107 protein-coding genes, 1 tRNA gene and 2 pseudogenes (1 of these 110 only partly in view) are annotated in these 114567 nt (G+C 59.6%); 38 read left to right on the plus strand and 72 right to left on the minus strand.

Going from position 1 to position 114567, the window contains the following annotated elements:
- From EV130_RS26265 to EV130_RS26290, 6 genes and pseudogenes are all read left to right on the plus strand, one after another.
- Nucleotides 1-223, plus strand: a pseudogene (locus EV130_RS26265) (transposase); the annotation flags it as partial.
- A 115-nt stretch (nucleotides 224-338) separates the two neighbouring features.
- Nucleotides 339-809 (plus strand): annotated as a pseudogene (locus tag EV130_RS26270) (helix-turn-helix domain-containing protein); the annotation flags it as partial.
- Nucleotides 810-999: 190 nt separating this feature from the next.
- Nucleotides 1000-1314, plus strand: coding sequence for an ArsR/SmtB family transcription factor (locus EV130_RS26275; RefSeq protein ID WP_074061268.1), 315 nt, complete (start codon nucleotides 1000-1002; stop codon nucleotides 1312-1314).
- Nucleotides 1315-1316: 2 nt separating this feature from the next.
- Nucleotides 1317-1781, plus strand: a complete 465-nt coding sequence (locus tag EV130_RS26280; protein ID WP_132552540.1) for an SRPBCC family protein — start codon at nucleotides 1317-1319, stop codon at nucleotides 1779-1781.
- A 47-nt stretch (nucleotides 1782-1828) separates the two neighbouring features.
- The gene (locus tag EV130_RS26285; protein WP_074061266.1) at nucleotides 1829-2245 is read left to right on the plus strand and encodes a GFA family protein; all 417 of its coding nucleotides are present in this window, start codon (nucleotides 1829-1831) and stop codon (nucleotides 2243-2245) included.
- A 105-nt stretch (nucleotides 2246-2350) separates the two neighbouring features.
- Nucleotides 2351-2743: a GFA family protein gene (locus EV130_RS26290; RefSeq protein WP_132552541.1), complete on the plus strand. Its 393-nt coding sequence runs from the start codon at nucleotides 2351-2353 to the stop codon at nucleotides 2741-2743.
- Nucleotides 2744-2806: 63 nt separating this feature from the next.
- On the opposite strand, the gene EV130_RS26295 is transcribed toward EV130_RS26290, so the two are convergent.
- Complete coding sequence (locus EV130_RS26295; RefSeq protein ID WP_132552638.1) at nucleotides 2807-4315, minus strand: winged helix-turn-helix domain-containing tetratricopeptide repeat protein; 1509 nt, start codon at nucleotides 4313-4315, stop codon at nucleotides 2807-2809.
- Nucleotides 4316-4669: 354 nt separating this feature from the next.
- Here EV130_RS26295 and EV130_RS26300 point away from each other — a divergent pair, with 354 nt between their 5' ends.
- Entirely contained in the window at nucleotides 4670-5881 is a 1212-nt protein-coding gene (locus tag EV130_RS26300) for an MFS transporter (RefSeq protein ID WP_074061264.1), read from the plus strand.
- Between the two features lie 280 nt (nucleotides 5882-6161).
- The gene (locus tag EV130_RS26305) at nucleotides 6162-6590 is read left to right on the plus strand and encodes a DUF4864 domain-containing protein (protein WP_132552542.1); all 429 of its coding nucleotides are present in this window, start codon (nucleotides 6162-6164) and stop codon (nucleotides 6588-6590) included.
- Between the two features lie 265 nt (nucleotides 6591-6855).
- Here the strand turns inward: EV130_RS26305 and tgt are convergent, their stop codons facing one another.
- The 5 genes from tgt to coaD all read right to left on the minus strand — a co-directional run bounded on the left by tgt (nucleotide 6856) and on the right by coaD (nucleotide 10761).
- Entirely contained in the window at nucleotides 6856-7986 is a 1131-nt protein-coding gene (gene tgt, locus EV130_RS26310; protein ID WP_132552543.1) for a tRNA guanosine(34) transglycosylase Tgt, read from the minus strand.
- Nucleotides 7983-9068, minus strand: a complete 1086-nt coding sequence (gene queA / locus EV130_RS26315; protein ID WP_132552544.1) for a tRNA preQ1(34) S-adenosylmethionine ribosyltransferase-isomerase QueA — start codon at nucleotides 9066-9068, stop codon at nucleotides 7983-7985. Before queA ends, tgt begins: the two co-directional genes overlap by 4 nt.
- A 70-nt stretch (nucleotides 9069-9138) precedes the next feature.
- A complete protein-coding gene (locus tag EV130_RS26320; RefSeq protein WP_074061260.1) occupies nucleotides 9139-9648 on the minus strand; it encodes a peptidylprolyl isomerase in 510 nt (169 codons plus the stop codon).
- 24 nt (nucleotides 9649-9672) lie between these two features.
- The gene (locus EV130_RS26325; protein WP_074061259.1) at nucleotides 9673-10239 is read right to left on the minus strand and encodes a peptidylprolyl isomerase; all 567 of its coding nucleotides are present in this window, start codon (nucleotides 10237-10239) and stop codon (nucleotides 9673-9675) included.
- A gap of 27 nt (nucleotides 10240-10266) precedes the next feature.
- Nucleotides 10267-10761 carry a pantetheine-phosphate adenylyltransferase gene (coaD, locus tag EV130_RS26330; protein ID WP_074063157.1) on the minus strand — a complete coding sequence of 165 codons (495 nt, stop codon included), beginning with the start codon at nucleotides 10759-10761 and terminating at the stop codon, nucleotides 10267-10269.
- A 183-nt stretch (nucleotides 10762-10944) separates the two neighbouring features.
- Here coaD and EV130_RS34035 point away from each other — a divergent pair, with 183 nt between their 5' ends.
- The 3 genes from EV130_RS34035 (at nucleotide 10945) to EV130_RS32725 (ending at nucleotide 11585) form a co-directional block, all read left to right on the plus strand.
- The gene (locus EV130_RS34035; RefSeq protein ID WP_342635857.1) at nucleotides 10945-11097 is read left to right on the plus strand and encodes a hypothetical protein; all 153 of its coding nucleotides are present in this window, start codon (nucleotides 10945-10947) and stop codon (nucleotides 11095-11097) included.
- A 131-nt stretch (nucleotides 11098-11228) separates the two neighbouring features.
- Nucleotides 11229-11414 carry a hypothetical protein gene (locus EV130_RS26340; RefSeq protein WP_132552545.1) on the plus strand — a complete coding sequence of 62 codons (186 nt, stop codon included), beginning with the start codon at nucleotides 11229-11231 and terminating at the stop codon, nucleotides 11412-11414.
- Nucleotides 11415-11447: 33 nt separating this feature from the next.
- Entirely contained in the window at nucleotides 11448-11585 is a 138-nt protein-coding gene (locus EV130_RS32725; RefSeq protein WP_165918579.1) for a hypothetical protein, read from the plus strand.
- A gap of 175 nt (nucleotides 11586-11760) precedes the next feature.
- Here the strand turns inward: EV130_RS32725 and gyrA are convergent, their stop codons facing one another.
- Entirely contained in the window at nucleotides 11761-14547 is a 2787-nt protein-coding gene (gyrA, locus tag EV130_RS26345) for a DNA gyrase subunit A (protein WP_074061258.1), read from the minus strand.
- Between the two features lie 225 nt (nucleotides 14548-14772).
- Here gyrA and EV130_RS26350 point away from each other — a divergent pair, with 225 nt between their 5' ends.
- From EV130_RS26350 to chrA, 3 genes are all read left to right on the plus strand, one after another.
- Nucleotides 14773-15405: a MarC family protein gene (locus tag EV130_RS26350; RefSeq protein WP_132552547.1), complete on the plus strand. Its 633-nt coding sequence runs from the start codon at nucleotides 14773-14775 to the stop codon at nucleotides 15403-15405.
- A 142-nt stretch (nucleotides 15406-15547) separates the two neighbouring features.
- Nucleotides 15548-16360 (plus strand): chromate resistance protein ChrB domain-containing protein, encoded by an 813-nt coding sequence (locus tag EV130_RS26355; RefSeq protein WP_074061256.1) that lies wholly within the window; start codon nucleotides 15548-15550, stop codon nucleotides 16358-16360.
- A gap of 4 nt (nucleotides 16361-16364) precedes the next feature.
- Nucleotides 16365-17780 carry a chromate efflux transporter gene (gene chrA, locus EV130_RS26360; protein WP_245520125.1) on the plus strand — a complete coding sequence of 472 codons (1416 nt, stop codon included), beginning with the start codon at nucleotides 16365-16367 and terminating at the stop codon, nucleotides 17778-17780.
- Between the two features lie 328 nt (nucleotides 17781-18108).
- Here the strand turns inward: chrA and EV130_RS26365 are convergent, their stop codons facing one another.
- A complete protein-coding gene (locus tag EV130_RS26365) occupies nucleotides 18109-18726 on the minus strand; it encodes a cupin domain-containing protein (protein WP_074061254.1) in 618 nt (205 codons plus the stop codon).
- Between the two features lie 313 nt (nucleotides 18727-19039).
- The gene (locus EV130_RS26370) at nucleotides 19040-19555 is read right to left on the minus strand and encodes a single-stranded DNA-binding protein (protein ID WP_074061253.1); all 516 of its coding nucleotides are present in this window, start codon (nucleotides 19553-19555) and stop codon (nucleotides 19040-19042) included.
- A gap of 250 nt (nucleotides 19556-19805) precedes the next feature.
- On the opposite strand from EV130_RS26370, the gene uvrA reads away from it, so the two are divergent.
- Together uvrA and EV130_RS26380 are read left to right on the plus strand one after the other, a co-directional pair.
- Complete coding sequence (gene uvrA / locus EV130_RS26375; protein WP_132662197.1) at nucleotides 19806-22730, plus strand: excinuclease ABC subunit UvrA; 2925 nt, start codon at nucleotides 19806-19808, stop codon at nucleotides 22728-22730.
- A gap of 47 nt (nucleotides 22731-22777) precedes the next feature.
- A complete protein-coding gene (locus EV130_RS26380; RefSeq protein WP_132662199.1) occupies nucleotides 22778-23584 on the plus strand; it encodes a DUF72 domain-containing protein in 807 nt (268 codons plus the stop codon).
- Between the two features lie 8 nt (nucleotides 23585-23592).
- Here the strand turns inward: EV130_RS26380 and EV130_RS26385 are convergent, their stop codons facing one another.
- Nucleotides 23593-25068, minus strand: coding sequence for an NAD(P)H-hydrate dehydratase (locus tag EV130_RS26385; protein WP_132662201.1), 1476 nt, complete (start codon nucleotides 25066-25068; stop codon nucleotides 23593-23595).
- 345 nt (nucleotides 25069-25413) lie between these two features.
- On the opposite strand from EV130_RS26385, the gene EV130_RS26390 reads away from it, so the two are divergent.
- The 3 genes from EV130_RS26390 to hspQ all read left to right on the plus strand — a co-directional run bounded on the left by EV130_RS26390 (nucleotide 25414) and on the right by hspQ (nucleotide 27701).
- Entirely contained in the window at nucleotides 25414-25752 is a 339-nt protein-coding gene (locus EV130_RS26390) for a P-II family nitrogen regulator (protein WP_015339877.1), read from the plus strand.
- A 60-nt stretch (nucleotides 25753-25812) separates the two neighbouring features.
- Nucleotides 25813-27222: a type I glutamate--ammonia ligase gene (gene glnA, locus EV130_RS26395; RefSeq protein ID WP_022715580.1), complete on the plus strand. Its 1410-nt coding sequence runs from the start codon at nucleotides 25813-25815 to the stop codon at nucleotides 27220-27222.
- A gap of 149 nt (nucleotides 27223-27371) precedes the next feature.
- Nucleotides 27372-27701 carry a heat shock protein HspQ gene (gene hspQ / locus EV130_RS26400; protein WP_022715579.1) on the plus strand — a complete coding sequence of 110 codons (330 nt, stop codon included), beginning with the start codon at nucleotides 27372-27374 and terminating at the stop codon, nucleotides 27699-27701.
- 115 nt (nucleotides 27702-27816) lie between these two features.
- On the opposite strand, the gene EV130_RS26405 is transcribed toward hspQ, so the two are convergent.
- Nucleotides 27817-28467 carry an invasion associated locus B family protein gene (locus EV130_RS26405; protein WP_074061249.1) on the minus strand — a complete coding sequence of 217 codons (651 nt, stop codon included), beginning with the start codon at nucleotides 28465-28467 and terminating at the stop codon, nucleotides 27817-27819.
- Between the two features lie 270 nt (nucleotides 28468-28737).
- Here EV130_RS26405 and EV130_RS26410 point away from each other — a divergent pair, with 270 nt between their 5' ends.
- Together EV130_RS26410 and EV130_RS26415 are read left to right on the plus strand one after the other, a co-directional pair.
- Nucleotides 28738-30540, plus strand: a complete 1803-nt coding sequence (locus EV130_RS26410) for an extracellular solute-binding protein (RefSeq protein WP_132552550.1) — start codon at nucleotides 28738-28740, stop codon at nucleotides 30538-30540.
- A 97-nt stretch (nucleotides 30541-30637) separates the two neighbouring features.
- Nucleotides 30638-31309 carry a DsbA family oxidoreductase gene (locus tag EV130_RS26415; protein WP_132552551.1) on the plus strand — a complete coding sequence of 224 codons (672 nt, stop codon included), beginning with the start codon at nucleotides 30638-30640 and terminating at the stop codon, nucleotides 31307-31309.
- Between the two features lie 6 nt (nucleotides 31310-31315).
- On the opposite strand, the gene mfd is transcribed toward EV130_RS26415, so the two are convergent.
- Nucleotides 31316-34822, minus strand: a complete 3507-nt coding sequence (gene mfd / locus EV130_RS26420) for a transcription-repair coupling factor (RefSeq protein WP_074061247.1) — start codon at nucleotides 34820-34822, stop codon at nucleotides 31316-31318.
- Nucleotides 34819-35136 carry an FAD assembly factor SdhE gene (locus EV130_RS26425; protein ID WP_074063155.1) on the minus strand — a complete coding sequence of 106 codons (318 nt, stop codon included), beginning with the start codon at nucleotides 35134-35136 and terminating at the stop codon, nucleotides 34819-34821. The genes mfd and EV130_RS26425 overlap by 4 nt, the downstream gene beginning before the upstream one ends.
- Nucleotides 35137-35227: 91 nt before the next feature.
- Between EV130_RS26425 and recG the strand changes: the two genes are divergently transcribed.
- Nucleotides 35228-37333, plus strand: a complete 2106-nt coding sequence (recG, locus tag EV130_RS26430) for an ATP-dependent DNA helicase RecG (RefSeq protein ID WP_132552552.1) — start codon at nucleotides 35228-35230, stop codon at nucleotides 37331-37333.
- Here recG and EV130_RS26435 read toward each other — a convergent pair.
- The 14 genes from EV130_RS26435 to pcsA form a co-directional block, all read right to left on the minus strand.
- A complete protein-coding gene (locus tag EV130_RS26435) occupies nucleotides 37289-38020 on the minus strand; it encodes a DUF502 domain-containing protein (protein ID WP_074061245.1) in 732 nt (243 codons plus the stop codon). The genes recG and EV130_RS26435 overlap by 45 nt on opposite strands.
- A gap of 116 nt (nucleotides 38021-38136) precedes the next feature.
- The gene (gene glmS / locus EV130_RS26440) at nucleotides 38137-39963 is read right to left on the minus strand and encodes a glutamine--fructose-6-phosphate transaminase (isomerizing) (RefSeq protein WP_132552553.1); all 1827 of its coding nucleotides are present in this window, start codon (nucleotides 39961-39963) and stop codon (nucleotides 38137-38139) included.
- 94 nt (nucleotides 39964-40057) lie between these two features.
- Nucleotides 40058-41422 (minus strand): bifunctional UDP-N-acetylglucosamine diphosphorylase/glucosamine-1-phosphate N-acetyltransferase GlmU, encoded by a 1365-nt coding sequence (gene glmU, locus EV130_RS26445; protein ID WP_132552554.1) that lies wholly within the window; start codon nucleotides 41420-41422, stop codon nucleotides 40058-40060.
- Nucleotides 41423-41498: 76 nt separating this feature from the next.
- Nucleotides 41499-42251, minus strand: coding sequence for a FadR/GntR family transcriptional regulator (locus EV130_RS26450; RefSeq protein WP_074061242.1), 753 nt, complete (start codon nucleotides 42249-42251; stop codon nucleotides 41499-41501).
- 11 nt (nucleotides 42252-42262) lie between these two features.
- Entirely contained in the window at nucleotides 42263-43231 is a 969-nt protein-coding gene (gene yjfF, locus EV130_RS26455; RefSeq protein WP_074061241.1) for a galactofuranose ABC transporter, permease protein YjfF, read from the minus strand.
- The gene (locus EV130_RS26460) at nucleotides 43228-44244 is read right to left on the minus strand and encodes an ABC transporter permease (RefSeq protein WP_074061240.1); all 1017 of its coding nucleotides are present in this window, start codon (nucleotides 44242-44244) and stop codon (nucleotides 43228-43230) included. The genes yjfF and EV130_RS26460 overlap by 4 nt, the downstream gene beginning before the upstream one ends.
- Nucleotides 44241-45764: a galactofuranose ABC transporter, ATP-binding protein YtfR gene (ytfR, locus tag EV130_RS26465; RefSeq protein ID WP_132662203.1), complete on the minus strand. Its 1524-nt coding sequence runs from the start codon at nucleotides 45762-45764 to the stop codon at nucleotides 44241-44243. The genes EV130_RS26460 and ytfR overlap by 4 nt, the downstream gene beginning before the upstream one ends.
- 116 nt (nucleotides 45765-45880) lie before the next feature.
- The gene (ytfQ, locus tag EV130_RS26470) at nucleotides 45881-46843 is read right to left on the minus strand and encodes a galactofuranose ABC transporter, galactofuranose-binding protein YtfQ (protein WP_074061238.1); all 963 of its coding nucleotides are present in this window, start codon (nucleotides 46841-46843) and stop codon (nucleotides 45881-45883) included.
- 143 nt (nucleotides 46844-46986) lie between these two features.
- Complete coding sequence (locus tag EV130_RS26475) at nucleotides 46987-48060, minus strand: BMP family ABC transporter substrate-binding protein (protein WP_132552557.1); 1074 nt, start codon at nucleotides 48058-48060, stop codon at nucleotides 46987-46989.
- A 48-nt stretch (nucleotides 48061-48108) separates the two neighbouring features.
- Complete coding sequence (locus EV130_RS26480) at nucleotides 48109-49026, minus strand: ABC transporter permease (RefSeq protein WP_132662205.1); 918 nt, start codon at nucleotides 49024-49026, stop codon at nucleotides 48109-48111.
- Nucleotides 49023-50120, minus strand: a complete 1098-nt coding sequence (locus EV130_RS26485) for an ABC transporter permease (RefSeq protein ID WP_132552559.1) — start codon at nucleotides 50118-50120, stop codon at nucleotides 49023-49025. The genes EV130_RS26480 and EV130_RS26485 overlap by 4 nt, the downstream gene beginning before the upstream one ends.
- A complete protein-coding gene (locus EV130_RS26490; protein ID WP_132662345.1) occupies nucleotides 50110-51675 on the minus strand; it encodes an ABC transporter ATP-binding protein in 1566 nt (521 codons plus the stop codon). The genes EV130_RS26485 and EV130_RS26490 overlap by 11 nt, the downstream gene beginning before the upstream one ends.
- 51 nt (nucleotides 51676-51726) lie before the next feature.
- Nucleotides 51727-52707: a quinone oxidoreductase family protein gene (locus EV130_RS26495; RefSeq protein WP_132552560.1), complete on the minus strand. Its 981-nt coding sequence runs from the start codon at nucleotides 52705-52707 to the stop codon at nucleotides 51727-51729.
- Nucleotides 52708-52716: 9 nt separating this feature from the next.
- Complete coding sequence (pcsA, locus tag EV130_RS26500) at nucleotides 52717-53445, minus strand: phosphatidylcholine synthase (RefSeq protein ID WP_074061232.1); 729 nt, start codon at nucleotides 53443-53445, stop codon at nucleotides 52717-52719.
- Between the two features lie 244 nt (nucleotides 53446-53689).
- Here pcsA and EV130_RS26505 point away from each other — a divergent pair, with 244 nt between their 5' ends.
- A complete protein-coding gene (locus tag EV130_RS26505) occupies nucleotides 53690-54502 on the plus strand; it encodes a ferredoxin--NADP reductase (RefSeq protein WP_074061231.1) in 813 nt (270 codons plus the stop codon).
- Nucleotides 54503-54545: 43 nt separating this feature from the next.
- On the opposite strand, the gene EV130_RS26510 is transcribed toward EV130_RS26505, so the two are convergent.
- Nucleotides 54546-55160, minus strand: a complete 615-nt coding sequence (locus tag EV130_RS26510; protein WP_132552561.1) for a GntR family transcriptional regulator — start codon at nucleotides 55158-55160, stop codon at nucleotides 54546-54548.
- 95 nt (nucleotides 55161-55255) lie between these two features.
- On the opposite strand from EV130_RS26510, the gene EV130_RS26515 reads away from it, so the two are divergent.
- Nucleotides 55256-56149 carry a dihydrodipicolinate synthase family protein gene (locus EV130_RS26515; protein WP_132552562.1) on the plus strand — a complete coding sequence of 298 codons (894 nt, stop codon included), beginning with the start codon at nucleotides 55256-55258 and terminating at the stop codon, nucleotides 56147-56149.
- A 47-nt stretch (nucleotides 56150-56196) separates the two neighbouring features.
- Here the strand turns inward: EV130_RS26515 and EV130_RS26520 are convergent, their stop codons facing one another.
- The 5 genes from EV130_RS26520 to EV130_RS26540 all read right to left on the minus strand — a co-directional run bounded on the left by EV130_RS26520 (nucleotide 56197) and on the right by EV130_RS26540 (nucleotide 60147).
- Nucleotides 56197-57405, minus strand: a complete 1209-nt coding sequence (locus EV130_RS26520) for an ABC transporter permease (RefSeq protein ID WP_132662207.1) — start codon at nucleotides 57403-57405, stop codon at nucleotides 56197-56199.
- Nucleotides 57395-58111 (minus strand): ABC transporter ATP-binding protein, encoded by a 717-nt coding sequence (locus EV130_RS26525; RefSeq protein ID WP_132552641.1) that lies wholly within the window; start codon nucleotides 58109-58111, stop codon nucleotides 57395-57397. The genes EV130_RS26520 and EV130_RS26525 overlap by 11 nt, the downstream gene beginning before the upstream one ends.
- A gap of 11 nt (nucleotides 58112-58122) precedes the next feature.
- Nucleotides 58123-59418 carry an efflux RND transporter periplasmic adaptor subunit gene (locus EV130_RS26530; RefSeq protein ID WP_132662209.1) on the minus strand — a complete coding sequence of 432 codons (1296 nt, stop codon included), beginning with the start codon at nucleotides 59416-59418 and terminating at the stop codon, nucleotides 58123-58125.
- Between the two features lie 145 nt (nucleotides 59419-59563).
- Entirely contained in the window at nucleotides 59564-59938 is a 375-nt protein-coding gene (locus tag EV130_RS26535; protein WP_132552564.1) for a GFA family protein, read from the minus strand.
- Nucleotides 59938-60147 (minus strand): hypothetical protein, encoded by a 210-nt coding sequence (locus EV130_RS26540; protein WP_022715550.1) that lies wholly within the window; start codon nucleotides 60145-60147, stop codon nucleotides 59938-59940. The genes EV130_RS26535 and EV130_RS26540 overlap by 1 nt, the downstream gene beginning before the upstream one ends.
- 1890 nt (nucleotides 60148-62037) lie before the next feature.
- Here EV130_RS26540 and EV130_RS33540 point away from each other — a divergent pair.
- A complete protein-coding gene (locus tag EV130_RS33540; protein WP_132552565.1) occupies nucleotides 62038-62223 on the plus strand; it encodes a hypothetical protein in 186 nt (61 codons plus the stop codon).
- Between the two features lie 423 nt (nucleotides 62224-62646).
- Here the strand turns inward: EV130_RS33540 and EV130_RS26550 are convergent, their stop codons facing one another.
- Nucleotides 62647-63918, minus strand: a complete 1272-nt coding sequence (locus EV130_RS26550; RefSeq protein ID WP_132552566.1) for an MFS transporter — start codon at nucleotides 63916-63918, stop codon at nucleotides 62647-62649.
- 341 nt (nucleotides 63919-64259) lie between these two features.
- Between EV130_RS26550 and EV130_RS26555 the strand changes: the two genes are divergently transcribed.
- From EV130_RS26555 to EV130_RS33545, 4 genes are all read left to right on the plus strand, one after another.
- Nucleotides 64260-64463 (plus strand): hypothetical protein, encoded by a 204-nt coding sequence (locus EV130_RS26555; protein WP_074061222.1) that lies wholly within the window; start codon nucleotides 64260-64262, stop codon nucleotides 64461-64463.
- Nucleotides 64464-64884: 421 nt separating this feature from the next.
- Nucleotides 64885-65127, plus strand: coding sequence for a hypothetical protein (locus EV130_RS26560; protein ID WP_074061221.1), 243 nt, complete (start codon nucleotides 64885-64887; stop codon nucleotides 65125-65127).
- A gap of 307 nt (nucleotides 65128-65434) precedes the next feature.
- Nucleotides 65435-65800 (plus strand): helix-turn-helix transcriptional regulator, encoded by a 366-nt coding sequence (locus tag EV130_RS26565; protein WP_132552642.1) that lies wholly within the window; start codon nucleotides 65435-65437, stop codon nucleotides 65798-65800.
- A gap of 458 nt (nucleotides 65801-66258) precedes the next feature.
- Nucleotides 66259-66444, plus strand: coding sequence for a hypothetical protein (locus EV130_RS33545; RefSeq protein WP_074061217.1), 186 nt, complete (start codon nucleotides 66259-66261; stop codon nucleotides 66442-66444).
- Nucleotides 66445-66714: 270 nt separating this feature from the next.
- Here the strand turns inward: EV130_RS33545 and EV130_RS32730 are convergent, their stop codons facing one another.
- A complete protein-coding gene (locus EV130_RS32730; protein ID WP_165918580.1) occupies nucleotides 66715-66882 on the minus strand; it encodes a hypothetical protein in 168 nt (55 codons plus the stop codon).
- Between the two features lie 169 nt (nucleotides 66883-67051).
- Nucleotides 67052-67127, minus strand: a tRNA-Lys gene (locus tag EV130_RS26575).
- 192 nt (nucleotides 67128-67319) lie between these two features.
- Between EV130_RS26575 and EV130_RS26580 the strand changes: the two genes are divergently transcribed.
- Nucleotides 67320-68069, plus strand: coding sequence for a cytochrome c biogenesis CcdA family protein (locus EV130_RS26580; protein WP_132662211.1), 750 nt, complete (start codon nucleotides 67320-67322; stop codon nucleotides 68067-68069).
- A 56-nt stretch (nucleotides 68070-68125) separates the two neighbouring features.
- On the opposite strand, the gene EV130_RS26585 is transcribed toward EV130_RS26580, so the two are convergent.
- From EV130_RS26585 to cysG, 5 genes are read right to left on the minus strand one after another with little or no spacing between them, the layout of a single operon-like run.
- Nucleotides 68126-69337: a UbiH/UbiF family hydroxylase gene (locus tag EV130_RS26585; RefSeq protein ID WP_132552568.1), complete on the minus strand. Its 1212-nt coding sequence runs from the start codon at nucleotides 69335-69337 to the stop codon at nucleotides 68126-68128.
- A gap of 37 nt (nucleotides 69338-69374) precedes the next feature.
- Nucleotides 69375-69887: a DUF934 domain-containing protein gene (locus EV130_RS26590; protein ID WP_074063153.1), complete on the minus strand. Its 513-nt coding sequence runs from the start codon at nucleotides 69885-69887 to the stop codon at nucleotides 69375-69377.
- Between the two features lie 10 nt (nucleotides 69888-69897).
- Nucleotides 69898-71568, minus strand: a complete 1671-nt coding sequence (locus tag EV130_RS26595) for a nitrite/sulfite reductase (RefSeq protein WP_074061214.1) — start codon at nucleotides 71566-71568, stop codon at nucleotides 69898-69900.
- Nucleotides 71569-71576: 8 nt separating this feature from the next.
- On the minus strand, nucleotides 71577-71891 hold the full coding sequence (locus EV130_RS26600; protein WP_132552570.1) for a DUF2849 domain-containing protein: 315 nt from the start codon (nucleotides 71889-71891) through the stop codon (nucleotides 71577-71579).
- A 2-nt stretch (nucleotides 71892-71893) separates the two neighbouring features.
- A complete protein-coding gene (gene cysG, locus EV130_RS26605; RefSeq protein ID WP_132662213.1) occupies nucleotides 71894-73330 on the minus strand; it encodes a siroheme synthase CysG in 1437 nt (478 codons plus the stop codon).
- A gap of 249 nt (nucleotides 73331-73579) precedes the next feature.
- On the opposite strand from cysG, the gene EV130_RS26610 reads away from it, so the two are divergent.
- Nucleotides 73580-74167: a nucleoside deaminase gene (locus EV130_RS26610; RefSeq protein WP_132552572.1), complete on the plus strand. Its 588-nt coding sequence runs from the start codon at nucleotides 73580-73582 to the stop codon at nucleotides 74165-74167.
- Between the two features lie 6 nt (nucleotides 74168-74173).
- Entirely contained in the window at nucleotides 74174-75013 is an 840-nt protein-coding gene (gene mazG / locus EV130_RS26615; protein ID WP_132552573.1) for a nucleoside triphosphate pyrophosphohydrolase, read from the plus strand.
- Nucleotides 75014-75337: 324 nt separating this feature from the next.
- On the opposite strand, the gene hflX is transcribed toward mazG, so the two are convergent.
- The 8 genes from hflX to dusB all read right to left on the minus strand — a co-directional run bounded on the left by hflX (nucleotide 75338) and on the right by dusB (nucleotide 85482).
- On the minus strand, nucleotides 75338-76663 hold the full coding sequence (hflX, locus tag EV130_RS26620) for a GTPase HflX (protein ID WP_132662215.1): 1326 nt from the start codon (nucleotides 76661-76663) through the stop codon (nucleotides 75338-75340).
- Between the two features lie 77 nt (nucleotides 76664-76740).
- Nucleotides 76741-76983, minus strand: a complete 243-nt coding sequence (gene hfq / locus EV130_RS26625) for an RNA chaperone Hfq (RefSeq protein WP_003539403.1) — start codon at nucleotides 76981-76983, stop codon at nucleotides 76741-76743.
- A gap of 110 nt (nucleotides 76984-77093) precedes the next feature.
- Entirely contained in the window at nucleotides 77094-77957 is an 864-nt protein-coding gene (locus tag EV130_RS26630) for a D-amino-acid transaminase (protein WP_132662217.1), read from the minus strand.
- A 61-nt stretch (nucleotides 77958-78018) separates the two neighbouring features.
- The gene (ntrX, locus tag EV130_RS26635) at nucleotides 78019-79383 is read right to left on the minus strand and encodes a nitrogen assimilation response regulator NtrX (protein ID WP_132552576.1); all 1365 of its coding nucleotides are present in this window, start codon (nucleotides 79381-79383) and stop codon (nucleotides 78019-78021) included.
- Entirely contained in the window at nucleotides 79373-81643 is a 2271-nt protein-coding gene (locus EV130_RS26640; RefSeq protein WP_132662219.1) for a sensor histidine kinase NtrY-like, read from the minus strand. The genes ntrX and EV130_RS26640 overlap by 11 nt, the downstream gene beginning before the upstream one ends.
- A 226-nt stretch (nucleotides 81644-81869) precedes the next feature.
- Entirely contained in the window at nucleotides 81870-83321 is a 1452-nt protein-coding gene (gene ntrC, locus EV130_RS26645) for a nitrogen regulation protein NR(I) (RefSeq protein ID WP_074061206.1), read from the minus strand.
- On the minus strand, nucleotides 83318-84460 hold the full coding sequence (locus EV130_RS26650) for a two-component system sensor histidine kinase NtrB (RefSeq protein WP_074061205.1): 1143 nt from the start codon (nucleotides 84458-84460) through the stop codon (nucleotides 83318-83320). The genes ntrC and EV130_RS26650 overlap by 4 nt, the downstream gene beginning before the upstream one ends.
- Nucleotides 84460-85482: a tRNA dihydrouridine synthase DusB gene (gene dusB / locus EV130_RS26655; protein WP_207900911.1), complete on the minus strand. Its 1023-nt coding sequence runs from the start codon at nucleotides 85480-85482 to the stop codon at nucleotides 84460-84462. The genes EV130_RS26650 and dusB overlap by 1 nt, the downstream gene beginning before the upstream one ends.
- A gap of 145 nt (nucleotides 85483-85627) precedes the next feature.
- On the opposite strand from dusB, the gene EV130_RS26660 reads away from it, so the two are divergent.
- The 3 genes from EV130_RS26660 to EV130_RS26670 all read left to right on the plus strand — a co-directional run bounded on the left by EV130_RS26660 (nucleotide 85628) and on the right by EV130_RS26670 (nucleotide 87731).
- On the plus strand, nucleotides 85628-86848 hold the full coding sequence (locus EV130_RS26660) for a bifunctional 2-C-methyl-D-erythritol 4-phosphate cytidylyltransferase/2-C-methyl-D-erythritol 2,4-cyclodiphosphate synthase (protein ID WP_132552579.1): 1221 nt from the start codon (nucleotides 85628-85630) through the stop codon (nucleotides 86846-86848).
- Nucleotides 86845-87351 carry a CinA family protein gene (locus tag EV130_RS26665; protein ID WP_074061202.1) on the plus strand — a complete coding sequence of 169 codons (507 nt, stop codon included), beginning with the start codon at nucleotides 86845-86847 and terminating at the stop codon, nucleotides 87349-87351. The genes EV130_RS26660 and EV130_RS26665 overlap by 4 nt, the downstream gene beginning before the upstream one ends.
- Nucleotides 87352-87422: 71 nt before the next feature.
- Nucleotides 87423-87731 (plus strand): hypothetical protein, encoded by a 309-nt coding sequence (locus tag EV130_RS26670; RefSeq protein WP_074063151.1) that lies wholly within the window; start codon nucleotides 87423-87425, stop codon nucleotides 87729-87731.
- A gap of 27 nt (nucleotides 87732-87758) precedes the next feature.
- On the opposite strand, the gene EV130_RS26675 is transcribed toward EV130_RS26670, so the two are convergent.
- The 13 genes from EV130_RS26675 to eno form a co-directional block, all read right to left on the minus strand.
- Nucleotides 87759-88205, minus strand: coding sequence for a type II toxin-antitoxin system RatA family toxin (locus EV130_RS26675; RefSeq protein WP_074061201.1), 447 nt, complete (start codon nucleotides 88203-88205; stop codon nucleotides 87759-87761).
- Between the two features lie 9 nt (nucleotides 88206-88214).
- A complete protein-coding gene (locus tag EV130_RS26680; protein ID WP_132662221.1) occupies nucleotides 88215-88781 on the minus strand; it encodes a P-loop NTPase family protein in 567 nt (188 codons plus the stop codon).
- A gap of 67 nt (nucleotides 88782-88848) precedes the next feature.
- Complete coding sequence (lipA, locus tag EV130_RS26685) at nucleotides 88849-89820, minus strand: lipoyl synthase (RefSeq protein WP_132552581.1); 972 nt, start codon at nucleotides 89818-89820, stop codon at nucleotides 88849-88851.
- A gap of 95 nt (nucleotides 89821-89915) precedes the next feature.
- Entirely contained in the window at nucleotides 89916-90164 is a 249-nt protein-coding gene (locus EV130_RS26690) for a GlsB/YeaQ/YmgE family stress response membrane protein (RefSeq protein ID WP_132662347.1), read from the minus strand.
- Between the two features lie 14 nt (nucleotides 90165-90178).
- Nucleotides 90179-90433, minus strand: coding sequence for a GlsB/YeaQ/YmgE family stress response membrane protein (locus tag EV130_RS26695; RefSeq protein WP_074061197.1), 255 nt, complete (start codon nucleotides 90431-90433; stop codon nucleotides 90179-90181).
- Nucleotides 90434-90487: 54 nt separating this feature from the next.
- A complete protein-coding gene (lpdA, locus tag EV130_RS26700) occupies nucleotides 90488-91936 on the minus strand; it encodes a dihydrolipoyl dehydrogenase (protein WP_074061196.1) in 1449 nt (482 codons plus the stop codon).
- Nucleotides 91937-91951: 15 nt separating this feature from the next.
- Nucleotides 91952-92533: a GNAT family N-acetyltransferase gene (locus EV130_RS26705; protein WP_074061195.1), complete on the minus strand. Its 582-nt coding sequence runs from the start codon at nucleotides 92531-92533 to the stop codon at nucleotides 91952-91954.
- 2 nt (nucleotides 92534-92535) lie between these two features.
- A complete protein-coding gene (locus EV130_RS26710; RefSeq protein ID WP_132662223.1) occupies nucleotides 92536-93177 on the minus strand; it encodes an SGNH/GDSL hydrolase family protein in 642 nt (213 codons plus the stop codon).
- A gap of 19 nt (nucleotides 93178-93196) precedes the next feature.
- Nucleotides 93197-94540, minus strand: coding sequence for a pyruvate dehydrogenase complex dihydrolipoamide acetyltransferase (locus EV130_RS26715; RefSeq protein WP_132552585.1), 1344 nt, complete (start codon nucleotides 94538-94540; stop codon nucleotides 93197-93199).
- An 18-nt stretch (nucleotides 94541-94558) separates the two neighbouring features.
- The gene (locus tag EV130_RS26720) at nucleotides 94559-95932 is read right to left on the minus strand and encodes a pyruvate dehydrogenase complex E1 component subunit beta (RefSeq protein WP_074061192.1); all 1374 of its coding nucleotides are present in this window, start codon (nucleotides 95930-95932) and stop codon (nucleotides 94559-94561) included.
- A gap of 15 nt (nucleotides 95933-95947) precedes the next feature.
- Nucleotides 95948-96994: a pyruvate dehydrogenase (acetyl-transferring) E1 component subunit alpha gene (gene pdhA / locus EV130_RS26725; RefSeq protein WP_074061191.1), complete on the minus strand. Its 1047-nt coding sequence runs from the start codon at nucleotides 96992-96994 to the stop codon at nucleotides 95948-95950.
- Between the two features lie 146 nt (nucleotides 96995-97140).
- On the minus strand, nucleotides 97141-97461 hold the full coding sequence (locus EV130_RS26730) for an FtsB family cell division protein (protein WP_074061190.1): 321 nt from the start codon (nucleotides 97459-97461) through the stop codon (nucleotides 97141-97143).
- 140 nt (nucleotides 97462-97601) lie between these two features.
- The gene (eno, locus tag EV130_RS26735; protein WP_074061189.1) at nucleotides 97602-98876 is read right to left on the minus strand and encodes a phosphopyruvate hydratase; all 1275 of its coding nucleotides are present in this window, start codon (nucleotides 98874-98876) and stop codon (nucleotides 97602-97604) included.
- Between the two features lie 415 nt (nucleotides 98877-99291).
- Here eno and EV130_RS26740 point away from each other — a divergent pair, with 415 nt between their 5' ends.
- The gene (locus EV130_RS26740; protein ID WP_132662225.1) at nucleotides 99292-101136 is read left to right on the plus strand and encodes a methyl-accepting chemotaxis protein; all 1845 of its coding nucleotides are present in this window, start codon (nucleotides 99292-99294) and stop codon (nucleotides 101134-101136) included.
- A 22-nt stretch (nucleotides 101137-101158) separates the two neighbouring features.
- Here EV130_RS26740 and kdsA read toward each other — a convergent pair whose 3' ends face one another.
- Both kdsA and EV130_RS26750 read right to left on the minus strand, forming a co-directional pair.
- Nucleotides 101159-102004, minus strand: coding sequence for a 3-deoxy-8-phosphooctulonate synthase (gene kdsA, locus EV130_RS26745; RefSeq protein WP_132662227.1), 846 nt, complete (start codon nucleotides 102002-102004; stop codon nucleotides 101159-101161).
- Nucleotides 102001-102879, minus strand: a complete 879-nt coding sequence (locus EV130_RS26750; protein ID WP_074061187.1) for a VOC family protein — start codon at nucleotides 102877-102879, stop codon at nucleotides 102001-102003. Before EV130_RS26750 ends, kdsA begins: the two co-directional genes overlap by 4 nt.
- Before the next feature lie 206 nt (nucleotides 102880-103085).
- Between EV130_RS26750 and lexA the strand changes: the two genes are divergently transcribed.
- Together lexA and gltA are read left to right on the plus strand one after the other, a co-directional pair.
- Complete coding sequence (gene lexA, locus EV130_RS26755; protein ID WP_132662229.1) at nucleotides 103086-103802, plus strand: transcriptional repressor LexA; 717 nt, start codon at nucleotides 103086-103088, stop codon at nucleotides 103800-103802.
- Nucleotides 103803-105046: 1244 nt separating this feature from the next.
- Nucleotides 105047-106336 carry a citrate synthase gene (gene gltA, locus EV130_RS26760; RefSeq protein WP_074061184.1) on the plus strand — a complete coding sequence of 430 codons (1290 nt, stop codon included), beginning with the start codon at nucleotides 105047-105049 and terminating at the stop codon, nucleotides 106334-106336.
- A gap of 27 nt (nucleotides 106337-106363) precedes the next feature.
- Here gltA and lpxB read toward each other — a convergent pair whose 3' ends face one another.
- From lpxB to EV130_RS26800, 8 genes are all read right to left on the minus strand, one after another.
- Nucleotides 106364-107527 carry a lipid-A-disaccharide synthase gene (gene lpxB / locus EV130_RS26765; RefSeq protein ID WP_132552589.1) on the minus strand — a complete coding sequence of 388 codons (1164 nt, stop codon included), beginning with the start codon at nucleotides 107525-107527 and terminating at the stop codon, nucleotides 106364-106366.
- Nucleotides 107524-108405 (minus strand): LpxI family protein, encoded by an 882-nt coding sequence (locus tag EV130_RS26770; protein WP_074061182.1) that lies wholly within the window; start codon nucleotides 108403-108405, stop codon nucleotides 107524-107526. The genes lpxB and EV130_RS26770 overlap by 4 nt, the downstream gene beginning before the upstream one ends.
- Nucleotides 108406-108407: 2 nt before the next feature.
- Entirely contained in the window at nucleotides 108408-109226 is an 819-nt protein-coding gene (lpxA, locus tag EV130_RS26775) for an acyl-ACP--UDP-N-acetylglucosamine O-acyltransferase (RefSeq protein ID WP_074061181.1), read from the minus strand.
- Nucleotides 109223-109690, minus strand: coding sequence for a 3-hydroxyacyl-ACP dehydratase FabZ (gene fabZ, locus EV130_RS26780; RefSeq protein WP_022715492.1), 468 nt, complete (start codon nucleotides 109688-109690; stop codon nucleotides 109223-109225). The genes lpxA and fabZ overlap by 4 nt, the downstream gene beginning before the upstream one ends.
- Nucleotides 109687-110748 (minus strand): UDP-3-O-(3-hydroxymyristoyl)glucosamine N-acyltransferase, encoded by a 1062-nt coding sequence (gene lpxD / locus EV130_RS26785; protein ID WP_074063150.1) that lies wholly within the window; start codon nucleotides 110746-110748, stop codon nucleotides 109687-109689. The genes fabZ and lpxD overlap by 4 nt, the downstream gene beginning before the upstream one ends.
- Before the next feature lie 37 nt (nucleotides 110749-110785).
- Nucleotides 110786-113128, minus strand: coding sequence for an outer membrane protein assembly factor BamA (bamA, locus tag EV130_RS26790; protein ID WP_132552643.1), 2343 nt, complete (start codon nucleotides 113126-113128; stop codon nucleotides 110786-110788).
- A 194-nt stretch (nucleotides 113129-113322) separates the two neighbouring features.
- Entirely contained in the window at nucleotides 113323-114456 is a 1134-nt protein-coding gene (rseP, locus tag EV130_RS26795) for an RIP metalloprotease RseP (protein WP_074061180.1), read from the minus strand.
- Between the two features lie 29 nt (nucleotides 114457-114485).
- On the minus strand, nucleotides 114486-114567 hold the 3' end of the coding sequence (locus tag EV130_RS26800) for a phosphatidate cytidylyltransferase (protein ID WP_074061179.1). 755 nt of this gene lie beyond the right edge of the window; only the last 82 of its 837 coding nucleotides appear in the window; its start codon lies beyond the right edge, outside the window; the stop codon is at nucleotides 114486-114488.

Raw genomic sequence — 114567 nt, forward strand, 5'->3', positions numbered from 1 at the left:
TGCGACCCGCAGTCGCCCTGGCAGAAAGGCACGGTCGAGAACACCAATGGCCGGGTTCGCAAATGGCTTTCGCGAGAGGTGGATCCCCTGTCGATCAGCGACGGCGAGCTGAGAGACATCTGCGACCGGCTCAACTCGACGCCCGCGGAAGTGCCTGGGCTACCGAACGCCCGCGGAAGTATTCCGCAAGAAACTGCTCGCGCACATCCGACGTGTCGGTTAGCGTCACAGCTGCAGGTCGCAATTCGGCTTGAACTCACACCGCAAAGTTAAAGTGTCCTGTTTCTGCAAAGTAAGAATGTCACACTCCCCGCGTTTGATGACGTGGGAGATTGCCGATGGGACTGATTGCGATGAGCGAGCGTGACCTGCAGCGGATCGAGGTTTTGTCGAAAGTCATCGACGGTCGAATGACGTTGATGTCGGCGGCGCATGTTCTGGGGCTGAGCGAGCGCCAGGTGCGCCGGCTGCTGGAGCGGATCAGAACGGGTGGCGCGGCGTCGATCCGGCACAAGGCGATCGGCCGGCCGTCGAACAACCGGATCAACGATGGGCTTCGCGATTATGCTTTGACGCTCATTCGCGAGCGCTATTGGGATTTCGGGCCGACGCTGGCGGCCGAGAAGCTTGCCGGACGCGATGGGCTGACGGTGTCGCGCGAGACGCTGCGGCATAGGATGACGGCGGCCGGTATCTGGCTATCGCGCCAGCAGCGTCGCAGCTTCCATCAGCCACGATTGCGGCGCGAGGCTTATGGCGAGCTGGTGCAGATCGACGGCTCCGAGCATCGCTGGTTCGAAGATCGTGGTGATGCCGTGAACTCACACCAGTAACCACCGCAGATCTGCGTCCCACAATGCACTCAAGCCTTCAGGTGTTGCCCTGCCCGCTCACGGCTCGATCACCTTCGACCGTCGGCACTTGACATGCAGGTAAATAACTGCTCTTTATATGCAGGTAATTACCTGCGTATTATGTTTTCCACATTGAGTGAGTCCGATGGACGCCGACAAGGTTTTCAGAGCGCTGGGCGACCCGACTCGCAGAAAGCTGCTTGACCTTCTTTGTGAGAAGAACGGGCAGACGCTCAGTCAGCTTTGCGACAATCTTGATATGGCCCGGCAATCCGTCACGCAGCACCTCGAAATATTGGAGGCAGCCAATCTAGTGAGCACGGTTCGGCGTGGTCGCGAAAAGCTGCATTTCATCAACCCCGTACCGCTCCACGAGGTCTACGAACGGTGGGTGCGGAAATTCGAACAGCAGCGGCTCAGCCTGTTGCACGATCTGAAGAAGGAACTCGAAGGAGAGTGACAATGACCACAGAGATGACCAGCTTTGTATACGTGACTTATATTATTTCGACCCCGGAAAAGGTATTCGAGGCCATAACCAAACCGGACCTCGCAAGGCGCTATTGGGGCCACGAGAACGTTTCCGATTGGAAACCGGGGTCGAAATGGGAACACGTTCGTGCCAACGACGAGCGGACTGTCGAACTCGTTGGCAAGGTCATTGAGATCTTGCCGCCGACCCGTCTCGTCATCACCTGGGCGAATGCTTCGCAGGCCTCCGACCCTGCAAGCTACAGCCGGGTCACGTTCGCGATCGATGAATACGACAACATGGTTCGGCTTACCGTCACGCATGATGAACTCGAAGCTGGTAGTGGGATGGAAAAAGGCATCCGCCAAGGTTGGCCGGCTGTCCTGTCCAGCCTAAAATCCTTCCTGGAAACCGGCCGCGGCATTGACCTTTTCGCCAAGCCAAAATCCGCGTGATCCCTTCCCAGTGCCAATCAACAAACTCTGCCAGCGGGAGAATGATAGTGACCAAGACCTATATCGGCGGATGCGCGTGCGGCGCAATCCGCTATGAAACGAGCAGCGACCCCATCTTCGAGAACCACTGCCAATGTCGCGATTGCCAGAAACGAAGCGGCACGGGGCATGGATCCTATTTGACTTTTCCACAGCGAGCCGATGTGACAATTACCGGCGAACCGAAGACCTGGCGGGTAGCGGGCGACAGTGGGAACGAAAAGCTTCACGCGTTCTGTCCGACCTGTGGAACGCCTGTCTTTTTAACATTCGTCGCAATGCCGGAACTGATTGCGGTGCCCGCGACCAGCCTTGACGATCCTGGCCAATTCAACCCGCAGGCGGTCACATACACCATCCGCGGCCTTGGGTGGGACACGATTGATTCCTCGTTGCAGAAATTCGAGCGAATGCCACTTGGATAAATGTAAAGCCATGGGCGGTGATGCACCCGCCCAGATTTTCCTTGCAACCGGACCAGCCGCTCAGATCGACCTGGCACGGTCGCTTGAGTGTAAAGGAGACGCATCATGGACAGATTCACCGGCGGTTGCCTGTGCGGCAACGTCCGAATTTCGGCGTCGGGACTCCCATACCGCGTCGGCCTTTGTCATTGTCTCGACTGCCGCAAGCATCATGGGGCTCTTTTTCACGCTTCCGCGATCTTCCCTCAGGATGCGGTGACGATCGATGGTGAAGCACGCGACTACGCCGGGCGTTTTTTTTGTCCCCGCTGCGGCTCGCCTGTTTTCGCACGCACCGCAGACGAGATTGAAGTGAACCTGGGATCCCTGGATGCGCCTGACCAGTTGATGCCAACCTACGAAAGCTGGATCGTCCGTCGCGAATCCTGGTTGCCGCCGTTTCCGTTCACCAGACGATACGATCGCGATCGTGATCCCACGAGCCGCTTTGAGGAGTAGATCGCGCGATCGGTGCGAAGGCGCGGTCACAGCAGCTTTCGGATTGGATGCCATTTGGGAGGATCATTCCGGAAGACCGGCCTTGCGGTAGCCATCAACGAAATGCTCAAGCGTTGCGGCATCGCGGAATGGCTCGGTCGTGGCCCAGTGGCGGATCGTGAAATCCGGGTTGCCGACGAGGAAAAGTTCGACCTCTGCGCGCGCTTCGTCGAGCCGACCCAGTTGGGCAAGGCTTGCCGCCAGAAACCGGCGTGAGCTTGTTCGGTAGGTCTCTTCCCGTCGAAGTGTCTCGACAGCGGCTTGGTATTCGCCGGCCGCATATTGGGCCTGGCCCAGTGTAAGATAGTACCAGCTTGCCGGAAGCGGGTTCAGCCGGAACGCCTTGCGGATGTGTTCAAGGCCTTCCTCGACCCGCCCGGCCAGGACCGTAATGTCGGACAACGCCGCCCAGGTGTCGGCTTCGTTCGGGTCGAGTTCGATCGCCTTGGCGAATTCCGCGTCCGCCTCGGCGAAGCTGCGCTCATAGGCAAGCAAGTAAGCCAGGATCCAATGACAGCCAGCATCATTGGGATCGAGTGCTACAGCTTTGCGCGCCAGCTCCAAAGCGTCTCTGCGGGCAGCCTCCGTTGGTCCGCCGCTATGTACCCATCCCATCCAGTGGTTCACGGCAAGCCAGCGATGGGCCTCGGCATATCCCGGATCGAGCGAAACCGCGCGCGTCAGCATCAGATGCGCTTCCCGCGCCATCTGCGGCGAGTCATCCATGATCTTGCGCGCCCGCACGCAGAGATCGTAAGCCTCGAGATTTTTAGGCCGATTGCGCGGAGGTGGCGCGCGCAGCCGGCCGAGCAATGCCTCCACGATCTTGCCAGTGACCTCGTCCTGAACGGCAAAGATATCGTCCAAGCTGCGATCGAAGCGTTCCGCCCATAGATGATCGCCACTCACCGCGTCTACCAGTTGGACGTTGACGCGTACGCGCCCGGCGACACGTCTTGCGCTCCCCTCCAGCAGGTACCGCACGCCGAGATCCCCAGCAATCGCGCGCACATCCATCGGCTTTCCCTTGTATGCAAAGGCCGAGTTGCGTGCGATGACGAACAGGCCAGACATTCTGGACAGGTCGGTAATCAAGTCTTCGGTCAACCCATCCGCGAAGGACTCCTGCTCGGGCTCGTTGCTGACATTCACGAAGGGCAGCACGGCTATCGATGGCTTGTCGGGCAGCGGCAAAGGCTTTCGCTTCGCAGGAGGGAGGTATTCAATGGTCCCCGTGAAGCGGTAGCCGACGCGCGGAATCGTGGCAATCCATTCCCCGCCATCGGCGGCCGGACCAAGCAGCTTCCTGAGCTGCGCGATCTGTACGGTAAGGTTGCCTTCCTCGACGGCCGTGCCCGGCCACGCCGCATCCATTAACTCGGCCTTGCCCAGGATTTCGCCAGGCCGTGTGACGAGCGCCGCAAGCAGCTTTAGTCCACGGTAACCCACGGCAACGGGATCATCGTTCCGAAGGAGCGTTCCCGCATCCGGATCAAGCACGAACGGACCAAAGGCAAAGCGCGATCCTTCCATAAGGCGCATCTATAGCCCGTTTGGATTTTTTTGGAACTATTTGGGACAGCTTAATTACAGCGCCGTTCTCATCCTGCCAAAATTCACAGGTCGAGCGTCCTGGACCGCCAACCATATATGGAGGTTGTCATGAACGATGTCCCCCGTCGGGCTGGCGGAAGTGTCGCGTCGGCTCCACAGCCTTGCGACCCTACGGAAGGTTTATCGCGATCTGGGACGAGCGGAAGCGCTTTTGCTGGGAAGCTCGGCAGAGGTCGATGGGTGCTTCCCATTTCATCGACCAATATCGGACTGACGAGATGCACCAAGCAAAGATCGACAAGCCCTTCCTGCAACGATAAGGCGAATGCTGCAATGACACCAAATCGCCAGTTTCCGGATGCCGCAACGGTTAGCCGGCACTTGCACAACACGGGATGCCCCCGAGAGGATCAAATCCGATGGGCCGCGATGGCGGGCATCATCGCTACCGTCACGGTGTTTGCGGTGGCACAGGGGCTGACCTATCCGCTGCTCAGCTTCATCTTGGAGCGGCAGGGAACGACCCCCGGCCTGATCGGCTTGTCGGCGGCGATGACGCCGCTTGGCTTCGTTGTATCAGCACCCTTCATTCCGACGCTGGCGCGGCGCGTGGGAGGGGCGCGACTTTCGATCCTGTGTTGCACCCTCGCCGCGCTTACGCTGCTCGCGATTGCCTATACACAAGATGTCTGGGCCTGGATGCCGCTGCGCTTCCTCCTCGGCTTCTTCGCCAATCCGCTTTACGTGATCAGCGAAACCTGGCTGATCACGATTACGCCCGCGCCACGCCGGGGCCGCCTCATGGGCCTCTATTCATCGATCGCTTCGGGTGGCTTTGCCATCGGCCCGCTGTCGCTCGGCCTGGTCGGCACGCAGGGCTGGCCGCCCTTCATGATCGGCATCGTGGCATTTCCCCTCTGCGGGCTGATCGTGCTTGCGGTCGTGCCACGCCTGCCGAAGATGCCGCATGAGGGCGAGGTAACATCGGTCGGCGGATTCTTCGCACGGGCACCGCTCCTGTTGTTCGCGGTTTTCACTGCTGCCGCCTTCGAGCAGGCGGTGATTTCCTTGTTCACGGTCTATGGTGCCGCCCTTGGCAGCGCCGAAACACGCATCGCTTCGCTCATCGCCTGTTTCACCGCAGGCAATGCCGTACTGCAGATTTTGCTCGGGCGCGTGGCCGAACGGTTTGGCTCAACTCGGACCATGTTATTCTGTGCCCTGGCTTCGCTGAGCGGCTGCCTGCTGCTGCTGTCGCTCTTTGACGCGTGGCTCATCTGGCCGCTCGTTTTCGTCTGGGGCGGGGTCTCGTTTGGGATTTACACCATGTCGCTGATCCAGCTCGGCGAGCGTTTCACCGGTCAAGCCTTGATCGCCGGAAACGCGGCCTTCGCGTTCGTATGGGGTATCGGCGGCATCGTGGGCTCGCCCGCGACAGGACTGGCGATGCAACTGATCGGACATCAAGGGCTGCCTTCGTTCCTTGGCCTCATGTGCCTTATACAGGCAGTGTTTCTGATGGCGGAAAGACGGCGGGGCGACTGAGTGACCGTCTCGTGCCGCGTCCGCCAAGGGAGCCAGCATAACCACCGAAGATCTACGATTCAAAAGACGTGCGCCCGCTTGCGTCGATCGGGACCGCCGTTGCTGGCGGCAACTCGCCGCTGCACCAGAGGACGAATGACACTTGCGGGCCTTCCAAACAGGTGCAAGTTTGAAAGCGCGAGGATTGCCGGGACGGCGTGCGAGCTGATCGTAGCAACTGAACCCATTTTCCAAATCTCCAAAGTGATCTACACTCCATTTTTTCGCTGGAGAGGAATCCATGCGCGCCTCATCCTCGGTGTCTGCGCTGTGTGCTGCTTTGATTGTCTTGACGATACCGGCGCGGGCCGAAGATCCGGTCGAGACGACGCGCCATATCATCGAGGATCAGATTACGGCCTTCCTGAAGGATGATGCGGAGAAGGCCTATTCCTTTGCAGCGCCCGGCATTAAGGCGATGTATCCGGACAAAGGTGTTTTCTTTGCGATGGTGAAGAAGAGCTACGAGCCCGTCTATCATCCCGGCAACTATGCTTTCGGCCGCAGCCGCTCCGTCGATAACGGCGCTATGATTTATCACGAAGTCCTGATATCCGGGCGGGATGGCAAGGACTGGACGGCGATCTACCAAATGATGCGGCAGCCAGACGGCGGCTACAAGATCAATGGCGTGCAGATCGTGCCGGACACCGACAGCAAGGGCATTTGACGGCGGTTCAGTCGATCCTGTTCCAAGGCAATTGGTAAAGTTGGATCGCCACGCACCAGGCACTGCGAATTCATCCGACGTAGGTTTCTACGCGCTGGCCGAGGCGGGAAGGCCCATGGTGCGCTGAACGAGAAGTCGAAAGAGCTGATCGTCCTTCCATCAGTGCGACGCAGCGTTGCGACGGCTTCATCGGCTTCCACGCACCAGGCTTGAAAGACCTGCGGGCTTCGCGCTTATGACAAGTTCGCGGCAGGCTGACGGCAACTCAAGCGCGCTCAAGATCGCCCTTCGCCCATTCTTCCAGCGTTTCCGCCATGAAATCGGCGAAGCGACCCTCGGCAATTGCCGTGCGGATGCCCTGCATCAATTCCTGATAGTAGCTTAGATTGTGCCACGAGAGCAGCATGCCGCCGAGCGCCTCGTTGGCACGGACGAGATGGTGCAGGTAGGCGCGAGAATAATCACGCGATGCCGGGCAATTCGACTGCTCGTCGAGCGGACGCAGATCCTCCGCGTGACGAGCGTTGCGGATATTGACCCTGCCGCGGCGGGTAAAGGCCAGACCGTGGCGGCCCGAGCGGGTTGGCATCACGCAGTCGAACATGTCGATGCCACGGGCAACCGATTTAAGGATATCGTCGGGCGTGCCGACGCCCATGAGGTAGCGCGGCTTTTCGCCGGGCAGTACGGGCAGTGTTTCCTCGAGCATCTTAAGCATGACGTCCTGCGGCTCGCCAACCGCAAGACCGCCCACCGCATAGCCCTTGAGGTCAAGCTGTTTCAGCTCTTCGGCCGAACGGATGCGAAGTGCGGGAATGTCACCGCCCTGAACGATGCCGAACATCGCCTTGCCCGCTTGGTTGCCGAAGGCGACCTTGCATCGTTCAGCCCAGCGCAGCGATAGCTCCATCGCGCGTTCAATTTCGCGCGGTTCAGCCGGAAGCGCTACGCATTCGTCAAGCTGCATCTGGATATCGGAGCCGAGCAGCCCCTGGATCTCGATCGAGCGCTCCGGGGACATGTGATGCAGGCTGCCATCGACATGCGACTTGAACGTGACGCCCTGCTCGTCGAGTTTGCGAAGACCTGAAAGTGACATGACCTGGAAGCCGCCGGAATCGGTCAGGATCGGATGTTCCCAGCGGATGAGGCTGTGCAGGCCGCCGAGGCGCGCAACGCGCTCTGCCGTCGGGCGCAGCATCAGGTGGTAGGTGTTGCCAAGAATGATGTCGGCGCCCGTTTCGCGAACTTGGTCGAGGTACATGGCCTTGACGGTGCCAACCGTGCCGACCGGCATGAAGGCCGGCGTGCGGATGGTGCCGCGCGGCATGGAGATTTCGCCGAGGCGGGCGCCTGCATCAGTCCTCCTGAGCGTGAACTGGAAATTCTCGGTCATCTGTCTTTCCGGAAAAGAAGGCTCGCATCCCCGTATGAATAGAAGCGGTAACCTGTCGAAATGGCGTGTTTGTATGCTGACTGCATGGTTTCGAAGCCTGCAAAGGCCGAAACCAGCATGAAAAGCGTCGAGCGAGGCAGGTGGAAATTGGTCATCAGGATATCGACTGCCTTGAAGCGGTAGCCGGGCGTGATGAAGATGCCGGTGGCGCCGGCCCAGGCGCGGATGCCTCCATCGTCCGCAGTCGCGCTTTCGATCAGCCGCAGCGACGTCGTGCCGACACAAATGATGCGCCCGCCCCTCGCCTTGACGGCATTCAGCCTTGCCGCCGTCTCGGCGCTGACAAAGCCGCTTTCCAAATGCATCTTGTGATCGTCGGTATCATCGGCCTTGACCGGGAGGAAGGTACCGGCGCCGACATGCAGCGTCACGAAATGGCGCTCGACGCCGGCCTTGTCGATTGCCTCGAAAAGACGTGGCGTGAAATGCAAGCCGGCGGTGGGTGCTGCGACTGCGCCTTCCTCGCGGGCATAGATCGTCTGGTAATCGGTGCGGTCGCGCTCGTCGTCCGAACGTTTAGCGGCGATGTAGGGCGGCAGCGGAATATGACCAACGGAGGCGATTGCCTCGTCCAGCGCCGGGCCGGAAAGATCGAAGGCAAGAGTGACTTCACCGCCCTCGCCTTTCTCCTCGACGGTGCAATCAAGCTGACCGAGCAAGCAGCTTTCACCGTCGTGGCCGAAGGCGATACGATCGCCGATCTTAATGCGTTTGCCCGGCTTGGAGAAAGCCTTCCATCGGCTGGCGCCGACGCGCATATGGAGTGTCGCCGAGACCCGTTGGCCGCCCGCTCCCGCACGATGGCGCACGCCTTCGAGCTGCGCGGGAATGACCTTCGTGTCGTTGAAGACAAGCGCATCCCCCGCCCGCAGGAACGACGGCAGCTCGCTTACGACATAGTCGCCGAGAGCCGGTTGGGCATGCGGATCGACGACGAGAAGGCGCGCGCTATCGCGTGGCTCGGCGGGCCGCAAGGCGATCCGTTCATCCGGAAGGTCGAAATCGAAAAGGTCTACGCGCATTGGGCACTTTCAGACAAAGCGAAACCCGCCCAGCGCCTTCGCGCATGGGCGGGTTCAGCAGAAATCACAATCAGGCGTCGGCGGCAACCCGCATCGAGACGATGGAGTCTGGATCACTGACCGGTTCGCCCTTCTTGATCGTGTCGACCACATCCATGCCTTCTATGACCTGCCCCCAGACCGAGTATTGCTTGTTCAGCCACGGCGCATCGGTGAAGCAGATGAAGAACTGGCTGTTTGCCGAATTCGGACTTTGCGAGCGCGCCATCGAGCAGGTGCCGCGGACATGCGGCGTCGCGGAAAATTCGGCCTTCAGGTCAGGCTTCGACGAACCGCCCATGCCAGCGCGGCCAGGGTTGAAGTTATCGCCGCCCTTCTTGCCAAACTGGACATCGCCTGTCTGCGCCATGAAGTCGGGGATGACGCGGTGAAAGACGACACCGTCATAGGCCTTCTCGCGAGAGAGCTCCTTGATCCGGGCGACATGCTCGGGGGCTACCTGCGGCAACAGCTGGATGACAACCTTGCCCTTGGTGGTTTCCAGGATAACGGTGTTCTCCGGATCCTTGATCTCGGCCATTTTCATTCTCCTCGTTTCACGAAATTACTTACCCGCAGTGACTTTGATCATGCGGTCTGGATCGCTTACTTCGCCGTTCTGCCCGGCTCCGCGCTTGATCTTGTCGACGTTTTCCATGCCGGAGACGACACTGCCGACCACCGTGTACTGGCCGTTCAGGAATGAGCCGTCCGCGAACATGATGAAGAACTGCGAGTTTGCGGAATTTGGATCCTGGGCGCGCGCCATGCCCACCGTGCCGCGCACGAAGGGCTTCTTGGAGAATTCGGCCGGAATGTTCGGCAGATCGGAGCCGCCGGTGCCAGCAAGGCTTGGATCGTAGCCCTTTGACATATTGCCGTACTGCACGTCCCCGGTCTGGGCCATGAAGCCGTCGATGACGCGGTGGAAGGCCACGTTGTCATAGGCCCCCTTCTGCGCTAGCGCCTCTATCTGCGCAACGTGCTTGGGAGCCACTTCCGGCATCAGCTGGATCACGACGGGACCATCCTTGAGCTGGATCGTCAGCATGTGATCGGCCTGGGCAAACACGTCGCCAGCGAAGGAGGCGAGGTAAAGCACGCCGGCAAATGCAATATAGAACAGTTTCATGTGAGCTCCGTTGCGGCGGAAAACGCCTCAAGATTTGCGCTTGGATCGAAGGGCCTTCAAAACGGCTGCCGGCACGAAGGCGCTGACGTCGCCGCCCATGGCCGCGATTTGACGGACCAATGTGGCGGTAATGGGCCGCGAGGCCGTCCCTGCCGGCAAAAAGATAGTCTGGACATCCGGTGCCATCTGACGATTCATGCCCGCCATCTGCATTTCGTAGTCGAGGTCGGTGCCATCACGAAGGCCGCGGATGAGCAGCGCCGCACCATGCATGCGCGCTGCATCCACAACCAGGTTGTCGAAGGAAACGACGGAGATGCTGCCGCTTTTCTGCGGCATGGCCTCGGCAAGCGCGTTTCGGATCAGCTCCGCCCTCTCCTCGAAGGAAAACAGCGGCGCCTTGCCGGGATGGATGCCGATCGCGACGATCACTCTTTCGGCGATGTTCAGCGCCTGGAGGAGCACGTCCAGATGTCCGTTGGTGAGCGGGTCGAAGGACCCCGGATAAAAAGCAGTCGTCATAAGACCCGGCCGTTTTTGTTCGATGCCTTTTGTCATGGATACCCGCATCCCGCAAGTCATTTGCCGCCTCGCTGAACGGTGGATGAATGCCGCGTTCAACGCGGTTTCAGATGCGATGCGCATAATCGGAAACATCAACGCAGCCGATGCCATCCGCATCCGACCATTCCGAAAGATATCGACATGCTGATCCTTGTTCTCGCACTTGCCGTCGTCCTCTCCCTACTTGCGGAGCTGGCATATGGCTACCTGCAGGACCGCTACACGATGCGGTGGGTGCGCGCCGAAGTCATCGAGCATCACGCCATCATGCGCCGGATCGGAAGGGCGCGTTGAAACCTTCTGCCGAATCTGAACGCCAGATGAACAGGGCATTCAAGGTCGCTTCAGACCGGGCTTGCTAAACGACACGCCAACATCCGCCGGAACCATTTTCAGACGGATACGTTCACTTAACCGAAGCGTAGATGCGATACGCTGCACAGAGGGAAAACAAGATGCCGGACAAGATTACCATCATCAATGTATTCTGGATGGCAATGATCACGGGAATGCTTACCGCAACTGTCGCACTCTATGACCAGAAGACTGATACGTCCAAGGTATATGGTCCTTATGCGTCGGCTCGCACTGCCATCATAAGCCAGTACTGAGGAACGTGAACGCAACTTCGGAAAGGATTGCCCATGTTCACGATCTTGACTGTTCTCACCGCTCTCATCAGCGTCATGTTCATCGTGTCTGTGGTGTCAACCGTTTCAGCGCTTCGCCGCGAAAGCGAAGAAGTGAAGGCGTTCGACGAAAAGAAACACAGCATTTTCTGAGTTGAGTTCCCCTGCCCTTGGGCGCCTTCCCCTCCAGCGCCAGGGGCCATTCAAAAAGCCGGACGCCGTCCCCGCGTCCGGCTTTTTCGTTGCATGATTTCCGGCCGGCGGGGCGGATAAGCGCAAAAAAACGGGCGGCAGAGGCCGCCCGGTTCTCAACCAAAGACTGATTGTATTAATCTTCCGCTGCTGATGGCGCCTCGCCGCTTTCGATCGGCGTTTCGTTGACGATCTCGCCAACCTCCTCGCCGTCATCTTCCGGCTCGCTGATGCGTTCGACGGAGACGACCTTTTCATCCTTAGCGGTCGAGAAGATCGTTACCCCCTTGGTTGCGCGGCTGGCGATGCGGATGCCGCCGACCGGGACGCGGATCAGCTGCCCACCATCGGAGACCAACATGATCTGGTCGCCTTCATCGACCGGGAATGCGGCGACGAGCTCTCCGATCTCGCTCGTCTTGGAGGTATCGGTGGCGCGAATGCCCTTACCACCGCGGCCTGAGATGCGGAAGTCGTAGGAGGACGACCGCTTGCCGAAGCCCTTCTGCGACACTGTCAGCACGAATTGTTCGCGTGCCTTCAGTTCTTCGTAGCGCTCGTCTGTCAGCAGTCCCTCTTCCGTGACTTCCTCGCCGACCAGGGCGATATCCTCCTCGTCGACGCCCGTGGCGCGGCGTTCGACAGCGGAACGCTTGAGGTAGGCAGCACGCTCCCACGGTTCGGCATCGACATGGCCGACAATGGTCATCGAGATGATGCGGTCGCCGTTTCCGAGGTTGATGCCGCGCACGCCGATGGAATTGCGGCCCGCAAAGACTCGGACATCATCGACCTGGAAGCGGATGCACTGGCCTAGCGCCGTCGTCAACAGAACGTCGTCATGTTCGGTGCAGGTCTCGACGGAGAGGATTTCGTCGCCCTCCTCCTCGAGCTTCATGGCGATCTTACCGTTGCGGTTCACCTGGACGAAATCTGACAGCTTGTTGCGGCGAACCGTACCCCGTGTCGTGGAGAACATCACGTCGAGGCTTTCCCAGCTCTCCTCATCCTCCGGCAACGGCAGGATCGTGGTGATGCGTTCGCCAGGTGCGAGCGGCAGCATGTTGATCAGCGCCTTGCCCCGGGAGGTCGGGGTGCCGATCGGTAGGCGCCAGACCTTTTCCTTGTAGACGATGCCCCGCGAGGAGAAGAAGAGGACCGGTGTGTGCGTGTTCACGACAAATAGCCGGCTAACAAAATCCTCGTCGCGCGTCGTCATCCCGGAACGGCCCTTGCCACCGCGGCGCTGCGCGCGATAGGTCGTCAGCGGCACGCGCTTGATATAGCCGAGGTGGGAAACGGTCACGACCATATCCTCGCGGGCAATAAGATCCTCGTCGTCCATTTCGAGGCCGCCGTCGACGATCTCGGTGCGACGCGGCGTGCCGAATTCGTCGCGAACCGATGTCAGCTCGTCTTTGACGATGGTCTGGATGCGGACACGGGACGACAGGATATCGAGATAATCCTTGATCTCGTCGCCAATCTTATTGAGTTCGTCGCCGATTTCATCTCGGCCGAGCGCTGTCAGGCGGGCAAGACGGAGTTCGAGAATTGCCCGCGCCTGCTCTTCCGAGAGGTTGTAGGTCATATCCTCATTGATACGGTGGCGCGGATCGTCGATGAGGCGGATCAGGCTTTCAACGTCTTCCGCAGGCCAGCGGCGCGTCATCAGCTCTTCGCGCGCGGACTGCGGATCGGGCGCCTGGCGGATGACGCGGATCACTTCATCGATATTGGCGACCGCAATCGCGAGACCCACCAAGACATGCGCACGTTCGCGCGCCTTGCGAAGCAGGAATTTCGTTCTCCGGCTAACGACCTCCTCGCGGAAGAAGACGAAAGCGCGGAGCATATCGAGCAGGTTCATCTGTTCCGGCTTGCCGCCGTTCAGCGCCACCATGTTGCAGCCGAAGGAGGTCTGCAGCGGCGTGTAGCGATAAAGCTGGTTCAGGATGACTTCGGCATTGGCATCGCGTTTTAGCTCGATGACGACGCGATAGCCCTGGCGGTCAGATTCGTCGCGGAGGTCGGAGATGCCCTCGATGCGCTTTTCGCGCACCAGCTCGGCCATCTTCTCGATCATCGTCGCCTTGTTCACCTGATACGGGATCTCGGTGATGATGATCTGCTCGCGGTCGCCACGCATCGGCTCGATCGCGGCAACGCCGCGCATGATCACGGAGCCGCGGCCGGTCTCATAAGCCGAGCGGATGCCCGCGCGGCCAAGGATTTTTGCACCAGTCGGAAAATCCGGACCGGGTATGATCTGCATGAGCTCCGGCAGTTCGATCGCCGGATCATCGATAAGCGCAATGCAGCCGTTGATGACTTCGGTCAGGTTGTGAGGCGGAATATTGGTCGCCATACCGACGGCAATGCCGCCTGCCCCGTTGACCAAAAGGTTCGGGAATTTCGCCGGCACCACGACGGGCTCGGAGAGCGTGCCGTCGTAGTTGTCGCGGAAGTCGACGGTTTCCTTGTCGAGGTCGTCAAGCAGGGAATGGGCCGCCCTTTGCAGACGGCATTCCGTGTAACGTTCGGCCGCCGGCGGGTCGCCGTCGACGGAGCCGAAGTTGCCCTGGCCGTCGATCAGCGGCAGGCGGAGTGACCAATCCTGCGCCATACGGGCGAGCGCGTCATAGATCGCGGCATTGCCGTGCGGATGGTATTTACCCATCACGTCACCGGTGACGCGGGCGCATTTGACGTACTTCTTGTTCCAGTCGATGCCGAGCTCGGACATCCCATAGAGGATGCGCCGGTGCACGGGCTTGAGGCCGTCGCGCACGTCCGGAAGCGCGCGGCTGACGATGACGCTCATCGCGTAATCGAGATAGGACCGCTGCATTTCCTCCATGATGGAGATGGGCTCGATGCCTGGCGGGAGCTTCCCGCCACCTGGGGGTGTTTGTTCAGTCAAAACAGATCACGATCTCTTTGTAGAATCACTGAAAGATTTATAGCCGAAAGGCTTGCCCGGCGCCAATTTGAGGCGTGGTTTTGAACAGACTTTGCGGCGGAAGGGCGGCAATCAAGCGATTTCGACCGCTTTTAGCGCCGGCCCGCCGCCCGTCATTTGCCAAATGGAAAACCTCGCTTCACAATCGCGAATAATCGAGCCTTCATATGGCGTTCCGGAGAGATAATGGCAAGCGCCGACCAGTTGATCAATGCTTTCACGACGCTGCTCGTCACGATCGATCCTCCCGGACTTGTGCCGATCTTTCTGGGACTGACCAGCGGGATGAGCCGCAGCCAGCGCAAGCAGGTGGCGCTGCGCAGCTCCGTCATCGCTTTCATCATCCTCGCCGTCTTTGCGCTCTTCGGCGCAAGCGTGCTCGGCGTGCTCGGTATTTCCATCGGCGCCTTCCGCATCGCCGGCGGTCTGCTGCTTTTCTGGATCGCCTTCGAAATGGTGTTCGAGAGACGGCAGGACCGCAAGGAAAAGACCAGCGAAGTGGCGATCACCAAGGATCACATCCAGAATATCGCGGTCTTTCCGCTCGCCCTTCCTCTCATTGCCGGTCCGGGCGCAATCTCGGCGACAATCCTGCTTGCGGGTTCGCTGCCGACCTCTGTCGAGCGGGCACAGCTTCTCATCGTCATTGCCGGCAATCTTGGCTTGATGCTGGCGGCGTTGCTCATCGCCGACCGCCTCGACCGCTTTCTCGGCGTGACCGGCCGGGCGATCCTCACCCGCCTGCTCGGCGTCATCCTGGCAGCACTTGCAGCACAGTTCGTCGTTGACGGCATGAAGGCGGCGATGGCCGTCAGTTGAAAAGGTGCGCTGCCGTAAGGCACACCAGCAGCGCTTGACTTCCCGCAGGCCTGCAGCACATGATTGGGTCTGGGGTCGCGATCACCCCACGAGGCGACAGCTGAAGTATCGCGTCCATAACCCGCACAACGGAGGACGCGTCATGCCGTCATTTCTGGAAATTTCATCCGACAAGCTCAACCGCATTATCGGAACGCCGAATGCGCCAATTATCATCGACGTCCGCACGGCAGAGGATTTTGCAGCCGACCCACGGCTCGTCCCGGGGTCGATCCGACGCAGCCACACCGATGTCAGCGAATGGAGCCGCGAGGTTGCTGGCTCGGCGGTCATCGTGTGCCAGAGGGGGCAAAAGCTCAGTCATGGCGTGGCCGCCTATCTTCGCCATTTGCGAAAGAGCGCGGAAGTTCTCGAGGGAGGATTCGAGGCGTGGCTGCAGGCCGGCGGCCAGGCAGTGCCCTATGTCAAGCTGCCGGCGTGCGACCCGCAAGGCCGTACGGTCTGGGTGACGCGGGCCCGTCCCAAGATCGACCGGATCGCCTGCCCCTGGCTGATCAAACGTTTCGTGGATCCCAATGCCGTGTTCCTTTTCGTTCCCGCATCGGAAGTGCCCGCCGTCGCTGACCGTTTCGGCGCGACGCCTTTCGACATCGAAGACGTTTTCTGGAGCCATCGCGGCGAGCGCTGCACCTTCGATGTGATGATCGAGGAATTCAATCTCACTTCCAAACCATTGCAGCATCTCGCCATCATTGTTCGCGGCGCTGATACGGCAAGGCTCGATCTCGCGCCAGAAGCTGCCGGTCTGCTCGCCGCCTCGCTCGGGCTTTCGCGGATGTTCACAGATGACCTGCAGCAGCTCGATGCCGGTCTCACGCTCTATGATGCGTTTTACCGATGGTGCCGCGACGCCACCGACGAAACCCATAATTGGCCCAACCCGAGGAGGGCGTAGTGATGTGGCCGAAATATTGGATGTGGAACGGAACGACCGGCAGAGCGGCAATATCGTCCCACTTGGTGAGGCGGCGAAAGTGTGGGCACGGGTTGCGGCGCTCAGCTTCGGCGGACCGGCGGGACAGATCGCCGTCATGCACCGCATCGTTGTCGATGAGAAACGATGGATCGGCGAACGTCGCTTCCTGCATGCGCTCAATTACTGCATGCTGCTTCCGGGGCCAGAGGCCCATCAGTTGGCGATCTATATCGGCTGGCTGCTCAACAGGACGATCGGCGGCCTGATCGCCGGAGCTTTGTTCGTGCTACCAGGCTTCATCTCCATCCTTGGGCTGAGCTACGTCTATGCCGCCTACGGGAACGTGAGCCTTGTCGCCGGCCTGTTCTTCGGCTTGAAGGCGGCGGTGCTGGCGGTCGTGCTGCACGCGGTGTTTAGGATCGGAAGCCGAGCCCTCAAAAACAACGTGATGATAGCCATCGCCACCGCCGCCTTCATAGCGATCTTCTTCCTCCACGTCCCGTTCCCGCTGATCATCGTCGCAGCAGGGATTGTTGGCCTCCTCGGCGGGCGCGTGGGTTCTCCCTTGTTCGAGGTGGGCGGCGGACACAAAAGCGGTTCGGGCCAAATCCTCGAAGATCGCGATTCCATCCTCGGAGAAGATACACCGCTCCATGCCCGGCCGAACCTCCCCTGGTCGCTGCGGTTGTCCGGCAGTCTTGCGGCTGCGTGGCTCCTGCCAGTCGCATTATTACTGGTGACGATGGGGTCCAGCAGTGTCTTTTCGCAGGTCGGGTTGTTCTTCAGCCAAATGGCCGTCGTGACGTTCGGCGGCGCTTACGCTGTCCTTGCCTATGTCGCTCAAGAAGCGGTCCAGCATTTCGGATGGCTGAAGCCGGGGGAAATGCTGGATGGCCTGGGTATGGCCGAGACAACCCCGGGACCGTTGATCAGCGTCGTCCAGTTCGTCGGCTTCATGGCCGCCTATCGGAACCCCGGATCGCTGGAACCAATGCTCGCTGCCGCACTTGCCGCGGTCCTGACGACTTGGGTGACCTTCATTCCGAGCTTCCTCTGGATTTTCCTCGGAGCGCCGTTTGTCGAAAGGCTGCGTGGCGAGGCTGCGCTGACAGGAGCGATGTCAGCCATTACGGCAGCCGTCGTCGGCGTGATCCTGAACCTTGCGATCTGGTTCGGCGTCCATGTGCTTTTTGCCGATGTGCACACCGCCTCATGGGGACCGGTTTCAATTGATCTCCCGGTTCCAGCTTCGCTCATCTGGCCGTCGCTGTTACTAACGGCCCTCGCCGCCTTGGCGATCTTTCACCTCAAGCTTTCGGTGATTATAACGCTGGCGATTTGCGCTGCAATCGGCGTTGCGTGGACCATTCTAACAGGTTCCGGCGCAATGGCGCCGTAACCACTAAAACATCGTTCGCGCCGAATGCTTCTGTGCAGAATCCGCCGCTGACAAGCAGCGGTCCTTAAGGAGGTGCTTCTTCATGTGGAGCGCCTCGACGTCAAGCGGATGAGCCACCAGGCGGCCCACAGTCACGACAGCGCCGGCACCAACCATGCGGAGTCATTCTTCACTGGCGCAAGTAGGCCCCTTAGGCAAGTTGCCGGACCGATTTCCACTCCCTAAATCTCATCGAGCGCGACCATGATTGAGCATCGGCGAAATCCAAGCTTCTGGAGTCTTGCCGCCTTAGTTTGAACCATACATGCGTGTCTCGCGAAACAAAGCCTCAGTCGAGGCTGGCAGGCGACGAGAACGGCCGATCGGCGTCCACCACGAAGATGGCCAACTGATCTAGAGCGGCTGTGCCGGCGCTGAACACCTGCATCGGCGTATCGGCCCCGTGTCCGATCATGGTCGTGCCGGCCTCGGCATAGCTCACCCCGTGGGGTGTTCTCTGGCCGACCTTGCCCGCTAGCACGTAGAAGACCTCCGATCCCGGATGCGTATGGATCGCCGACTTGACGCCGGGCGCTCCACCGCCGCGGTTGACGCGCAGCAAATACTCGCTTGCGCTGATCGGCGGGATGGGTCCGATCTCGACGACCTTGGTTCCGCCGGGCGTAGAGCCATCCTTCTGTCCAAGCGTGAACAGCCACACCTTGCCTGCGACGTCCGCCGCCAGCGAGGTCGGACCCGCAGCGCCCTCAGCCTGCGTCAGTGTTGGGAAGTTCTCCAGCCGCCAGTACAACTGTCCGGAAGGCAGTTCCTTCACCTTTTTCTCAACCACCGGCTCGACGACGAACTTGTTTTCTGCCGGCATCGATGCTGACGTCATCAGCCCGAAAGCACACAGTGAGAACATAAGCACGCCGATACAGCGCGCGCTGAGGAATCGCGGAGTCATGGTTGCTCCTCCTATCGATGCGACCTGTCCCCGATTGTGGTTGGGCGGCGGTTGGGATGAACCGCGGGTGTCAGCTTTCGATCGGGCGGGTTGTGAGCCGCAACCACCGCCTATTCACCGCCAATCTCACGGCTCAAACTATGATCCACTTGGCAACTTGGCGCAAGTGAGAGGCGGTTGTCCGATAAACCTGCGCGCGCATTGCCGACAAGTCGTCGTAACGAACCCAGGTGATAAAAAGCACCGCGAATTCGTTTTTGAAACAACGGCTCGCGGCGCTATGGTTTATCAATACGAGGAACACTCCATCCTGTCAGAACGGGATGTCGTCATCGAGATCGCGCGAGAAATTCCCGCCGCCACCGCTGCTTCGACCAGACGGCTGCGACGGAGCGCCGTAATCATCTCCGTAATTGCCGCCACCACCGAAGTCGTTGCTGCTGCGTCCGCCGCCGGGGCTCGCGCCGCCGCCTTCGCCGCGGCCGTCGAGCATCGTCAGCGTCGAATTGAACCCCTGCAGCACAACCTCCGTAGAATAGCGGTCGTTGCCGCTCTGGTCCTGCCATTTGCGGGTCTGGAGCTGGCCTTCGATATAGAGCTTGGCGCCCTTCTTCACATATTGCTCGACAACCTTGCAAAGACCTTCGTTGAAAACGACGACGGTGTGCCACTCGGTCTTTTCGCGGCGCTCCCCTGAATTGCGGTCACGCCACGTCTCGGACGTCGCGATGCGAAGATTGGCAATCGGGCGGCCATCCTGCGTCCTGCGGATTTCGGGGTCTGCACCTACGTTTCCGATCAGGATTACCTTGTTCACGCTGCCAGCCATACTTCTCACCTTACTGCCGCCCTGCCCGGCGGCGCTTGAAACAATCGCTCTACCTTAAACTATAGAGCCCCGGGCATGCGCGTCCATCGCCCGTTCATCCACAAAGAAATTTGTTCTTTATTTGTTCTAGTTAATGCTTATGATCCTGTCAACAGAATCGAAAACCTCGCAACAGATGGATATTCAGCCTCGACTCGCCCGGCGGCATCACTAAATAAGGGGCTTACTCCAGCACAGAAGCAAAATTACGATGAGTGAACTCAAGACGATTTCCATCCGCGGCGCGCGCGAGCATAACCTCAAGGGTATTGACCTCGACCTGCCGCGCAACAAACTCATCGTCATGACCGGCCTTTCCGGGTCCGGCAAGTCCTCGCTCGCCTTCGACACGATCTATGCGGAAGGCCAGCGCCGTTATGTCGAAAGCCTTTCGGCCTACGCCCGCCAGTTCCTCGAGATGATGCAGAAGCCGGATGTCGATCAGATCGACGGCTTGTCGCCGGCCATTTCGATCGAGCAGAAGACGACTTCGCGCAATCCTCGCTCGACGGTCGGCACAGTCACCGAAATCTATGACTACATGCGCCTGCTCTTTGCGCGCGTCGGCGTCCCCTATTCGCCGGCAACCGGCCTGCCGATCGAGAGCCAGACTGTAAGCCAGATGGTCGACCGTGTGCTCGAATTCGACGAAGGCACGCGTCTTTATATTCTGGCGCCGATCGTGCGCGGCCGTAAGGGCGAATACAAGAAGGAACTGGCAGAGCTCATGAAAAAGGGCTTCCAGCGCGTCAAGGTCGACGGCCAGTTCTACGAGATCACCGATGCGCCGGTGCTCGACAAGAAATACAAGCATGACATCGACGTCGTCGTGGATCGCATCGTCGTGCGTCCCGACATGGCGTCCAGGCTTGCCGACAGCTTCGAAACCTCGCTGAAGCTCGCCGAAGGGCTTGCCATCGCCGAGTTTGCCGACAAGCCGCTGCCCCCGGAGGAAACATCTGCGGGTGGGTCGGCCAACAAGTCGCTCAACGAGACGCATGAGCGCGTGCTGTTCTCAGAAAAATTCGCCTGCCCCGTTTCCGGTTTCACAATTCCGGAGATCGAGCCGCGGCTCTTCTCGTTCAACAATCCGGCCGGCGCCTGCCCGACCTGTGACGGCCTTGGCGCACAGCAAAAGATCGACGCGGCGCTGATCATACCCGAAGCGGAGCGAACGCTGCGCGATGGCGCCATCGCACCGTGGGCAAAGTCGAGTTCCCCTTACTACAATCAGACGCTGGAAGCACTCGGCAAACATTACGGATTCAAGCTCGGAAACCGCTGGAGCGATTTGTCCGAAAAAGCGCAGGACGTCATCTTGAACGGCACGGACGAGAAGATCGAGTTCCACTATGCCGACGGCGCACGCTCCTACACCACGCATAAGAGCTTCGAAGGCATCATCACCAATCTCGAACGCCGCTGGAAGGAAACCGATTCGGCCTGGGCGCGCGAAGAGATCGAGCGATTCATGTCCGCGGCCCCCTGCCCCGCCTGCAACGGCTTTCGCCTGAAGCCGGAAACGCTGGCAGTGAAGATCAACAAGCTGCATATCGGCCAGGTCACCGATATGTCGATCCGTGTGGCACGCGACTGGTTCGAGGCGCTTCCCGCGACCTTCTCTGCCAAGCAGAATGAGATCGCAGTCCGCATCCTGAAGGAAATCCGCGACCGCCTGCGCTTCCTCAACGACGTCGGCCTCGACTATCTCAGCCTGTCGCGGAATTCCGGCACATTGTCGGGCGGCGAAAGCCAGCGCATTCGACTTGCCTCGCAGATCGGCTCAGGCCTGACGGGCGTGCTCTACGTTCTCGACGAGCCGTCGATCGGACTGCACCAACGTGATAATGCCCGGTTGCTCGACACGCTGAAGCACCTGCGCGATATCGGCAATACGGTCATCGTCGTCGAGCATGACGAGGATGCCATCCTGACGGCCGACGACGTGGTCGACATCGGTCCGGCAGCCGGTGTGCATGGCGGTCAGATCGTTGCGCACGGCACGCCGCAGGACATCATGGCGAACCCCAGATCGTTGACCGGCAAGTATCTGTCTGGCGAACTCGGCGTGCCGGTGCCCGACGAGCGGCGCAAGCCGAAAAAAGGTCGAGAGATCAAGGTGGTGGGCGCGCGAGGCAACAATCTGAAGAACATCACCGCCTCCATCCCACTGGGCGTTTTCACGGCGGTGACGGGGGTTTCGGGGGGTGGTAAATCTACCTTCCTAGTGGAGACGCTCTACAAATCGGCCGCACGTCGCGTAATGGGCGCGCGCGAAATTCCGGCCGATCATGACCGCATCGATGGCTTCGAGCACATCGACAAGGTAATCGACATCGACCAATCGCCGATCGGGCGTACGCCGCGTTCGAACCCGGCAACGTACACCGGCGCGTTTACGCCAATCCGCGATTGGTTCGCCGGTCTGCCGGAAGCCAAAGCACGTGGCTACCAGCCGGGTCGGTTCTCCTTCAACGTCAAAGGCGGGCGCTGTGAGGCTTGCCAGGGGGACGGCGTCATCAAGATTGAAATGCACTTCCTGCCTGACGTCTACGTCACCTGCGATGTCTGCCATGGCAAGCGCTACAATCGTGAAACGCTGGACGTGACCTTCAAGGGCAAGTCGATTTCGGACGTGCTCGATATGACGGTCGAGGAAGGTGTGGAGTTCTTCAGCGCCGTGCCGGCGGTTCGCGACAAGCTGCAGTCGCTATTTGATGTCGGACTCGGCTATATCAAGGTCGGCCAGCAGGCAAACACGCTTTCAGGTGGCGAAGCCCAGCGCGTCAAGCTGGCCAAGGAACTGTCGAAACGCTCGACGGGCCGGACTCTCTACATCCTCGACGAGCCGACGACCGGCCTGCACTTCCATGACGTCGCCAAGCTGCTTGAAATGCTGCACGAGCTGGTGAACCAGGGCAATTCGGTCGTGGTGATCGAGCATAACCTGGAGGTCATCAAGACGGCCGACTGGGTGCTCGATTTCGGCCCGGAAGGCGGCGACGGCGGCGGCGAGATCGTTGCGACCGGCACGCCCGAGGCGATCGTCAAGGAACCGCGGTCCTATACAGGGCAGTTCCTGAAGGAACTGCTGGAGCGCCGGCCCGTGAAGAAGACGTTTGTGGCGGCGGAATAGGCGTGTCGCGAAGGGCTCTGGCGACGGCGGAACAACGGGAGGAACACATGAGCAAATCCGGCAGCATCCGCGTCGGCGTCGGCGGCTGGACTTTCGAGCCCTGGCGCGACCACTTCTACCCATCAGATCTCAAGCAGAAGGACGAGCTGCATTATGCCAGCCGGCAGTTGAAGGTCATCGAGGTTAACGGCACCTATTACAGTTCGCAGAAGCCGGAGACATTCGCCAAATGGGCATCCGACGTGCCGGATGGTTTTATATTTTCGTTAAAGGCCAGCCGCTTCGTGACGAACCGGCGCGTGCTCGGCGAGGCCGGAGAATCCATGAAACGTTTCCTCACGCAGGGGCTGACCGAACTCGGCGGCAAGCTCGGCCCGATCCTCTGGCAACTCGCGCCGACGAAGAAGTTCGATGCCGAGGATTTCGAAGCCTTCCTGAAGCTCTTGCCGGACACGCAGGACGGCCTGCCTTTGCGACATGTCGTCGAGGTGCGCCACGATTCCTTCAAGGTGCCTGAATTCATCTCGCTGCTGTCGAAATACGGCGTAGCGCCGGTCTGCGCCGAGCACTACGAATATCCGATGATCGCCGACGTCACGGCGGACTTTGTCTATGCCCGGCTGCAGAAGGGTTCGGACGACATCAAGACCTGCTACGCTCCCAAGGATCTGAAGGCCTGGGCCAAGCGCCTGGAGACATGGGCCGAAGGAAAAGTTCCGGATGATCTGCCGCTGATCAACAAGGAACGGAAGGTCAAGAGCGAGCCCCGCGACGTTTTTGCCTTCATGATCCACGAGGGCAAGGTCAATGCGCCGTTCGGCGCGATCGCGCTTCAGGAAGAGGTCGGGAAGTAGCAGCCCGCCTAGAGCGGTCGCACATGGGCCACGAGATCTTCGGCCGTCAGGCCCTTGCCGACGCGCTGCCCGGCTTCACCATGCAGGTAGACGCCGCATGCAGCAGCCTCGAATGCGGGCAAACCCTGCGCCAGAAGCGCCCCGATCATGCCGGAAAGGACATCACCTGAGCCAGCCGTCGCGAGCCAGACCGGTGCGTTCGTGTTGATCAGAACCCGTCCATCCGGCGACGCGATAACGGTATCGGCGCCCTTGTAGACGATCGCTGCATTGGCGCGCTGTGCAGACGCCTGCGCCTTTTCGACTTTGCTCAGTCTTTTGTCTGCCGCAATATCGGGAAAGAGGCGTGCGAACTCGCCTTCATGCGGCGTCAGTACCACATGCGGCTCGTCTTCCGCAAAGAGCTTGAAAAGCTCTCGTGGATCCTCCTTGAACGACGTGATGGCGTCTGCGTCGAGCACGAGATGACGGTCTTTGAGCGCGGCGATGAAGTCTCTTGTTCTTGCACCAATCCCGAAGCCTGGTCCGAGGACGAAAGTCTGCAGGCGCTTGTCGGCCAGCCAGTCGCGCAACGCCATCGCGTCATCGACGACATGCAGCATGACGGCGGTCAAATGGGCGCTGTTTTCGGCCATTGCATCCCCTGGCGTGGCGATGGTTACGAGACCGGCCCCCGCTTTCAGCCCAGCCATCGCAGACATCCGCGCAGCACCTGTTCTACCGGCTCCGCCTGAGAAAACAGCAAGGTGTCCGCGCTTGTATTTGTGCGTCTCCAGTTTCGCAGGGGCCAGCAGGTGCGCCCATTTTTCCGGAGTGTTTTCGGCAATCATTCCGGACGAACAAAACTTGATGATACGGCCCGGAATGCCGATGTCGGTAACCTCGACTCTGCCGCAAAGCTCCCTGCCCGGCATCAGCAAGTGACCGGGTTTACGCGTCATGAACGTAACGGTGTGAGCCGCCTTGAATGCCGTACCCAGCACCTCGCCGCTGCGGCCGTCGAGCCCGGATGGCAAGTCGACGGAAATGACGGGAACTGCAGCGTCTGTCACCTTCTCTATGACGGAACGCACCTGCAGCGGAACATCCCGTCCGAGACCCGCCCCGAAGATCGCATCAACGACAACATCGCCCGGCCTCGAAACATAAACATTGAGCGGCTGCGAGGCGAGCGCGCATTCGGCCCTTGCCCGCGCGGCGTCGCCGTGAAGCCTGGCCGGATCGCCGAAATGGAAGACGGCAACCTCGGCGCCGCTTTCCACAAGCCGACGGGCCGCGACATAGCCGTCGCCGCCATTGTTGCCGGGGCCGCAAAGAACAGCGAAGCGCAGTGCGCCGGGATACAGCCGAAGCGCGGCACCCGCGACGGCCGCCCCAGCGCTCCACATCAGCCCGAAAGAGGCGATGCCCGACGCGGCCGCGGCCGCATCGACGGCAGCCATTTCTGCAGGCGTCAGGAGTAGGTCACCCAGTTTTTCTGCCATGCGCCATTCAAGTCAAAAAACGCCTAAAAAACAACCTGATTCAAGATCCCATTTGCAGATTAAAATTTAGTCGTTTGCCTAATATCAGAGCAATTCAGCTTGGGCGGAAGCTATAAGACGCTCGCGGGATTTTTCCTGATTTTGCGCGATTTTTGAATTTTGGATGGCAATCCCAATCGATTTTGCTGGAAAAAACGCCTCAAAAAGTCCCGAGAAGCCGCAAATTCGGGGGGAATTGACATATTTTTTCGCTCTTCGGCGTTGCGAACTGGCACGATACCTGCATCATGTCTCGCGAGCGGCAATTTGCCCGCTTTAACGGGAGAAGCGGAGAGTCATTTTCTCATGAAAAAGATCGAAGCGATCATAAAGCCTTTCAAGCTGGACGAGGTGAAGGAAGCCCTTCAGGAAGTCGGCCTGCAGGGCATCACTGTCACGGAAGCAAAGGGCTTCGGTCGTCAGAAGGGCCATACGGAACTTTACCGCGGCGCTGAATATGTCGTCGACTTTCTGCCCAAGGTGAAGGTCGAGGTCGTGCTCGCCGACGAAAATGCGGAAGCCGTCATCGAAGCGATCCGCAAGGCCGCGCAGACCGGCCGAATCGGAGACGGAAAGATTTTCGTATCCAACGTCGAAGAAGTTATTCGAATCCGTACCGGCGAGACCGGCATCGACGCTATATAAGGCGGCTCGCCCGACGCGGCGAAATTTATTCATCGTCATTGCAAATGAAAGGGAGATTTCATGGCGACCGCGAACGAAATTCTTAAGCAGATCAAAGAAAACGACGTCAAGTTCGTTGATCTGCGCTTTACCGACCCCAAGGGCAAGCTGCAGCACGTCACGATGGACGTTTCGTGCGTAGATGAGGATATGTTCGCGGACGGCGTCATGTTCGACGGTTCCTCGATCGGCGGCTGGAAGGCGATCAACGAGTCCGACATGGTGCTGATGCCGGACACTGAAACGGTTCACATGGACCCGTTCTTCGCCCAGTCCACCATGGTCATCGTCTGCGATATTCTCGATCCGGTTTCAGGCGAAGCCTATAACCGCGATCCGCGCGGCACGGCAAAGAAGGCCGAGGCCTACCTCAAGGCATCCGGCATCGGCGACACGATCTTCGTTGGTCCGGAAGCTGAATTCTTCGTTTTCGACGATGTGAAGTACAAGGCCGATCCTTACAATACCGGCTTCAAGCTCGACAGCAGCGAACTACCGTCGAACGACGATACCGACTACGAGACAGGCAACCTTGGCCACCGTCCGCGCGTCAAGGGCGGTTATTTCCCTGTTCCGCCGGTCGACAGCGCCCAGGACATGCGCTCGGAAATGCTGACGGTGCTTGCCGAAATGGGTGTCGTCGTCGAGAAGCACCACCATGAAGTGGCCGCCGCCCAACACGAACTGGGCATCAAGTTCGACACGCTCGTCCGCAATGCAGACAAGATGCAGATCTACAAGTACGTCGTGCACCAGGTCGCCAATGCCTACGGCAAGACGGCAACCTTCATGCCGAAGCCGATCTTCGGCGACAATGGCTCGGGGATGCACGTGCACCAGTCGATCTGGAAGGGCGGCAAGCCGACTTTTGCCGGTGACGAATATGCCGGCCTTTCCGAAACCTGCCTTTACTACATCGGCGGCATCATCAAGCATGCCAAGGCTATCAACGCCTTCACCAATCCATCGACCAATTCTTACAAGCGTCTCGTTCCGGGTTACGAAGCACCGGTGCTGCTTGCCTATTCGGCCCGCAACCGCTCGGCCTCCTGCCGCATTCCGTTTGGCTCCAACCCGAAGGCTAAGCGCGTCGAAGTGCGCTTCCCCGATCCGACCGCAAACCCATATCTCGCTTTCGCCGCCATGCTGATGGCCGGTCTTGACGGCATCAAGAACAAGATCCATCCCGGCAAGGCCATGGACAAGGATCTCTACGATCTGCCGCCGAAGGAATTGAAGAAGATCCCGACTGTTTGCGGTTCGCTGCGTGAAGCCCTCGAAAGCCTCGACAAGGACCGCAAGTTCCTGACGGCCGGCGGTGTCTTCGACGACGATCAGATCGACGCCTTCATCGAGCTGAAGATGGCAGAGGTGATGCGCTTCGAGATGACCCCCCATCCGGTCGAATACGATATGTACTATTCGGCTTGATTGCTCAGCGGGAGGCTCCGGTTAGCCGGAGCCTTCCTTCCTTGTCACTGAGGCTGATGGCGGCATGACACTCATGTGACGAAGACCCGCAAGAATCTTGATTTGGGCGGGTCCAATCACCAAATCAGGTGATGAAAGGAAGTCGTACCATGAAAGAAAGAGTAGCAAAGTTCAGTATCGGTGAAGTGGTCCGGCACAAGGTTTTTCCGTTTCGCGGCGTCATCTTCGATGTCGATCCGGAATTCGCGAATACCGAAGAGTGGTGGAATTCGATCCCTCCCGACGTCCGCCCTGACAAGGACCAGCCCTTCTACCACCTGCTCGCGGAAAATGACGAAAACGAATATGTCGCTTACGTCTCCGAGCAGAACCTGGTGAATGACGAAAGCGGCATTCCGCTTCGCAATCAGCAGGTTTATCAGATTTTCGATCAAGCGCCGTCCGGCCAGCTCAAACCCAAGATGAGCTTTGCCCACTAAGACGCAGAATCGAATATGATTTCAAACCCCGCTCCGGCGGGGTTTTCGTTTGCCGTAACAACAAAACCCGGCGCGGTGGCCGGGTCCTTGTTCATTCTCTTGCGCGCTGGCACGATTACTGCGCCTTGGCGGCGTTCTGTGCGTCTTCGAGCTTCTTGCGGGCTTCTTCAGCTTTCTTCTGCATGCTGTCCTGCAGGCTCTTTTGGCTTTCGGCGAGCTTGTTTGGCGAAACGGCTTCGCCATCATAGGCGCCGGTAAAGCCTTCGAGCGAAATCTTGATCGGGTTCGGCGCGCGGCGGAAGTTGATTGACGTGAAGATCACATCGCTTCCCTTCTTGAGGCCGGCGATCATCGCATCTGTCAATGGGATTTCGGCGGTGCACTTGTCCGGCAGGCAGACGGCATAATCGAGCTTCTGGCCCTTGTTGTTATCGACCTGCATCATGATGCCGGGTGGAATCAGGCGGGCGGTCGGCACCGAAACCTGCAGAATCTTGCGGTTGACCTTGCCCGAGATACTGATGAGGCCGACAGCCGTGACGAGCTGGCCGCCGTTGGCGAGGATCAAGTTCTGAACGACACAGATATCGTTGTCTTCCTGCTTGCTGCAGGTCTTGTACCAGCCAAGACGCGGCGCGCCGGCAGCTTGGGCGGGTGCGTTTGCACCTTCCTGCGCGAAAGAAGATACCGGGGCCGAAGCGGCGCCGAAAGCTACTGCCAGTACGGACAGAGCTGCCCGCATTTTCTTATCAGACTTGAACATCATAACGGATTCTGTCTCCTGATACCCATTCGGGACCGCGATCTGCCGTCCTCTCCAACCGGGGTCATTCGGCATTCCACCTCCAAGAACATTAAGGCAAATGCATGTCCCCCAAAACCCGGGACCACCTGTTACATTGAGGTGATCCAGATATCCAGTATTTCTTTGGCAATTTCTGGATGGGTCGAAAGATTTCGGCGTGCAATGTTCGATTTGGCGCCGTGCATGATAGTCTTCGGCCGAATCGTGCCTTTTGCCGGAAAGGATTTAAGCATGCTCCGGGTTGTTCTCCCCCTTGCCTTTACGCTGTTCTGCGGCACCGTTGCTGCCAGCCCGCTGCATGGAATCGCCATGCACGGGGAACCCGCCCTGGCCCCGGATTACAAGCATTTTCCCTACGTCAACCCGGACGTGAAAAAAGGCGGCAGGATCACCTATGGCGTCGTCGGCACCTTCGACAATCTTAACCCCTTCATCTTGAAAAGCATGAGAACGACAGCGCGCGGCATGTGGGATCCGGACTATGGTAACCTCGTCTACGAATCGCTGCTGTTGCGCTCCCGGGACGAGCCTTTCACTCTCTATGGACTGCTTGCGGAAACGGTCGAATGGGACGAGGACCGCACGTTCATCCAGTTCAATCTCAACCCGAAAGCCAAGTGGTCCGACGGACAGCCGGTGACAGCCGACGACGTCATATTCTCCTTTGAGTTGCTGCGCGACAAGGGACGCGTGCCATTTGCGAATCGTCTCAGCCTTGTCTCCAAGATGGAAAAGGTCGGAGAGCGAAGCGTGCGCTTCACTTTCAACGATAAGGCAGATCGCGAAACTCCGATGATCTTTGGGCTTTTTCCAGTCCTGCCCAAGCACGCCATCGATCCTGAAACCTTCGATCGAACGTCTCTCGTGCCGCCGCTCGGCTCCGGCCCTTACAAGATCAAGACGGTGAAGCCCGGCGAGAGTATCACCTATGAGCGGGACCCAGACTATTGGGGCAAGGATATTCCCTCCAAGGTCGGCATGGACAATTACGACCAGATCACCGTTCAGTATTTTCTTCAGGACACGACGCTCTTCGAAGCCTTCAAGAAGGGCGATATCGACGTCTATCCCGACGGCAGCCCCGGCCATTGGGCGACGGCCTATAATTTTCCGGCGGTTTCTTCCGGTACCGTGATCAAGGATGCATTCCCGTCGAAGCTGCCGAGTGGCATGTTCGGCTTTGTCTTCAACACGCGACGGCCGGTTTTCGCCAACATCAAGGTCCGCGAGGGACTGTCGCTGATCTTCGACTTCGAATGGGCGAACAAGACGCTTTATTCCGGTGCCTACAAGCGTACGCAAAGCTTCTGGCAGAATTCCAAGCTTTCGAGTTTCGGCGTTCCGGCCGACGCGCGCGAACTCGACATGCTCGGCCCGATCAAGGACAAGATCGAGCCTGCCATCCTCGAAGGGACCTATAAGATGCCTGTGACCGATGGTTCCGGACGCGACCGCATCGTGCTGAAAAAGGCAGTGCAGGTGCTGAAAGAAGGCGGCTATTCGATCCAGGGCGGCAAGATGGCGGATGCCAATGGCAAGCCGCTTTCCTTCGAGATCATGACTCAGAATGCCGATCAGGAGAAACTTGCGATCGCCTTTCAGCGTTCGCTCCAGACGCTGGGCATTGCCGCTTCGATCCGCACGGTGGATGATTCGCAATATCAGAACCGCACCAATAGTTTCGACTATGATGTTATACTTAAATCTTATGTGTCGTCGCTCTCGCCTGGCAATGAGCAGCTTTCCTATTGGTCCTCGGCTGCGCGCGACCGCGAGGGCAGTTCAAATTTCGCCGGCGTTGCCGACCCAAATGTCGATGCTTCGATCAAGCATATTCTCACGGCGCGCTCCGACGAGGATTTCACCGCTGCCGTCAGGTCGTATGACCGATTGCTGCTTTCTGGCCATTATGTGTTGCCCCTCTATCACATCGACCAGCAATGGGTCGCACGCAACAAGCGGCTCGGCCGTCCGGATGTTGTGCCGCTTTACGGTTACCAGCTTCCGACCTGGTGGGATCAGAGCGTGCAATAAGCGTGCAGGAGCCGGTTCCTTTTTCCTGCCTGGTTGAAGTCGAACGCCTCAGGGCATAGATGGCGTGGAAAGCCTCGGACCGATGAAAGGAACCACCGTGGAACGCATAACCATCGACGTCGTATCGGACGTCGTCTGCCCTTGGTGCTACCTCGGCAAGGCACGGCTTGAGCTCGCAATAGCCGAAGTGCAGGACGAAGTGGGCGTCGACGTCAACTGGAGGCCCTACCGCCTCAATCCCGACTATCCGTCCGAGGGCGTCGATCAGAAGAAAGCGCTGGAGCAGAAGCTCGGCGGCAGCGGGCGCGTCGCGCAGGCTCACAAGATGCTGGTCGACTTCGGCCGCGAGGTCGGCATCAATTTCGACTTCGAAGCGATCAAGATCGGGCCGAATACGCTCGATGCGCACCGCGTGATCCATTGGGCGATGGCCGAGGACCGCGAGAAACAGGACCGTGTCGTCAACGCCCTCTTCAAGGCGAACTTCGAGGAAGGCAGAAATGTCGGAGACCATGCAGTATTGCTCAACATCGCCGAGCAAGCCGGTCTAAACCGCGCTGTGATTTCCTCCCTGCTTGCTTCGGATGCCGACCGTGAGCTGGTGATTGCCGAGATCGAGGCGGCCAAGAAGATGGGTGTCAACGGCGTCCCCTTCTTCATTTTCGATCAGCAATACGCTGTCAGCGGTGCCCAGACGCCGGACGTGCTGGCAGGTGCGCTTCGCGACATCGCCAAGACGAAGTCTGAAGCGCGCGCCGGGCTGAACTGACCGGCCCTACGGCTTTGCCAATTCGGCCAGCTGCGTCATGACGACGGCCGCGCCCTGCAGCCGCTTTTCCGGCGTCGGCAGGTCGCGGGTCAAAAACACGCTGTGGTCCGGACGGATCTTCGCCATCGTGCCCTGCTTGGCGATATACCCGACCAGGTTTGCCGGATTCGGGAATTCCTTGTTTCGGAACTGGACGACCACGCCCTTCGGGCCGGCGTCCAGCTTTTCAACATTGGCGACGCGGCAAAGCGATTTGATGTAGACGATCTTCAAAAGGTGCTGCACCTCGATCGGCATCGGACCGAATCGGTCGATCATTTCGGCGCCGAAGGCATCTATTTCCTTGAGCTCGGTGATCTCGCCGAGGCGACGATAGAGCGCCATGCGCAGATGGAGGTCCGGCACGTAGCCGTCCGGGATCATCACAGGCGTCCCAACCGAAATCTGCGGCGACCAGCCGGTATCTTGAATTTCGTCCACGCCCTTCACCTCAGCGACCGCCTCTTCAAGCATCTGCTGGTAAAGCTCGAAGCCGACTTCCTTGATATGGCCCGATTGTTCCTCGCCGAGAAGGTTACCGGCCCCGCGGATATCGAGGTCGTGGCTGGCGAGCTGGAAGCCGGCGCCGAGCGTATCCAGCGACTGCAACACCTTGAGGCGACGCTCGGCGGTTGCCGTCAGCACCTTGTTGACCGGCAGCGTGAACAGCGCGAAAGCGCGGACCTTCGAGCGGCCGACGCGGCCGCGCAGCTGATAGAGTTGCGCCAGACCGAACATGTCGGCGCGGTGGACGATCAGCGTGTTGGCTGTCGGGACATCGAGGCCGGATTCGACGATCGTCGTCGAAAGCAAGACGTCGTAGCGGCCCTCGTAGAAGGCATTCATGACGTCTTCGAGTTCGCCCGCCGGCATCTGGCCATGGGCGACTGCAACCTTCAACTCGGGAACATCCGACCGCAGAAAGGCATGCACGTCCTCAAGGTCCGCCAAGCGAGGACAGACGTAGAAGCTCTGGCCGCCGCGATAATGCTCGCGCATCAGCGTCTCGCGGATGACGAGGCTGTCGAAAGGCGAAATAAAGGTGCGCACCGCCATGCGGTCGACCGGCGGTGTAGTGATCAGCGACAGCTCACGGACGCCGGTCATCGCGAGCTGCAGTGTGCGCGGGATCGGCGTTGCCGAAAGTGTCAGCACGTGGACGTCACTCTTCAGCTCCTTCAGGCGTTCCTTGTGCTTCACGCCGAAATGTTGCTCCTCGTCGATGATAAGGAGGCCGAGATTGGCGAATTTAATGCCGGCACCGAGCAGCGCGTGCGTTCCGACGACGATATCGGTCTTGCCCTCGGCTACCTCCTTCTTCGTAAGGGCGAGTTCCTTGGCACCGACAAGGCGCGAGGCCTGCTGTATACGCACCGGCAGGCCACGGAAGCGCTCCATAAAGGTCTTGAAATGCTGGCGGGCAAGCAGCGTTGTCGGTACGACGACGGCGACTTGAATGCCATTCATCGCCGCGATGAAGGCGGCCCGCAGCGCAACTTCCGTCTTGCCGAACCCGACGTCGCCGCAGACGAGGCGATCCATCGGACGCCCGGCGGCAAGGTCGCCGCGCACGGCCTCAATGGCATTGTCCTGATCTTCCGTCTCATCGTAAGGGAAGCGCGCCGCAAACTCGTCGTAGAGCCCTTCCTGTGTCGTCAGCGCCGGCGCGTGCCGGGTCAAACGCTCGGCCGCAATCCGGATCAGAGCGTCAGCCATGTCGAGTAGGCGCTTCTTGAGTTTCGCCTTGCGCATCTGCCATGCGCCGCCGCCGAGCCTGTCCAGCTGAGCTTCGGTTCCCTCACCGCCATAACGTGACAGCAGATCGATGTTTTCGACCGGCAGGAAAAGCTTGGCGTCATCGGCATATTGCAGCTCCAGGCACGCATGCGGGGCGCCGGCCGCCTCGATTGTCTTCAGGCCGACGAAACGGCCAATGCCGTGTTCGGCGTGAACGACGACCGAACCCTCGTCGAGACCTGCAACTTCCGAAATGAAGTCGGCAGCGCGCTTGCGGCGCTTGGTGCGGCGAACCATGCGGTCGCCGAGAATGTCCTGCTCGCCGATGACGATGAGGTCACCGGTCTCGAAGCCCGACTCGAGGCTGAGCACGGCTGCTGCCGCCTCGCCCCTGTCCAGCTGATCGACGGCCTTCAATGTTTCGACCGGCTTGACGCGCTCTAGGCCATGTTCGTTCAGCACCTGCAGCAGGCGTTCAAGCGAACCCTCCGTCCAGGCGGTAATGAGAACCTTCGCGCCGCCTGCGCGCCTTTCGGCGATATGCTTGACGACGACATCAAAGATGTTGACGCGCTCGGTATTGCCGCCGCCTTCAACATTCGCCCGCGCCCAACGCTCGCCCTGGCGCGCACCGATATTGACGACGCGCCTGGCCTCGCCCTCGTGCTCGTTGAAGGGTGAAATCCGCATGGTGTTCAACGCATCCAGAACCTTCGCAAAGGATTGGCTGTCGAGATAAAGTTGACCCGGCGTCACAGGCTTGTAGGGCGTTCCCTGGGCCATCTGGCCCTTGACCTGCCGGCCTGAGTTCAGGCGGGCGTCGAAATAGTCGAGCACGAGCTTGGAGCGCTCTTCTGCGGCCTCACGCACGGTATGATCCGCGACCAGCCGAAAACCCTTCAGGTAATCAAACACAGTCTCCAGATTCTCGTAAAAGAGCGGCAGCCAGTGCTCCATGCCGGGATAGCGACGCCCTTCGGAAACGGCGAGATAAAGCGCATCGTCGCGGGTCGCAGCGCCAAAGGCCGAGAGATAATTCTTGCGGAAGCGGCTGATTGTATCCGGCGTCAGCGTCACTTCGCTCATCGGATTGAGATCGAGAGAACGCACCTGCCCGGTCGTCCGCTGGCTTGCCGGATCAAAGCTGCGGATGCTCTCCAGAGTATCGCCAAAGAAATCGAGGCGGACCGGCTCTTCGGAGCCCGGAACGAAAACGTCGAGGATGCCACCGCGCACCGCATATTCGCCCACCTCGCGCACCGTCGCGACCCGGTCGAAACCATTGCGTTCCAGCCGCCCGGCGAGGTCGTCCATGCGCACCTGGTTGCCTGGGCGGGCCGAAAATGCCAGGCTCTCGATCACATTTTGGGGCGCCACCTTCTGCAGCATTGCGTTGACGGTAACGAGCACGATTGCCGCATGCGGCTTTTTTCGATGGGCGATCAGGCCGCTCAGTGCCGCCAGGCGGCGGGCCGAGGTGTCGGCGCTGGGCGAAACGCGGTCGTAGGGCAGGCAGTCCCAGGCGGGCAGCGTAAGAACCGGAATGTCGGGAGCTACAAAGCCGAGCATCTGCTCCAGGTCGGCCATGCGCTGCCCGTCGGAAAGCACGTAGGCGACCGGTCCGCCAGCGCGTGCCAATTCGGCGAGCAGGAGCGGTTCCAGGCCGGACGGCACATTGCCGATCGTCAGAGGCTCGGCAACGGCGGCAAGCTTGCTTGCATCAAATCCTGGGATCATTCCGGCTTCCTGGATGCGGGGTCGGCCGGGTATTCGAAATCCGGCTTGAAGGCTGCGAGGCGTTGGAACATTGGAGTTTGAAAGCGCTCCGGGATGGGCCACGTACCCATAACCCAGCGCAGAAGGTCGTTGTCTTCCTCGCCCATTATGGTTTCGAGCTCATCGAGCTCAGCTTCCGACAGCGTCGCCACCTCGGCTTCGGCGAACTGGCCGAAGACCAGATCCATCTCGCGCAGCCCGCGATGCCAACAGCGGAACAATATGCGGCGGCGGCGCGGGTCGAGACCGGCACTCGAGAGTGTCACACCTGTCATGGCATCACCTTCCTGTTGATGCGCCTCTATAGCCCCTCGAAAGCGGCTTGTCAGCCTTGCCAATGCCCTATTCTTCATCGCATTTTGCAGCATGCGCCCCACCATCCTCGATCCGCTGTTTTCCCCCGTTTCGGCTCTTTCGGGCGTCGGCCCGAAGATTGCCGAGCTGCTGGTGAAGCTGCTTGGACGCGAGACACCGGACGACACAAGGATCATCGACCTGCTCTTCCATGCGCCGCATTCGCTGATCGATCGGCGCAACCAGCCGAAAATTGCGCGCGCGCCGCAAGGTTCGATCGTGACGATCACCGCGCGGGTCGACCGGCACCAGCCCCCGCCGAGGGGCAAGAGCAATATTCCCTACCGCGTCTTCCTGCACGACGAGACTGGCGAACTCAGCCTCGTCTTCTTCCGCGGACAGGCCGCGTGGCTGGACAAACAGCTTCCGATCGACGAGGAGGTCACCGTCAGCGGCAAGATCGACTGGTTTAACGGTCGGGCAACGATCGTGCATCCGGACTACATCGTAAAGGCAGGCGATACGGAGAGCCTGCCGCTCGTCGAGCCGGTCTACCCGCTGACCGCCGGGCTTTCACCGAAGACGCTGCACAAGATCATCGAGGCGGCGGTGCTGCGAATGCCGGAACTGCCGGAATGGATCGATCTTTCACTGGCGCAGGCACAGGGGCTGCCTTCGATCGCCGACAGTTTCCGTATGCTGCATGAACCGCGCGATCCGACAGACGTCGATCCGCAAGCCCCTGCCCGGCGAAGGCTTGCCTATGACGAGTTCCTCGCCGGACAGTTGTCGCTGGCGCTGGTACGCCAACGGCTTACCAAGGTCGCCGGGCAGCCGGTCCATGCCACCGGCGAAATCAGCGGCAGGATCCTGCAGACGCTGCCCTTTTCGCCCACGCGCAGCCAGATGGAAGCAATCGCCGACATCCTGAAGGACATGGCTGGCGAAGACCGCATGCTGCGGCTGCTGCAGGGCGATGTCGGCTCCGGTAAGACGCTGGTGGCCCTGATGGCCATGGCCGCGGTGATCGAGTGTGGCGGACAGGCCGTTCTGATGGCTCCCACCGAGATTCTCGCGCGTCAGCACCATGCGACGATCTCAAAATTCTCCGCTTCTGTTGGTCTCGCTATCGAGGTACTGACGGGCCGCACCAAGGGACGTGAGCGCGACGATATCCTCGGACGCATCGCTTCCGGCGAAGCCCAAGTCATCATCGGCACGCATGCGCTCTTCCAGGAGAGCGTCAATTACAAAAAACTCATGCTGGCAGTCGTCGACGAGCAGCATCGCTTCGGCGTTCACCAGCGGCTGCGGCTGACGGCCAAGGGCATTTCCCCGCACATGCTGGTGATGACGGCAACTCCCATTCCGCGCACGCTGGTGCTCGCCGCGTTCGGCGACATGGATGTCTCCAAGCTCACCGAGAAACCTGCCGGCCGCAAACCGATCCAGACGATCACGATACCGAGCGAACGGACCGGGGAAATCATAGAGCGGCTGCAAAGCGCGCTTGCCGAAGGCAAGAAGGCCTATTGGATCTGCCCGCTGGTCGAGGAATCCGAAGAGCTCGATCTCATGTCAGCCGAAGAGCGGCATGCGACGCTGGTCTCGACGCTTGGACCCAGCATCGGCCTCGTCCACGGCCGCATGAGCGGAGCGGAGAAAGACGCCGTGATGATGGCGTTCAAGAACGGCGAACTCAGGCTGCTGGTGGCGACGACCGTCGTCGAAGTGGGCGTCGACGTGCCGGATGCGACGATCATGGTGATCGAGCATGCCGAACGCTTCGGTCTCGCGCAGCTCCATCAGCTTCGCGGCCGCGTCGGACGCGGTGACGAAGCATCGACCTGCATCCTGCTCTACAAAGGTCCGCTCGGCGAGACCGGTCATGCGCGTCTGTCAATCATGCGGGAAACGGAGGACGGCTTCCGGATCGCAGAAGAAGACTTGAAGCTGCGCGGCGAAGGCGAACTGCTCGGCACCCGCCAATCCGGCACGCCCGGTTTCCGGATCGCGAGCCTCGAAGCGCACGCCGATCTTCTGGAGATCGCCCGAAGGGATGCCGCCTATGCGATCGAGCGCGACCCGGAACTCACGAGCGAACGCGGTTTCGCGTTCCGCACCCTGCTCTATTTATTCCGGCGCGACGAAGCGATCCGCTTTCTTCGCGCGGGCTAAAAGTCTCGGTTTTCCCGGAACCGCCGGTTCCTTGGACGGCTTGGCCGGAAAGTCTGGCGCTACGAGGCCGCCGGAGACGAGCAGCTTGGCGCCGTCCTCCGCACTCATGTCGAGCACGACGATCTTTTCGCGCGGCACGAAGATCAAAAAGCCGGCGGTCGGTATTGGCGTCGGCGGCAGAAACACGCTCACCATATCCTGGCCCATCGCATTGAACTTCGAAGCAATTTCGCCCTTTGCATCCGTTGCGATGAACACCAGCGCCCAAAGGCCTGGGCTCGGATACTCGATGAGGCCCACCTTCTTGAAGGAATTGCTGCGTTCCTCCAGCACCGTCTCGAATATCTGCTTCACGCTCTTGTAGATGCTGCGCACCAGCGGCACGCGCCGTACCACCGACTCGCCGAACTGCACGATTGTCTGGCCGATAAGGTTCTTGCCGAGAAAACCGATGATGGTGATGAAGATCATCGCGATCACCAGGCCAGAGCCGGGTACTGCGAAGTTCAGGTAGCTGTCCGGGTCGTAGCGCGCCGGAATGTAGGGTTTCACCCAGCTGTCGGCCCACCGGACGACGGACCACGTCAGCCACAGCGTGATCGCAATCGGAGCACAGATGATGAGGCCCGCGAGGAAGTTGTTTCTCATGCGGGTCGCTATCGGCAATCGGGGCAGTTTGTGCGTCATCGCTCGCGATGAACTCCCTTGAATCTACCGGCTGTCGTGATCACGCGCACCCCCGCACCTGGAACGAAGCTGCCAGAATTCGGCCCCTTTCACAAGCCTTCAGGCGGCTTTCCGATTCACTCAACCGTGACCGATTTTGCGAGGTTTCGTGGCTGGTCGACATCCGTGCCCATGAAGACGGCGGTGTGGTAGGCGAGCAGTTGGATCGGCAGCGAGAAGATCATCGGCGCGATGATCTCAGGGACGTTCGGAAGCGCGATCGTCGCCAATGTCGGCAGCTTGGAGGCAGCAGCACCTGCTTCGTCGGTGATGAAGATGATCCGGCCGCCGCGGGCTGCGACTTCCTGCATATTCGAAACGGTCTTTTCGAAGAACCGGTCGTAAGGCGCGATCACGATGACCGGCATGTTCTCGTCGATCAGCGCGATCGGGCCGTGCTTCAATTCGCCCGCCGCATACCCTTCCGCATGGATGTAGGAAATTTCCTTGAGCTTCAGCGCACCTTCCATCGCGAGGGGGAAGCTGGTGCCGCGGCCGAGATAAAGCACGTCGCGGCACTTGGAGAGTTCGCGCGAGAGACTTTCCATCTGCGGCTGGACGAGGTTCAGCACGCGGCTCATGATGCGCGGCATTTCGGCAAGCTGCCGGACAAGCCCCTTTTCCTCATCGGCGCTTACGGTGCCGCGCGCCTTGCCCGCGCCGATCGCCAGAGACGCGAGGACGGCCAGCTGGCAGGTGAAGGCCTTCGTCGAAGCAACTCCGATTTCAGGACCGGCCATGATCGGGAAGACGGCATCGGATTCGCGCGCGATCGTCGATTCCTGCACATTGACCACGGCGCCGATTTTCAGACCGTTGTCCTTGCAGTAGCGGAGCGAGGCCAGCGTGTCCGCAGTTTCCCCGGACTGCGAGATGAAAAGTGCCGCCTGCGACGGCTGCAGCGGCATTTCGCGATAGCGGAATTCCGAGGCGACATCGATCTCGACCGGCAGACGAGCGTAGCGCTCGAACCAGTACTTTCCGATCAGACCGGCGAGATAGGCGGTGCCGCAGGCCGAGATCGCGAGGCCGCTGACGGATTTGAAATCGATCTCCGACGCATTGGACCCAATCGTGTTCTCGGCAAAATTCATATAGTGGCTGAGCGCGTGGGAGATAACTTCCGGCTGCTCATAAATTTCCTTCTCCATGAAGTGACGATGGTTACCCTTGTCGACGACATAGGCCGTCGCCTGCGATATCTGCCGCGGGCGGTTTAGCGGGTTTCCGGAGAAATCGACGATGGTCGCACCGTCGCGGGTGATGACCGCGCAGTCGCCGTCCACGAGATAGGTGATTTCGTTGGTAAAGGGCGATAGAGCGATTGCATCCGAGCCCAAGAACATTTCGCCATTGCCGAAACCGATGGCAAGGGGCGGGCCGGAGCGCGCTGCCAGCAACGTGCCCGGATCGCTTTGCAGCATGACGACCAGCGCATAGGCGCCTGTCACGCGGTTCAGCATCCTCAGCATTGCAGCGCGGGGCTCAAGTCCTTCGCGCAGGTATCTCGCCATTAAGTGGGCAACGACTTCGGTGTCGGTCTGGCTTTCGAATACGGCACCATCTGCGTTGAGCTCGTCACGAAGCTCCGAGAAATTCTCGATGATGCCGTTGTGAACGACCGCCACGCCCTCGACGAAATGCGGATGCGCATTCGTCTCGTTCGGAACGCCGTGCGTTGCCCAGCGCGTATGGGCGATGCCGGTCGTACCGGGCAGCGGCTCGAGGTCGAGGCACTTCTCGAGATTGAAGAGCTTGCCCTTGGCGCGGCGGCGACTCATCACGCCACCGTGGATCGTCGCGACGCCCGCCGAATCGTAACCCCGATACTCGAGCCGCTTCAGCGCATCGACCAAACGTTCCGCGACCGGCTGACTGCCGACGATCCCCACAATACCGCACATGAACAATCCCCAACGCTTCGAAAATAACGAGCAAGTCCTAGCGATTTTCTGTTGTTTCTCAATCGGTCAGCCGGTCACTTTCGATTTCCGGCCGTTACTCAGCCTTGGCTTGCTTTGCGGCCTTGATCGCCTGTGCGCGCTCGCGGATCGACGTGGCGCGCCCCGGTTTCACTTCCTGGCGCGCCCGGCCGAAAGCGAGCGCCTCGGCAGGAACATTGTGGGTGATGACGCTGCCCGACGCAATATAGGCGCCGTCACCAATGCTGACCGGAGCAACCAGCGCGCTGTTGGAGCCGATGAAGGCGTTGGCGCCGATTCGGGTCTCGTGCTTGTTCACGCCGTCATAATTGCAGGTGATCGTGCCCGCGCCGATATTGGCCCCGGCACCGATGACCGCATCACCGATATAGGTCAGATGATTGACTTTGGCGCCCTCACCGATCTGCCCGTTCTTCACTTCGCAGAAGTTGCCGACCTTCGATCTCTCGCCGAGATCGGCGCCCGGCCGCAGGCGTGCAAAGGGGCCGACCGTCGCACCGGCACTCACATGCGCGCCTTCAATATGGGAGAAAGCATGAATCACCGCGCCGCCGTCAATCACCGCGCCCGGACCGAAAACGACGTTCGGCTCGATCAGCGCGTCCTGGCCGATCACCGTGTCGTGGGACAGGAAAACGGTTTCGGGGGCGATCATCGTTACGCCGGAGATCATCAATTCGTGGCGGCGGCGCTCCTGCCAGAACCGTTCGATCGCCGCGAGCTCGGCCCTGTTGTTGCAGCCTGTCATTTCCACTTCCGGCGCATCGACGGCCGTTACCCGACCGCCGAGCGAGCGGGCAATCTCGACGAGGTCCGTGAGATAGTACTCGCCTTTGGCATTGCCGTTTCCAACGCGCGCAAGAAGATCGAGCGCCTTGCGGCCGTTGATCGCCATCAGGCCGCTATTGCACCATGTGACGGCGCGCTCCGCATCGGTCGCATCCTTCTCCTCGCGGATCGCAAACAATTCGCCATCCTTGACGAGCAACCGGCCGTAGCCTGTGGGCTTGCTCGTATGGAAGCCGATGACGACGATGTCGCTGCCCTCCGCCAGTTTCTGGCGCGCCGCCTTCAGCGGCCCCTCGGTCTGCAACGGGACATCCCCATAGGTTACCAGGATATCGTCATAGCCGCGGCTAATCGCTTCGCGTGCTGCAAGAACTGCATGTCCAGTTCCGAGGCGCTCCTTTTGCAAGTGTGCCTCGACCTCGACGCCCCCGATTCTGGCGGCCCTCGAGACCTCGTCGGCATCACGACCGACAACGAGAGCGACCGACGAAATGCCGGCCTTCGCCACGGCGTCCACGACATGTGCGATCATCGGCCGGTTGGCGACCGGATGCAGCACCTTCGATCTCGAGGATTTCATGCGTGTACTGTCGCCGGCGGCAAGAATGACGGCAAGGCAGGTGCGTTCCATGGGGCAGCTCCGGGAATCCGTTGTTCAGCTCTGCCTCATAGCAGCAAGGCGAAGCTGCGACAAAGATCAAATTAGATCAGGCGGAAACCTCGGAGAAGGCCGCATAGGCGTCACGCACTTGTTCGCGGCCTTCAACGATAACATCTTCCATCGCCTTGCGGGCGCCGGCAACGTCGCCGGCGACGATCGCATCGACAATGCGCATATGCGTGTCGGCGATGTTGGCGAAACCGTTCTGCGATGGCGGCGTGCTGAGTCGGAACATGCCTACGAGGGCGGCCTCGATCAAACTTCCGAGCGTGCGCATGAATGGGTTGTGGGAAGCATCCGCGACAGCGAGATGGAATCTCAGGTCGGCGAGCGCAAGGCTCTCCGTCGTGTGACCGGGCGCAGCCATATCGAGCGCCAGTGCACGCAGCGTCGCGATGTCATCGGCGTTTGCACGTTCTGCCACAAGGCCCGCGGCGAAAGGTTCCACCGCCAGGCGGATGTCGTAGAGTTGAAGCAGGAATTCTTCGGTGACGCCGTGGTCGAAGTGCCAGGCGATGATCTCGCTGTCGAACATGTTCCAGAGGTTCTTCTCCGTCACACGCGTGCCGACACGGGCCTTGGCAACAACCATTCCCTTGGCTGCAAGCGTCTTCATCGTTTCGCGAAGGACGGTGCGGGAGACCTTGAAGCGTTGGGCAAGCTCGACGTCACCGGGCAAAATCGAGCCGACCGGATAGGTTCCGGCAACGATGGCCTTGCCAAGCTCGTCCACGACCTGCGCGTGGCTCGTGCGGGTCTTCCGACCGGTCCTTCGTGTCTCAAGCAATCGGTTGCGCAACAAGTCCTCCGTCAGGCGTACCTCTTGTTCAAACTGGACAAGAACAGGATGGCCTTTTGCATCAGGATAAACGCAAATAGCAAAAGGCCGATCAGGATTTTCGTCCACCAGCTCGAGAGCGTCCCGTCGAAGGTGATATATGTCTGAATGAGCCCCTGTATCAGGAGACCGATGAAGGTTCCCGCTACGAATCCTGCTCCCCCGGTCAGAAGTGTCCCCCCAATGACCACCGCCGCGATGGCGTCAAGCTCGACACCGACCGCCGCCAGAGAATATCCGGCAGACGTATAGAGCGAAAAAACGATTCCGGATAGGCCCGCCAAAAAGCCAGAGAGCGCGTAGATCCGGATGGTCGTCGGGCCGACCGGGACACCCATCAACTCCGCCGTCTGGACGCCGCCACCGAGCGCGTAGACATTCGCTCCGAAGCGGGTGCGATGGGCGATGAAGACGCCGGCGATGAAAACCAGCAGCATGACCCCGCCGACCAGCGTCAGGCGTCCGCCGCCCGGCAACCGATAGTAAATGCCGGTCAGCGTCGAATAGTAATCGTGGTCGATGGGGATACTGTCGATCGAAAGCACATAGGACATGCCGCGTGCCAGGAACATGCCTGCAAGCGTCACGATGAAAGCCGGCATCTTCAAGTAATGAATCACCGCGCCCATCAGTCCACCGAAGGCGGTGGTGATGGCGAGAACCAACGCAAAGGCTGCAAGCGGATGAATTGAGGTGTCCCGCAGCACGACGGCAAGGAACACGCCGGTAAAGGCGATGACCGAGCCGATCGAAAGATCGATACCACCCGAAATGATGACGAAGGTCATGCCGACTGCGGCTATTCCCAGGAAAGCGTTGTCGGTCAACAGATTGCCGGCGACGCGGGTCGAGAGCATGTTCGGGTACTGCAGCGCGCAGGCAGCATAGGAAAGGACGAAGATGACGATGGTTGCCAGGAGCGGCAGGTATCTGGAGTTCATTTCGACAGCTCCGCTCTGGCTTCCGGCTTGCGGCTGAAGAAGACTGCGGCCGATTGCAGCGCAGGCGACTGGATGATGAGAATGATCAGGACGATCACGGCCTTGATGATCAGGTTGAATTCCGGTGGGAAACCGGACAGCAGGATACCGGTATTGACTGCCTGGATGATCATTGCCCCGATCAGCGAGCCGAGGATGCTGAAGCGCCCGCCAAGGAGAGAATTACCGCCCACGACCACCGCAAGGATCGCATCGAGCTCCAGCCAGAGACCGGCATTGTTGGCATCAGCACCCTTGATGTCGGCGGCCACGATAATGCCGGCGATCGCCGCACAGAGCGCGCTCAGCATATAGACCGCCATCAAAAGAACGGGCGTACGAACCCCTGAAAGCGTGCTGGCACGGCGATTTATCCCGACCGATTCAATCAGCATTCCAAGTGCTGTCCGCCTCACGAGCAGGATTACCAACGCGCCCGCGATCAGCCAGATCACGACGGGCATCGGCAAAAACGCAAAGGAGCCGCTGCCGAAAAATATCAGACCCGGATCATTGAAGGTCATGATCACCCCTTCGGTGATCAACTGCGCGATGCCGCGTCCGGCGACCATTAGCACAAGCGTGGCGATGATCGGCTGGATATTCAGGATCGCCACCAAAAAGCCGTTCCAAACACCGCATAGCAGCCCGACGCAGAGTGTGGTGATCAGCGTGTATGCCAGCGGATTTCCGGAGACGATCGACGATGCGGCAACCGCACCGCAGATGGCAATGACGGCGCCGACGGAAAGATCGATTCCCTTCGTCGCGATCACCAGCGTCATGCCGATGGCGAGCAGGGCAACGGGCGCGCCGCGGTTCAGGACGTCGATCAGACTGCCATAGAGGCGGTCATTCTGAACGACGACATTAAAAAACTGCGGAAACATGATGAAATTCAACAAAAGAATGACGGCCAGCGCAATCAATTGCGGTGCCAGGCGTATGGAAAGCGCCTTCAGAGAGGAATTCATGCATCCTCCATTTTCTGTTCAGCCGCGACGATCGCGTCGATGATGTGGGATGCAGTCAAGCGGTCCCCAGCAAGCTGGGCAACGTGTTCGCGGTCGCGAAGGACGACGACGCGTGAACTATAGGCGACAAGCTCTTCCAATTCAGATGAAATCACAATCAGCGACATGCCCTTTGCACAAAGCTCCTCGATCAGCCGGATGATCTCCGCATGGGCACCGACGTCGATGCCGCGCGTCGGTTCGTCGAGGATCAGAAAATCGGGATTGGTCGCAAGCCAGCGCGCGAGGATGGCCTTCTGCTGGTTGCCGCCCGAAAGCAGCCGGATCGGTTTCTCGCGGTCGGTCGTGCGGATATCGAGCGCCTTTATATATTGGTCCGCAAGAGCGTTCTGTTCGCCGCGCGATAGCGGTCTCGCCCAGCCGCGGCGGGCCTGAAGCGCCAGCGCGATATTCTCGCGGATCGACAGATCGCCGATAATCCCGTCGGTCTTGCGGTCCTCCGGGCAGAACCCGAAGCCGTGCCCGATTGCAGCGCGCGGGCTCGACAGCGCCACGACCTTGCCATCGATCACCGCCCTGCCACTGTCGGCATTCTCTATGCCGAAGAAAAGTTCTGCCGTCTCTGTCCGTCCCGAACCGAGCAGGCCGGCTATGCCGACGACTTCGCCCACGCGAATGTCGAGATCGAAAGGCTTGACCTTGCCACGCTTGCCATAGCCCTCGAAGCGATATTTGACGCTGCCTGCAACGGTCGTGCGTTCCTTTGCGGCCTCTTCCGTCTGTGCCAGTTCGCGGCCGAGCATCATCGGGATCAGCGCCTGCCGCGGTAGTTCCGCCACTTCCCGGGTGCCGACAAGCCTGCCGTTGCGAAGCACCGTGATCCGGTCGCTGATCGCGTAAACCTGTTCCAAAAAATGTGTAATAAACACAATGCCTAATCCACGTCTCTTCAAGTCATTAATGACATTGAAAAGCATCGCGACTTCGTGCGTATCAAGGCTCGCCGTCGGCTCGTCAAGGATCAGAACCTTGCCGGAAAGATCGACTGCACGGGCAATGGCGATCACCTGCTGGACGGCGACGGAGAAGCGGTCGAGCTGTGCCGTGACATCGATGTCCAGGCCATATTGCGCCAGTAGCTCACGCGACATCCGGTTCATTGCACGCGTGTCGATCATGCCGAAACGCAGCGGCTGACGGCCAAGGAAAAGGTTTTCGGCGACGCTGAGATTCGGCAGGAGATTCACCTCCTGATAAACAGTCCCGATGCCGAGCCTCTGTGCCGCCAGCGTGTCTGTGGGATCGATCTCGCTGCCCTCGAGCGCCAGTCTTCCATCGTCGCGGCGATAGGCGCCGGTCAGGCATTTTATGAGTGTGGATTTGCCGGCTCCGTTTTCGCCGAGCAGCGCATGGACCTCGCCCTTGCGAAGCGTGAAATCGACCCTGTCCAACGCCACGGCGCCGGGGAAGAATTTCGATATTCCGGACGCGACGAGAACGTTCTCGAATTCGTGAATCATGGCTCGATATTTTCCAGATATTGACCGCCCATGCCCTTGCACTTGATGGGCATGATGTTCCGTTCGAACGGGCAGCGCCGCACCGGCCATGAGCGCCGGTGCGGCTACAGTGTCAATTAGTAACCGAGGCCCTTCTTGGCTTCGTATACCTTCATCGGATCATCAGCCGGCGTATAGAGCTTCGATTCCGTCTGGATCCACTTCGGCGGCTCCTTCTTGTCCTTTAGGTAGGCCTCAAGCACATCGAATGCCGGCCCGGCCATGTTTGGCGTAAGCTCGACCGTCGCGTTGGCCTCGCCTGCCGCCATCGCCTGGAAGATGTCCGGAACGGCGTCGATCGAGACGACGAGGATATCCTTGCCGGGCTTCAAGCCGGCTTCCTTGATCGCCTGAATGCCACCAACGGCCATATCGTCGTTGTGGGCATAAAGCGCGCAGATGTCCTTGCCGCCGTTTTCAGCCTTCAGGAAGCTCTCCATGACTTCCTTGCCCTTGGCGCGGGTGAAGTCGCCGGTCTGGCTGCGGACGATCTTGAAGTTGTCATGGCCAGCAAGCGCCTCCTCGAAGCCCTTCTTGCGGGCAATAGCCGGGGAGGAACCGGTGGTGCCTTGCAGCTCGACGATGTTGCACTTTTTGTCGCCGGCATTCTTGACGAGCCATTCGCCCGCAACCTTGCCTTCATGAACCTGGTCGGAGGTCACAGCCGTCAAATAGAGGTCATCCGGAGCCTTGATGGTACGGTCGAGCAGGATAACCGGGATTTCGGCTTCCTTGGCTTCCTTGAGGACATCGTCCCAGCCGGTCTCGACGACGGGAGCGAGGAAAATCGCGTCGACGCCTTGTGCAACGAAGGAACGCAGCGCCTTGATCTGGTTCTCCTGTTTCTGCTGGGCATCCGAAAATTTCAGATCAACGCCGCGCTTCTCAGCTTCCTGCTTCGTCACCGTCGTCTCAGCGGCACGCCAGCCGGATTCCGACCCGATCTGCGAAAAGCCCACGACAAGCTCAGCTGCAGACGCTGAACCGAACATGCAGGCAGCCAGAACCGTGGCACTCAAAAGTGCATTTTTCAATTTCATGATTGTCTCTCCCAAATGCCGCTCCTCGCGGCGCAGGAGAGAAAAAATCATATAGTATTACTTTTGTAAATTATTATTTTTACGGCGGCACGAAAAAAGCGCTCCCCAGAGGAAGCGCCTTGCAACTGCCAAGGACAGCGATCTTATTGCGGCAGTTTGTCGTCGACTCCCTGGACGTAAAAGTTCATGCCGAGCAGCGTGCCATCATCGGCCTTCTCGCCATCCTTCAGCCACGGCGTTCCGTCCTGCTTGTTGATCGGGCCGGTGAATGGATGCAGCTCGCCGGATTTGATCTTGGCCTCGGTTTCTTCGGCCATCTTCCTTACGTCGTCTGGCATGTTCGTGTAGGGCGCCATGGTCAGAATGCCGTCCTTCAGGCCATCCCAGATCTGTTCAGACTTCCAGGTACCTTCGAGCAGCGCCCTTGTTCGCTTGATATAGTAAGCGCCCCATGTGTCGACGATTGCCGTCAACTGGGTCTTCGGACCTGCTTTGATCATGTCAGATGCCTGACCGAAAGCCATGATGCCGCGTTCGGCGGCAACCTGCATCGGCGCCGTGGTGTCGGTGTGCTGTGTCAAGATGTCGACGCCCTGGTCGATCAGTGCCTTGGCGGCGTCGGCTTCCTTGCCAGGGTCAAACCAGGTGTTGGCCCATACGACCTTCAGCTTGAAGTCGGGATTGACGGACTTGGCGCCGAGTTCGAAAGCGTTGATCCCCATCACCACTTCCGGAATCGGGAACGAGGCGATGTAGCCAGCCAGCCCCTTCTTGGACATCTTGGCGGCGATCTGGCCCTGAATGTAGCGGCCCTCATAGAAGCGCGAATTGTAGGTCGCGACGTTCTCCGCTGCCTTGAAGCCGGTTGCATGCTCAAACTTCACCTTCGGGAACTTCTGGGCCACCTTGATGGTGGCATCCATGAAGCCGAACGAGGTGGTGAAGATCAGCGAGCAGCCGGAGCGGGCCATACGCTCGATCGCGCGCTCGGCGTCCGGGCCTTCCGGAACACTTTCGAGGTAAGGTGTTTCGACCTTGTCGCCGAATTCCTTTTCGACCTCGAGGCGACCGTTTTCATGGGCTTGCGTCCAGCCGCCGTCCGTGCGGGTGCCGACATAGATAAAGCAGACCTTGGTTTTGTCTGCGGCTTGTGCGGTCGAGCCGACGCTGATGACAAGCGCAGCGGTTGCCGCAAGTGCGAGTGCTAGTTTCTTCATTTTAGCCCCTGTTGGTTGGGAGTTTTGAAACCCGTCTGTTGTTATGCGTCACCGGTCAGGCACGAAGGCCTTGCCAAGCGATGCCGGCGTGTTGATCAACGTCGTGCGCCGATTATGAGAAATGATGATGAGAACGACAATAGTCGCGGCATAGGGCAGCATCGAAAGAAACTGCGAGGGAATGCCTATCCCAAAGGCCTGCGCATGAAGCTGACCGATCGATACCGCACCGAACAGATAGCCTCCCGCAAGCACTCGCCATGGCCGCCAAGACGCAAAGACGACGAGCGCAAGCGCGATCCAGCCGCGCCCCGCCGCCATGTTTTCCACCCATTGCGGTGTATAGACGAGCGAAAGCTGCGCGCCGGCAAGCCCGGCACAGGCGCCGCCGAACATGACCGCCAGGTAGCGGGTACGAATGACATCGATGCCGAGCGCGTGTGCCGAACCGTGATTGTCGCCGATTGCCCGCAGTTTCAGGCCACTGCGGCTTTTGAAGAGGAACCAGTTGATGCCGATTACGAGCACAATCGACAGGTAGAAAACCAGGTCCTGATGGAAAAGCACCGGTCCGATGAAGGGGATCTCGGAAAGATAGGGAATGTAGACCTGCGGAACCTTGATCCCGGGGATGCCGACATAGCCCTCGCCGAGCATCCCGGAGGCTCCAAGCCCGAGGATCGTCAGCGCAAGACCGGTCGCGACCTGGTTGGTAACCAGCGTCAGCGTCAGGAAGCCGAAGAGAAACGAGAACACTGCGCCGGTCGCGATTCCGGCCAGCAGCCCGATATATGGCGATCCGGTGGCCTGGGCTGCCGCAAAGGCGCCGACGGCGCCCATAATCATCATTCCCTCAACGCCCAGGTTCAAGACACCGGCGCGCTCTGTCACGAGTTCACCGAATGCAGCGATCACGAGAGGCGTGGCGGCCGTGATGACGGTCAGCAATATCGCTTCGAAGATCATTGCGCCACCTTTCCGGTGACAGCCTGCACCCGCGACCAGACGATCCTGATCCTGTAGAAGATCAGCGTGTCGCACGAGAGCACGAAAAAGAGCAGGAGCCCCTGGAAGACACGCGTCACCTTGTCGGACACTCCGATCGAGAGTTGTGCCGCCTCGCCGCCGAGATAGGTGAGCGCCAGCACTAGGCCGGAGGCAGTGATGCCGAGGGGATTGAGGCGTCCGAGAAAGGCGACGATGATCGCAGTAAAGCCGTAACCCGGCGAAATGGCCGGCTGCAAGTGGCCGATCGAACCAGACACTTCGCAAATGCCGGCGAGACCGGCAAGCGCGCCGGACAACAGAAAGCTGAACCAGATCATCCGCCTCGAGGAGAAGCCGGCAAAGCGCCCTGCCCGCTCGGACTGGCCAAGCACCACGATCTCGAAGCCCTTCAGCGTATAACGCATCATGAACCAGATGAGGATCGCCGCCAGGATCGCGAGAACGAAGGCCCAGTGCGCGCGCCCCGACTCTTCCCAAATAGCAGGAAGGACCGCTTCCGGAGCAAAGTCCCGCGAAACGGGAAAATTGAAACCCTTCGGATCGCGCCAGGCGCCGCGGATCAGCCAGTCGAGGAAAAGCTGGGCGATATAGACCAACATCAGCGAGGTCAGAATTTCATTGGTATTGAAGTGAGCCTTCAGGAGTGCCGGGATGGCGGCGAAGAGCGCACCGCCGGTGGCGCCCATGATGAGCATCAGCGGAAGCACAAGCGGCGAATGCCAATCGTAGAAGACGATCGGCAGAATCGAGCCTGCGATAGCGCCGATGGTGAACTGGCCCTCGGCACCAATATTCCAGTTGTTCGAGCGATAGCAAACCGAAAGGCCCACTGCGATGAGGATGAGCGGCGCTGCTTTGATCGCCAGTTCGTGCAGCGACCAGACTTCAAGCAAGGGTTCGACGAAGAAGGCGTCCAGCGCCCCCACCGGATCCTTGCCGAGCAGAGCGAACATGATGCTGCCTGCAATCAGCGTCAGCACTAGCGCCAGGAGCGGTGAAACGAATCCGAAGAGTTTCGAGACCTGCGGCCGTTTTTCGAGTTCAATGCGCATCGCCGGCCTCCGCGGCAGGCCTGCTTTCATGCAGACCGCCCATCAGGATGCCGATCCGCTCGCGGGTCAGTTCGCCGGCCGGGAACGGCGGCGAGAGACGCCCTTCCGAGATGACGGCGATATCGGTTGCGACTTCAAATATCTCGTCGAGGTCCTGACTGATGACGAGGACGGCAGAGCCGGCTCGTGCGAGATCGACGAGAGCCTGACGAATGTGGCTCGCAGCTCCCGCGTCGACGCCCCAGGTCGGCTGATTGACAACGAGGACCGCCGGTTGGCGATCGAGCTCCCGGCCGACGATGAACTTCTGAAGATTGCCTCCTGACAACGCCGCTGCGGCGGGATCCTCACCGCTCTTTCGCACATCCATGCTTTCCGAAATGCGTTTTGCCGCACTCCTCACCGCTGCGCGCCGGATGACCTTGAGAAAGCCGCCGCCGAGGAAGGCCCTGCGATCCGACTGGCTGCGCGCGAGCACCACATTATCCGAAAGTTTCATGGCTGAAACTGCGGCGTGGCCGTGGCGCTCTTCGGGGACGAAACCCGCTCCGAGCAGGCGGCGGGCGGTGATGCCCTGCGTGCCGACAGGCTTCCTGCGGATCATGATCGCCTCAGGCTGCGCCACCGGATATTCGCCCGACAAGGCGTCAAAAAGCTCGCCCTGCCCGTTTCCGGCAACGCCGGCAATCGCCAGGATTTCGCCTGAGCGGACCGCAAGCGACACATCCCTGAGCGGTGTGGCAAAGGGCGTGCGCGCAGCAACTGAAAGGCTCGATACTGCAAGTTGAACGTCCCCGACATTGCCGCGGTCGGGATGACTCACGCTCGCCACGTGGGAGCCGACCATCATTCTGGCGAGGGAACCGGTTGTCTCCCGCTTCGGATCGCAGGCACCGGTAACCCTGCCGTGGCGAAGCACGGTTGCGCGATCGCAAATGCGCTGCACCTCCTCGAGGCGATGGCTGATATAGAGCACCGAGCGGCCCTCCGCCTTCAACTTGAAGAGCGTTTCGAAGAGTTTGTCGGCCTCCTGGGGCGTCAGAACCGAAGTCGGCTCGTCTAGGATGATCAGCTTTGGATTTTGCAGCAACGCGCGGACGATTTCGATGCGCTGGCGCTCCCCGACGGAAAGGTCGGCTACATGGGCATGCGGATCGAGCGGCAGCCCGTAAGCGCGCGACAATGCCCTGGCCTCCTCAGCAATCCGGCCGATCGGAATCTTGTCATCGAGCGACAGCGCGATGTTTTCGGCGACGGTCAGGGCCTCGAAGAGCGAAAAATGCTGGAAGACCATACCGATGCCGAGCTTGCGGGCTTCTCCAGGCGCAACAATCGCAACCGGTTCTCCATCCCAGAGTATATCGCCCGCCGTCGGCTCCAAAACGCCGAACAGCATCTTCACAAGAGTGGACTTGCCTGCGCCGTTCTCTCCGAGAAGCGCGTGGATTTCGCCCGAAGTGATATCGAGATCGATTTCGTTGCAAGCGGTAAAGCTGCCGAAGAGCTTCGTCAGTTTCCGGACCGACAGTAGCGCACCGGACGGCAGCGCATTCAATGACGACACGTTCCCCTCATTTCTCTCTGCCGACCTTTCCGTTCCGGATCGTTATGGGATCAGCAGCGTAGTTCCCGTAGTTCTTCTTGTTTCCAGATCCGCGTGAGCCCGTCCCACCTCACTCAACGGATAGGTTTGGTTGATATTGATACGCACTTTGCTGCTTAGCACAATATCAAATAGCGCGTTTGCACAGGCGGTCAGTTCATCGCGCGTGGCGATATAGGTGAAAAGCGTCGGCCTCGTTGCATAAAGCGAGCCCCGCTGCGCCAGCATCGCCATTGTGAAGTTCTCAATAGCGCCAGAGGATTGGCCGAAGGAGACAAACATGCCTCGCGGCTTCAGGCAGTCGAGCGATTGCGGGAACGTATCGCGGCCGACCGAGTCATAGACGACGTCCACGCCCTTGCCGCCGGTGACCTCACGAACGCGGTCGAGGAAATTATCGGTCCTGTAGTTGATGACGTGATCGTAGCCATGCTCGAGAGCGACCTTCACCTTGTCTTCCGAGCCGGCGGTACCGATCACGGTTGCGCCCAGCGTCTTTGCCCACTGCCCTGCGATGAGGCCGACGCCGCCGGCGGCGGCGTGGAAAAGCAAAACCGTTTCACGACCGACCTTGAATGTCCGGTTCAGCAGATATTCGGCGGTCATGCCCTTCAGCATCATCGCGGCTGCTGTTTCCAGACTGATTCCGTTCGGCACCTTGACAAGGTGCTTGGTCTCGACGTTTCGCTCGACGCTGTAGGCGCCGTCGGCACCGGCATAGGCAACCCTGTCGCCGACTGCGAAATCGTCGACGCCGGGTCCGATCGCCATCACGGTGCCCGCCGCTTCCTTCCCGGCGATGAACGGCAGATGCGCTGCCCTATAGGTTCCATCGCGGAAATACACGTCGATGAAGTTGAGGCCGATTGCAGCGTGCCTTATCTGCACCTCGCCGGCCGATGGCGGCGGCAAATCGACATCGACATACTGAAGAACTTCTGGACCGCCATTGCGGCTGAAAGCAATCGCCTGCGTCTTTGTCATAATCGCCTCCTATTGGCTGCGTCCAAGCGCCGGGAAGAACTGCAGTACGGCACCGATGCAATAGAGATAGACACTGCTGATCACGAAGAGAACGATGGCCCATTGAGGCATGCTGAAGTGCATCAGCAGCGAATACATGCCGAGCGCCGACCAGAAGAAGAAAACGCCAAGATTGACAAGGCGCAGACGCTGGACGCGCACGGGATGCAAGAAATTGATTGGCAGGAAGGTAAGGATCACAGAGACGATCACCACCGTCAGGGCGGTCGCAGCGCTTGCGTCGATGACAAAGAGCGTAAAGACGATCATATTCCAGACGACAGGGAAGCCGGAGAAGAAATACTCCTCGGTCTTCATGCCCATATCGGCATAGTAAATGGCGCTCGACACGACGATCATGCCGGCCGCGGCAAAAGACCAGGGTTCACCGATCATGCCGCTCTGGTACAGTGCGAAAGCCGGCAGAAGTACGTAGGTCACGTAATCGATGATATTGTCGAGCGTGTCGCCCGACCAGTTGGGCAGCACCTCCTTCACCCGTACCTTGCGAGCGATGGGACCGTCAATGCCGTCGACGAGCAGAGCAAGGCCCAACCACCAGAACATGTCGATGAAGCGGTGTTCGGCAGCGGCGACCACGCCGAGAAATGCGAGGAAGGAGCCGGACGCCGTCAAAATGTGGACGGAAAAGGCGCGTATTTCTGCATAAGGAACGCGCTTGTAGTTGAAAATCTTCATGTTTCCCCGTACCGCCTGCCGCCGCTTAAAACCTGCCGCCAGCGTTTTGGCCTAATATGCATCCTTTGCCCCGCTTCGCCAGCGCAAAAACTACGAGATCATGCTGGCGTTGATACATGACAATGATATGCATATTTCCTACTGATAGCGTCGCAGAGAATGGAATGCCTTTAATTTCCAGCGTATTTGTAATATTTGCCTCGCATCAGACCGATCATGCGACGAATACGGGATCCGATACCGAATGAACGCTCCAGCCAAGACCGATGATTTCGCCTCCGCCGTTCCGGCAAATGTCTATGCCGAAACGGTGCTGAGCGTCACGCACTATACGGACCGGCTCTTCCGATTCACGATGACCCGGCCGCAGGGATTCCGTTTCCGTTCCGGCGAATTCGCGATGATTGGCCTCATGGTCGATGGCAAGCCGATTTTCCGTGCCTATTCCATCGCAAGTCCGGCCTGGGCCGAAGAACTCGAATTCTTCTCGATCAAGGTGCCTGACGGCCCGCTCACATCGCATCTCCAGAGCATCAAGCCGGGCGACCAGGTTCTGATGCGCAAGAAGCCCACGGGCACGCTGGTGCTCGACGCGTTGACGCCTGGCAAGCGGCTTTACATGTTCTCGACCGGGACGGGCATCGCGCCCTTCGCAAGCCTAATCCGCGACCCGGATACCTATGAAAAATACGAGGAAGTGATCCTCACCCACACGACGCGCGAGGTCGCAGAACTGAAGTACGGCTTCGATCTGATAGAAGAGATCCGCAACGACGAACTGCTGAGCGAGATCGTCGGCGACAAACTGCGTCACTATGCGACGGTTACCCGCGAGGAGTTCGAATATCGCGGTCGCATTACCGACTTGATCTCCTCGGGCAAGCTCTTTACCGATCTTGGCGTTCCGCCGCTCGACCCGGAAATCGACCGCGGCATGATTTGCGGCTCTTCCGCCATGCTGAAGGACACCAAGGAACTGCTCGAAAAGGCAGGCTTTGAAGAAGGCGCCAACAGCAAGCCGGCCGAGTTCGTCATAGAACGCGCCTTCGTCGGCTGACAGTTTCTGGTTGATTGAACGGCTCCGGAGACGGGGCCGTTTTTCATTCGTGGCTGAGATAGTCTATCAAGGCCGCCATTGCCTGCCGCGACGCTTCCGCCTTGCCCTGGTGGATGGCGCGAATAACCGTGACATGCAGCGTGATCGAGCGGTCCATCCGATCCGGAGTGGCAGTCGAATACCAGAGACGGCGTGAATGTGTCTGCACAGGCCCGAGCGCTGCAGTGATGAACCTGTTCGGGCAAGCCTCTTCGAGAAGCTCATCGAATGCCTTGTCAGCAGCGAAGAAGGCAGCAAGATCGCCGTTGACCGCGCAATTGGTCATTGTGCGGGCGCAGTTGATCAGCTCCCCCCGCTGCTCGTCCGTCGCATGCTCCGCCACCAGCGACGCAGCAATAGGCTCCAGTTCCCTGCGCACCTGCATGACATTTGCATGATCGTCCGGCTTGATCTCCGCCACCTGCAGCCCGACCCGCGGCCTCACAACGACGAGGCCCTGCCAGGCAAGCTTCTGGATCGCTTCGCGCACCGGCGTACGGCCGTGACCGGCAATATCGATCAGCTGCTTTTCGGTCACCAGCGCGCCCGGCTTCAACACCAGCGTCACAATCGCGTGCTCAAGTGCTAGATAGGCCAGATGGCTTTGTGAACTCTGCATTCGATGTTCCATACCTCATTCTGATATATCAGATATTGACACGGCGTAAATCGAATGGCAAGCTGCTGTGATATATCAGAGTCAAGGAGGCGAACATGTGGCGCGGCGTATTTCCTGCAGTAACGACGAAGTTCACTGAGAGCGGCGAGCTAGATCTTGCCGAAATGGAACGCTGCTTCGGCCTTCAGGCCGACGCAGGTGTCGATGGCATCATTGTCTGCGGCTCGCTCGGCGAGAACATGACGCTCGAGCCGGAAGAGAAACTGGAAATCCTAAAAGTCGCCCGCTCGGCTGCGGGCTCGAAGCCAGTATTGATGACGATCTGCGAAAGCTCGACAAAGCGCGGCGCAGCTGCCGCCAAGGCCGCAGCAAGGGCCGGCGCGAGCGGCTTCATGGTCTTGCCGGGCGTGCCCTACAAATCGGCTCCGGAAGAAACGCTGACGCATGTCCAGACAATTGCCGCAGCCGGCGGCCTGCCGATCATGGTCTACAACAACCCGGTCGCCTATGGCGTAGACGTCACGATCCCGATGTTCGAAGAGCTGGCGAAGAACGATCTCGTCGTCGCCATGAAGGAATCGACCGACGATATTCGCCGCGTAACAGACGTTTTCAACACCTTCGGCGAACGCTTCGATGTGTTTACTGGCGTCGACAACCTGGCGCTCGAAAGCCTCTTGATGGGTGCGCACGGCTGGGTCGCGGGTCTCGTCGTCGCTTTCCCGAAGGAAACGGTCGCGATCTATAGGCTCGTCCAGGCGGGCCGCCTTGATGAAGCGCGTGCCATCTACCGCTGGTTCCGGCCGCTGCTCGACCTCGATGTGTCGACCTTCCTCGTCCAGAACATCAAGCTTGCGGAAGTCTACGCCATCCGGTCGAACGACCGCGTCCGCGCCCCTCGTCTGCCGCTTTCCGGCGAACCGCGCCAGCGCGTCGTCGGCGTGATTGAAAAGGCCCTGGCGAACCGCCCGGAATTGCCGAAGTTCTGATCAATCGGCACTTGGAGTGTTCCAAGGCCGGGCATCACCCGGCCTGTTCATTCGTGCCGTAAGGCTTCGATCGGATTGAGCTGCGCTGCCCTTCGCGCCGGAAAATAGCCGAAGATCATGCCGATTGCAGCCGAGAAGACGAAGGCGACGGCGATCATCAGCGGGCTCACGACGAAGGGAACCTTCAAGAGCGTCACCGCAGTGAAGCCGATGCCTAATCCGAATACGATGCCCGTGATGCCGCCGAAGAGCGACAGCGCAATTGCCTCGACGAGGAACTGCAACAGTACCTGCGTCTCCAATGCGCCAATCGCAAGCCGGATGCCGATCTCCCGCGTGCGTTCAGTGACCGACACTAGCATGATGTTCATGATGCCGATCCCGCCGACCAGAAGGCTGATTGCGGCGACAGCGCCGAGCAATCCCGTCAGCAATGTCGTCGTACCCGTCATGGCTTCGGCAATCTGCGTCATGTCGTTAACGTTGAAATCGTCTTCGCGACCCGGAATGATCTTGCGGCGCTCGCGCAGCAGGTTCTCGGTCTCCGTTTGAACCTTGGAGGTCGAAACGCCGTCGCGCGCCGAAATGACGATCATCTGGACATTGGCGTTGGCCCTGCCGCCGATCCGGCGCTGATAGATCTTTACGGGCATGATAACGACGTCGTCCTGGTCATTGCCCATGCCCGATTGCCCCCGCTTCGCCAGGACGCCGATGACGCCGCAGGACACCTTGCCCACGCGGATCTGCTGCCCTGTCGGATTGGCCGCGCCGAAAAGCTGCGATCGTACCGTCTCGCCGAGGATGCAGCGCGCGCGCCCGCGCTCTTCCGCCGCCTCGAAGGTGCGGCCGAGGGCCATGTCCCAGTCCTGCGCGATGAAATAGTCGTTTGTCGTGCCCATGACGGTAGTCGAGTGACTCTGGCCACCGTAGATCGCCGTCACCGTCGTCTGGTTGAGCGGCGCGACTGCACGCAGGCCATTTAGCTGATCGCGGATCGCATCGACATCCTTGACGGTAAACCGTCTCGCCTCGGAGCTCGCGCGCCCCGGACCGAACTGGCCCGGACGCACGAAGAGCATGTTGGTCCCGAGCCGCGAGAGCTCCGCGGAGACCTGCTCGGTGGTACCGTTGCCGATCGTCACCAATGCGATAACGGCGGCAACGCCGATGACGACGCCAAGCACGGTAAGGAAAGAACGCAGGATGTTGCGGCTGATGGCGCGCAGCGCAAGTTTCAGCGTTTCAAGAAACATGATCCGCCTCGCCCTGATGCACGACCTCGGCTTCGAGCTTTCCATCGACGAAACGGAGGATGCGCTGTGCATAGGCCGCGATGTCGGGTTCATGCGTGACCATGACGATCGTGATGCCCTGCTCCCGGTTCAGCCGCGTCATCAGATCCATGATTTCGGCGCTGGTTTTCGTGTCGAGATTGCCGGTCGGCTCGTCGGCAAGCAACAGGGCTGGTTCGGTGACGATCGCGCGGGCGATTGCCACGCGCTGCTGCTGGCCGCCGGAAAGCTCCTGCGTCTTATGGTGCTCGCGCCCCGTCAGTCCGACCAAGCCAAGCGCTTCCTTGGCGCGCCGGTGGCGCTCCCCCGCTGCGACGCCGCGGTAGATCAGCGGCAACTCTACATTCTCGACCGCCGATGTCCGCGCGAGAAGGTTGAACCCCTGGAAAACGAAGCCCAGCATATGGCGTCTCAGCAGCGTTAGCTGATTTCGATCGAAACCGGTCGTCGAAATGCCCTGGAAGACGTAGTCGCCGGCGCTCGGAACATCGAGGCAGCCGAGGATATTCATCGCTGTCGACTTACCCGAGCCCGATGGACCCATGATCGCGACGAATTGATGGGTCCCAATCCGCAGATCGACATGGTCGAGCGCGCGGATCGCCGCCTCGCCGTGACCGTAGATCTTCGATACCTGCCTGAATTCGAGAAGCGGCGGACTGGTCATCATTCGCCCGCCTATCGCGCCCGTGTCGTGGCGTCTGTGACAAGCGCATCGCCTTCCTTGAGCTCACCGGCCGTGACCTGTGTGAACTGACCGTCCGAGGAACCAACCTGGATGACGAGAGGCACTTGGCGGCCTTCGCGCAACACCCACACGCGACGTTTAGCGCCAGTGAGCGCTTCATTGCCGTTGCCGCCGGAGCGCGGCCCCATACGCGGCGGCCGGAAAAGACCGAAGATGCCGCGGTTGGCGCGCGATTCGGCTTCTGGCGGCGCGTAGCGCAAAGCAGCATTCGGCACCATCAGGGTTTCCTTGACGGCCTCGACGGTAATATCCGCCGTTGCCGTCATGCCCGGGCGCAGCAGGAGATCAGCGTTGTCGACGGAAAGCACGGCCTTGTAGGTGACGACATTGTTGGTCGTCTCGGAGGCGAAGCGGATCTGCTCGATCTCGGCGGGAAAGGACTTGTTCGGATAGGCGTCGACCGTGAAGGTCGCCTTCTGCCCGACGCCAATCTGGCCGACATCGGCCTCGTCCACATCGACTTGCAGTTCCATCTTCCTGAGATCGCCCGCGATGGTGAAGAGAACCGGCGCCGAAAGCGAGGCGGCGACGGTTGCACCCGGATCGACAGAGCGGGTCAGGATGACGCCATCGACCGGCGAAACAATCTTGGCCTTGGCAAGGTTGACCTCGGCGAGCCGCAGGTCGGCTTCGGCAGATAGCACTTCCGCCTCGTTGATCTGCTTTGTGGCTACGGCGGACTCGTATTTGTAGGTCGCATCGTCAAGGCTCTGCTGCGTCGAGACGCTGCCTCTGACGAGGCTCTTCAAGCGCTCCAGCGAAACCTGCGCCGACAGCAGATCGGCATTCGCCTTCAGCACATTCGCCTTGGCCGAATCGAGCTTCGCACGCGAGCTCTTCACATCGGCCTCCAGCTTGTTCGTATCGAGAACTGCCAGCACCTGGCCGGATTTGACCTCGCTGTTGTAATCGACATTGACGTCGCGCACGGTGCCGGAGAGTTCGCTCGAGATATCGACCTGCTCGGTCGGCTGCACCGAGCCGGTCGCCGTCACGAGAACCGTCAAGTCGCCGCGCTTTGCAGGCTGCGTCTCATAGCTGTATCCGGTGGCGCTGCGGCCGTTGTAAAAAAAGCCAACGGTCCCAGCGACCGCAATCAATGCTGCAGCGGCGACAAGACGGCCGCGCCAGCGGCTGCCCTTGCCGCCCTTGGCGGAGGCCGCCAGGACGGCAGCAAGATCAATATCGGCTGCTGCAGCCTTCCTGCCGGTTCCGGAATCGTCCATAAAAGCCTCAAGTCGAAAAGAGAAGCGCCTGCTCCGTTTGCCACCCAGATAGTCATAACGAAGATGAACCGGAAATTAGCGTTAGAGGCGCATTCGCACGGAATGACGGAAAAGCGCAATTAAATCTTGGTAATGAAAGTCCGCTTTAGCCGGCATCTTCCTGATACTGGTCGGTCGCCCGCAGCGGATGAAGCCAGCTTTCGCGGCGTTTGATCCAGATCTCGTAGAGTGGCGGGATTTCCATCGGCGCATCATCGAGAGATCCAAGCCGGAGTTCCGCCTCCTTGTCGGTAAGACAAAAGAGCCGACCGCCGCATGCCGGACAGAAGCTGCGGCCCTCAAATGTCGCAACCGAACCGGAATACTCGAATGCCGCGCGCGGCCATACGGCGAACGTGACGAAGGCCGAGCCGCTCTCCTTCCGGCAGTCCGTACAGTGACAGAGCCCGGAGCGAAGCGGCTCGCCCTTCACGTCATATCTGACGGCGCCGCAAAGGCAGCCCCCAGTGCGCATTTTCATCAGGCGTCGAAATCCAGGGGCAGCGTCGGCGGCTTGCGCTTGGCGGCCATCAGAAGATCGAGCTCGGTCGCCGACGGTCCGAATTTTTCATAAAGCCGCTTGGCCTCCTTTTCATCCAAACGGTATTTCCGGGCGAATTCGCTTATGCTGTAAGGCCGGCCGCGCAACACTCTGCGCGTCGGCACCGTCTGATTGGCAGAATCGGCCATGGCAACCTCCTTTTTACAACCCGGAAAGTTAGGGCGTTGAGGGCCGTTGGGAAGCTCATGGAAGCCTGAAAAACGACAGACTGAAGCCTCGAATCGGCGACAAAGATGCCATTCCTTCCCGGCGCGTGGCAAAACACTGCCTTCATTTGGTATCGGAGATCCCAGATTGTAACGATGCCTCGGATCGAAACGCATACGGTGGATATTTACCAGCTATTATCCTTACCGGTTCATTGAAATGGACCGACTCAACTAAAGCCGTTCAAGGTTACAGAGCCGTAGAACACCCCTCCCCGCTACGGCAGGAGACCTGGCAATCGGGCTACAGGAGGCCCGCGCCGGGTCTCCGCCATTACCGGTTCCCGGAGGGGTCCACTCGACCGCGAGCCCGAAAGTCAGCGACTTTGCTGATTCTTAGCCGGTCCGCGGCCAAGCGGGCCCTGTTTCCGAAATCCAGACCAGTCCGCTCATTAACTCTGCCGCAGCCGATTGTGATAATGGAATCGTACGCTGTGATTTCAGTGGCGGTAACCAGGGTGGCCGCAGCCGCGAGCCACTTGAGGATCTGCATTCTTCGCATCTGTCGATCGACATTATCTACCCGATTGCGAACCGCAGAAAACCGTTTTCTTGAAGAAATAGTGCTCCGCCATATGGATCATATGTGCCGCAATGCTTCGACTTTCGCCCGCCGTTACCTCACTGCGAAAGTAGCTCCAAGTATTTAAGTGCGATCCGAACTCGGCAAGTAAGAACAGAATTGCACGCACGATTGTCCGGTGAGTCGTTTTTTTACTGCCTTTCTAGGCGAAATCCCCAAAAATAGTCCATATGTCACTTTCAAGTCACTCGACAATAAAGTCCAAGTATGTTGAGTAATTGTTGATCGACCAACAACTTTCTGGGACTTGCGATACTTGTATGACACAAATTCGAGATGCACTTCTGACCGTTGAGGCATGGGCGCGATACCCGGTGTCCGACTCCGAGGAAATGGAGGCCAACTTGCCGGGTCTCAGTGAGGCCTGGGAGATGGATCTGGTTGAGGAAAACAGTTCCGGCTTCGACGCCTGCATGCATTTCTCATTGACCCGCGCGGGTGTAGAGTTCCTTCACGGCCCTCAACCTTCGCTACGTGATGTAATATTGAGGTCGGCACGACGCCTGTTCGGACAGATCGTTGGATATCCCGTCGCCTGAACAAACGTCTTGAATTCGGTCAACATTCTGCCTCAGCGTGCCGTTGCCTAATGGACAGGCAGACCGTCACCGACACCGTAGCATCCTTGAAGACATTGCTGTCGCGGGCGGTCGAAACGTGGCTGGTTCGCCGACCGTGCCGAACTCTCCAACGCCGGCTTCGAGTGCGTTGGCGACTTTGGCAGGCCTGATGCACCGTTTCGTTCCGTGGCTCGCCATCTTTGGCGAGACGAGCGAGCTGCTCCAATGCCCAACCGGCGCAGGAGACGGTCAGCAAGAAAAGGGCCTTTATAATTTCTCTGGCGTCATTTCTTGACCGCCTTGCCGGTTGGGCCACGCCATGCTTCGTTCTTGTCCAGAAGAAGTTTGCCAAGTGTCACCCTGCATCAGTCCCACAGTGCAGATTGGTCATTGATTTGGAATTGCTCAAGGTGTTGCTGTGCCAGTGGCCTCTTGCCGATCGAGATACCGACCGCACAGACGCTGCAGTGCGGCATCCGGCGCGTCCAACGCTCGAGCTTGACTGGTGTGCAACGCTCTTTGGATGGAGTGCACGTGCCTGCGCCGAACACAGGCTTGAGGCGCGCCAGGCGATGGGACGCAGCACAACAAAAATCGCGCCCGCATCGTTATTTCATTTGCTTCTAAATTAGACTTGAGTAGTGTTCACCCGTAGGGGTGGAGGATTCCATGGAACGCGTTGAGCCGGAAAATGCAGCTTCCAATATGGCAACGAGGGTCTGGTCGGTTACGGAGTTCTGCGCGCGACATCGATTGGACGAGGAAGAAGAAACGAGGCTACTTCAGCTGTTTGGTCCATTCGCGACTGCATGCGAACTCATGAACAACGCCAAGCGTCTACCAAAGTGGCGATAGTCCGTGGGAATGGGTAGAGGGGACGTCCAGCGTGTTTCGCTTGGCTGACTTTGAGCGCAACGGTAATGCCAGTTCCAAAGCGATAGCGGCGCTCTGAATTTGATCTATATTTGCAACCGGAACTTTATCCGACATTGGTGCGCACCGAGCCGGAACACGATCCCCTCGGGTTATCGCAGGAGATGCCCCTGCCATCCAGGATCTTCACCAGCGCCATGTGCACCAACGAGCTTTCCGATACCAGGCCTCGCACGGCTTGTTTCTGGCGGCGAGACGAGGCTTCCGCTTCGTAAGCGTCTTGCCTTCCGCCTTAGTCTTGGCTTCTACGATCTTGTCGCGCGCGTTCTTCAGGCATGTGCTCATCGTGCGGCTAGCGGCGCCTTCTCTAGTCGGCGGGGCGAGGTCTAGCTCTTGTCCGTCTGTTCATGAGTGAAACGCGTTTCGTGTAATCGCCCGGAGTCGGCGCTGCCGTCCGTATAGGAACGCCGTCACCGCAAGGAACTGGATCGCCACCGCCAGTATAAACACGGCAGGGTCACAGACCGTCCTGGCGATGCCGAACAGCGCGGGTGCAAGGGCATACGTCGCTTGGCTCAGGGCCACGATCAGCGGCACCACGCGGGAGACATCGGCTCTGTCGAATTCCACCTGTGCGATGAGAGGCGGGAGCGACGTCGCGTTGCCAATGCCAAGGCCGAAAAGCAGGACCCCGACGGCCATCACAGCGGCGTTTTGTCCACCCGTCGCCAAGAGAATCAGGGAGCCGATGATCTGAACGCAATAGCTTGCGGACGCGATCAGACGGCGATCGGCCGAAATCGGCATCAGCCAACCGATGCCGGTGCGGCCAACGATTGCCGAAACGGTAGCACCCCCCATCAGTAGACCCGCTGTCTGTGAGCCGAAGACCGGAACCATGATCGAAAACAGATGAGCCAGCAGTCCGATCTGCGCAAATAACCCGGCAGCCATACCCGCTGCCAGCGTTATGAAGCGGCGGTCGCGCCACAGCGAACAGAAGGGCACGGGTGCAGCGATCGCTTGGGCCGTCAGTGGCACTACTTGGTCTGACTGTGCTCCATCCGGAGATTGCCCCAGGACATCAGGAGATTTGGAAAATGCCAGAACAGACAAAGCGGCCACGGTGGTGACCATAGAAATACCGACGATGATGGCTGCCTGTGCAAACCCGCTCGAACCAATGAGCATGACCCACAAGGGTGAGAAAATCACGCCACCCACACTCGCTCCATTGTATGCCATGGACAGTGCTGCCGGACGGTTCCGGACAAACCAGGGAGCGATAATGGCATTAACCGCCGCAGCGCCCATTGCAACCCAGCCCGTTCCGCTCAAGAGAGCGGCTGCGAACAGGTGCCAAGGCTGACCGGCAATAGACCAACCGACGACACCGACGGCGAGAAGAACCGCTCCAGTGACGGTTACAACGGGAATGCCCATAAGCCGATAAAGTCGAGGCAGGTTTGCAACGACTGCCGCGCCGACAAGAAAATGCAGCGTGACGGCAGTCGAAACGAGCGCGACGGACCATCCCGTTCGCTGGACCACCATCTGCAAGTAGATCGGTGGCCCATAAAAACCGACGCCCCAGCCGAATATTGCCAGAACGAATGTCGCAGCGACCACGCACCAGCCGAAAAATGGTGCCATCTTAGATGTTGGTAGAGACGTCATGACGTGGGATCCAATGGTGATTGGCCCTTATTGCATCTTCTAAAAAGGGAAGCTTCGGTTTTGATCGAAGTGTTGTCGTTTGGCCGCTTGTGGCGCTTTCCTGCGGAAGGAGGCTTTCGCTCTGCGTCCAGTTCGTGCTGCGCTTAACGTCTTTTCGCGGCCCGCGCTTCCCGCGCTCCTCTGCATGTTGTGTCTGGTGCCGACAGACTACGTTAGATGGGCACCAAGCCTATCAGCCCATCTATGCTGGTCGCGACACTCCATCCTTAACGGTCGTTAACTTTCTCATATTCATCCGTCCTAAAATATGTTACCGCGATTCACCGTTTGGAGACTTTGCGATGCGACGTTTCAATCTTCGACATGAAGTCGATGACAAGTGGCTTGTTGTGGATGGGATCACAATGGAGCCCGCCACGCTTGGTGACGTGCAGGTGAGCGGAATGTCTTGGGCCGAGGCCTGTGACTTTGTCGACTTGATGAACTCTCTGGACGCTATCGAACGACATTCGAGCCGCTATGCAGCAGCTTTCGCTGCGGAGTGATCCTCGTTCTGACCACCCATCCTCGGACAGCCGACAGACGATTGGCAACAGCGCGCTCTAAGCGTGCGAACTCATCCGAGCCGGTCCGAGCGTCATAACCAAGATCGGATCCGCGGTTCGGGCTCGCAAAGTCAAGAAATCCTCCTTTCCTTCACGTAAGCCGTCTCCTTCGCACAAGCCGTCGGCGAAATAGTCATGGTGCATGAATTCGTTCCGGAGAGCTTGCGCCCCCCCCTCGCACGTGGCTGTGCGGTTCACCTCAATTATTCGCAGTCGGTCGTTACGGAAATGCTGATTCGTAACTGCTTCGTTTGCCTTATCTGGCGTTTAAGCGTACGCTTGTTTATCGGCTCGACAATTTAACCGGGTGCCCCGAGCCGCTTGAGAGATGATCTGCTCTTGCCTAAAAAGGAGAGCTCTTATGTCTCTTTTCGAATTAGTTTCCTTTACCGAAGATGAGATTGAACTCGTAACGTCCGTCGTCGGCCGTTGGTCAGAGAGAAATCACGTCGATGTCAAAAGCGAACATGGCCAAGCTGCATTAACACAGGCCATCGCCCTCGTAAGTTCCGGCATGAGGTCGCCGGGCGCCATCGTGGGTAGGCTCGATGAGGTTTGCGCGCCGCCCGCCCCCGAGTATCCCAAGTCACTTGTCGACGAGTAAACGCTAGTTGGGACGAGGTAACCATTCGTCGCCGCAAAAACTGCGGGCACTGCATTGGCGAGGCAATGCGCAGCATGGCGGAGTGCTCGGTCTTGACATGGCGCTCGTTGAAAAGCGGAAGCAAGGGCCGCCTGTTCGGCCTCCTTCCTCGACGCTTTGGGCGTGCCAAGGTCGACGGCATTGCTGGCACTCTCTGCGTCACTCCGCAGTTTCGACATGGATCGAGGCAGGCTTGCAGCCAAATGCGGTTCAGATACTCGCGGATCACGCTTCCTACGCGATCGATACCGGCAACGAAGTCGCCAGGATGACAAGCATGTCACGCACGATGATGAACAAGTATCGCGAGCAAGGCCGCTTCCCGCAGCATGTGGATCTCGGCGACAGGCGGGTCGCCTTCGTGAAGGCTGGAATCGTAGCCTGGATACCTGCCGAGATCGAGGCACGAACGCCCCCGCAAAATCCCGTTGGCCTAGATCAACTGCGCGCGAAACTCGCCCAGGCATACGAGGTCATCGCAATCTTGCTGCTGGGGCCAGAAGGCAACTCGCTCGACGTAGCGATGCCCGAAGGCAAGCGAGCACTCAAGTATTTCAGGTGCGCTGGTTATGACGCAAGGTCTTGCCCTTCGTTCATCCGAGCGCCAGGCCAAAGCAGGAGCGGACGTGACTGACCAGCCTCGCCTTCTCGGCCGCAAAGTAGTCGCCGGATACTGCGATTTAACGCCTTCAGGTTTGCCAACAGGATGCCGCCGGCAATCCCCGGCACGCGAAAGTGGGATCGGCGGGCGATTGATGCCAAGCTCGACATCAGTGGGCTAACACCGCCACATGTATCAGGTGGTCCAGCGGTTCGCGAGCACGACACCTTCGAAACTTGGAAAAGAAGGAGTGCGGAGCGCGACAATGAGCCAAGCGAGCTACCATGCCGCTCTATCCTGCATAAATCAAACGCGGCGAGGAGCCGGGATAACCAGCTCTACTCGCCGCAAGATTGCCTCGTCGCCAGAGGAGGAGATGGCGCCAAGGCAATGGCGAACGACGCAAAAAAAGGCGTCGGCACTACTTATTTTATTTATTTCTAAATTATACTTTGGTATAGGTCTCCCAAACTGTATGGGAGGAGTAACGAATGCAGCGAGTTGAACTTAATAACCTCGGCACCGGAGCTACAACCCGCGTTTGGTCGGTCAAGGATTTCTCCGCGCGGCGCAGACTTAACGAGGATGAAGAGGCTCGACTGCTGCAATTGTTTGGACCATTTGCGTCCGCTAGCGAACTGCTGCACAACGCACCACGAGAGCCGCGGTGGCGGTAGGGTTCGGGACAGACCTGGTGGTCTCGCGAGTTTGCAGCGTCCGCGGATCGACAGCGCCCCAAAAGGAAAGGCCGCACATTGGCGGCCTTGAATTTGTTTTATAACTGTTACCGGATTTTTTACGGAATTGGTGCGCACCAGACTACGCAGCGAAATCCTTCAAGTCATCGGAGGTGATTTGCCCTGCACGATCGCGAATTGTCACCAGCGCCATGGGGATAACGGACCTGCCAACCGCCATCGCCGACCTTGAACTCGTGGCTCCAGCCATCATTCCCACTTTCTCGAGCGTGGCACCATGGACGGCGGCTTCCTCAAAAGGCTCGACCAGCGGACCGAGAGCGGTGCGGAATTCAGCCAGCTTCTTGAACCGGCATTGGCGGCAGCCTCAATGGCGACGACAAGCGCTGTGCGCAGATCATCCTGAGCTGCAGTCATGAGGGAAACTCCATCGCTGGAGAATCAATCTCTTGTCTCTTCAAAAACTCTTCGCTGAGTACCTTGGCGACGACCTGGACAGGTTCAGGCGTTGAAGAAACGGTGGCGACTCGGTGGCGACTGAAGATGCAGCCGAATTTCGGAAAGCTCACCAAGTTATTGAATTTCTTGGTGAGAGCGATGGGGCTCGAACCCATGACCTACTGATTAAAAGTCAGTTGCTCTACCAGCTGAGCTACGCTCTCCCTTGACGCCTTGAGCTTTAAACAGCCCCGGCCGGAAGTGCGCGGAACATATGCAGGCGACCTATTGCGGTCAACCGAAAAATTCCCTTTTTCGCCGCGTCGGGCATATTTCTTGCCGGGCTCGAAAAGGTGATTGGCATTCGGTTGGTTGCGGCGCTAAACATCCGCCAGGTTTGCAGCCGGAGAGAATGCGTGTCGATTGCCGATATTTCCCTGTTGAGCGCCCTGCTTGCGGGTGCCCTCTCCTTTCTCTCTCCCTGCGTGCTTCCCCTCGTTCCGCCCTATCTCTGCTATATGGCGGGCATATCCGTCGAGCAGTTCCGGGGCGGAAATGCTGTTGCGATTGCACCCGATGTCCGGCGCGGGGTGCTGTTTTCGGCGCTGTTCTTCACCCTCGGATTCGCCACCGTCTTCGTCGCGCTCGGCGCCGGCGCTTCCAGCATCGGAATGCTGCTGCGCCAACATCTGGATCTCCTGGCCAAGGTCGGCGGCCTCATCATCATCATCATGGGACTGAACTTCCTCGGCGTCTTCCGGATCGGGCTTTTCGCGCGCGAGGCCCGGTTCCAGAGCGGCGGCAAACCGGCGACGCTGACCGGCGCCTATATCATGGGACTTGCCTTCGCCTTCGGCTGGACGCCGTGCATTGGCCCGGTGCTCGGCGCCATTTTGGGGGTCGCGGCAGCGCGCGAGACCGTAGGCTCCGGCGCGGGGCTCCTCGCCGTCTATTCGCTCGGCCTCGCTATTCCCTTCTGGATCGCCGCCGGCTTTTCCGGTGCCTTCATGAATTTTCTGGCGCGCTTCCGCCGCCATCTCGGCACCATCGAAAAGATCATGGGAGGCTTCCTCGTGCTCACGGGGCTCGCCTTCATCTTCGGTTTCATCACCGATACTGCCATCTGGTTCCAGCAGACCTTTCCGATTCTGATGCGGATCGGCTAAAGACAACACATCATCGCCTGCCTTGCAGAGTTATGCGCCGAAGGATCGCGATCAGATCAGCCTTTCTTGCGACTGAACTTTTCCCGCAAGGCAGTCGGGATATCGCGCAATCCGCGGCCCGGCTCGATGCCTTCGCGCATTACGACGCTGCGTAGCGGCGGAAACGCCGAGAGAATATGGAGGCCCGCAGCGCGCAACATCTGCACCGGCAGGAAACCTGAGAGAAGCGAGCGGTTTAGCAGATCGACGCTGACCGTTCGCGTCATGATGTCGGCGCGGCGCCTGCGGTCGAACCGATCGCCCGAATCGGCCAATAGGGGCAGTTCGGCCCGGTCGCAAAGAATATCCGTCAGCGCCATGATGTCGCGCAGGCTGAGATTGAGGCCTTGTGCGCCGATCGGCGGGAAGACGTGCGCCGCTTCCCCGATCAGCGCTATCCGGCCCTTGCCGAAACGATGCGCCATCATGCCTGAAAGAGGCCATATCTGGACGCCTTCCTCGACGCTCACCTTGCCGAGCAGCGACTGCATCCGCGCTTCGACGACGTTGCTCAATTCGGCAAGGGACAATTCGAGGCCGGCGGCGGCATCCGACGGATTCTGTACCCAGACGAGGCTAGAGCGGTTGCCGCGCAAGGGCACCTGGGTAAAGGGGCCGCATTCGGTGTGAAATTCCGTCGAGGTGTTTTCGTGCGGCAGCGAATGGCCGAAATTCAGCACCATGGCCGACTGCGGATAGGACCAGTTGCGCGCGCCAATGCCGGCTTTTTCCCTAAGCTTCGACTTGCGACCGTCGGCGCCGGCAGCGAAATCGGCAGACAGCATCTGGCCGCCCGCAAGCATGATGGAAACGGCATGCTCGCCGATATCAATGCTCTCAGCAAAAGCAGTGAAGCGCGTGATATTGCCTTCGATTGCGACCGCCGCCTCGAGCACGTCGGTCAAAGCCTTGTTCGGGAAGTTGTAGCCGAAAGCGTCGAGACCGACTTCGACGGCGCGAAACGTCGTTGTTGGTGCACGCAGCAGGCGATTTGTGCCATCAATGATGCGCATGCTTTTCAGCGGCGCGGCCGACGGCTTCAGCTTTTCCCAGAGCGCCAGGCGATCGAGGAAGCGGATCGACTGATCCATCAGCGCCGTTGTACGCCGATCCTCTGTCGTGGCGGGAGGGGCAATCAGCGCCACGCTGCGGCCGCCGCGGGCCAGTGAGATCGCGGCCACCATGCCGGCGAGACCGCCACCGATCACCGCCACTTCGAACTGTTTCATTGCATCGCTTCCGTCATCAGAGACGGCGAGCCGGCATTTATGCCGCCGGCTTCGCCTGACGGCGCCAACTATAGCCCTTGCCGGCCTCTGCGTCACGCACAGCCGGCTGATAATGATGCGGAATTCCCGGCAGCCTGTTTTCGGAAAGGCGCTTGAGCGCCGTTTCATTGGTCACGGCGAAGCTGTCGATGCCGACGCGCAGCATCAAAGGGATCTGGTCGATTAGCACATCGCCTACCGCCCGCAATTCGTTGGTATAACCGAGTCGCTTGCGCAGCAGCGAGGCATGGCTGAAGGCACGGCCGTCGCTGAATGCCGGGAAGGCAACGGCGACGATTTCGAGGCGATCCAGGTAAGGCTCCAGCTTGCGGACGTCGTCAGCGGGCTTGATGAGCACGCCAAGACCGACATCGTTGCTCTCTCCGGCCCTTTCGATTAGATCATCGAGGCCGAGCAGAGGCTTCTGATCTTCGATCGCTTTGACCTCATCGCTCTCGATCACCCAGGGATCATTGGCGACAAAACCGGTTTCTCTCCAAATCTTCGTCACGGTTCCCTCCTTATGCCGCTTCCGCAGCCGCGCCATACAGCGCATCCTTGAAAGGCTGCGGTCCGACGCGGCGATAGGCCGCAAGGAAGGTTTCGGCCGGGTCCCGGCGGATGCCGAGATAGGTATCGACGATCGTCTCGATTGCGTCCGTCACCTTGTCCGGTTCGAAGCCGCGGCCGATGATCTCGCCGATCGAGGTGTGCTCGTCGCCGGAGCCGCCAAGCGTGATCTGGTAGAGTTCGGCACCCTTTTTCTCGACCCCGAGCAGGCCAATATGGCCGACATGGTGATGCCCGCAGGCATTGATGCAGCCTGAAATCTTGATCTTCAGTTCGCCGATCTCCGCCTGACGCGCCGGATCGCCAAATCGCTTGGAAATCTCCTGTGCAACCGGAATCGAACGCGCATTGGCAAGTGCGCAATAGTCCAGCCCCGGACATGCTATGATATCCGTGATCAGGCCGGCATTGGCAGTTTCGAGGCCAGCCGCAACCAGGCCCCTATAGACCGCTTCGAGATCGCTCAGCGCCACATGCGGCAGGATGAGATTCTGTTCGTGGCTCACGCGGATTTCGTCGAAGGCATATTCCTCGGCGAGGTCGGCAACGGCATCCATCTGCGCGTCGGAGGCATCACCGGGGATGCCGCCGATCGGCTTCAGCGAGATCGTCACCATGCCGTAATCGGGGTTCTTGTGCGGCGCCACGTTCTGCTGCACCCAGCGGGCAAATGCCGGATCGGCCTTCTTCCAGCGGGCAAGATTCTCCCAGCCGTCGGCGCGTTCCGGCAGCGCGGGCGGCGCGAAATAGGCGGCGATCGCCTGAACGTCCTTCTCCGGCAGCTTCAGCTCGGTATCCTTGAGCAGCATGAACTCAACCTCGACCTGGCGCGCCAGTTCTTCGGCACCGGTCTCGTGCACGAGGATCTTGATGCGCGCCTTGTACTTGTTGTCGCGGCGGCCGTGCAGATTGTAGACGCGCATGATCGCGGTCGTGTAGGACAGCAGGTCCTCTTCCGGCAAAAAGTCGCGGATCAGCTTGGCGACCATAGGCGTGCGGCCCTGACCTCCGCCGACGTAAACGGCAAAGCCGATCTCGCCCTTGTCGTTCTTCTTCAGATGCAGGCCGATATCGTGGACCTGGATCGCCGCACGATCGCGCTCGGCGCCGGTGACGGCGATCTTGAACTTGCGGGGCAGGAAGGAGAACTCCGGATGCACGGACGACCACTGGCGCAGGATTTCCGCATAGGGACGCGGGTCGGCGACTTCGTCCGCCGCGGCACCGGCAAAATGATCCGCCGTGACATTGCGAATGCAGTTGCCGGAGGTCTGCATGGCATGCATCTCGACCGTCGCAAGTTCGGCAAGCACGTCCGGCATGTCGGAGAGTTTCGGCCAGTTGAACTGCAGGTTCTGCCGGGTCGTGAAGTGGCCGTAGCCGCGATCGTAGGTGCGGGCGATATGGGCGAGCATGCGCATCTGGCGCGAGGAGAGCGTCCCGTAGGGGATGGCTATACGCAGCATATAGGCATGGAGCTGCAAATAGACGCCGTTCATCAGGCGCAGCGGCTTGAACGCATCCTCGGCAAGCTCACCTGACAGACGGCGCTGGACCTGGTCGCGAAACTGCTCGACGCGCTCGGCGACAAAGGCGTGGTCAAATTCGTCGTAACGGTACATCAGCTTCCTCAGACTGCAATGAATTGGGGATCGGCCGGCTTGTAGCCAGGCGCATATTCCATGGTCGGGCCCTGGGCGCGGATGCGCTCGCGGAGGCGCAGCGGCCATAGAACTCCGCCGGTTTCCTGAACTTCGATGACGGCAACGTCAACGACCTTGTTGTCGGCATAGGCCTTCTTGCCGATCTCTTCCAAAGCCGCCACGGCCTCAGCATGGCGTGCGACGAGCGCATCCTGCAGCGAGGTTACCCACTCGCCGCTGGCGCTAAGCCAGACGGCCACGCCATCCGTCAGCCTGTTGGCGGTCAGAACCTTGTCGACCATGTTCAGCTCCTTGCAAATTCCGGCGCGGTCGCCTCACGGCGCACCAGCGGCTCTGACAGTTCGAAATTGGCGCCTGCGACGGCATCGCCGATAATGACCATGACCGGTCCCGTCAACTCGTTACGATGCTGCAAGTCGGGAAGGTCACGCAGAATGCCATGCAGTAGGCGACGGTCCGCACGGCTTGCGTTCTCGACGACGGCAACGGTCGTCTCGGCGGGAAGCCCAGCGCTCATCAGCCGCTCGGCGACCGAAGCTGCGACCGTACGTCCCATATAGACGGCGATCGTCGCGCCAGATACGGCAAGGCTTGCCCAATCGGGCAGCACGTCGCCCGTCAGGTCATGCCCGGTCGTAAAGACCAGCGAGGAGGCAACGCCGCGCAGCGTCAGCGGCAGTTCGAAATCCGCCGCAGCGGCGAAAGCGGAAGTGATACCCGGAACCACCTCGTAGCCGATTCCTGCAGTACGCAGCGCCGCCATCTCCTCCCCTGCCCGCCCATAGACGAGTGGATCGCCGGATTTCAGACGCACGACACGCTTGCCCTGGCGTCCGAGCTGGACAAGCAAATCGTTGATCTCTTCCTGCGATTTCGAATGGCAACCCTTGCGCTTGCCGACCGAAAGACGCTCGGCATCGCGGCGGCCCATATCGACGATCGCCTGCGGCACCAGCGCATCGAAAACGATGACGTCGGCTTCCATCATCACGCGCTGGGCGCGCAAGGTCAGCAGATCTTCGGTTCCAGGGCCGGCACCGACGAGCCAGACGCGGCCGTCAACCTTTTCCGCCGAGCGCAGGAGGCCGTTTGCAGCACGCCGCGCTTCGGCAAGATTGCCGTTTGCAACGGCGTCGGCCACTCGACCAGAGAAGAAACGGCGCCAGAAGACCCTTCTGGCGATGCCGCGCGGAATGAGATGTTCGACAGTCCTGCGGTAGCTCGTGGCAAGATCGGCCAGGCGGCCGAGCGATGGAGAAAGCAACTGATCGACCTGCGCACGGATCATCTGTGCCAGCACCGGACCGGCACCTTCGGTGCCAATCGCAACGGCCACCGGCGCACGATTGACGAGAGCTGGCGTTAAGAAATCGCAATAGTCCGGCTGGTCGACCGCATTGGCTGGAATTCTCGCCCTCCGGGCAGCTTCCACGACCGCGCGATCCTCGGCAGGGTTACCGGTTGCAGCAAAAACAAGCGCCGCACCATCCACCTGCTCGGGCAAAAAAGCACCACGAACCATTTCGATGCGATTGGAAAGCAGGAACGAATGATAATCGGCCTTGGGATAGTCCGCATAAGCAACGATGCGGGCACGCGTGTTCAGCAGCAGACGCACCTTGGCGAAGGCCTCGTCTCCATTGCCGAAAACGGCTGCAATCCGCCCTTCCACACGGAAGAATGCGGGAAACACCGAGAGCTGTTCGTTGCTGGAAGGCATTATCATTCCACTTCGAAGTTTGTCGACTATGCCTTTTACAGTCAACGGATTGAAGAAACAGAAATTCGAAAGCCCCGCTGAGCGCGTATTCTTTTGCTCGCCATCTCAATGATTTGAGAAAAGTCGCCCGGTCGTTTGAAAATGCTGCTGCAGCGCATCATAAGCTGGTGACAAAAGCGCAGATTCGGCGGGATCATGCATTCCGCTTCCAAGCGGCAACCGGTAAACTGCACAAAACAGGAGAACGCCATGCCGGAAAAGACGATTGCCTCCCGTCTTCTCGAAGTCATCGAGAAACACATCCTGCCGATCACGGAACTCGGCGTTTCCGAGGGCAACAAGGTCTTCGGCGCGGCAATCCTGCGCAAGTCTGACCTGGCGCTGGTCGTCGCGGAAACCAACAACGAACTGGAAAATCCACTGTGGCATGGCGAAGTCCACACATTGAAGCGCTTTTACGAGCTTTGCGACAAGCCCTCGACCAAGGATCTCATATTTCTCTCGACGCACGAGCCCTGCAGCATGTGCATGTCGGCGATCACCTGGGCGGGTTTCGATAATTTCTATTATTTCTTCAGCCATGAGGATTCGCGCGACAGCTTTGCCATCCCGCATGATCTGAAGATCCTGAAGGAGGTCTTCGGACTCGAACCGGGCCGATATCGCCGCCAGAACGCGTTCTGGAACAGTTTTGCGATCGCCGACCTCATCGAAACCGAGGACGAACCGCTGAAAACCGGCCTGAAAGCGCAGGCCGCCGGCATCAAGGCCCGCTACGATGCGCTGTCGGACACCTATCAGGCGTCCAAGGACGCCAATGCCATCCCGTTGAACTGAGATATCATGGAAGCTTCAAAAGACATTTCGCGCCTGATCGAGATCATGGCTGCCCTGCGCGATCCCGAAACCGGCTGCCCCTGGGATATCGTCCAGACCTTCGAAACGATCAAGCCCTACACGATCGAGGAAGCCTACGAGGTCTCCGATGCGATCGAACGCAACGACATGGACGATCTTTGCGAGGAACTTGGCGACCTGCTGCTGCAGGTCGTCTTCCATGCCCGCATGGCTGAAGAATCCGGCGAATTCACCTTCGGTGACGTCGTTGAAGCCATCACGCGCAAGATGATCCGTCGTCACCCGCATGTCTTCGCGCGGTCCGGTGCCGACACCCCGGACCTCGTCAAGAAGCAGTGGGACGAGATCAAGAGGGCGGAAAAACACGAGCGTGCCGAAAGGCGCGCAAGGCGCGGCGTTTCGGAAGATTTCAATGCAGGCTTTCTGGGCTCGGTGCAGCGTAGTTTCCCCGCGCTCACAGAAGCGCTGAAACTACAGGAACGCGCCGCAGCGGTCGGCTTTGACTGGTCGGCGCCAGAGCCCATCCTCGACAAGATCGAAGAAGAGATCGGTGAGCTTCGTGCCGCACTCAAGGAGGGCAATCACGCGAAGGTCAGCGATGAACTCGGCGATCTGATCTTCGCCATTGCCAATATCGGCCGGCATGTACAGGCCGATCCCGAGCAGGCGCTTCGCGGTACAAACACGAAATTCAGACGGAGATTCAATCACATCGAGAAGACACTTGAAGCAGATGGTGAAACGCTGGAGGCTGCAACGCTAGAGCGCATGGAGGAAATCTGGCAGGCCGCCAAGGCGATCGAACGCGCGGTCGCAAGGGAATGACACCTCCGCATCATGTCGAGGGTTCATTCGTCGAATCTGCCCTCTTGACCATGGCTGCCCGAAGGCGAAGCCGCAAGGCCTCGAAGGATCACCCCGCACCCGCACGTCCTTTGCGGCATCGCTGAACGCGTGCCTCTGCCACCAGGCGACCATTCCATACTCTTCCTCGCAGGAAGCCAGCCACCGCGCGAGCGGTGGCTTACCCGCATGCCACGGGGGAAGAATCTCCTGCACACAAGGAGCTTGGGCGTTGCCGAACGGTGATTTCACCGGCAATCGGCGCGTCTCGAATTTGCCTGAAAGCGATCAGCGGTTAGCGTCTCGCTATTCCCAGTCTTCCTTCTGCGGCTTCAAGCCGTCGCCCATGCGCCGTTCCAATTCGGCCGCTTCGCTTTCGGCGAGCCTTACGTCGAGCGTCACCGTGCCGTCTTCGTTGTCTTCGCGGCCGTCGACGATTGAATGTTCGTAAAGCCAGGGCAGCAGCGCCAGCTTGCCCAATGGCAGCTTGATCGTCGTCGCGGTCATCACCCCGGAAAGGCGCTTGCTGATTTCCTCCATCAGGTGATCGATGCCCTCGCCGCTGATGGCCGAAACAGCGACCACGTTTTCGGCGCCTGCAACCTTTTGCACCATCGCGTCATGCGTTTCCGGCTCGAGACGATCGATCTTGTTCCAGACTTCGATGATGCGTCGTGCGCCTTCGGCCTCGTCGATACCGAGATCATTCAGGATGCGCATCACGTCGGCACTCTGCGCCTGATTGTCGGCATCCGACATATCGCGGACGTGGAGGATCAGATCGGCTTCCAGCACCTCTTCGAGCGTTGCGCGGAAGGCGGCGACAAGATGCGTCGGCAGATCGGAGATGAAGCCGACGGTGTCGGACAAGATGACGGTCCGGCCATGCGGCAGCTTCATGCGGCGAAGCGTCGGATCGAGCGTTGCGAAGAGCATGTCCTCGGCGAGCACGCCCGCGCCTGTAATGCGGTTGAAGAGCGTCGACTTGCCGGCGTTGGTATAGCCCACCAGTGCCACGATCGGATGCGGTACCTTCTTGCGTTTGGCCCGGTGCAGCTGACGGGTGCGGACGACCTGCTCCAGCTCGCGTTCCAGCTTGATGATCCGGTCCTGCAGCAGACGGCGGTCGGCTTCAATCTGAGTCTCGCCCGGGCCGCCCATGAAGCCGCCGCCGCCGCGCTGGCGTTCAAGGTGGGTCCAGCTGCGGACCAGACGGCCCTTTTGATAGTTCAGATGCGCAAGATCAACCTGCAGCGTGCCTTCCTTCGTGGAGGCGCGGCGGCCGAAGATTTCCAAGATCAGGCCCGTGCGATCGATGACCTTGGCATTCCACTCTTTCTCCAGATTGCGCTGCTGCACCGGCGTCAGCGGGTGATCGACGATCACCAGACCGGAATCATGCTCATCGAGCTGCGCCTTGATTTCCTCGATCTTGCCGCTGCCGAGCAACGTGGCCGGACGCGGATCGGAGATCGGTACGATCGCGCCGTTGACCACATCCAGATCGATTGCCTCAGCAAGACCGGTCGCTTCATCAAGGCGGCTCTCCGGCGAGCGGGTCGCAGCTCCTTCGATGGGCGCACTCTTAGCCCGCGCCTGCTTGAGCACAGGCACGACGACGGTTGCCCGCATATCATCCCGAAGTCTCTGAGCCTCCGGGATGATGGAATCATTCCTGGTATCGCGTGTCGAAATGACTGCTGACCTTGTTAGGACGCTGCTTCTTCGCTCTCGAACATCTGCATGGGCTGGCCAGGCATGATTGTTGAGATCGCGTGTTTATACACGAGTTGCGAATGGCCGTCACGGCGAAGAAGAACGCAGAAATTGTCGAAGGAAGTGACAACGCCCGTGAGCTTTACGCCGTTAATGAGAAAAATTGTGAGAGAAATCTTTTGCTTGCGAACAGTATTGAGAAATAAGTCCTGCAAATTCTGAGAACGTTCCGCCATCGCGCCGCTTCTTTCTTTATTGCCGGCTTGATCGAGCCGGTGAATATTAATCAACCTCTCCTGAAAGACGGAAGGTAACCCTCATCCCTTCCGTCCAGCAAATCTTGGTATCAAATCGCAATCTTTTCCGCAACGTCGAAAAAGGCTTCTCGAATATTCTGCGAGATCGTGCCGGGATGACCGTTGGCAATCGTCTGCCCATTGATGGAAACGACAGGAAAACAAATGCTTGTTGCAGCCGTGATGAAGACTTCGCGTGCCGCTAGCATTTCGGCGACGGTGAAGTTCCGTTCGACGATCCTGAGGTCGAGCTTCACCGCGACATCCATCAGCGTCGTGCGCGTGATACCGCGCAGAATGCCATGTTCGGCAGGGCGCGTGATCAAGGTGCCGTCGGCGTCGACAATCCAGACATTGGTCGCGGCACCTTCTTTCACGCAGCCGTTGGCATCGACATAAATGGCCTCCTGGGCGCCGGCTTCTTTTGCCTGCTGGCGAACCAGGGCGTTCGAAAGAAGACCGACCGTCTTGATGTCGACCCGATCCCAGCGATTGTCCGGAACGGTGATCGCCTTGATGCCGTTTGCGTTTTTCTTCGCGATGATCGCAGGATCGGTACTTTTGGCCGTAATGACCAGCGAAGGCCTGGTGCCCTCGGCCGGAAAGACATGGTCGCGGCGCGCCACGCCGCGCGTCACCTGCAGATAGAACAGGCCGTTGCGTACCATGTTGCGGCGCGCCGTTTCACGAATCACATGGATCATCGCCTGGCGGCTCATTGGCCAGTCGATGCGCAACTCGCCAAGCGAGCGGTTCAAGCGATCGAGATGGCGCGTGATATCAACGATGTAGCCATGACGGATTTCGCAGACCTCGTAGACGCCGTCGGCGAACTGATAGCCGCGGTCTTCGATATGTACCATCGCATCGGCGTGCGGCACGTAACGGCCATTCACATAGGATATTCTCGGCATGGAAAACCTGAATCTAAGGCAATGAAATGGGAAACCGGCGCAGAAAACTGAGCCGCAGCAATCAGACGCCGAGCGACTTCAGCTTACGATGAAGCGCCGAGCGCTCCATGCCGACGAATTCCGCGGTGCGCGAGATATTGCCGCCGAAGCGGTTGATCTGCGCGATCAGATAATCCTTCTCGAACATCTCGCGGGCTTCGCGCAGCGGAAGCGTCATGATGTGGTAGTCGTTCTTGGCAGACACCTTGGGCAGCATGTCGCCGAGGTCCGTCGGCAGCATGTCGGCTGTGATCGGCGCATCCGGGCCGTCCGAGCGAGCAAGGATCATCAGACGTTCGATATTGTTGCGCAGCTGGCGGATGTTGCCTGGCCAGTCATGAGCCTGCAGCACCGCCATTGCATCGTCGCCGATACGGCGCAGACGGATGCCGGCCTGCTCGGAAATCTGACGCATCAACTGATCGACAAGGAACGGGATGTCCTCGCGGCGTTCCGCCAAGGCCGGCACGCGAACGGGAACGACTGCGAGGCGATGGTAAAGATCCTCGCGGAACCAGCCTTCGGCAATGCGGCTCTCCAGATTGTAAGCCGTCGACGAGATGATACGGACATCCACCTTCACGCGCTTCGATCCGCCGACGCGTTCGAACTGCTGGTCGACAAGCACGCGAAGGATCTTGTTCTGCGTCTCGCGCGGCATTTCGCCGACTTCATCAAGATAGAGAATGCCACGGTGGGCCTCTTCCAGCGCCCCGGTCTTGCGCGCTTGGCCAGGGGAGCCTTCCGTCCCGAAGAGAGCGACTTCCATGCGCTCCGGCGTAATGTTCGCAGCGTTCAAGGCCACGAACGGGCCGTTTGCGCGCGCCGACTTCTTGTGGATCATCCGCGCCACCAGCTCCTTGCCGGAGCCGGATGCACCGAAGATCATGATGCGGCTGTTGGTCGGCGCGACCTTTTCGATCGTCTGGCGAAGCTGCGAGACCGCGACCGAAGTGCCGATCAGCTCGACGGCGTCGCCTGCGCGCCGCTTCAGCTCGGATACCTCCCGCTTCAGCTTCGAGTTCTCCAGCGCCCGTTCGGCAATCAAGATCAGGCGATCTGCCTTGAAGGGCTTTTCGATGAAATCGAAGGCGCCGCGTTTGATGGCGGAAACAGCCGTTTCGATATTGCCGTGGCCCGAAATCATTACGACCGGGATGTCGGGATGGCGCGTCTTGATCTCGTCCAGCAATGACAGACCATCGAGTTTGCTGCCCTGCATCCAGATATCAAGGAAAATCAAGCGCGGCGCGCGATCTGAAATCGCGGCGAGAGCGCTGTCGCTGTCGTGCGCGGTGCGCGTCTCGTGTCCTTCATCAGAAAGGATGCCGGAAACGATTTCGCGAATATCGTGCTCGTCATCGACGACGAGAATATCAGAGGCCATACACACTTTCCTTGTCATTTGAGGCCGGGGCGGCAGGAACCGGCTCGAGACGCGGCAGATGCACGCGGATCATGGCCCCCCTTCCCTGGTCGAAATCGGCGGGCGCATCATGCAGTTCCAACTGCCCGCCATGCTCTTCAATAATCTTCTTGACGATTGCGAGGCCGAGGCCAGTGCCCTTCTCCCGCATCGTCATGTAGGGCTCCAGGATGCTGTGCCGGTTCTCCACCGGCAGTCCCCGGCCGTTGTCGATGACGTCGACCGTGAAGCGGTCGCGGCTCTCGTCCAACGACGCCCTGACGAGAACCTTCCGTTGATCGCGTTCGCCGCTTGGTACCGCCTCGATGGATTCGACCGCGTTCTTGATCAGATTTCCAAATGCCTGGCCCAACATGCGGCTGTCGAACTGGCCCTCCAGCGGCTTGTCGCCGAACTCCTGCAGGAAACTCACATGCGTATTGCCCATCTCGCGCAGAAAGATGGCATCGCGAAGAATATTGCGCAGATCGGTCTGTTCCTTCGTCGGCTTGGGCATGCGTGCAAAGGCCGAGAACTCGTCGACCATGCGACCGATATCGCCTACCTGCCGGATGATCGTATCGGTACATTGATCGAAAACCGTGCGATCCTCCTGATTGATCTGCTTTCCGTAACGGCGCTGGATGCGTTCAGCGGACAGCTGGATCGGCGTCAGAGGGTTTTTAATTTCATGGGCGATGCGTCTTGCCACGTCGCCCCAGGCCGTCGAGCGCTGCGCAATCACGAGATCGGTAATGTCGTCGAGGGTGATCACGTAGGAATCGCTCGTATCGCGAACTTCCTCGCGCGTGACCTGCACGCTCAGCGTTCGCACCGTTCCGCCGCGTACAAGGGCAATCTGCTTGCGGAAATCGCCGCGGTAGCGCGATGCGGCTTCGGTCAGCACGTGATCGACTTCGGGAGCAATTTCATTCAACTGCTTCCCGAGCATCTCGCGCGCCGGCAGCGACATCAACGTCTCGGCCGAACTGTTGACGATGGTGATCCGCCGGTCGCTCTCGACGCCTATCACTGCGGCGGTGACACCCGACAGAACGGCCTCTATGAAGCGGCGGCGGTCGTCGACCTCGTCCTTCGCCTCCAGAATCTCGTCACGCTGTGTGCGGATTTCCGAAATCATCTTGTTGAACGTGCGGGACAGGTTTGCAACGTCGCCATCCACCGCATGAACAGGCACGACGATATCCATGTTGCCGGACGCCACGCTGTCGGCGGCGGTGATCAGCAGGCGGATCGGGCGGACGATCCGGTCGGCAACGGCAATAGCCGTCCAGATCGCCGCAAGCAGCACGATCAGGGCAAAGCCGATATAGAGAACCGCGAAGGCAATCTGCAGCGAGACGCGGCCCGCCTCCATGGAACGGTATTCCGTCGCATTCTCCTCCATCATGCGCATCGCGCCCATGACCTTCGGATCGACGGCGCGAACGGTGTAGAGGAACGCGCTTGGAATCTGCTCGAGTTTGATGATGGCGCCCACGAGGTTGGTTACGCCCGGCGGGATGAGCGTCGGCTGGCCGGCGGCGGCTTTTTGCAGGGCATCCTGGGGAATGGCGGGTAATGGCTTCTCGGTCTTGATGTCCGCCTGAACGATGACAGTTCCGTCGCTTTCAACCAGGAATGCGCCCAAAAGCCCGCGCCCCCGCGCCTGACGCGTCATCAACTCTCCGAAGCCTGTGCGGTCGAGGTTATAAAGCACCCGGTTGCGTTCCAGGTCGTTCGCCATGGAGATGGTCTGCCCCTGCAGATAGCTGGCGTTCTCCATCATGTAAGCTTGGCCGATATTGCGCGACGAACTGACGATGGATTGCGTGCGCAGCGCGAACCAGCGGTCGAGCCCGGCATTCAGCGTGATACTTGCAAAGATCGCCACCAGGATCGCCGGCGTGATGGCGACGATCGAGAACAGGACAACGATCCGGATGTGCAAGCGGGCAGCGGCGCGCCCGCGCGTGCGCGCTTTGAGCAACCGCGCAACTTCACGTCCGATCAGCGCTATCAATGCAAGCACGAAGAAGGAATTCACCACGACCGAAGTGATGACGACGCGGGTGGTCGGGTCGATCGGCGTTACACCCAGCAAAATGAAGAGCGTCAGCGTCGCACAGAGCAAAGCACCCCCGGCCAGGACGAGACCCGGCAGCGCAAACAGCGCACGGCGATCGGTAACGGTCGAGACCGTATCGCCATCTGCCGCAGGCGGTGGCGCTTCCTGCTTCATTAAGTCATCACTCCATGCGGCAGAAGAGCCGGTATGTCACGGTTCACGAATGGATATGATCGCCATGCATGCACAGCTCCCGGCGTCTCAGCCATCTGCTGAAACGGCGCCGGACAGCCTGAAACATGAGCTTCAGCAGCCTCGATGCGAATGGCGAAGTCCAAACCCTATGCGTGACCTTTAAGCAACGCATTGTGGCGAAAATGCAACGCGGGCTGCAGCCTTGTCAAGCTGTTCGAGAGCTTCTGTAAACGGAGACGCCGAGTTCGCGGATCTTTTTGCGCAGCGTATTGCGGTTCAGTCCGAGCAAATCCGCCGCTTTGATCTGATTACCGCGCGTGGCCGTCAATGCGGCGAGGATCAGCGGATATTCCAGTTCCGTCAGCACCCGGTCGTAAAGGCCCGGAGGCGGCAGATTGTCGCCGAAACTTGCGAAATAGGTTCGCATGTTTTCTTCCACCGCCTGGGCAATCGTCATCGATCCCGCACGGATCGGCCCCTTGTCGATCGGGCTGTCCGGCACGTCTGAACGAAGCTCGGCTTCGATTATCTCGCGGGTGATCACGTCCTGTGGATAAAGTGCCACCAATCGGCGGATAAGGTTCTCCAACTCGCGCACATTGCCCGGCCAGGCATAGGCCTTCATCAACTCGATAGCTTCCTGGTCAAACCTCTTGGTACCGAGCCCTTCCTTTTCGGCCTGCTGAATGAAGTGCCGAACAAGGTCGGGGATATCCTCGGCTCGGTCGCGCAACGGCGGAAGGCGCAGCGGGACGACGTTCAAGCGATAATAGAGATCCTCGCGGAAGAGCCCCTGGTTGATTGCCTGCTTCAGGTCCTTGTTGGTCGCCGCCACGATGCGGACGTCCGTGCGGATCGGCGTACGCCCGCCGACGGTCGTATATTCGCCCTGCTGCAAGACGCGCAAAAGACGCGTTTGTGCGTCCATCGGCATATCGCCGATTTCATCGAGGAAGAGCGTGCCGCCTTCGGCCTGTTCGAAGCGGCCGGTGGAACGGTTCTGCGCGCCGGTAAAGGCACCCTTTTCGTGACCGAAGAGCTCGGATTCGATGAGGTCACGAGGGATGGCTGCCATGTTGATCGCCACAAAGGGTCCGTTGCGGCGCTTGCCGTAATCGTGCAGCGCGCGGGCCACAAGCTCCTTTCCGGTCCCGGATTCGCCCGTGATCATCAGCGTCAGGTCGGTTTGCATGAGGCGGGCGAGCACGCGATAGATTTCCTGCATGGCCGCCGAACGGCCGACAAGCGGCATGCCGTCCTGCATGTCTTCGTCGAGCTTGGCAGGCTTCTTCTTCGGCTCTGCGAGCGCGCGACCGATAATGCCGATGAGTTCCGTCAGGTCGAAGGGCTTTGGAAGATAGTCGTAAGCGCCCTTCTCAGACGCTTTGATGGCCGTCATGAAGGTGTTCTGCGCGCTCATGACGAGCACCGGCAGCTCAGGACGAGCCTTCTTGATTCTCGGAAGCAGATCGAAGGCATTCTCGTCCGGCATCACCACGTCAGTCACGACCAGATCGCCCTCGCCAGCCGACACCCAGCGCCAGAGCGTGGCGGCATTGGAGGTGATGCGAACATCATAACCTGCACGGCTGAGCGCCTGGTTTAGCACGGTACGGATGGCCGCGTCATCATCCGCCACGAGGATCGTTGCTGTCATCGAGAAGTTCCTGTTGGGTTTGCAATTGCCGCATCATCGGCCGAAGCATCCTTGGAAGCCGGCATAAGGACGCGGAACGTCGTCTTGTTGTTCTGGCTGTCGCATTCGATGATGCCGCCGTGATCGCCGATGATCTTGGCGACAAGTGCAAGGCCAAGGCCGCTGCCGTTCGTCTTCGTGGTGATGAACGGATCGAAGAGATGCGGCAGCAAGTCAGACGGCACTCCGGGACCGTTGTCCTGCACGCAGAACTCCAGCGGCAGCGAGATTTTCTCGCGCGTTCCGGCGACAGAAAGGCGGATGCCGGGGCGATAGGCCGTCGTCAGCATGATCTCGCCGTCCTGCCGGTCTGCGACCGCTTCGGCTGCATTCTTCACGAGGTTGAGGAAGACCTGCACGAGCTGGTCGCGGTTGGCATAAACTGCAGGCAGCGACGGGTCGTAATTCTCTGTGATGCGGATGTGGCGGGCAAAGCCTGCCCTTGCCACCGCCTTCACGTGGTCGAGCACCGAATGGATGTTGACGGGCAGACGATCGACAGGGCGTTCGTCGGAGAAAACCTCCATGCGATCGACCAGCGACACGATGCGGTCTGTCTCGTCGCAAATGAGCCTCGTCAGCGCACGGTCCTCATCGACCACCGACTGCTCAAGAAGCTGGGCGGCACCACGAATGCCCGAGAGCGGGTTCTTGATTTCGTGGGCCAGCATGGATGCAAGGCCCGTCACCGACCGGGCAGCCGCACGGTGCGTCAGCTGACGGTCGATCTTGTCGGCCATCGATCGCTCCTGGAACACCACGACGACGGAGCCGGGTTCGCTGATCACCGGCGCGACGTAGATATCGACAAGCTTGTCCTGACCAAGGCGGGGCGAACTCAGATCGACGCGGTATTCGTTGACCGGCGCCCTGCGCTCCCGCACCTGATCGATCAGGGCCAGTAGCGGGCTTCCGAACGGAATGAAGGTGGAGATCTTGTAACGGGCGAGGTGCGACGCGCTGGCGCCGAAAAACGATTCCGCCTCCCAGTTCGCGAAGGCGATCAAGCCTGCCTCGTCGACCATCACCACCGGATTCTGAATCGCGTTCAGCACTGCCATCGCAACGCCGCCGGTATGATCGGCTTGAACCTTATCCATTAGGCTGCCTCCCGGCCTTTTGAAATTTCCAAACCGGCCGCCAGCGCATCGCGAAGGCGCGCGACAACTTCTGCCCGTCTATGCGATGTCATGATTTCCGCCTTCTGCGAAACCGGCAGCGACGGTGCGAAGCGCTCCAGATACCAGCCGAGGTGCTTGCGCGCATGGCGGATAGCCGTGGCCTCGCCATAAAAATCCAGCATCATTTCGTAGTGCTCGACTGCAATGTCCGGTATTGTTTCAGGCGACGGCGCAGCTGAGCCAGCGAGCACGCCTGCATGCCATGGCCGCCCCTGACAACCACGGCCGATCATCACCATATCCGCGCCCGAGCGGCGAAGGATCTCCTGCGCATCTGCCTGTGTGTCGACATCGCCGTTCGCGATCAGCGGAACCGAAATTGCGTTGCGAACGCCACGGATCGCGTCCCAATTCGCCTTGCCTTCGTAAAACTGCATGCGCGTACGGCCGTGAATGGTGACCAGCCTTACCCCTGCATCTTCGGCACGCTTGGCGATCTGTGGTGCGTTAATCGAATTATCGTCCCAGCCGAGCCGCATCTTCAGCGTCACCGGAATATCGACCGCCTTCACGGTTGCCTCGATAAGGCTCAAGGCATGATCGGGGTCACGCATCAGCGCCGAGCCGGAATAGCCGCCGATCACTTTCTTGGCCGGACAACCCATATTGATATCGATGATGTCGGCGCCACTATCGGCCGCAATCTTGGCCGCCTGCGCCATCCAATGCGCCTCGCGGCCGGCGAGCTGAACCATATGCGGCCTGAAGCCGGCAGCCCTCAATCGCGACCATGATTCGGCCGTGCTGTTTATAAGCTCCCTGCTCGCTACCATCTCGGTTACGACCAGGCCCGCCCCATGGCGCCAGGCGAGTTGCCTGAAAGGCATGTCGGTGACGCCGGACATCGGCGCCAGCACAACGCGGTTGCGCACGGAGACGTTTCCGATCTGCAAGGGCGCCGCAAGATTTATTGGATGCAATTGATTATCTTTCAGGCACACGATACTGCTGCACTATTTTTAGCCATACTAAGAGGGCTTGCCAAGAGGCTTCGGTGAGAATTGATATTTTTTGGGCAGATGCTGGAAAGCGAACCGCGAAGGCGATAGAGCAGTCGCGCCGCTGTCCGCACATTTTTAGGGATTTATGCCGCAAATGCATTCGAAGCAACCGATCTCGGCTGGAATTGTCATCGTCGCTGCCGGCCGCGGCGAGCGGGCGGGTTCGCATGAAGAGGGTCCTAAGCAATATCGCCTGATCGGCGGAAAGCCGGTTATCACGCATACGCTTGAAAAATTCATGACATGGGAGCACGCCACCCACATCGTCGTCGTCGTCCATCCTGACGACGACGCGCTGGTCGCAAGGGTATTTCGCAAGCTGCTGTCGACCACGCCGATCGAAGCTGTCCACGGCGGTGCAACACGACAGCAGTCCGTTCTCGCCGGACTGAGGCACCTGAAAGACAAAGGCATTACGCATGTTCTCATTCATGACGCCGTTCGCCCCTTCTTCGACCACCAACTCCTCGATCGAATCGCCGACACACTTGCCGGCGGTGCGCCGGCGGTGCTACCCGCAATGCCTGTTGCCGACACGCTGAAGCGGGCGGACGCTACCGGCACGGTCCTCGAAACGGTGTCACGCGAGCATCTTTTCGCGGCCCAGACGCCGCAATCTTTTGCCTTCGACACCATCCTGTCGGCGCATGAAAAGGCAAGCGAGATCGGTCGCATGGATTTCACAGACGACGCATCAATCGCCGAATGGGCGGGGATTCCCGTCACGATTGTCGAAGGTGCTGCCGACAACGTGAAACTGACGGTCAAACGGGATATCACCCTTGCCGACGACCGGCTTACGTCATCACAGCTGCCCGACGTGCGCACCGGCAACGGCTACGACGTGCATCAGTTGGAAGCCGGCGATGGGGTCACGCTCTGCGGCGTCTTCATCCCGCACGACCAGCGGCTCAAGGGCCATTCGGATGCAGACGTCGCGCTGCACGCCCTGACGGACGCGCTGCTTGCCACCTGCGGCGCAGGCGATATCGGCGATCACTTCCCGCCTTCGGACCCACAATGGAAGGGTGCCGCCTCGCGCATCTTCCTCGAACATGCGGCGAAAATCGTGCGCAATCGCGGAGGCACGATCATGAATGCCGACGTCTCGCTCGTTGCCGAAGCGCCGAAAGTCGGCCCTTACCGCGACGCGATGCGGACCAATCTTTCGGAATTTCTGGATATTTCGATCGACCGCTGCTCAGTGAAGGCAACGACGAACGAGACCATCGGCTTCGTCGGCCGCCGCGAGGGCATTGCGGCGATCGCAACTGCAACCGTCGTCTATCGCGCAGCAAAGGGGTGAGTATGTTCACGGCCGACATCCTCTCGCTCGCACAGAACATCATCTGCGAGTTCACGACGGCAAAGAAGATGATCTCAACTGCTGAATCCTGCACCGGCGGGCTGATCGCCGGCGCGCTCACCGAGATCTCTGGCTCCTCATCAGTCTTCGATCGCGGTTTCGTCACCTATACCAATACCGCTAAGATCGAGATGCTCGGCGTCCAAGAACGCACGCTCGAAAGCTTCGGTGCCGTCTCCGAGGAGACTGCGGTGCAAATGGCGCACGGCGCCCTTTTCCGCTCCCGCGCCGACGTCGCGGTCGCCGTGACCGGAATTGCCGGGCCGAGCGGGGGCTCGCCGGAAAAGCCGGTCGGACTGGTTTATCTGGCGGCGAAATCGCGCAACGGGGAGCTTATCCGCCGCAAGATGCTCTATGGCGATATCGGCCGCGGCAAGGTGCGGCTTGCAACTGTACAAACCGCACTGGAAATGTTGATCGAACTCCAGGAAAGCCGGGCGTAATCCTGCGCTTGGAACAAAGAGCACTGGCGCCCGTTCCTATGCCGGATTTCTTTGCGCAAGGGGTTACGTCGATGAGATATCTGGCCGCAATGGGAGTTGTTTTGAGCCTGGGCTGCGTATCGGCTGCCGAGGCCCCGTCAAACTATCAGACCTATCATGGAATCCGCGTCGATTCTGATCCGGTCTTGCTGGCGAAATACGATCGGGCTCTTGGATATTGCCAATACGAGGCGATGTCCTGGCGAAGAGGGTCGCCCAATCCGTTCAGCCTCGTTTACAACGCGGCCCTGAGAAGTTGCCTGTCGCGGCGCAACTTTATCGATCGGGGGGCATATGCCTATCCGGCAAATCGGTATTTCGATCATTTCTTCGATCGGTAACAGCTGCCCGAACGCGCCGTCTGACGGCTATCGGTAGATCGCTTCCGCCCTCTTTTCGAAGGCCTCGGAAAACATGCGGAAGGCGCGGTCGAACATCGAGCCCATCAGCGCACCAAGGATCCGGCTCTTGAACTCGTAGTCGATGAAGAAATGGATGGTACAGCCGTCACCACCGGCCTCCTCAAAGCGCCAGCGATTGTCGAGATACCGGAAAGGACCATCGATATATTTGACGTCGATGAAGCGCTCCCCCTTGTTGAGCAGCACCTGCGTGGTGAAGGTCTCGCGAATCGCCTTGTAGCCGACAGTCATGTCGGCAATCAGCAAGATCTTGCCGTCGCGTTCCTTGCAGCTGCGGATGCTCAGGGCTTCGCAGAGTGGCAGGAATTCGGGATAGCGTTCTACGTCGGCCACGAGGTCGAACATCTGATCGGCGGAGTGCGGGACGCGGTGATGCGTTTCGAATTGCGGCATGATCGGCAGTTAAGCGGCAGAACCGAGAAGATCAAGAAGCTCGCGTATCTGACGGCGTGTTTTTAGCTGGAGAACCGGCACATCGGGCCCGTGGGGGGCCATGGCGGCGAGAACCATGGGCGAGTGCTTGTTCTCGAAGTTCCAGATGTAGCCCAGGAATTCGAGATCGATCTTCTCCGGACATCCCGGCGTCATTTCCGGCCGTGTGCGCCCGATCCACTTCAGCCAGCGGCTGACGGCGCCCCAAAGGCACATCAGCCGCGGCATGCGGACCCACAAGACGATATCGGTCCGCGGCAGCCGGAGATCAAAGCTGGACGTGTTGGTTCCGTCCATGATCCAGCGATCTCCCTTGATCCGTTCGGCTATCAGCGCGCGCTGCTCCGGTCTAGCGCGTGCGATCCACCCCGGCAGCCAGAAGAACTCGCGATCCATGGAAACAAAAGGCAGGCTGAAGCGCGTTGCAATCGTCCGCGCAAGCCTGGTCTTGCCGCCGCCGGAACAGCCAATGACGAGTACGCGATCAGCCGTCTTCAACCGATGGGCAGCATCCCTGACATCGCTCAACCAGGCCATGGCATCCTCTAACGAAAAAGCCGCGGGAGGATCGCCGCGGCTTTCAAAAAATGCAAGCTTTCGTTGATTATTCCGCCGCCATCAACAGTTTCTTTTCGCGTGCCGCCCTCAACCGGGCGAAGTCGTCGCCGGCGTGGTGCGAGGATCGGGTGAGCGGGCTCGATGCCACCATCAGGAAGCCCTTGGTGTAGGCGACGGTTTCATAAGACTTGAATTCATCCGGCGTCACGAACTGCTCGATCTTGTGGTGCTTGCGGGTCGGCTGCAGGTACTGGCCGATTGTCAGGAAGTCGACGTCGGCGGTTCGCAGGTCGTCCATCAATTGGAGCACTTCGTTGCGCTCTTCGCCAAGGCCAACCATGATGCCGGACTTCGTGAACATCGTCGGGTCCAGTTCCTTCACGCGCTGCAGCAGGCGAATGGAGTGGAAATAGCGGGCGCCGGGACGGACCGTCAGGTAATTCGACGGCACGGTTTCCAGATTATGGTTGAAGACATCCGGCTTGGCGGCGACGACGCGCTCCAGCGCGCCCGGCTTGCGCAGGAAGTCCGGCGTCAGGATTTCGATCGTGGTTTGCGGAGAGGCGGCTCGGATCGCAAAGATCACCTTCTCGAAATGTTCAGCGCCGCCGTCTTCCAGGTCGTCGCGGTCAACCGAGGTGATGACGACGTGGGAAAGGCCCATCTCCTTCACGGCCTTGGCGACGTTTTCAGGCTCTGCCATGTCGAGTGCGTTCGGCTTGCCAGTCGAGACGTTGCAGAACGCACAGGCGCGGGTACAGATCTCGCCCATGATCATGAAGGTCGCGTGCTTCTTGTCCCAGCACTCGCCAATATTCGGGCAGCCGGCCTCTTCGCAGACGGTGACGAGGTTGTTTTCCTTCACGATGGCGCGGGTTTCGGCATAACCCTTCGAGGTCGGCGCCTTGACGCGGATCCAGTCCGGCTTGCGCATGACTTCCGTATCGGGGCGGTTCGCCTTTTCCGGATGCCGCACGCGCTTGGCGTCGGAATTGATCGTGTCGAGAATGGTTACCATTGCAGTATCAACTTTCCGCCGCCCCATGCGGCTTCGTCATCCGTCTGCACATAAGGGTTTTGCTCGAACCTTACAATTCGAACCATGATGTGCATTTATCGCCGCACGAGGCGGGCGATGAATATCAGCAGGCAGGCGCCGAGGAAGCCGGTGACAAAGTAACCGAGCCGTCCTGCGGCCACTTCGATTTGGAACTGCGCCAGGACGGCGGTCGCGACCACCGATCCGACGATGCCGAGCACGGTGTTCAGCACAATGCCGTATCGCGCTTCCATCAGCTTTCCGGCGAGCCAGCCTGCCAGACCGCCGATGATGATTGCCGCTATCCAGCCGACGCCTTCCATAATCATCGTTTTCCTTAAGCTATCGCCCTGGCAATCAACACCACGATCATGGCGCCGACTGTGGCGTGAATGATCTGCACGACCAATGCATTTTCAATGCCAAGCGATATTCCCAGCGCGTTGAACAGAAACCCGCCCACGAACGCGCCGATGATGCCACTGAGCAGGCAGCGTATCAATCCGCTTCCGCCGACGACCAAGCTTGCGAGGAAGCCCGCCACGAGTCCGATCAGGAGGAAGACAAGCAATGCCTGTATCTCCATAGACATGATGATTTCCTTTCGTTGTTTCCACCTTCGGATAGAGGGCGGAAAGGGAAATTATCAGGCGTTCAACACCCGTCCGTAAGCGTCCAGCACAGCTTCCTTCATCGATTCGGAGACGGTCGGATGCGGGAAGATCGTGTGCATCAGTTCTTCCTCGGTCGTCTCGAGGTTCATCGCGACGACGAAGCCCTGGATCAGTTCGGTTACCTCAGCGCCAACCATATGCGCTCCGAGGAGTTCGCCGGTCTTCTTGTCGAAGATCACCTTGCAGAGGCCCTGGTCCTCGCCAAGCGCGATCGCCTTGCCGTTTGCGGCGAAAGAGAAGCGGCCAACGCGGATGTCGCGGCCCAGTTCCTTGGCCTTGGCTTCCGTCAGGCCAACAGAGGCGACCTGCGGCTGGCAGTAGGTGCAGCCCGGAACCTTGCCCTTGTCGGTCGGATGAACATTCGGCAAGCCGGCGAGCTTTTCGACGCAGACAACGCCCTCATGTTCGGCCTTGTGGGCCAGCATCGGCGGGCCGGCGACATCGCCAATCGCGTAGATGCCCGGAACGTTGGTCTTGCCATAGCCGTCGATTACCACGCAGCCGCGATCCGTCTTCACGCCTAGTGTTTCGAGACCGAGATTCTCGATATTGCCCTGCACGCCGACGGCCGAGATCATGCGGTCCGCAGTGATCTGCTGGATCTTGCCGTCAGCCGTCTCGACATGGGCCGTTATGCTGCCGGCTCCCTTCTCGACCTTCGCCACCTTGGCGCTCGTGAAGATCTTCATGCCGCGCTTTTCCAGCTGTTTGCGGGCGATGGCGGTCACTTCCGCATCCTCGACCGGCATGATCGTCGGCAGGACTTCGACGACGGTCACATCGACACCCATCGAGCGGTAGAAGCTCGCAAATTCGATGCCGATGGCGCCAGAACCCATGACGATCAGGGACTTTGGCAAGACATCCGGCTTCAGCGCTTCGAAATAGGTCCAGATAAGCTTGCCGTCCGGCTCGATGCCCGGCAGCGCGCGCGGACGGGCGCCGGTCGCAATAATGATATGCTTGGCGGTGTAAGTGCCTTCCTGGCTCTTGATGTTCTTCGGCAGCGGATGCTGCGGCTCAACAACCGGCTTGGAGGACTTGGAGACGACGATCTCACCGGGCTTGGTGATCTTGGCTTCGCCCCAGATCACATCCACCTTGTTTTTCTTCATCAGAAAGCCGACGCCGCCATTGAGGCGTGCGGAAACGCCGCGCGAACGGCCAACAACCGCCTTTAAATCGGCACTGACCTTGCCTTCGAGAATGAGGCCGTAATCCTTCAAATGATTGGAATGGTCGAGAATTTCGGCGGAGCGCAGCAACGCCTTGGTGGGAATGCAGCCCCAGTTCAGGCAGATGCCGCCCAGGTGCTCGCGTTCGACGATCGCGGTCTTCAGACCGAGCTGGCCGGCACGCACGGCGGCGACATAGCCGCCCGGACCGGAGCCGATGATGATGACGTCGTAATTCTCAGCCATGTTTTCCTGCCCTTTTTATCCGGCGAGGCGGGTCAAAAGCACCCACTCGTGTTTCCTGCTGTCTTCGAAAAGCGCCACGGCTTCAGCGCGGGCGGCTTGCGAAAATCCATTCTTCTCGTACAGCGCGAGCGCTGCCTCATTATCACTTGCGGTGATCAGGCTGACGGCCCGGTCTCCCGCTTTCTCGATCTGGTCGCCCAGCAATCGCATCCCGATGCCGATGCCGCGCAGATGGCGATAGACGGCCAGCGTGCCGATGAACCAGTTTCCAGCCGCCTGCTTCTGTAGCGCTATTACAGGCTCCAGCGCCGGACGATCCGTCGCGAGCGCTCTGATCTCTTCGCCAAGCTGATAGCCCACCGCCGTTCCGGCAACCTCGCCATAAGCCTCGGCAATCACTGCACTCTCCCAATTGCCCCAAGCGCCGTCACGGCTCATCTTCATCCGGCCGCGCTCCAGCGGCGTGTCGGCGCTGCTGCCCGCCATCTCCGCCAACCAAAGCCAAGAAGCAAAGCCGTGCGAGCCAATGTCCACGAGGATGGCAAGCTCCGCCGCGTCCCGCCGTTCTGCCGGCCGCAGCGCGGCGAAAGAGGCCATGTTCAGAGCCCCAGCATCATCCGAACTGTCGATTCCAGCCCGCGCCCGAGAGCGCGGGTATTTTCCGCATCGAGATGGATGCCGTCGATCGGCGTCGTCTTCGCGACGGAGTTGCCGTCGAAGAAACCGCAGCCGAGTTCATCGGCAAGGTCACGGTAAAGGGTTGCAAGTTTTGCCGATTCCTCGATCCCGCCCGGGAACGAAGCGGCAAAAGGCACGTTAGCCGTCTCGCAGATCGCCGGCGGTGCTATGATCAGGATGTCGGGCCCATCGAATTCGAAGGGCCAGGCATGATTGCGGATCAGGCGCACCAGACGGCCGATGCCCTGGCAGGCGGCAAAAGCCGATCCCGCCACGACCGACTTCATGTCGTTGGTTCCGAGCATGATGATGACGAGATCAAGCGGCGCATGCGTCTGCAGGATCGTCGGCAGGACGCGTGCACCGTTGCGGTCGCAATCGGCGAGATGGTCGTCGAAAGCGGTCGTCCGGCCATTCAAGCCTTCCGGAATGACATGCGCCGCATTGCCAAGCGCTGCCTGCAGCACGCTTGGCCAGCGGTCCTCATAGGCATGCCGGCCCAGCGAAACCGGATCGTAGCCCCAGGTCAGCGAGTCGCCATAGCAAAGAACGGTCTTCGTCATTTCCGTCTCCGCTCAATGATCAGACAAGCATGCTCATCGGGTTTTCGATATAGCCCTTGAAGGCCTGCAGCAACTCGGCGCCGAGCGCACCGTCGACGCAACGGTGGTCGGTCGAAAGCGTGACGCTCATCACGGTGGCGATCGCCATTTCGCCCTTTTTTACGATGACGCGCTGCTCGCCGGCGCCGACCGCAAGGATCGTCGCATGCGGCGGGTTGACGACGGCTGCGAAGTCCTTCACCCCCATCATGCCCATGTTCGAGACCGAAGTCGTGCCGCCCTGGTATTCCTCAGGTTTCAGCTTGCGGTCCTTGGCGCGCTTGCCGAGATCACGCATCTCGTTGGAGATGACGGACAGCGTCTTTCCTTCAGCCTTGCGGACGATCGGGGTGATCAGCCCGCCCGGAATGGAGACGGCGACGCCGACATCGGCATGCTTGTGCTTGACCATGTTGTTTTCCGTCCAGGACACATTCGCGTCCGGAACGTCTCGCAACGCGAGCGCCAACGCCTTGATGACCATGTCGTTGACAGACAGCTTGTAGGCGGGAGCATTATCCTTGCGTGGGGCCGAATCGTTGAGCTGGGCACGAAGCGCCAGCAGCGCGTCCAGTTCGCAATCGACGGTGACGTAGAAATGCGGGATGGTCTGCTTGGATTCCACCAGGCGGCGGGCAATCGTCTTGCGCATGCCGTCATGCGCCACCAGCTCGTAGGAACCTGGCTCGAAGAGCTTGAGAACAGCCTCTTCCGGTGCACCCTTGGCCGGAGCCGGGGCCGCGGCAGCCTGCTGCGCCACAGCAACGGGAGCCGCTTTAACGCCGCCACCGGCGACGGCGGCCTCGACATCGCTCTTAACCACACGGCCGCGCGGGCCGGAACCGGCAATTGCGGAAAGATCTATACCGGCTTCCTTGGCCAGACGCCGCGCGAGTGGCGAGGAGAAGGTGCGCGTGCCGCCCTCGTCCTTCGGGGCGGCCTGCAGCGCCACCTCAGCATTCGGGCTCACATTGGCATTTGCGGCAAGCGGGGCAGCGGTAGGCGCGCCACCTTTGCCAACTTCATCGCGAGGAGCCGAAGCGGCCGAACCCGCGCTGCTTGCAGCCGCAGCAACGTCCTCGCCTTCGCCGGCAAGAACCGCGATCAGCGCGTTGACCTTAACGCCTTCCGTACCCGCCGGAACCACGATCTTGGCAATCGTGCCCTCATCGACGGCTTCGACTTCCATTGTCGCCTTGTCTGTCTCGATCTCGGCGATCACATCGCCGGACTTGACGGCGTCGCCTTCCCTGACCAGCCACTTGGCCAGATTGCCTTCTTCCATCGTCGGAGAAAGGGCTGGCATCGTGATGTTGATAGGCATCGAAATACCCTCCCCTTGTTATTTGTAGCAAACGGCCTTCACCGCATCGACGACTTCGCCGACGTTCGGCAGAGCCAGCTTCTCGAGGTTGGCGGCATAGGGCATTGGAACGTCCTTTCCGGCAATCGTCAGGATCGGTGCATCGAGATAGTCGAAGGCCTGCTGCATGACGCGGGTGGCGATTTCTGTGCCGACGGACGACTGGGGATATCCTTCCTCGACGGTGACCAGGCGTCCCGTCTTCTTCACCGATTCAATGACGGTCGGCAGATCCATCGGTCGGATGGTGCGAAGGTCGATCAGTTCGATGTCGATGCCGAGTTTTTCGAGTTCGGCGGCCGCCTTCGTGGCATAGGTCATGCCAATGCCCCATGAAACGACCGTCGCATCCTTGCCGGGACGGTGGATTCGGGCCTTGCCGATCGGCAGAACGAAGTTATCGAGCTTCGGCACGTCGAAGTGCTGGCCGTAAAGGATTTCGTTCTCGAGGAAGATGACGGGGTTCGGATCGCGGATGGCGGCCTTTAGCAGGCCCTTGGCGTCCGATGCCGTGTACGGCATGACAACCTTGAGGCCCGGAATGCTCGAGTACCAGGCGGCGTAGTCCTGGCTGTGCTGGGCGGCAACGCGGGCAGCCGCGCCGTTCGGGCCGCGAAAGACCATCGGTGCGCCCATCTGGCCACCAGACATGTAGAGTGTCTTGGCGGCGGAATTGATGATCTGGTCTATCGCCTGCATGGCGAAGTTGAACGTCATGAATTCGACGATCGGCCGTAGGCCGGCCATCGCAGCGCCGACGCCGACGCCGGCAAAGCCGTGCTCGGTGATCGGGGTATCGACCACGCGGCGCGGGCCGAACTCCTGCAAGAGGCCCTGGGTTACCTTGTAGGCGCCCTGATATTCGGCAACTTCCTCGCCCATGACGAAGACGCTCTCGTCGGCGCGCATTTCTTCGGCCATGGCGTCGCGAAGAGCTTCGCGAACGGTCGTCGACACCATCTCGGTGCCCGTCGGGATTTCCGGATCGGTTGGAACGAAAGCCTTGGGCTCTGCCGGAACGGGCGCCTGGGTGGCCGGCTTTTCCTCGGCCTGGGGAGCCGGAGCCGGCGGTGCGGCGGGAGCAGCCGTGGAGATGTCCGAGGCCGATTCGCCGTCCTGCAGCAGCACGGCGATCTTGGCGTTCACCTTGACGTTTTCGGTACCGGCCGGGACCAGGAGCTTGCCGATCACGCCCTCGTCGACGGCTTCGACCTCCATCGTCGCCTTGTCGGTTTCGATTTCGGCGATGACGTCACCGGAAGCAACCTTGTCGCCTTCCTTCTTGAGCCATTTGGACAGCGTGCCTTCTTCCATCGTCGGAGAGAGGGCGGGCATGAGGATATCGATAGGCATGGGTTCCCTCCCCGATTATAGCAGAATGTCGGTGTAGAGCTCGGATACATCCGGCTCCGGATCGGCCTGGGCGAAATCGGCGCTGTCGGCGACGATATCACGCACGTCCTTGTCGATGGACTTCAGGTCTTCTTCCGACGCCCAGCCCTTCTCGATGAGGCGCAGGCGCACCTGCTCGATCGGATCGGATTCGGAGCGCATCTTCTGGACTTCGTCCTTCGAACGATACTTCGCCGGGTCGGACATCGAATGGCCGCGATAGCGATAGGTCAGCATTTCGAGGATCATCGGACCCTTGCCGGAACGGCAGTACTCGATCGCTTCGTCGGCAGCAGCCTTGACGGCGCGCACGTCCATGCCGTCCACCTGCATGCCCGGAATGCCGAAGGACACGCCCCGCTTGGAAAAATCAGCCTGCGCGGTCGCGCGGGCGGTCGAGGTGCCCATGGCGTAGCGGTTATTCTCTATCACGTAGATGACGGGCAGCTTCCAGAGCTGCGCCATGTTGAAGCTTTCGTAGACCTGACCCTGGTTGGCCGCTCCGTCTCCGAAATAGGCGACGCTGACATTGTCATTGCCGCGATATCTGTTGGCGAAGGCGAGTCCGGTACCGAGCGAAACCTGGGCGCCGACGATGCCGTGGCCGCCGTAGAAATGCTTTTCCTTGGAGAACATGTGCATGGAGCCGCCCTTCCCCTTGGAATAGCCCCCTCTGCGTCCCGTCAGTTCCGCCATCACGCCGCGCGCGCTCATGCCGGTCGCCAGCATATGGCCGTGATCGCGGTAGCCGGTGATGACCTGGTCGCCTTCCTTGAGCGCGAACTGCATGCCGACGACAACGGCTTCCTGGCCGATATAAAGGTGACAGAAACCGCCGATGAAGCCCATGCCGTACAGCTGGCCTGCCTTTTCCTCGAAACGCCGTATGAGCAGCATTTCGCGATAGGCCTTAAGTTCGGTATCACGGTCGAAATCGGCGATAGCCGCGCCATTCGATTGCTTGCTCTGAGGTTTTGCGCTGGTTTTGCGGCTGGAAACGGTCGCGGTCTTTCGCGGCGCCATTCAACCCTCCCTATGGGTTTGTCGTTTCTTAGGTGGCGCGTACCATAGGGAAGAAATTTAGCCACAGCAATGCCATAAATGCATGGCACGTATTCTAGTTTAAATTATTGATAAAGCTACATAAACACCAATTAACCGATTTCTGGTTAATTGGTGTAGGAGTTGAATATGACGATTTCGTCGGCCCGCGACATGTTCAATTGGTAGCGGGCTTTTTCGTCCAGCATGTCCTTGTCGAGCGAGCCATCACTCAACAGCGCGACTTGCTGTTCCAGATGTTCGCGTTTCTCCTTCAAGACCGCAAGCTCACGTTCGCGCGCAGTCCGGCGCTTCTCGAAGCCTTCCGTGGCCCGCAGACCATAGTCTCCGTGAATGCAGTGATAACCGAAATAGGAGAGAAAAGCGACCGTCATGGCCGGAATGACGAACCGGCCGATCTTTCTCTTCTTATGATGCTTTGTCCACATACCCGCACGTGCTCTGAAACGCATTACCTTTATGGGAGCTTACGCATGAGAGATTAACCGTCCGTTGACTGTGAAATCAGATCGACAAAAAACCCGCGCCGGTGAAGCGCGGATTTCAAGCATCTGATTTTTAAGGGCTTTCAGCCGCGGATAATCGAGCGTCCAGCGTAGCGAGCCTGCGGACCAAGGCCCTCCTCGATGCGGATCAGCTGGTTGTACTTCGCCAGACGATCGGAGCGCGACAGCGACCCGGTCTTGATCTGACCGCAATTGGTCGCGACGGCGAGATCGGCGATCGTAGAGTCTTCGGTCTCGCCCGAGCGGTGCGACATGACGGCGGTATAGGCTGCCTTGTGGGCGGTGTTGACGGCGTCGAGCGTTTCGGTCAGCGATCCGATCTGGTTGACCTTCACGAGGATCGAGTTGGCGACACCCATGCGGATACCGTCGCGCAGGCGCTCCGAGTTCGTGACGAAAAGATCGTCGCCCACCAACTGCACCGTCTTGCCTGCAAGATCAGTCAGGGCCTTCCAGCCGTCCCAGTCGTCTTCAGCCATGCCGTCTTCGATCGAGATGATCGGGTACTTGCCGGCGAGATCGGCGAGGTATTCAGCCATGGCGCCCGATTCAAGCGTGCGGCCCTCTCCTTCCAGCACATACTTGCCGTCCTTGAAGAATTCCGTCGAAGCGCAATCGAGACCGAGGTAGATGTCATCGCCCGGCTTGTAGCCGGCTTTCTCGATCGACTTCATGATGAAGTCGAGCGCTTCGGGCGCGCTCTTCAAGCCCGGTGCAAAGCCGCCCTCGTCGCCAACATTGGTGTTGTGCCCCTGGGCAGAGAGCTCCTTCTTGAGGACGTGGAAGACTTCCGAGCCCATGCGAACCGCTTCGCGGATCGAATCGGCGCCGACCGGCATGATCATGAATTCCTGGAAGTCGATTGGATTGTCGGCATGCGCGCCGCCGTTGATGATGTTCATCATCGGAACCGGCAGCAGATGCGCGCTGGCACCGCCAACATATCGATAGAGCGGCAGGCCGGCGGCCTGGGCGGCGGCCTTGGCGACGGCAAGCGATACGCCGAGGATGGCATTGGCGCCGAGGCGAGACTTGTTCGGCGTGCCGTCCAGTTCGATCATGATGTTGTCGATCTGGATCTGGTTCTCGGCATCGATGCCGCCGATCGAGTCGAAGATTTCCGTGTTGGCAGCCTCGACGGCCTTTTCAACACCCTTGCCGAGATAGCGCTTGCCGCCGTCGCGAACTTCGACGGCCTCATGCGCACCGGTCGAGGCGCCGGACGGCACCGCCGCACGGCCCATACTGCCGTCTTCGAGATAGACATCGACTTCAACGGTCGGATTGCCACGGCTGTCGAGAATCTCGCGGGCGATAATGTCGGTAATTGCAGTCATGATCTCTTCCTGCTCGGTGGGTGATAATTCGTTCGAAGCCTGTTTAATCGAAGGCACGCAAATTACAATGCCACACCGACGACACACGGCATGGCATGGCCTATCGCCCGAATATGTCAGGCTTTTGAAGAAGCCGTTCGCCACCTGATCGATCCCTGTCGGCCGCGGCTTTTGGGCCCCTCACACTTTCGATGCGGCTGTAAATTTATCGGTCGGTAACCAATCAATATTACAATTATACCCAGTGAGGAAATACTGCCCAGGTCTTTGGCAAGTAGTATTGCATGATGCGCTTCCTCGTGCGGTCCAAATCCGCCTGATTATACGAAACCTTCAGGGTTTCAGGTCACTGGCAAATTCCAGAACAATTCAAACGAACAGCATCTGTTTTCTGTTTCAATTCAGGGGGCGCAGGATGAAACTCAATATTGCACGCAGCCTTGCTATATTCGCGATGGTCGTCGCCGCGGGATTGATCGCTTCCATCGGCATACAGAACTACGCCTTCAACAAGCTGCGGGTAAACGGCGAGATGTACAAGCAAATCATCTATGGCAAAGATCTCGTCGCCGATATTCTGCCGCCGCCCCTCTACCTCGTTGAATCTTACATGCTCGCGCTCGAAGCGGTGCAGCGCCCCGACGTTGCCAGGAAGAACGTCGAGCGAATCGGAAATGTCTTAAAGCCCGCCTACGAGGACCGCCGCAAATATTGGCTGGCGACCGCCCTCAGCTCGGAACTTAAGCAGAAGCTCCTTAGCGATGTCCTTGTCAAAGGCGACGTGTTCTGGAAGGTGATTGAGGACGAACTTGCGCCCGCCATCGTCAAGAATGACTCCGCAGTCATTCCGGCGTCCTTCGAAAGGCTTGCGACGAATTTTCATATCCATGAAAACGCCGTCAACGAACTAGTCGATATGGCGAACACTTTCCTGGCATCCGCTGAAGGGGACGCCGCCGAACAGACACGCATCCTTTCGGCACTCACGCTCGCAGCTGCCGCAGTCTCGCTTTGCCTGCTTCTTGGCGGCCTTTACGTCTTTCGCCGCCGCGCCATCGTGCCGCTCTCGGCAATGAGCGACTATATGGCGATCCTTGCGGGCGGCGACTACTCGAAGGATGTGCCCTTCAGCCGCCGGGCCGACGAGATCGGGGAGATGGCACGCGCCGTCACCGTCTTCCGCCAATCCGCCGAAGAGCGGAACAATATCCGTGCTCGCCAGGATGCCGAGCGTCAGGCCCAACTGCAGCGCGATGCGGCGCTTGCCGCTGCCAAGGCAGACGAGGAAGCCGTCCGCGAGGGCGTCATCGCCGGCCTGAGCCGCGGTCTGGAACGCCTCTCGCGCGGCGATCTCACGGTCCAGCTTAGCGAGCCTTTCGACGCAACCTACGAAAAGCTGCGCGAGCAGTTCAATTCGAGCGTTCGCACGCTTTCCGAAGCGATGAAGGAAATCTCGAGCGTGACGAATGTAGTGAGGACCGCCTCCGGCGAAATCGCGTCGAGCACAGACGATCTGGCCCGGCGAACCGAGCATCAAGCCGCCTCGCTGGAGCAGGCGGCCTCGGCGCTCGACCAGATCACGGTCACCGTCAAGAACTCGTCGGAACGCGCCAATGAAGCGAACGTGATGATGACGGCGACGAAGGAAAGCGCCAGCTACTCGGCAACCGTCGTGCACGAGGCGGTCGCTGCGATGGAGAAGATCGAGACATCGTCCGCGCAGATCGGCGAGATCATCAACGTTATCGACGAAATCGCCTTCCAGACCAACCTGCTCGCGCTCAATGCCGGCGTGGAAGCCGCCCGCGCGGGCGAGGCCGGAAAAGGTTTTGCGGTCGTTGCGCAGGAAGTGCGTGACCTTGCTGGCCGCTCCGCCAATCTCGCAAAGGAAATCAAGCAGTTGATCGAGACGTCCTCCAGCCAGGTTTCGGCCGGCGTCGCCTTGGTCAGCCGCACCGGTGAAGCGCTCAGCAATATCGATCGGCAGGTTCTGAAGGTCACCGCGCTAATCGAGTCGATCGTGCGTTCCTCTGGCGAACAAACGACCGCTCTCCTGGAAATCAACGCCGCCGTCAATACTATGGACAGCGTCACGCAGCAGAACGCGGCGATGGTTGAACAGACAAGTGCCGCCTGCCGCGAGCTCGGTGACGAGGCGATACACCTCAATCACCTGCTGGCCCGTTTCCTTCTCGAGGACGCAACGGCGTCCGCTCCAACGCGGCCGTACCCAAGCGAAAGGATGGCGCTCGCCCGTTGACTGCGGGCAGCTTCGGCCAGTATCACGTCGCCTTGGCGACGGCGTCGAGAGCCAGCAGCTTTTCCAGAAGCCGAGGCATGTCGTTCAAATACACCATGTTGGGGCCGTCGCAGGGGGCATTGTCCGGGTCCTCGTGGGTCTCGATGAAGACACCTGCAACGCCGACTGCAACGGCTGCCCGCGCCAGCGTCTCGACGAACTGCCGCTGCCCACCCGATGTCGTGCCCTGGCCGCCGGGCTGCTGTACGGAATGTGTCGCATCGAAAATGACCGGAGCTCCCATTGCCGCCATGATCGGCAGCGCGCGCATGTCGGAGACCAACGTGTTGTAACCGAAGGATGCGCCACGCTCACAAAGCAGAACGTTCGGGTTGCCGCTCTGATTCAGCTTGGCAAGAACATTGTTCATGTCCCAGGGAGCGAGAAACTGGCCCTTCTTGACGTTGATGACACGGCCGGTCTTCGCAGCCGCCACAAGCAAGTCCGTCTGACGCGAGAGGAAGGCCGGGATCTGCAGAATGTCCACGACCTCGGCGACCAGCGCGCATTGCTCTTGCGAATGGATATCTGTCAGAACCGGAATGCCGAGTTCCTTCTTGAGGTCGGCGAAGACTTCCAAGCCCTTCTCCAGCCCGATGCCGCGTTTGCTCGACAGCGATGAGCGGTTCGCCTTGTCGAAGGAGGTCTTGTAGACGAGCCCGACGCCGAGCTTGCCGCAAAGCTCCTTGAGCGTGCCTGCGACCATGAAGGCATGGTCGCGGCTCTCCATTTCGCATGCCCCTGCGATCAGCGACAGCTTGCCACTGTTGGAAAATACCACGCGGCCGGCACCTTCGCCGACTGCGACTTCTGAATTCGTATTGCTCATCGGGTCTCCTCGAAGGCGAAGATCGCACCTTGGCCGGGCGCAGGCTTCACCAGAACTCTGTTGTTCTTGCGTGTATAGGGCATCCCGTTATCAGCCAAAAGCGCTTCTGTCACGGCAAGATCGGTGGTGCGGAAAACGATAGCGCTGCCTCTCAGCCCCTTATCCACGGTTAACGGCGCCGAATCGAAATAAGCCTCCATCCCTTCCGGCGACAGCACACTGATCCTGGCATTCGCTGCTGCGATCGCAACCCCGAACGGGGTCCGCCCGATTTCCGTCGTAGACAGGGCCAACTGAAGGAACGAGCCGTAGGCTTCAGGCTCGGGGGCGCTTAGCACGATCTCCGAGATGCCGGTTGCACCATTCGCATGCTTTTCCAGCGCACTGCGATCGGCCGGAAAGGCATTGATGCGCTGGCAGTCAAAGAGGAAGAAATCCGGCGCCCGAAGATCGGCGGCAAAGGCAAGCTTGAAAGTGCCTGTCGATTGCGAGCCGTCCGGCATCTTGATCTGGCGCGAAAACTCCAGCATCGCGCCGCCGCTCTTTCTCGCACGCACGAAATGGGCATGATCGGCGTCCGCGTCCTCGGTGCTGAATGCTGCCGCAGAGAAACCGTCATTGCCGCACCGGAAACGAAATGCCTGGTCGCGCGCCACAAAGACGTTTCCGTGCCGCACTGATTCTTCACATTCTTTCGCATTCGCGACGCCAAGAGGCTCGAGATAGGTCTTGTCGGCGAAGTAAACGCAAGCATTCACCGTGCCGAAAGGATGACGGCCCTCGGCGGCAACCGTGAACCCCAATCGTCCCAGCCGCTCGCGCGCGAGATCGATGTTGGTGACCGGTAGAACAACATGATCCAACGGATGCAGCATGGCATAAGGTCTCCGTTTCCCTGTGATGAAGATGTGTGCCGCTCTGTGGTCAATGCAAGCTGAAAGCGCTTGCCCGGCAAACAAAAGTTTCGGAAAAAGAACGCAGTTGAGACGAAGTTTTACGAAAATTTAGGCACTTGCGGAACACATATGGAACATATAGTGTCTGTTCTGGCTTTGTTTCACGAATCTGAGGTTAAACTTCGATGCTGACACGCAAACAACAGGAGCTTCTCCTCTTCATTCATGAGCGTATGAAGGAATCCGGCGTTCCGCCATCCTTCGACGAGATGAAGGATGCGCTGGATCTGGCGTCAAAGTCCGGCATCCACCGACTGATTACCGCTCTCGAAGAGCGCGGTTTCATTCGTCGCCTACCGAACCGCGCCCGCGCCCTGGAAGTGATCAAACTACCGGAAGCCTATAGTCCGAGCATCCAGCCCCGCCGCGGCTTTTCGCCGAGCGTCATCCAGGGCAGCCTCGGCAAGCCGCAACCTGCGGCCGTTGCGCCGAAACCGGCGAACGAAGACCATAACAGCTCCATTTCGGTTCCCGTCATGGGCCGCATTGCCGCAGGCGTGCCGATCTCGGCGATCCAGAACAACACCCACGACATCAACGTTCCGGCCGATATGCTCAGTACCGGCGAACACTACGCACTTGAGGTCAAGGGCGATTCGATGATCGATGCTGGTATCTTCGATGGCGACACGGTCATCATCCGCAATACCAGCACCGCCAGTCCCGGCGACATTGTCGTGGCACTTGTCGATGACGAGGAAGCGACGTTGAAGCGGTTCCGCCGCAAGGGTGCATCCATCGCGCTTGAGGCGGCGAATCCGGCCTACGAGACGCGCATCTTCGGACCCGATCGCGTCAAGGTTCAGGGTAAGCTCGTCGGCCTAATCCGCCGCTACCATTGACCGGCAGCGCGTAGTCGCGAAAGGCGTCGCCGCGTCTCGTGGTGGCGGGTCCAGGGCGATCGCGCTTCGCCAAGGCGTTGTCCAAAGGGCGGTTCGACGGCACGGGTTTTCCGTAAGGTTTTTCACCCGCAAGAAGGATTGCGCCGGATCAGCAGGCGCTGTTCCGCGCACGCGGGATCCATGCGCGGTTTTTCTGGCCTGGAAGCGGCGATCGGTTCGCGGCGGCTCGGAGGTTTCGCTGCATCTTCGGTCAGTGCCCATGGCCATGCTCAGTGTTTTGACCTGAGCGACCGCGGCCGTGAGCACTGCGTGCTGGCTGCAGGGATATGCAAGCCTTCGCTGCAGCGCTGGTGACCGGACCAGCGCCGGCGATCTTAAGAAGCGCTCCACCAACCTGGTCTTGCTCCATATGATCGCTATTTCCGAGCTCAACGTGGTTGTTTGTCGGATTGTGGCTCGGCCTCAGCCTTTTCCGCGCGTGCCCTGAGCTTATCCGACTAAAAAGACAGCGGCCGCAGGCGCGCTTACCGCCATTGTGACAATCTCCTTCATCATTATCATGCCTGCATGATCATACCTGCATGCGTGATTGCCAGCCTGCCCATGCCCTGCCTTGGGAGGGTTTCGCACCTGTGATCGCGATAGCAAGGACCGTATCTTATTGGAGCGACGATGCCGCAGCGGACAGGCTGCGTGGGTCACACCTGCCGGCTGCATGTATCGGCTACTTCTTGAAGCCGTAAGCGCCTCCTTGGTCGCCAATTACCGCCCCCCCGAGGGACCTCGCAATGCCGCCACAATGGCTGATCGGTGGCGCTATTGGCAGGCGAGAGCCCTGTGTTTGCCGAAGGCTTCTCCCGTATACCAAAAGCGCAAAGAGCAGGATGGCACTACATGCCGGCTATATTTTGCGAAAGCCGATTTTGCAGCTCGCTCGTTTTCAACTCAAGGCATGCACCAAGGGCTCGCCACCCTGGAATACAACCTAAATGCAGCCCTGCGGGCGTCTCAACAGCAATAATCGATTGAAAAAAGACCGAAAAATCGGATTACAAAAAGCCGAATTAAATCATTGGCTTCCGCTATGCGCCTCCGACATCGCAGGAGTGTCTAAAAGTTGATACTGCAATGCACAAAATGGCGCCACGGTAACTTGGCATTGGCGCCGTGATCATATAGCTATCGGAGAGGACGCTTAACCCTATGGCGCTTTTATGGCGCCGCCGCCAGTTTGGAGGATCAGCATGACGGATCAAAGCGCAACAATCAAAATCGGCGACAGAACCGCCAATCTTTCCGTGAAAAGCGGAACGATCGGTCCTGATGTCATCGATATTGGTGCACTCTATAAAAACACCGGTTCCTTCACGTACGATCCTGGTTTCACCTCGACCGCTTCCTGTGAATCGAAGATCACCTATATCGACGGCGATGAAGGCATCCTGCTGCATCGCGGCTACCCGATCGAGCAGCTTGCCGAACATGGCGACTTCCTGGAAGTCTGCTATCTGTTGCTTTACGGCGAATTGCCGACGGCTGCTCAGAAGAAGGATTTCGACTACCGCGTCACGCATCACACCATGGTGCACGAGCAGATGTCTCGCTTCTTCACCGGCTTCCGTCGCGACGCCCATCCGATGGCCGTCATGTGCGGCTGTGTCGGCGCTCTGTCTGCATTCTACCACGACTCGACAGACATCACCGATCCGCACCAGCGCATGGTTGCAAGCTTGCGCATGATCGCCAAGATGCCGACTATCGCGGCCATGGCCTACAAATACTATATCGGCCAGCCTTTCGTTTATCCGAAGAACGATCTCGACTACGCCTCGAACTTCCTGCGGATGTGCTTCGCCGTTCCGTGCGAGGAATATGTCGTGAACCCGGTCCTCTCGCGGGCCATGGACCGTATCTTCATCCTGCACGCCGATCACGAGCAGAACGCCTCGACCTCCACAGTTCGTCTCGCCGGCTCTTCGGGCGCTAACCCGTTCGCCTGCATCGCGGCCGGCATTGCCTGCCTCTGGGGCCCGGCTCATGGCGGTGCCAACGAGGCGGCGCTCAACATGCTTTCGGAAATCGGCTCGGTCGAGCGCATTCCGGAATATATTGCCCGCGCCAAGGACAAGAATGACCCGTTCCGCCTGATGGGCTTCGGTCACCGCGTATACAAGAACTACGATCCGCGCGCCAAGATCATGCAGAAGACGACGCATGAGGTTCTCGCCGAACTCGGCCACAAGGACGATCCGCTTCTCGAAGTTGCGATGGAGCTGGAACGCATTGCTCTGACCGACGAATACTTCATCGAAAAGAAGCTCTACCCCAACATCGACTTCTATTCCGGCATCACGCTGAAGGCGCTGGGCTTCCCCACGACGATGTTCACGGTCCTCTTTGCGCTGGCCCGCACGGTCGGCTGGATCGCCCAGTGGAACGAAATGATCGAGGATCCGCAGCAGCGCATCGGCCGTCCGCGCCAGCTCTATATCGGCGAACCGCTGCGCGACTACGTTCCGGTTTCAAAGCGCTAAGCCGCTCTCGCCCGGAAAGAAACCCGGTCAGAGACGGCCGGGTTTTTTCTTGTCCAGAATGTCGAGAATGATATCCGCCGCTTTCTCGCCAGGCGGCCTTTCCGTCTGCATGCGGTTCCAGACAAGTTCGAAACCTTCGAGCATTGCGCGCCGCTGGAGCGTGTCGCTGGAAAGGCGCTCCATCCAGCGCGCTAGGCTTGCACCACGAACGACCTCGTTGATATATTCTGGGACGACGGCATAGTCGGCGATCAGGTTCGGGATTGCGCCGGTCCACGTCTTGATGCGCCGCGTCATCATCGTGATAATCCAGTCTGTCTTATAGACTGAGACCGTCGGCACGCCTGTAAGCGCAAGCTCGAGAATGACGGTCCCCGAAGCAGCCATTGCCGCATCGGCCTGCGCGAAAGCCCGCCATTTCTGTTCATTGCCCGTCAGGATCTCGGGTTTCGTTTCCCAGTCCTTCACCAGGTCGCGAACCATTGATTCCCTGCGGCTCACGGTCGGCATGAGAAACCGCATTGTGCCGCCGCGGGCGACGAGCTCGTTGACGGCATCGCGAAAATAGGGAAGCAGTTTTGTGATCTCCGACGGGCGCGAGCCTGGGAGCAGCATGATCGTTTTCCTGCCCTCCGCGTCGGTCTTGAGCTTTTCTGACCTGCCATGCCTGGCGGCAATCAAATCCGCATCCGCCGTCAGCCGGTGGCCGACATAAGTCGTCTGCGGTCCGCCGAGTTGCTCCATCACCGCGGGCTCGAACGGCAGAACGGCCAGGACATGATCGACATAGCCGAGCATCTGCTGGGCGCGGTATTCCTTCCACGCCCAAACGCTGGGACAGACGTAATTGACGACCGGCAGTCCTGGCAGGGCTTGGCGGACGCGTTTGGCAACGCGATGAGTGAAATCCGGGCTGTCGATGACGACCAGAATATCGGGCTTTGCCGCAATGATTGCAGCCGTCGTCTGCCTGATGCGGGCGACGAGCTTCGGCAATTTTTTGAGCACCTGCGTGATGCCCATGATCGAAAGCTCGGAAAAATCGAAGAGCGATTTCAGCCCCTGTGCCTCGAGCGCGTCGCCGCCGACGCCGACAAGTTCAATGCCGGCATGCCTCCGTTTCAGTGCATCCACGAGATCGGCTCCGAGAAGATCTCCGGAAACCTCGCCTGCCACGATCGCGATCTTCATCGCAGCCCCCAAGACGGCAGGCCGCGATCGAGCCCGCAGACAAAGAGCCCGGCTTCGTCGGCTGCCTTCATAACAGCCTGGCGGTCCAGCACGAGAGCACGTCCCGCCTCGATTGCGATTCCTGCCAAGCCCGCCGCCTTGGCATTCATCACCGTGGATAGGCCGATCGATGGAAGATCGGCGCGGACATCCTGCTGCGGCTTGCAGAGCTTGACCAGCACGCCACGGCGGCGCGGCGATATACGCCCGGCGGCACGCAGCGATGCGACGCGCTCAAGCATGCCGTCGGTCCCTTCCGCGCCTTCGAGCGCCACGATGCGCCCGCCGACGGAGACTGCCCCTTGCCCGATATCGAGAGCACCCAGCGCTTCGGCGGCGGCTGCCCCCTTCAGTATATCGATCTTGTCCTCATTACCCGGCGACATAGCGCCGATCGGCCCGACAGCCGCCAGCAGGTCGGGGGCAATATCCTGCGCGCCGACGACGCGCCGTCCGTCATCCTCAATGAGCTTGATGACCATCTGCAACACCGTATTGTCACCGCCCGAAAGCAGCGTACGCACCACACCCGGCATCTTTGCGACCGTCCGCCAGGTCGGTCGCACTTCGCGCCATTCGGGGCGGCGGCGAACGCCGCCGGACATGACGACGCGAGTGATGTTGTTGCGCTTGAAAATTTCTGCCAGCGCCGACAAATCACCGACACCTATGACTGCATGGTCGTAGCCCTCCCATGACCGGTCGAGCTCGCCCTTCAGTGAAATGACGAATGGATCCTCGCCAGCTGCCCGTGCCGCCTCGGCGACATAAGACGGCAGAAGACCGTTTCCCGCAATGATCGCCAGACGGCCTTTGTCGGTATCACCGGCGGGAGACAAGGTCAGCCTTTCTGCCCTCGCGTCGGCGACGACAACGCGCGGTCGCTTTCTGCGGCAATGAAATCAAGGATTTGCATCACCGGCTCGCAATCGGCATATTCGTTGCGGATTGCTGCCGCGTTGTCACGGATCGAGCCTGATCCTTCAAAAATCGCCTTGTAAGCGCGCCGCACCGTATGAATGACAGCGCGATCAATCCCGGCGCGCGTCATGCCGACAACGTTGAGACCACCCAGCAATCCAGGATTTCCATTGAGCATCCCGTACGGAATGACATCGTAGCTCACAGCAGAAAGGCCGCCGACGAAGGCTTGGCGGCCGACCCGCGTAAACTGATGCACGGCCGATCCGCCGCCGAGAATGACGCGATCCTCGATCGTCACATGCCCCGCGAGCATGACATTGTTGGACATGATGACGTGATTGCCGACACGGCAGTCATGGGCGACATGGGAATTGGCGAGAAACAGGTTGTTGTCGCCGACGATTGTCTTGCCGCCGAAATCGGCGGTGCCGGTATTCATCGTCACGCCTTCGCGGATCGTGCAGTTCTCGCCCACCGTCAGCGTCGTCTCCTCGCCGCCATGGTGCACGCTCTGGGGGTCGCCGCCGATGACCGCCATGGGGAAAATCCGGGTGCCTTTGCCGATCTCGGTTCTGCCGGTGACCACGACATGCGCCAGCAGTTCGGCATTGTCATGGAGAACAACCTTCGGGCCGACATGGCAAAACGGACCGACGGTCACGCCTTCGCCGATGACCGCGCCGTCCTCGACAACGGCCATGGCATGGATGCGGGCGCTCCCTGCTATCGTGCTCATGCCTCGTCCTTACGAAGAATCATCGCGCCGATATCGGCTTCCGCAGCCAATGCGCCGTCGACCTTGGCGTCGCAATGGAACTTCCAGATATTGCCGCGCTGCTTCTGCTTCTTCACATGAAATTCGACCCTATCGCCGGGGATGACAGGCTTGCGAAAACGTGCGTTGTCGATGGTCATGAAGTAGACGAGGTTACCGCTCGTTCCATCCTTGCGCGCGCAGATCGCACCCGCCGTCTGCGCCATACCTTCGATCAGCAGCACACCCGGCATGATCGGCGACTCGGGAAAGTGACCGGTGAAATGAGGCTCGTTGGCAGTGACGTTCTTGATGCCGATCGCGGAATCATCGCCATCGATCTCAATAATTCGATCGACCAGCAAGAACGGATAACGATGCGGCAGAAGTTTCATGATCTCCATGATATCTGCCGAAGCAAGCGTCTCCTTGACCCCTTCAGTCATTCTTGATCTCCCGTTTTATGAGCCCGAGCGTTCGCGCGCGCCATGATCTCGGCCGACTCTCGAAGAAAATCCTTTACCGGACGTGCCGGAATGCCGCCATAACGCTCGCCGGCAGGAATGCTCTGAATGACGCCGCTCTTTGCCGCGATCTGTACGCCATCGCCGATCGTAATATGGCCATTAATACCTGTCTGGCCGCCGATCTGCACACCGTTTCCAATAACCGCACTGCCGGCGATGCCGACCTGAGAAACGATCGCGCAATGACGCCCAATCCTGACGTTGTGGCCTATCTGTACCTGGTTGTCGATCTTTGTACCCTCGCCGACGACCGTGTCGTCCATCGTGCCGCGATCGATTGTCGTGTTCGCGCCGATCTCGACGTTGTCCTGGATGATGACCCGGCCGATCTGAACGATCTTGACCATGCCTCTGGAGCCTGGCGCATAGCCAAAGCCATCCTGGCCAATACGCACACCGTTGTGGACGATCACGCCATTGCCCAAGAGCGCGCATATCACGCTGGCACCGCCGGCAATCGTGCAATCGCGACCAATCTTGACACCCGGACCGATAAGCGCGCCGGCGCCGATCCGTGTTCCCTGACCGATTTCCGCATTCGCGCCGATGATAGCCAAAGGTTCGACGATCACGCCCGGTTCCAGCCGCGCTGTCGGATCGACAACCGCTGTCGCCGCGATCTCTGCCGGCGAAGACATTGTTGCCAGCGGCCTTAGTGCAGCCGGATGGAGATATCCGCCTGCCATCGCAAACGCGGCATGGGGATTCTTCGCCAAGAGAACGGGAATATGAGGAGGTACCGCCGATCTTATCGCGGGCTCGCAAAGAACTGCCGACGCCTGACAGGTCTCAAGCTCCGCACGGCTCCTGCGTGAAATGATGTAGCAAAGATCACCCGCCTTCGCACGGCTGACCGGTGACACCGAGCGGATGAGGATGTCGCCATTTACGGGATCGGCAAGTTCCGCCCCGAGATACTGCGCCAACTCGGAAAGTTTGACGCCGTCGCGGGGCGGAAAGAAATTGTTCTGCTCCACCGGCAAAGCTCCAGTTTTCGATTCTGGATTGCCGATATCAGAATTGGTTGTTGATGCCAAACTTGAAGTACTGCGTTTGGTCGTAATCTTCCTTCACGACCGGAATCGCGTAGTCGACGCGCAGCGCGCCGAATGGCGACTGCCAGACAAGGCCGATACCGACGGACGCACGAAGCTCCGCGCTATCGCCTCTCACGAATTCCGGCGAACTCACGTCAACATCATTTCCGAACAATGTACCCGCATCAGCAAAGACCGCGCCACGAAGGCCAAAGTCCCGCGGGAAGCCGGGCATCGGGAAGGTTGCCTCCGCCGAGACGGTAAAATAAGTCGTTCCTCCGAGTGGATCATCCGGCCCGCCGCCAACGCGAGGGCCGATACCCTTGTTCTCGAAGCCGCGGATGTCGTTGTTGCCCAATGTGAACTGGTCGAAGATGTTCAGGTCTTTGCCGAGACCGACAACGTGGCCCGCGCCTGCCGCAACAGACCCGATGATATCGGCATCGTCAGCAAGCAGATGATAGTAACGCGCCTTCCCGTAGATCTTGTAGAACTGAGAGTCGCCTCCCAAGCCGGCAATTTCCTGCGTCAAGGTCGCATATATACCCTCGCGCGGGAGCGTCATGTCATCGAGCGTGTTATAGGTCAACGTATTGGAAATCGATGAACGGATCCATGGTCCATCATTCACGAGATCCTGATAGGGTGTCGAAAGATCGGACAGATCGCTGCCGTCGGCATCGTACTCCATCCGCTTGAAGTTGTAGCGGAACGTCGTCGCGAGATCCTCGGTGATCGGCGCCGTCGCGCGAAGCACGACGCTATCTTCCGTGTAGTCGTAATTGTCGTTGCTCGAGGTTTCGCTGTGATTGAGGTCGAAACCGGTCGCAAGGCGATAACCGAGGAAGTAGGGCTCGGTGAAGCTCAAACCATAACTCTGCGAGCCTTCGACACCGCCACCGGCAGAAACCCTGATATACTGGCCACGACCCAGGAAGTTCTTTTCTTCGATGGACGCTTCCAGGATCAGACCGTCGCCGCCTGCCGCGTAACCGGCACCGATCCCGAACGAACCCGTCGACTGATCCTGAACATCGACGATGACAACGACGCGGTCAGGCGAGCTGCCCGGCGCGGTCGAGATGTTCACCGACGAGAAGAAGCCAAGCGCTTCGAGGCGGCGCTTCGCCTTGGTGACCATCTGTTGATTGAAGGCGTCGCCTTCGCTCATGTCGAACTCGCGGCGGATGACGTAGTCGCGCGTGCGGCTGTTGCCGCGGATCTCGATGCGCTCGATGTAGGCACGCTCGCCCTGATCGACGAGATACTCGACACCGATCGTATTGTTGCCGAGGTCGCGGTTACCGCGCGGCGTCACGCGGGCGAACGGATAGCCCGCCGAAGCAACCTGATCCGAAATGGCCTCCATGGACCTCTGGACGTCCTTGGCGCTATAGACTTCGCCTTCACGCGTCTCCACCAGGCCTTGAAGCTGCTCGCCGGTTACGCCTTCGACGGTCGACTGCACGGTTACCGGACCGAAGTCGTAACGTGGACCTTCCTCGATATTGAATGTCAGCGTGTACTTGTTCGTGGATTCATCAAAAACAGCATCTGACGAGATGATCTTGAAGTCGGCATAGCCGCGATTGAAATAGAACTGGCGCAGCGCCTCTTCGTCGGCATGCAGGCGATCTTCACTGTACACGTCCTTGCGGGTCAGGAACGAGAGGAAGTTCGAGCGCTTGGTGCTGATGACGGCAGCCAGACGATTGGTGCTGTAGGCATTGTTGCCTACGAAATTGATGGCTGCGATCTTCGTGCGGTCGCCTTCATCGATGACGAAAGCAAGATTGACGCGGCCCTCGCCTAGCGGAACGACTTGCGTCGTGACCTGCACTTCGCTGCGGCCCGTTGCCGCGTAGGCTTCCTTGATCGCCGCGATATCTGCCTGGATCAGCGCATCGTTGTAGGGACCGGAGGCGTGCGTCTGTACAACCGAGGCCAGTTTGTCATCCTTGACCTTGCGATTGCCGTTGAAAACGACCTGATTGACGAGCTGCGCTTCCTCGACCGTCACGACCAGCGTGCTGCCGGAGACGGAGATTTTGACATCGGAGAAATATCCGGTGCCGTAGAGCTGCTTTACGGAGTCATCGATGTCGGTATTGGAGAAGTTACGGCCTGGGGCGATTGTGAGATTCGACCGGACTGCCTCGGCGCCGACGCGGCTCGCTCCACGCACATCGATCCGCTGAATAACTGCTGCTTCAGCGGCCGTCACAGAGACGATTGTAATTGCGCCTGCGCCCGAAGCAACGATACCTGCAGACAGCGCAACCGCCGATACTGCGTTCAAAAATCTTGAACCAGCCTTCATTTCACCCATTACCTTTTTTCTCGTCCCCGTCGCCAGGCGAACCCGATTCCGGCACGTGTGTCGTTTTACCCGCTTTTGCCCTACAAGCAAGGCAGCAAGTTAATTTCTGTTTACTTCATTTCGAAGCGTGACCCATTCGCCACTACAGCTTTGAAACATCGTAAATAAACGGTAATTTCCCCTCACCCGGCGCATTAACCTATCAACGCGCTGATGTCATTCCAGGTCGCAAAAACCATCAGTGAAAGGACCATAGCCAGACCAATACGAAATGCAATTTCCTGGGCCGACGCCCCCAAGGGTTTTCCCCTCACCGCCTCAATCGCATAGAACATCAAATGCCCGCCATCAAGTACCGGAACAGGCATCAAATTCAGTAATCCGATGGAAACGGACAACACCGCGGCAAGCTGAAGCAGGGCTGCAACACCGAGCGTTGCCATCTGGCCGGACGCCTGGGCCACACGGATCGGCCCGCCGAGCTGATCGGGCTTCATGTAGCCCGCGAAAAGATTGCCGATATATTTGAAAGTCCCGGTGACGATATGCCAGGTTTGAACGCAGCCTTCCTCCAGGGCTGCAAGCGGCGTATATGTCTGCACGCGGAAATGGCCGACCTCCTGGTTCGTCACGATGCCGATCAGGCCGATCTCCATCTTGTTGCCGAACTGGTCCGTCATGTCGGTGCGCTTCGGCACCATCGGCAGATCCATCTTCTCGCCGTTCCGCTCGATGGTAACGACGATCCTTTGTTCCGGGCGAACGCTTACATAGCGGCGCACATCGTCGAACGTATCGACTTTCCCGCCGTCGATGGCTATCAGCAGGTCACCGGGCAGGATTCCTGCTTCGGCGGCAGCGCTCTCCGGCTTCACTTCGGCGACGACCGGATCGGCGATCGAGCGGCCGTAGATCGAGAACAGAACCGCAAAGATTATGATCGCAAGCAGAAAGTTGGCGATGGGACCTGCCGCCACCGTCGCTGCCCGCTTCCAGAGCTTCGCGCCGGCAAATGAGCGCGCCCTATCTGCTTCCGACATCGATTCGAGCTTATCCATGTCCGGCTTGCTCGAAGCATCCTCGTCGCCGAAGAAGCGTACATAGCCACCAAGCGGGATCGCCGAAATCTTCCAGCGCGTTCCATGCCGATCGGTAAAGCCCGCAAGTTCTGGTCCAAAGCCGACAGAAAAAGCGAGCACGCGGATGCCGCTCCAGCGGCCGACCAGATAGTGGCCCATCTCGTGCACGAAAACGAGCAACGAGAGGACCAGAACGAACGGGATGATATAGCCCGTCAGAAAGCCGAATATACCGGTCATGCCTTCCATAAATCCTTCCGCTGCGCCCAGCGCAGATATCATAACCCGAACAAAGCGGCGCCCAGTGGCGCCATGCCGTCACCCTTTATCAGGGAAAATAATGTCGCGAGCAAGAAGGCT

Source organism: Rhizobium azibense (assembly GCF_004342325.1).
Lineage (GTDB): Bacteria > Pseudomonadota > Alphaproteobacteria > Rhizobiales > Rhizobiaceae > Rhizobium > Rhizobium etli_B.

Excerpts from the sequence above, each read along its gene's own strand:
- EV130_RS26680 (WP_132662221.1), bottom strand. The coding sequence starts at position 88,781 with ATGGCCTGGTTGAGCGATGTCAGGGATGCTGCCCATCGGTTGAAGACG.
- lpxA (WP_074061181.1), bottom strand. The coding sequence starts at position 109,226 with ATGAGCACGATAGCAGGGAGCGCCCGCATCCATGCCATGGCCGTTGTC.
- EV130_RS26660 (WP_132552579.1), top strand. The coding sequence starts at position 85,628 with ATGCCGCAAATGCATTCGAAGCAACCGATCTCGGCTGGAATTGTCATC.
- EV130_RS26740 (WP_132662225.1), top strand. The coding sequence starts at position 99,292 with ATGAAACTCAATATTGCACGCAGCCTTGCTATATTCGCGATGGTCGTC.
- fabZ (WP_022715492.1), bottom strand. The coding sequence starts at position 109,690 with ATGACTGAAGGGGTCAAGGAGACGCTTGCTTCGGCAGATATCATGGAG.
- eno (WP_074061189.1), bottom strand. The coding sequence starts at position 98,876 with ATGACTGCAATTACCGACATTATCGCCCGCGAGATTCTCGACAGCCGT.
- EV130_RS26495 (WP_132552560.1), bottom strand. The coding sequence starts at position 52,707 with ATGACAAAGACGCAGGCGATTGCTTTCAGCCGCAATGGCGGTCCAGAA.
- EV130_RS26390 (WP_015339877.1), top strand. The coding sequence starts at position 25,414 with ATGAAAAAGATCGAAGCGATCATAAAGCCTTTCAAGCTGGACGAGGTG.
- EV130_RS26675 (WP_074061201.1), bottom strand. The coding sequence starts at position 88,205 with ATGCCGCAATTCGAAACGCATCACCGCGTCCCGCACTCCGCCGATCAG.
- recG (WP_132552552.1), top strand. The coding sequence starts at position 35,228 with ATGCGCCCCACCATCCTCGATCCGCTGTTTTCCCCCGTTTCGGCTCTT.
- EV130_RS26365 (WP_074061254.1), bottom strand. The coding sequence starts at position 18,726 with ATGACTCCGCGATTCCTCAGCGCGCGCTGTATCGGCGTGCTTATGTTC.
- EV130_RS26695 (WP_074061197.1), bottom strand. The coding sequence starts at position 90,433 with ATGTCTATGGAGATACAGGCATTGCTTGTCTTCCTCCTGATCGGACTC.
- EV130_RS26515 (WP_132552562.1), top strand. The coding sequence starts at position 55,256 with ATGTGGCGCGGCGTATTTCCTGCAGTAACGACGAAGTTCACTGAGAGC.
- ntrC (WP_074061206.1), bottom strand. The coding sequence starts at position 83,321 with ATGACAGCAACGATCCTCGTGGCGGATGATGACGCGGCCATCCGTACC.
- EV130_RS34035 (WP_342635857.1), top strand. The coding sequence starts at position 10,945 with ATGCTGATCCTTGTTCTCGCACTTGCCGTCGTCCTCTCCCTACTTGCG.
- EV130_RS26520 (WP_132662207.1), bottom strand. The coding sequence starts at position 57,405 with ATGTTTCTTGAAACGCTGAAACTTGCGCTGCGCGCCATCAGCCGCAAC.
- EV130_RS26595 (WP_074061214.1), bottom strand. The coding sequence starts at position 71,568 with ATGTACCGTTACGACGAATTTGACCACGCCTTTGTCGCCGAGCGCGTC.
- mfd (WP_074061247.1), bottom strand. The coding sequence starts at position 34,822 with ATGATCCCAGGATTTGATGCAAGCAAGCTTGCCGCCGTTGCCGAGCCT.
- EV130_RS26565 (WP_132552642.1), top strand. The coding sequence starts at position 65,435 with ATGACAAGCATGTCACGCACGATGATGAACAAGTATCGCGAGCAAGGC.
- EV130_RS32725 (WP_165918579.1), top strand. The coding sequence starts at position 11,448 with ATGTTCACGATCTTGACTGTTCTCACCGCTCTCATCAGCGTCATGTTC.
- EV130_RS26280 (WP_132552540.1), top strand. The coding sequence starts at position 1,317 with ATGACCACAGAGATGACCAGCTTTGTATACGTGACTTATATTATTTCG.
- EV130_RS26705 (WP_074061195.1), bottom strand. The coding sequence starts at position 92,533 with ATGGCCTCTTTCGCCGCGCTGCGGCCGGCAGAACGGCGGGACGCGGCG.
- EV130_RS26650 (WP_074061205.1), bottom strand. The coding sequence starts at position 84,460 with ATGGATAAGGTTCAAGCCGATCATACCGGCGGCGTTGCGATGGCAGTG.
- EV130_RS26480 (WP_132662205.1), bottom strand. The coding sequence starts at position 49,026 with ATGATCTTCGAAGCGATATTGCTGACCGTCATCACGGCCGCCACGCCT.
- EV130_RS26435 (WP_074061245.1), bottom strand. The coding sequence starts at position 38,020 with ATGACGCACAAACTGCCCCGATTGCCGATAGCGACCCGCATGAGAAAC.
- EV130_RS26550 (WP_132552566.1), bottom strand. The coding sequence starts at position 63,918 with ATGACGTCTCTACCAACATCTAAGATGGCACCATTTTTCGGCTGGTGC.
- EV130_RS26325 (WP_074061259.1), bottom strand. The coding sequence starts at position 10,239 with ATGAAACTGTTCTATATTGCATTTGCCGGCGTGCTTTACCTCGCCTCC.
- hspQ (WP_022715579.1), top strand. The coding sequence starts at position 27,372 with ATGAAAGAAAGAGTAGCAAAGTTCAGTATCGGTGAAGTGGTCCGGCAC.
- EV130_RS26600 (WP_132552570.1), bottom strand. The coding sequence starts at position 71,891 with ATGGTCGACAAGGTTCTGACCGCCAACAGGCTGACGGATGGCGTGGCC.
- bamA (WP_132552643.1), bottom strand. The coding sequence starts at position 113,128 with ATGAAGGCTGGTTCAAGATTTTTGAACGCAGTATCGGCGGTTGCGCTG.
- EV130_RS26275 (WP_074061268.1), top strand. The coding sequence starts at position 1,000 with ATGGACGCCGACAAGGTTTTCAGAGCGCTGGGCGACCCGACTCGCAGA.
- EV130_RS26720 (WP_074061192.1), bottom strand. The coding sequence starts at position 95,932 with ATGCCTATCGATATCCTCATGCCCGCCCTCTCTCCGACGATGGAAGAA.
- EV130_RS26350 (WP_132552547.1), top strand. The coding sequence starts at position 14,773 with ATGGCAAGCGCCGACCAGTTGATCAATGCTTTCACGACGCTGCTCGTC.
- EV130_RS26750 (WP_074061187.1), bottom strand. The coding sequence starts at position 102,879 with ATGCTGCATCCGTTGGATCATGTTGTTCTACCGGTCACCAACATCGAT.
- uvrA (WP_132662197.1), top strand. The coding sequence starts at position 19,806 with ATGAGTGAACTCAAGACGATTTCCATCCGCGGCGCGCGCGAGCATAAC.
- EV130_RS26385 (WP_132662201.1), bottom strand. The coding sequence starts at position 25,068 with ATGGCAGAAAAACTGGGTGACCTACTCCTGACGCCTGCAGAAATGGCT.
- EV130_RS26320 (WP_074061260.1), bottom strand. The coding sequence starts at position 9,648 with ATGGCCGAGATCAAGGATCCGGAGAACACCGTTATCCTGGAAACCACC.
- lexA (WP_132662229.1), top strand. The coding sequence starts at position 103,086 with ATGCTGACACGCAAACAACAGGAGCTTCTCCTCTTCATTCATGAGCGT.
- EV130_RS32730 (WP_165918580.1), bottom strand. The coding sequence starts at position 66,882 with ATGACTGCAGCTCAGGATGATCTGCGCACAGCGCTTGTCGTCGCCATT.
- EV130_RS26560 (WP_074061221.1), top strand. The coding sequence starts at position 64,885 with ATGTCTCTTTTCGAATTAGTTTCCTTTACCGAAGATGAGATTGAACTC.
- hflX (WP_132662215.1), bottom strand. The coding sequence starts at position 76,663 with ATGCGGGCAACCGTCGTCGTGCCTGTGCTCAAGCAGGCGCGGGCTAAG.
- ytfR (WP_132662203.1), bottom strand. The coding sequence starts at position 45,764 with ATGATTCACGAATTCGAGAACGTTCTCGTCGCGTCCGGAATATCGAAA.
- rseP (WP_074061180.1), bottom strand. The coding sequence starts at position 114,456 with ATGGAAGGCATGACCGGTATATTCGGCTTTCTGACGGGCTATATCATC.
- EV130_RS33545 (WP_074061217.1), top strand. The coding sequence starts at position 66,259 with ATGCAGCGAGTTGAACTTAATAACCTCGGCACCGGAGCTACAACCCGC.
- EV130_RS26610 (WP_132552572.1), top strand. The coding sequence starts at position 73,580 with ATGCCGGAAAAGACGATTGCCTCCCGTCTTCTCGAAGTCATCGAGAAA.
- EV130_RS26505 (WP_074061231.1), top strand. The coding sequence starts at position 53,690 with ATGAACGCTCCAGCCAAGACCGATGATTTCGCCTCCGCCGTTCCGGCA.
- EV130_RS26485 (WP_132552559.1), bottom strand. The coding sequence starts at position 50,120 with ATGCGCATTGAACTCGAAAAACGGCCGCAGGTCTCGAAACTCTTCGGA.
- EV130_RS26295 (WP_132552638.1), bottom strand. The coding sequence starts at position 4,315 with ATGGAAGGATCGCGCTTTGCCTTTGGTCCGTTCGTGCTTGATCCGGAT.
- EV130_RS26715 (WP_132552585.1), bottom strand. The coding sequence starts at position 94,540 with ATGCCTATCAACATCACGATGCCAGCCCTTTCTCCGACGATGGAAGAA.
- EV130_RS26585 (WP_132552568.1), bottom strand. The coding sequence starts at position 69,337 with ATGAAACAGTTCGAAGTGGCGGTGATCGGTGGCGGTCTCGCCGGCATG.
- EV130_RS26530 (WP_132662209.1), bottom strand. The coding sequence starts at position 59,418 with ATGGACGATTCCGGAACCGGCAGGAAGGCTGCAGCAGCCGATATTGAT.
- lipA (WP_132552581.1), bottom strand. The coding sequence starts at position 89,820 with ATGGTAACCATTCTCGACACGATCAATTCCGACGCCAAGCGCGTGCGG.
- gltA (WP_074061184.1), top strand. The coding sequence starts at position 105,047 with ATGACGGATCAAAGCGCAACAATCAAAATCGGCGACAGAACCGCCAAT.
- EV130_RS26710 (WP_132662223.1), bottom strand. The coding sequence starts at position 93,177 with ATGACGAAGACCGTTCTTTGCTATGGCGACTCGCTGACCTGGGGCTAC.
- EV130_RS26460 (WP_074061240.1), bottom strand. The coding sequence starts at position 44,244 with ATGAATTCCTCTCTGAAGGCGCTTTCCATACGCCTGGCACCGCAATTG.
- EV130_RS26425 (WP_074063155.1), bottom strand. The coding sequence starts at position 35,136 with ATGACAGGTGTGACACTCTCGAGTGCCGGTCTCGACCCGCGCCGCCGC.
- EV130_RS26670 (WP_074063151.1), top strand. The coding sequence starts at position 87,423 with ATGAGATATCTGGCCGCAATGGGAGTTGTTTTGAGCCTGGGCTGCGTA.
- pcsA (WP_074061232.1), bottom strand. The coding sequence starts at position 53,445 with ATGAAGATTTTCAACTACAAGCGCGTTCCTTATGCAGAAATACGCGCC.
- queA (WP_132552544.1), bottom strand. The coding sequence starts at position 9,068 with ATGCGCGTAGACCTTTTCGATTTCGACCTTCCGGATGAACGGATCGCC.
- EV130_RS26405 (WP_074061249.1), bottom strand. The coding sequence starts at position 28,467 with ATGATGTTCAAGTCTGATAAGAAAATGCGGGCAGCTCTGTCCGTACTG.
- cysG (WP_132662213.1), bottom strand. The coding sequence starts at position 73,330 with ATGCCTTCCAGCAACGAACAGCTCTCGGTGTTTCCCGCATTCTTCCGT.
- tgt (WP_132552543.1), bottom strand. The coding sequence starts at position 7,986 with ATGACCGAGAATTTCCAGTTCACGCTCAGGAGGACTGATGCAGGCGCC.
- pdhA (WP_074061191.1), bottom strand. The coding sequence starts at position 96,994 with ATGGCGCCGCGAAAGACCGCGACCGTTTCCAGCCGCAAAACCAGCGCA.
- glmU (WP_132552554.1), bottom strand. The coding sequence starts at position 41,422 with ATGGAACGCACCTGCCTTGCCGTCATTCTTGCCGCCGGCGACAGTACA.
- lpxB (WP_132552589.1), bottom strand. The coding sequence starts at position 107,527 with ATGAAGATCGCGATCGTGGCAGGCGAGGTTTCCGGAGATCTTCTCGGA.
- EV130_RS26290 (WP_132552541.1), top strand. The coding sequence starts at position 2,351 with ATGGACAGATTCACCGGCGGTTGCCTGTGCGGCAACGTCCGAATTTCG.
- glmS (WP_132552553.1), bottom strand. The coding sequence starts at position 39,963 with ATGTGCGGTATTGTGGGGATCGTCGGCAGTCAGCCGGTCGCGGAACGT.
- EV130_RS26540 (WP_022715550.1), bottom strand. The coding sequence starts at position 60,147 with ATGGCCGATTCTGCCAATCAGACGGTGCCGACGCGCAGAGTGTTGCGC.
- lpdA (WP_074061196.1), bottom strand. The coding sequence starts at position 91,936 with ATGGCTGAGAATTACGACGTCATCATCATCGGCTCCGGTCCGGGCGGC.
- hfq (WP_003539403.1), bottom strand. The coding sequence starts at position 76,983 with ATGGCGGAACGTTCTCAGAATTTGCAGGACTTATTTCTCAATACTGTT.
- EV130_RS26555 (WP_074061222.1), top strand. The coding sequence starts at position 64,260 with ATGCGACGTTTCAATCTTCGACATGAAGTCGATGACAAGTGGCTTGTT.
- ntrX (WP_132552576.1), bottom strand. The coding sequence starts at position 79,383 with ATGGCCTCTGATATTCTCGTCGTCGATGACGAGCACGATATTCGCGAA.
- EV130_RS26730 (WP_074061190.1), bottom strand. The coding sequence starts at position 97,461 with ATGTGGACAAAGCATCATAAGAAGAGAAAGATCGGCCGGTTCGTCATT.
- EV130_RS26690 (WP_132662347.1), bottom strand. The coding sequence starts at position 90,164 with ATGGAAGGCGTCGGCTGGATAGCGGCAATCATCATCGGCGGTCTGGCA.
- EV130_RS26410 (WP_132552550.1), top strand. The coding sequence starts at position 28,738 with ATGCTCCGGGTTGTTCTCCCCCTTGCCTTTACGCTGTTCTGCGGCACC.
- coaD (WP_074063157.1), bottom strand. The coding sequence starts at position 10,761 with ATGACGACTGCTTTTTATCCGGGGTCCTTCGACCCGCTCACCAACGGA.
- EV130_RS33540 (WP_132552565.1), top strand. The coding sequence starts at position 62,038 with ATGGAACGCGTTGAGCCGGAAAATGCAGCTTCCAATATGGCAACGAGG.
- EV130_RS26640 (WP_132662219.1), bottom strand. The coding sequence starts at position 81,643 with ATGAAGCAGGAAGCGCCACCGCCTGCGGCAGATGGCGATACGGTCTCG.
- EV130_RS26535 (WP_132552564.1), bottom strand. The coding sequence starts at position 59,938 with ATGAAAATGCGCACTGGGGGCTGCCTTTGCGGCGCCGTCAGATATGAC.
- EV130_RS26525 (WP_132552641.1), bottom strand. The coding sequence starts at position 58,111 with ATGACCAGTCCGCCGCTTCTCGAATTCAGGCAGGTATCGAAGATCTAC.
- EV130_RS26370 (WP_074061253.1), bottom strand. The coding sequence starts at position 19,555 with ATGGCTGGCAGCGTGAACAAGGTAATCCTGATCGGAAACGTAGGTGCA.
- yjfF (WP_074061241.1), bottom strand. The coding sequence starts at position 43,231 with ATGAACTCCAGATACCTGCCGCTCCTGGCAACCATCGTCATCTTCGTC.
- EV130_RS26380 (WP_132662199.1), top strand. The coding sequence starts at position 22,778 with ATGAGCAAATCCGGCAGCATCCGCGTCGGCGTCGGCGGCTGGACTTTC.
- EV130_RS26305 (WP_132552542.1), top strand. The coding sequence starts at position 6,162 with ATGCGCGCCTCATCCTCGGTGTCTGCGCTGTGTGCTGCTTTGATTGTC.
- EV130_RS26355 (WP_074061256.1), top strand. The coding sequence starts at position 15,548 with ATGCCGTCATTTCTGGAAATTTCATCCGACAAGCTCAACCGCATTATC.
- EV130_RS26510 (WP_132552561.1), bottom strand. The coding sequence starts at position 55,160 with ATGCAGAGTTCACAAAGCCATCTGGCCTATCTAGCACTTGAGCACGCG.
- ytfQ (WP_074061238.1), bottom strand. The coding sequence starts at position 46,843 with ATGAAATTGAAAAATGCACTTTTGAGTGCCACGGTTCTGGCTGCCTGC.
- mazG (WP_132552573.1), top strand. The coding sequence starts at position 74,174 with ATGGAAGCTTCAAAAGACATTTCGCGCCTGATCGAGATCATGGCTGCC.
- EV130_RS26630 (WP_132662217.1), bottom strand. The coding sequence starts at position 77,957 with ATGCCGAGAATATCCTATGTGAATGGCCGTTACGTGCCGCACGCCGAT.
- kdsA (WP_132662227.1), bottom strand. The coding sequence starts at position 102,004 with ATGAGCAATACGAATTCAGAAGTCGCAGTCGGCGAAGGTGCCGGCCGC.
- EV130_RS26300 (WP_074061264.1), top strand. The coding sequence starts at position 4,670 with ATGACACCAAATCGCCAGTTTCCGGATGCCGCAACGGTTAGCCGGCAC.
- EV130_RS26340 (WP_132552545.1), top strand. The coding sequence starts at position 11,229 with ATGCGATACGCTGCACAGAGGGAAAACAAGATGCCGGACAAGATTACC.
- EV130_RS26475 (WP_132552557.1), bottom strand. The coding sequence starts at position 48,060 with ATGAAGAAACTAGCACTCGCACTTGCGGCAACCGCTGCGCTTGTCATC.
- glnA (WP_022715580.1), top strand. The coding sequence starts at position 25,813 with ATGGCGACCGCGAACGAAATTCTTAAGCAGATCAAAGAAAACGACGTC.